Annotated in this window: 110 protein-coding genes, 2 tRNA genes, 2 riboswitches and 1 other annotated feature (2 of these 115 cut by a window edge); of the genes, 28 read left to right on the top strand and 84 right to left on the bottom strand. The window is 44.1% G+C overall.

The window, feature by feature from the left end; all coding sequences use genetic code 11:
- The 7 genes from AC3WJJ_RS13880 to metA form a co-directional block, all read right to left on the bottom strand.
- Positions 1 to 87, bottom strand: the beginning of a protein-coding gene (locus tag AC3WJJ_RS13880; protein WP_492542049.1) for a 3D domain-containing protein. 492 nt of this gene lie to the left of the window's left edge; only the first 87 of its 579 coding nucleotides appear in the window; it begins with the start codon at positions 85 to 87; its stop codon lies off the left edge, out of view.
- Positions 88 to 390: 303 nt separating this feature from the next.
- The gene (thrS, locus tag AC3WJJ_RS13885; protein ID WP_492541451.1) at positions 391 to 2,328 is read right to left on the bottom strand and encodes a threonine--tRNA ligase; all 1,938 of its coding nucleotides are present in this window, start codon (positions 2,326 to 2,328) and stop codon (positions 391 to 393) included.
- Positions 2,329 to 2,711: 383 nt separating this feature from the next.
- Entirely contained in the window at positions 2,712 to 3,650 is a 939-nt protein-coding gene (locus AC3WJJ_RS13890) for a putative sporulation protein YtxC (protein ID WP_492541453.1), read from the bottom strand.
- Between the two features lie 158 nt (positions 3,651 to 3,808).
- Positions 3,809 to 4,942 (bottom strand): cyclic dehypoxanthinyl futalosine synthase, encoded by a 1,134-nt coding sequence (mqnC, locus tag AC3WJJ_RS13895; protein ID WP_422657961.1) that lies wholly within the window; start codon positions 4,940 to 4,942, stop codon positions 3,809 to 3,811.
- A gap of 149 nt (positions 4,943 to 5,091) precedes the next feature.
- Positions 5,092 to 6,309, bottom strand: a complete 1,218-nt coding sequence (locus AC3WJJ_RS13900; protein WP_492541456.1) for an aminotransferase class I/II-fold pyridoxal phosphate-dependent enzyme — start codon at positions 6,307 to 6,309, stop codon at positions 5,092 to 5,094.
- The gene (locus tag AC3WJJ_RS13905) at positions 6,306 to 7,490 is read right to left on the bottom strand and encodes a PLP-dependent transferase (RefSeq protein ID WP_492541457.1); all 1,185 of its coding nucleotides are present in this window, start codon (positions 7,488 to 7,490) and stop codon (positions 6,306 to 6,308) included. The genes AC3WJJ_RS13900 and AC3WJJ_RS13905 overlap by 4 nt, the downstream gene beginning before the upstream one ends.
- A gap of 42 nt (positions 7,491 to 7,532) precedes the next feature.
- Positions 7,533 to 8,450 (bottom strand): homoserine O-acetyltransferase MetA, encoded by a 918-nt coding sequence (gene metA, locus AC3WJJ_RS13910; RefSeq protein ID WP_492541459.1) that lies wholly within the window; start codon positions 8,448 to 8,450, stop codon positions 7,533 to 7,535.
- A 124-nt stretch (positions 8,451 to 8,574) separates the two neighbouring features.
- Positions 8,575 to 8,708, bottom strand: a riboswitch (SAM riboswitch).
- Between the two features lie 445 nt (positions 8,709 to 9,153).
- Between metA and corA the strand changes: the two genes are divergently transcribed.
- Positions 9,154 to 10,089 carry a magnesium/cobalt transporter CorA gene (gene corA / locus AC3WJJ_RS13915; RefSeq protein WP_422657965.1) on the top strand — a complete coding sequence of 312 codons (936 nt, stop codon included), beginning with the start codon at positions 9,154 to 9,156 and terminating at the stop codon, positions 10,087 to 10,089.
- Positions 10,090 to 10,146: 57 nt separating this feature from the next.
- On the opposite strand, the gene AC3WJJ_RS13920 is transcribed toward corA, so the two are convergent.
- On the bottom strand, positions 10,147 to 11,154 hold the full coding sequence (locus AC3WJJ_RS13920) for an HRDC domain-containing protein (RefSeq protein WP_492541462.1): 1,008 nt from the start codon (positions 11,152 to 11,154) through the stop codon (positions 10,147 to 10,149).
- Between the two features lie 244 nt (positions 11,155 to 11,398).
- Here AC3WJJ_RS13920 and AC3WJJ_RS13925 point away from each other — a divergent pair, with 244 nt between their 5' ends.
- Positions 11,399 to 11,701, top strand: a complete 303-nt coding sequence (locus AC3WJJ_RS13925; RefSeq protein ID WP_422657967.1) for a DUF3055 domain-containing protein — start codon at positions 11,399 to 11,401, stop codon at positions 11,699 to 11,701.
- Between the two features lie 97 nt (positions 11,702 to 11,798).
- Here the strand turns inward: AC3WJJ_RS13925 and AC3WJJ_RS13930 are convergent, their stop codons facing one another.
- From AC3WJJ_RS13930 to AC3WJJ_RS14010, 17 genes are all read right to left on the bottom strand, one after another.
- Positions 11,799 to 13,748: an FtsX-like permease family protein gene (locus AC3WJJ_RS13930; RefSeq protein ID WP_492541464.1), complete on the bottom strand. Its 1,950-nt coding sequence runs from the start codon at positions 13,746 to 13,748 to the stop codon at positions 11,799 to 11,801.
- The gene (locus AC3WJJ_RS13935; protein ID WP_492542050.1) at positions 13,738 to 14,499 is read right to left on the bottom strand and encodes an ABC transporter ATP-binding protein; all 762 of its coding nucleotides are present in this window, start codon (positions 14,497 to 14,499) and stop codon (positions 13,738 to 13,740) included. The genes AC3WJJ_RS13930 and AC3WJJ_RS13935 overlap by 11 nt, the downstream gene beginning before the upstream one ends.
- A gap of 98 nt (positions 14,500 to 14,597) precedes the next feature.
- Entirely contained in the window at positions 14,598 to 15,605 is a 1,008-nt protein-coding gene (locus AC3WJJ_RS13940; RefSeq protein ID WP_492541466.1) for a sensor histidine kinase, read from the bottom strand.
- Entirely contained in the window at positions 15,598 to 16,293 is a 696-nt protein-coding gene (locus AC3WJJ_RS13945; RefSeq protein WP_492541468.1) for a response regulator transcription factor, read from the bottom strand. Before AC3WJJ_RS13945 ends, AC3WJJ_RS13940 begins: the two co-directional genes overlap by 8 nt.
- A gap of 113 nt (positions 16,294 to 16,406) precedes the next feature.
- Entirely contained in the window at positions 16,407 to 17,684 is a 1,278-nt protein-coding gene (locus AC3WJJ_RS13950) for a Gfo/Idh/MocA family protein (protein ID WP_422657971.1), read from the bottom strand.
- Between the two features lie 255 nt (positions 17,685 to 17,939).
- Positions 17,940 to 18,824 (bottom strand): ROK family protein, encoded by an 885-nt coding sequence (locus tag AC3WJJ_RS13955; RefSeq protein ID WP_492541470.1) that lies wholly within the window; start codon positions 18,822 to 18,824, stop codon positions 17,940 to 17,942.
- Positions 18,825 to 18,867: 43 nt separating this feature from the next.
- Complete coding sequence (gene modB, locus AC3WJJ_RS13960; protein WP_492541472.1) at positions 18,868 to 19,554, bottom strand: molybdate ABC transporter permease subunit; 687 nt, start codon at positions 19,552 to 19,554, stop codon at positions 18,868 to 18,870.
- A complete protein-coding gene (gene modA, locus AC3WJJ_RS13965) occupies positions 19,551 to 20,363 on the bottom strand; it encodes a molybdate ABC transporter substrate-binding protein (protein ID WP_492541474.1) in 813 nt (270 codons plus the stop codon). The genes modB and modA overlap by 4 nt, the downstream gene beginning before the upstream one ends.
- Positions 20,364 to 20,403: 40 nt before the next feature.
- Positions 20,404 to 21,252 (bottom strand): 5'-3' exonuclease, encoded by an 849-nt coding sequence (locus AC3WJJ_RS13970; protein WP_492542053.1) that lies wholly within the window; start codon positions 21,250 to 21,252, stop codon positions 20,404 to 20,406.
- Between the two features lie 235 nt (positions 21,253 to 21,487).
- Positions 21,488 to 21,853, bottom strand: coding sequence for an arsenate reductase family protein (locus AC3WJJ_RS13975; RefSeq protein WP_492541476.1), 366 nt, complete (start codon positions 21,851 to 21,853; stop codon positions 21,488 to 21,490).
- A gap of 67 nt (positions 21,854 to 21,920) precedes the next feature.
- The gene (locus AC3WJJ_RS13980) at positions 21,921 to 22,895 is read right to left on the bottom strand and encodes an RluA family pseudouridine synthase (RefSeq protein WP_492541478.1); all 975 of its coding nucleotides are present in this window, start codon (positions 22,893 to 22,895) and stop codon (positions 21,921 to 21,923) included.
- A gap of 3 nt (positions 22,896 to 22,898) precedes the next feature.
- Positions 22,899 to 23,459: a cob(I)yrinic acid a,c-diamide adenosyltransferase gene (locus AC3WJJ_RS13985; protein ID WP_492541480.1), complete on the bottom strand. Its 561-nt coding sequence runs from the start codon at positions 23,457 to 23,459 to the stop codon at positions 22,899 to 22,901.
- A gap of 177 nt (positions 23,460 to 23,636) precedes the next feature.
- Positions 23,637 to 23,897, bottom strand: coding sequence for an aspartyl-phosphate phosphatase Spo0E family protein (locus tag AC3WJJ_RS13990; RefSeq protein ID WP_422657978.1), 261 nt, complete (start codon positions 23,895 to 23,897; stop codon positions 23,637 to 23,639).
- A 118-nt stretch (positions 23,898 to 24,015) separates the two neighbouring features.
- Complete coding sequence (locus AC3WJJ_RS13995) at positions 24,016 to 25,221, bottom strand: aminotransferase class I/II-fold pyridoxal phosphate-dependent enzyme (RefSeq protein WP_492541482.1); 1,206 nt, start codon at positions 25,219 to 25,221, stop codon at positions 24,016 to 24,018.
- Between the two features lie 13 nt (positions 25,222 to 25,234).
- A complete protein-coding gene (locus AC3WJJ_RS14000; protein WP_379249146.1) occupies positions 25,235 to 25,735 on the bottom strand; it encodes an Lrp/AsnC family transcriptional regulator in 501 nt (166 codons plus the stop codon).
- Positions 25,736 to 25,920: 185 nt separating this feature from the next.
- Positions 25,921 to 26,304 (bottom strand): spore coat protein, encoded by a 384-nt coding sequence (locus AC3WJJ_RS14005; protein ID WP_492541483.1) that lies wholly within the window; start codon positions 26,302 to 26,304, stop codon positions 25,921 to 25,923.
- 23 nt (positions 26,305 to 26,327) lie between these two features.
- Positions 26,328 to 26,564 carry a hypothetical protein gene (locus tag AC3WJJ_RS14010; protein ID WP_492541485.1) on the bottom strand — a complete coding sequence of 79 codons (237 nt, stop codon included), beginning with the start codon at positions 26,562 to 26,564 and terminating at the stop codon, positions 26,328 to 26,330.
- A gap of 149 nt (positions 26,565 to 26,713) precedes the next feature.
- Here AC3WJJ_RS14010 and AC3WJJ_RS14015 point away from each other — a divergent pair, with 149 nt between their 5' ends.
- Positions 26,714 to 27,952, top strand: coding sequence for an NAD(P)/FAD-dependent oxidoreductase (locus AC3WJJ_RS14015; protein ID WP_492541487.1), 1,239 nt, complete (start codon positions 26,714 to 26,716; stop codon positions 27,950 to 27,952).
- Positions 27,953 to 28,037: 85 nt separating this feature from the next.
- Here the strand turns inward: AC3WJJ_RS14015 and AC3WJJ_RS14020 are convergent, their stop codons facing one another.
- The 4 genes from AC3WJJ_RS14020 to AC3WJJ_RS14035 all read right to left on the bottom strand — a co-directional run bounded on the left by AC3WJJ_RS14020 (position 28,038) and on the right by AC3WJJ_RS14035 (position 33,073).
- Entirely contained in the window at positions 28,038 to 29,243 is a 1,206-nt protein-coding gene (locus tag AC3WJJ_RS14020) for an MFS transporter (protein WP_492541489.1), read from the bottom strand.
- 174 nt (positions 29,244 to 29,417) lie between these two features.
- On the bottom strand, positions 29,418 to 29,969 hold the full coding sequence (locus AC3WJJ_RS14025; protein WP_492541490.1) for a hypothetical protein: 552 nt from the start codon (positions 29,967 to 29,969) through the stop codon (positions 29,418 to 29,420).
- Positions 29,970 to 30,130: 161 nt separating this feature from the next.
- The gene (locus AC3WJJ_RS14030) at positions 30,131 to 30,550 is read right to left on the bottom strand and encodes a DUF350 domain-containing protein (RefSeq protein ID WP_422657985.1); all 420 of its coding nucleotides are present in this window, start codon (positions 30,548 to 30,550) and stop codon (positions 30,131 to 30,133) included.
- 153 nt (positions 30,551 to 30,703) lie between these two features.
- Positions 30,704 to 33,073, bottom strand: coding sequence for an endonuclease MutS2 (locus tag AC3WJJ_RS14035; RefSeq protein WP_492541492.1), 2,370 nt, complete (start codon positions 33,071 to 33,073; stop codon positions 30,704 to 30,706).
- A gap of 163 nt (positions 33,074 to 33,236) precedes the next feature.
- Here AC3WJJ_RS14035 and AC3WJJ_RS14040 point away from each other — a divergent pair, with 163 nt between their 5' ends.
- Complete coding sequence (locus AC3WJJ_RS14040; RefSeq protein WP_422657987.1) at positions 33,237 to 33,590, top strand: phage holin family protein; 354 nt, start codon at positions 33,237 to 33,239, stop codon at positions 33,588 to 33,590.
- A 188-nt stretch (positions 33,591 to 33,778) separates the two neighbouring features.
- Positions 33,779 to 34,168 carry a cupredoxin domain-containing protein gene (locus AC3WJJ_RS14045; protein WP_492541494.1) on the top strand — a complete coding sequence of 130 codons (390 nt, stop codon included), beginning with the start codon at positions 33,779 to 33,781 and terminating at the stop codon, positions 34,166 to 34,168.
- 118 nt (positions 34,169 to 34,286) lie between these two features.
- Here the strand turns inward: AC3WJJ_RS14045 and zapA are convergent, their stop codons facing one another.
- The 8 genes from zapA to AC3WJJ_RS14085 all read right to left on the bottom strand — a co-directional run bounded on the left by zapA (position 34,287) and on the right by AC3WJJ_RS14085 (position 46,707).
- Entirely contained in the window at positions 34,287 to 36,143 is a 1,857-nt protein-coding gene (zapA, locus tag AC3WJJ_RS14050; RefSeq protein WP_492541496.1) for a cell division protein ZapA, read from the bottom strand.
- A 227-nt stretch (positions 36,144 to 36,370) separates the two neighbouring features.
- Positions 36,371 to 38,821 carry a phenylalanine--tRNA ligase subunit beta gene (gene pheT, locus AC3WJJ_RS14055; protein ID WP_492541498.1) on the bottom strand — a complete coding sequence of 817 codons (2,451 nt, stop codon included), beginning with the start codon at positions 38,819 to 38,821 and terminating at the stop codon, positions 36,371 to 36,373.
- Positions 38,822 to 38,850: 29 nt separating this feature from the next.
- A complete protein-coding gene (gene pheS / locus AC3WJJ_RS14060; protein ID WP_422657991.1) occupies positions 38,851 to 39,885 on the bottom strand; it encodes a phenylalanine--tRNA ligase subunit alpha in 1,035 nt (344 codons plus the stop codon).
- A 74-nt stretch (positions 39,886 to 39,959) separates the two neighbouring features.
- Positions 39,960 to 40,222: a binding site (T-box leader), on the bottom strand.
- A 90-nt stretch (positions 40,223 to 40,312) separates the two neighbouring features.
- A complete protein-coding gene (locus AC3WJJ_RS14065; protein WP_492541500.1) occupies positions 40,313 to 41,149 on the bottom strand; it encodes a nucleotidyltransferase domain-containing protein in 837 nt (278 codons plus the stop codon).
- Between the two features lie 87 nt (positions 41,150 to 41,236).
- Entirely contained in the window at positions 41,237 to 43,090 is a 1,854-nt protein-coding gene (abc-f, locus tag AC3WJJ_RS14070) for a ribosomal protection-like ABC-F family protein (protein ID WP_492541502.1), read from the bottom strand.
- 395 nt (positions 43,091 to 43,485) lie between these two features.
- Entirely contained in the window at positions 43,486 to 44,451 is a 966-nt protein-coding gene (locus AC3WJJ_RS14075; RefSeq protein WP_492541504.1) for a 2,3-diaminopropionate biosynthesis protein SbnB, read from the bottom strand.
- 3 nt (positions 44,452 to 44,454) lie between these two features.
- Positions 44,455 to 45,432, bottom strand: a complete 978-nt coding sequence (gene sbnA / locus AC3WJJ_RS14080; RefSeq protein ID WP_492541506.1) for a 2,3-diaminopropionate biosynthesis protein SbnA — start codon at positions 45,430 to 45,432, stop codon at positions 44,455 to 44,457.
- Positions 45,433 to 46,707, bottom strand: coding sequence for a phenylacetate--CoA ligase family protein (locus AC3WJJ_RS14085; protein WP_492541508.1), 1,275 nt, complete (start codon positions 46,705 to 46,707; stop codon positions 45,433 to 45,435).
- Positions 46,708 to 46,923: 216 nt separating this feature from the next.
- On the opposite strand from AC3WJJ_RS14085, the gene AC3WJJ_RS14090 reads away from it, so the two are divergent.
- Complete coding sequence (locus tag AC3WJJ_RS14090; protein ID WP_492541510.1) at positions 46,924 to 47,718, top strand: YheC/YheD family protein; 795 nt, start codon at positions 46,924 to 46,926, stop codon at positions 47,716 to 47,718.
- Positions 47,719 to 47,857: 139 nt separating this feature from the next.
- Here AC3WJJ_RS14090 and AC3WJJ_RS14095 read toward each other — a convergent pair.
- The 13 genes from AC3WJJ_RS14095 to ilvB all read right to left on the bottom strand — a co-directional run bounded on the left by AC3WJJ_RS14095 (position 47,858) and on the right by ilvB (position 61,650).
- Positions 47,858 to 47,931, bottom strand: a tRNA-Gly gene (locus tag AC3WJJ_RS14095).
- 11 nt (positions 47,932 to 47,942) lie between these two features.
- Positions 47,943 to 48,016 (bottom strand) — tRNA-Pro (locus AC3WJJ_RS14100).
- 114 nt (positions 48,017 to 48,130) lie between these two features.
- Positions 48,131 to 50,236, bottom strand: a complete 2,106-nt coding sequence (locus tag AC3WJJ_RS14105) for a bifunctional diguanylate cyclase/phosphodiesterase (protein WP_492541512.1) — start codon at positions 50,234 to 50,236, stop codon at positions 48,131 to 48,133.
- A 273-nt stretch (positions 50,237 to 50,509) separates the two neighbouring features.
- The gene (locus AC3WJJ_RS14110) at positions 50,510 to 51,466 is read right to left on the bottom strand and encodes an aldolase catalytic domain-containing protein (RefSeq protein WP_492541514.1); all 957 of its coding nucleotides are present in this window, start codon (positions 51,464 to 51,466) and stop codon (positions 50,510 to 50,512) included.
- A gap of 171 nt (positions 51,467 to 51,637) precedes the next feature.
- Positions 51,638 to 52,762, bottom strand: coding sequence for an ATP-binding protein (locus AC3WJJ_RS14115; RefSeq protein ID WP_492541516.1), 1,125 nt, complete (start codon positions 52,760 to 52,762; stop codon positions 51,638 to 51,640).
- 320 nt (positions 52,763 to 53,082) lie between these two features.
- Positions 53,083 to 53,490 carry a hypothetical protein gene (locus AC3WJJ_RS14120; RefSeq protein ID WP_422658001.1) on the bottom strand — a complete coding sequence of 136 codons (408 nt, stop codon included), beginning with the start codon at positions 53,488 to 53,490 and terminating at the stop codon, positions 53,083 to 53,085.
- A gap of 276 nt (positions 53,491 to 53,766) precedes the next feature.
- Positions 53,767 to 54,306, bottom strand: coding sequence for a peroxiredoxin (locus AC3WJJ_RS14125; RefSeq protein WP_422658002.1), 540 nt, complete (start codon positions 54,304 to 54,306; stop codon positions 53,767 to 53,769).
- Between the two features lie 132 nt (positions 54,307 to 54,438).
- Complete coding sequence (leuB, locus tag AC3WJJ_RS14130; RefSeq protein ID WP_492541518.1) at positions 54,439 to 55,518, bottom strand: 3-isopropylmalate dehydrogenase; 1,080 nt, start codon at positions 55,516 to 55,518, stop codon at positions 54,439 to 54,441.
- A gap of 186 nt (positions 55,519 to 55,704) precedes the next feature.
- Positions 55,705 to 56,448, bottom strand: coding sequence for a SurA N-terminal domain-containing protein (locus AC3WJJ_RS14135; protein ID WP_492541520.1), 744 nt, complete (start codon positions 56,446 to 56,448; stop codon positions 55,705 to 55,707).
- A 183-nt stretch (positions 56,449 to 56,631) separates the two neighbouring features.
- Positions 56,632 to 58,170 carry a 2-isopropylmalate synthase gene (locus AC3WJJ_RS14140; protein WP_492541522.1) on the bottom strand — a complete coding sequence of 513 codons (1,539 nt, stop codon included), beginning with the start codon at positions 58,168 to 58,170 and terminating at the stop codon, positions 56,632 to 56,634.
- A gap of 108 nt (positions 58,171 to 58,278) precedes the next feature.
- The gene (gene ilvC, locus AC3WJJ_RS14145) at positions 58,279 to 59,271 is read right to left on the bottom strand and encodes a ketol-acid reductoisomerase (RefSeq protein WP_422658006.1); all 993 of its coding nucleotides are present in this window, start codon (positions 59,269 to 59,271) and stop codon (positions 58,279 to 58,281) included.
- Positions 59,272 to 59,417: 146 nt separating this feature from the next.
- Positions 59,418 to 59,903, bottom strand: a complete 486-nt coding sequence (gene ilvN / locus AC3WJJ_RS14150; protein WP_422661527.1) for an acetolactate synthase small subunit — start codon at positions 59,901 to 59,903, stop codon at positions 59,418 to 59,420.
- A gap of 4 nt (positions 59,904 to 59,907) precedes the next feature.
- Complete coding sequence (ilvB, locus tag AC3WJJ_RS14155; protein ID WP_422658007.1) at positions 59,908 to 61,650, bottom strand: biosynthetic-type acetolactate synthase large subunit; 1,743 nt, start codon at positions 61,648 to 61,650, stop codon at positions 59,908 to 59,910.
- Positions 61,651 to 62,249: 599 nt separating this feature from the next.
- Here ilvB and AC3WJJ_RS14160 point away from each other — a divergent pair.
- A complete protein-coding gene (locus AC3WJJ_RS14160; RefSeq protein WP_492541525.1) occupies positions 62,250 to 62,693 on the top strand; it encodes a GNAT family N-acetyltransferase in 444 nt (147 codons plus the stop codon).
- 5 nt (positions 62,694 to 62,698) lie between these two features.
- On the opposite strand, the gene AC3WJJ_RS14165 is transcribed toward AC3WJJ_RS14160, so the two are convergent.
- The 5 genes from AC3WJJ_RS14165 to AC3WJJ_RS14185 all read right to left on the bottom strand — a co-directional run bounded on the left by AC3WJJ_RS14165 (position 62,699) and on the right by AC3WJJ_RS14185 (position 65,804).
- Entirely contained in the window at positions 62,699 to 63,031 is a 333-nt protein-coding gene (locus AC3WJJ_RS14165; RefSeq protein ID WP_492541527.1) for a hypothetical protein, read from the bottom strand.
- Between the two features lie 141 nt (positions 63,032 to 63,172).
- Entirely contained in the window at positions 63,173 to 63,532 is a 360-nt protein-coding gene (gene rplT / locus AC3WJJ_RS14170; protein ID WP_422658010.1) for a 50S ribosomal protein L20, read from the bottom strand.
- Between the two features lie 30 nt (positions 63,533 to 63,562).
- Entirely contained in the window at positions 63,563 to 63,763 is a 201-nt protein-coding gene (gene rpmI, locus AC3WJJ_RS14175; protein ID WP_046678638.1) for a 50S ribosomal protein L35, read from the bottom strand.
- A gap of 28 nt (positions 63,764 to 63,791) precedes the next feature.
- On the bottom strand, positions 63,792 to 64,286 hold the full coding sequence (gene infC, locus AC3WJJ_RS14180) for a translation initiation factor IF-3 (RefSeq protein ID WP_422658011.1): 495 nt from the start codon (positions 64,284 to 64,286) through the stop codon (positions 63,792 to 63,794).
- Positions 64,287 to 64,565: 279 nt separating this feature from the next.
- Complete coding sequence (locus tag AC3WJJ_RS14185) at positions 64,566 to 65,804, bottom strand: glycosyltransferase family 2 protein (protein ID WP_492541529.1); 1,239 nt, start codon at positions 65,802 to 65,804, stop codon at positions 64,566 to 64,568.
- A gap of 750 nt (positions 65,805 to 66,554) precedes the next feature.
- On the opposite strand from AC3WJJ_RS14185, the gene AC3WJJ_RS14190 reads away from it, so the two are divergent.
- Entirely contained in the window at positions 66,555 to 67,682 is a 1,128-nt protein-coding gene (locus tag AC3WJJ_RS14190) for an MGDG synthase family glycosyltransferase (protein ID WP_492541531.1), read from the top strand.
- Positions 67,683 to 67,788: 106 nt separating this feature from the next.
- On the opposite strand, the gene trmB is transcribed toward AC3WJJ_RS14190, so the two are convergent.
- On the bottom strand, positions 67,789 to 68,502 hold the full coding sequence (gene trmB, locus AC3WJJ_RS14195; RefSeq protein WP_492541533.1) for a tRNA (guanosine(46)-N7)-methyltransferase TrmB: 714 nt from the start codon (positions 68,500 to 68,502) through the stop codon (positions 67,789 to 67,791).
- Between the two features lie 178 nt (positions 68,503 to 68,680).
- Entirely contained in the window at positions 68,681 to 68,866 is a 186-nt protein-coding gene (locus tag AC3WJJ_RS14200; RefSeq protein WP_492541534.1) for a hypothetical protein, read from the bottom strand.
- Positions 68,867 to 69,123: 257 nt separating this feature from the next.
- On the opposite strand from AC3WJJ_RS14200, the gene mnmL reads away from it, so the two are divergent.
- The 6 genes from mnmL (at position 69,124) to AC3WJJ_RS14230 (ending at position 75,103) form a co-directional block, all read left to right on the top strand.
- Positions 69,124 to 70,077 carry a tRNA modification radical SAM protein MnmL/YtqA gene (gene mnmL, locus AC3WJJ_RS14205; protein WP_422658016.1) on the top strand — a complete coding sequence of 318 codons (954 nt, stop codon included), beginning with the start codon at positions 69,124 to 69,126 and terminating at the stop codon, positions 70,075 to 70,077.
- Complete coding sequence (gene mnmM / locus AC3WJJ_RS14210; protein ID WP_492541536.1) at positions 70,077 to 70,667, top strand: tRNA 5-(aminomethyl)-2-thiouridylate-methyltransferase MnmM; 591 nt, start codon at positions 70,077 to 70,079, stop codon at positions 70,665 to 70,667. The genes mnmL and mnmM overlap by 1 nt, the downstream gene beginning before the upstream one ends.
- A gap of 63 nt (positions 70,668 to 70,730) precedes the next feature.
- A complete protein-coding gene (locus AC3WJJ_RS14215; protein WP_492541538.1) occupies positions 70,731 to 71,699 on the top strand; it encodes a type I phosphomannose isomerase catalytic subunit in 969 nt (322 codons plus the stop codon).
- A 60-nt stretch (positions 71,700 to 71,759) separates the two neighbouring features.
- Positions 71,760 to 72,725 carry an alpha/beta fold hydrolase gene (locus tag AC3WJJ_RS14220; RefSeq protein WP_492541540.1) on the top strand — a complete coding sequence of 322 codons (966 nt, stop codon included), beginning with the start codon at positions 71,760 to 71,762 and terminating at the stop codon, positions 72,723 to 72,725.
- Between the two features lie 266 nt (positions 72,726 to 72,991).
- The gene (locus tag AC3WJJ_RS14225) at positions 72,992 to 73,321 is read left to right on the top strand and encodes an ArsR/SmtB family transcription factor (RefSeq protein ID WP_422658020.1); all 330 of its coding nucleotides are present in this window, start codon (positions 72,992 to 72,994) and stop codon (positions 73,319 to 73,321) included.
- 42 nt (positions 73,322 to 73,363) lie between these two features.
- Positions 73,364 to 75,103, top strand: a complete 1,740-nt coding sequence (locus tag AC3WJJ_RS14230; RefSeq protein WP_492541542.1) for a SulP family inorganic anion transporter — start codon at positions 73,364 to 73,366, stop codon at positions 75,101 to 75,103.
- 171 nt (positions 75,104 to 75,274) lie between these two features.
- On the opposite strand, the gene AC3WJJ_RS14235 is transcribed toward AC3WJJ_RS14230, so the two are convergent.
- The 3 genes from AC3WJJ_RS14235 to recQ form a co-directional block, all read right to left on the bottom strand.
- The gene (locus AC3WJJ_RS14235) at positions 75,275 to 75,442 is read right to left on the bottom strand and encodes a hypothetical protein (protein WP_492541544.1); all 168 of its coding nucleotides are present in this window, start codon (positions 75,440 to 75,442) and stop codon (positions 75,275 to 75,277) included.
- Between the two features lie 45 nt (positions 75,443 to 75,487).
- Entirely contained in the window at positions 75,488 to 77,251 is a 1,764-nt protein-coding gene (locus AC3WJJ_RS14240) for a B12-binding domain-containing radical SAM protein (RefSeq protein WP_492541546.1), read from the bottom strand.
- A 113-nt stretch (positions 77,252 to 77,364) separates the two neighbouring features.
- Positions 77,365 to 79,242 (bottom strand): DNA helicase RecQ, encoded by a 1,878-nt coding sequence (gene recQ, locus AC3WJJ_RS14245; protein WP_492541548.1) that lies wholly within the window; start codon positions 79,240 to 79,242, stop codon positions 77,365 to 77,367.
- A gap of 202 nt (positions 79,243 to 79,444) precedes the next feature.
- Between recQ and AC3WJJ_RS14250 the strand changes: the two genes are divergently transcribed.
- From AC3WJJ_RS14250 to speD, 5 genes are all read left to right on the top strand, one after another.
- Complete coding sequence (locus AC3WJJ_RS14250; RefSeq protein ID WP_492541550.1) at positions 79,445 to 80,512, top strand: RluA family pseudouridine synthase; 1,068 nt, start codon at positions 79,445 to 79,447, stop codon at positions 80,510 to 80,512.
- Complete coding sequence (locus AC3WJJ_RS14255; protein WP_492541552.1) at positions 80,509 to 81,294, top strand: helix-turn-helix domain-containing protein; 786 nt, start codon at positions 80,509 to 80,511, stop codon at positions 81,292 to 81,294. The genes AC3WJJ_RS14250 and AC3WJJ_RS14255 overlap by 4 nt, the downstream gene beginning before the upstream one ends.
- Before the next feature lie 245 nt (positions 81,295 to 81,539).
- Positions 81,540 to 81,908: a VOC family protein gene (locus AC3WJJ_RS14260; RefSeq protein WP_492541554.1), complete on the top strand. Its 369-nt coding sequence runs from the start codon at positions 81,540 to 81,542 to the stop codon at positions 81,906 to 81,908.
- Between the two features lie 442 nt (positions 81,909 to 82,350).
- Positions 82,351 to 82,602: a YolD-like family protein gene (locus tag AC3WJJ_RS14265; protein ID WP_492541556.1), complete on the top strand. Its 252-nt coding sequence runs from the start codon at positions 82,351 to 82,353 to the stop codon at positions 82,600 to 82,602.
- 230 nt (positions 82,603 to 82,832) lie between these two features.
- Positions 82,833 to 83,648, top strand: coding sequence for an adenosylmethionine decarboxylase (speD, locus tag AC3WJJ_RS14270; RefSeq protein WP_422658031.1), 816 nt, complete (start codon positions 82,833 to 82,835; stop codon positions 83,646 to 83,648).
- 173 nt (positions 83,649 to 83,821) lie between these two features.
- Here the strand turns inward: speD and AC3WJJ_RS14275 are convergent, their stop codons facing one another.
- The 4 genes from AC3WJJ_RS14275 to AC3WJJ_RS14290 form a co-directional block, all read right to left on the bottom strand.
- Positions 83,822 to 85,321: an arylsulfatase gene (locus AC3WJJ_RS14275; RefSeq protein WP_492541558.1), complete on the bottom strand. Its 1,500-nt coding sequence runs from the start codon at positions 85,319 to 85,321 to the stop codon at positions 83,822 to 83,824.
- 54 nt (positions 85,322 to 85,375) lie between these two features.
- Complete coding sequence (locus tag AC3WJJ_RS14280) at positions 85,376 to 86,884, bottom strand: sulfatase family protein (RefSeq protein ID WP_492541560.1); 1,509 nt, start codon at positions 86,882 to 86,884, stop codon at positions 85,376 to 85,378.
- Between the two features lie 288 nt (positions 86,885 to 87,172).
- The gene (locus AC3WJJ_RS14285; RefSeq protein WP_492541562.1) at positions 87,173 to 87,973 is read right to left on the bottom strand and encodes an MBL fold metallo-hydrolase; all 801 of its coding nucleotides are present in this window, start codon (positions 87,971 to 87,973) and stop codon (positions 87,173 to 87,175) included.
- Between the two features lie 16 nt (positions 87,974 to 87,989).
- Positions 87,990 to 88,619 carry an ArsR/SmtB family transcription factor gene (locus AC3WJJ_RS14290; protein ID WP_492541564.1) on the bottom strand — a complete coding sequence of 210 codons (630 nt, stop codon included), beginning with the start codon at positions 88,617 to 88,619 and terminating at the stop codon, positions 87,990 to 87,992.
- A 213-nt stretch (positions 88,620 to 88,832) separates the two neighbouring features.
- Here AC3WJJ_RS14290 and AC3WJJ_RS14295 point away from each other — a divergent pair, with 213 nt between their 5' ends.
- Positions 88,833 to 89,351: a hypothetical protein gene (locus tag AC3WJJ_RS14295; protein WP_492541566.1), complete on the top strand. Its 519-nt coding sequence runs from the start codon at positions 88,833 to 88,835 to the stop codon at positions 89,349 to 89,351.
- Between the two features lie 117 nt (positions 89,352 to 89,468).
- Here AC3WJJ_RS14295 and AC3WJJ_RS14300 read toward each other — a convergent pair whose 3' ends face one another.
- From AC3WJJ_RS14300 to AC3WJJ_RS14325, 6 genes are all read right to left on the bottom strand, one after another.
- Entirely contained in the window at positions 89,469 to 90,338 is an 870-nt protein-coding gene (locus AC3WJJ_RS14300) for a VOC family protein (protein ID WP_492541568.1), read from the bottom strand.
- 185 nt (positions 90,339 to 90,523) lie between these two features.
- On the bottom strand, positions 90,524 to 90,964 hold the full coding sequence (locus AC3WJJ_RS14305) for an Rrf2 family transcriptional regulator (RefSeq protein WP_492541570.1): 441 nt from the start codon (positions 90,962 to 90,964) through the stop codon (positions 90,524 to 90,526).
- Positions 90,965 to 91,136: 172 nt separating this feature from the next.
- Positions 91,137 to 91,304: a hypothetical protein gene (locus AC3WJJ_RS14310; protein ID WP_422658039.1), complete on the bottom strand. Its 168-nt coding sequence runs from the start codon at positions 91,302 to 91,304 to the stop codon at positions 91,137 to 91,139.
- 120 nt (positions 91,305 to 91,424) lie between these two features.
- A complete protein-coding gene (locus tag AC3WJJ_RS14315; RefSeq protein WP_492541572.1) occupies positions 91,425 to 92,348 on the bottom strand; it encodes an AEC family transporter in 924 nt (307 codons plus the stop codon).
- Between the two features lie 230 nt (positions 92,349 to 92,578).
- Positions 92,579 to 93,088: a GNAT family N-acetyltransferase gene (locus tag AC3WJJ_RS14320; RefSeq protein WP_492541573.1), complete on the bottom strand. Its 510-nt coding sequence runs from the start codon at positions 93,086 to 93,088 to the stop codon at positions 92,579 to 92,581.
- Between the two features lie 98 nt (positions 93,089 to 93,186).
- Positions 93,187 to 93,708, bottom strand: a complete 522-nt coding sequence (locus AC3WJJ_RS14325) for a DUF2569 domain-containing protein (protein WP_492541575.1) — start codon at positions 93,706 to 93,708, stop codon at positions 93,187 to 93,189.
- A gap of 168 nt (positions 93,709 to 93,876) precedes the next feature.
- Between AC3WJJ_RS14325 and AC3WJJ_RS14330 the strand changes: the two genes are divergently transcribed.
- On the top strand, positions 93,877 to 94,965 hold the full coding sequence (locus AC3WJJ_RS14330) for a M24 family metallopeptidase (RefSeq protein ID WP_492541577.1): 1,089 nt from the start codon (positions 93,877 to 93,879) through the stop codon (positions 94,963 to 94,965).
- An 83-nt stretch (positions 94,966 to 95,048) separates the two neighbouring features.
- Here AC3WJJ_RS14330 and AC3WJJ_RS14335 read toward each other — a convergent pair whose 3' ends face one another.
- The 4 genes from AC3WJJ_RS14335 to AC3WJJ_RS14350 form a co-directional block, all read right to left on the bottom strand.
- On the bottom strand, positions 95,049 to 95,792 hold the full coding sequence (locus AC3WJJ_RS14335; RefSeq protein WP_492541579.1) for a DUF4184 family protein: 744 nt from the start codon (positions 95,790 to 95,792) through the stop codon (positions 95,049 to 95,051).
- 141 nt (positions 95,793 to 95,933) lie between these two features.
- Positions 95,934 to 97,307: an L-cystine transporter gene (locus AC3WJJ_RS14340; protein WP_492542055.1), complete on the bottom strand. Its 1,374-nt coding sequence runs from the start codon at positions 97,305 to 97,307 to the stop codon at positions 95,934 to 95,936.
- Positions 97,308 to 97,560: 253 nt separating this feature from the next.
- On the bottom strand, positions 97,561 to 98,352 hold the full coding sequence (locus AC3WJJ_RS14345) for an ABC transporter ATP-binding protein (protein ID WP_492541581.1): 792 nt from the start codon (positions 98,350 to 98,352) through the stop codon (positions 97,561 to 97,563).
- A complete protein-coding gene (locus AC3WJJ_RS14350) occupies positions 98,349 to 99,395 on the bottom strand; it encodes a FecCD family ABC transporter permease (protein WP_492542057.1) in 1,047 nt (348 codons plus the stop codon). The genes AC3WJJ_RS14345 and AC3WJJ_RS14350 overlap by 4 nt, the downstream gene beginning before the upstream one ends.
- A gap of 270 nt (positions 99,396 to 99,665) precedes the next feature.
- Positions 99,666 to 99,876, bottom strand: a riboswitch (cobalamin riboswitch).
- Positions 99,877 to 100,122: 246 nt separating this feature from the next.
- Here AC3WJJ_RS14350 and lplA point away from each other — a divergent pair.
- Complete coding sequence (lplA, locus tag AC3WJJ_RS14355) at positions 100,123 to 101,133, top strand: lipoate--protein ligase (protein ID WP_492541582.1); 1,011 nt, start codon at positions 100,123 to 100,125, stop codon at positions 101,131 to 101,133.
- A gap of 83 nt (positions 101,134 to 101,216) precedes the next feature.
- Here the strand turns inward: lplA and AC3WJJ_RS14360 are convergent, their stop codons facing one another.
- Positions 101,217 to 101,930: a metal-dependent hydrolase gene (locus AC3WJJ_RS14360; protein WP_422658047.1), complete on the bottom strand. Its 714-nt coding sequence runs from the start codon at positions 101,928 to 101,930 to the stop codon at positions 101,217 to 101,219.
- Positions 101,931 to 102,180: 250 nt separating this feature from the next.
- Here AC3WJJ_RS14360 and AC3WJJ_RS14365 point away from each other — a divergent pair, with 250 nt between their 5' ends.
- Positions 102,181 to 103,083, top strand: a complete 903-nt coding sequence (locus AC3WJJ_RS14365) for a DMT family transporter (RefSeq protein ID WP_492541584.1) — start codon at positions 102,181 to 102,183, stop codon at positions 103,081 to 103,083.
- A gap of 58 nt (positions 103,084 to 103,141) precedes the next feature.
- On the top strand, positions 103,142 to 103,948 hold the full coding sequence (locus AC3WJJ_RS14370) for a Cof-type HAD-IIB family hydrolase (RefSeq protein WP_492541587.1): 807 nt from the start codon (positions 103,142 to 103,144) through the stop codon (positions 103,946 to 103,948).
- A 120-nt stretch (positions 103,949 to 104,068) separates the two neighbouring features.
- On the opposite strand, the gene AC3WJJ_RS14375 is transcribed toward AC3WJJ_RS14370, so the two are convergent.
- The 4 genes from AC3WJJ_RS14375 to AC3WJJ_RS14390 all read right to left on the bottom strand — a co-directional run bounded on the left by AC3WJJ_RS14375 (position 104,069) and on the right by AC3WJJ_RS14390 (position 107,607).
- Positions 104,069 to 104,842, bottom strand: coding sequence for an MBL fold metallo-hydrolase (locus tag AC3WJJ_RS14375; RefSeq protein ID WP_492541589.1), 774 nt, complete (start codon positions 104,840 to 104,842; stop codon positions 104,069 to 104,071).
- 123 nt (positions 104,843 to 104,965) lie between these two features.
- A complete protein-coding gene (locus AC3WJJ_RS14380; protein ID WP_422658051.1) occupies positions 104,966 to 105,196 on the bottom strand; it encodes a hypothetical protein in 231 nt (76 codons plus the stop codon).
- The gene (locus AC3WJJ_RS14385; protein WP_492542059.1) at positions 105,193 to 106,224 is read right to left on the bottom strand and encodes a TIR domain-containing protein; all 1,032 of its coding nucleotides are present in this window, start codon (positions 106,222 to 106,224) and stop codon (positions 105,193 to 105,195) included. The genes AC3WJJ_RS14380 and AC3WJJ_RS14385 overlap by 4 nt, the downstream gene beginning before the upstream one ends.
- Before the next feature lie 114 nt (positions 106,225 to 106,338).
- Positions 106,339 to 107,607, bottom strand: coding sequence for a serpin family protein (locus AC3WJJ_RS14390; RefSeq protein WP_492541591.1), 1,269 nt, complete (start codon positions 107,605 to 107,607; stop codon positions 106,339 to 106,341).
- 225 nt (positions 107,608 to 107,832) lie between these two features.
- On the opposite strand from AC3WJJ_RS14390, the gene AC3WJJ_RS14395 reads away from it, so the two are divergent.
- The 4 genes from AC3WJJ_RS14395 to AC3WJJ_RS14410 all read left to right on the top strand — a co-directional run bounded on the left by AC3WJJ_RS14395 (position 107,833) and on the right by AC3WJJ_RS14410 (position 110,524).
- On the top strand, positions 107,833 to 108,420 hold the full coding sequence (locus AC3WJJ_RS14395; protein ID WP_422658053.1) for a GNAT family N-acetyltransferase: 588 nt from the start codon (positions 107,833 to 107,835) through the stop codon (positions 108,418 to 108,420).
- A gap of 161 nt (positions 108,421 to 108,581) precedes the next feature.
- The gene (locus tag AC3WJJ_RS14400) at positions 108,582 to 108,944 is read left to right on the top strand and encodes a GntR family transcriptional regulator (RefSeq protein ID WP_492541593.1); all 363 of its coding nucleotides are present in this window, start codon (positions 108,582 to 108,584) and stop codon (positions 108,942 to 108,944) included.
- A gap of 6 nt (positions 108,945 to 108,950) precedes the next feature.
- Positions 108,951 to 109,844 (top strand): ABC transporter ATP-binding protein, encoded by an 894-nt coding sequence (locus tag AC3WJJ_RS14405; protein WP_492541595.1) that lies wholly within the window; start codon positions 108,951 to 108,953, stop codon positions 109,842 to 109,844.
- A complete protein-coding gene (locus AC3WJJ_RS14410) occupies positions 109,844 to 110,524 on the top strand; it encodes a hypothetical protein (RefSeq protein ID WP_492541597.1) in 681 nt (226 codons plus the stop codon). Before AC3WJJ_RS14405 ends, AC3WJJ_RS14410 begins: the two co-directional genes overlap by 1 nt.
- 178 nt (positions 110,525 to 110,702) lie before the next feature.
- On the opposite strand, the gene AC3WJJ_RS14415 is transcribed toward AC3WJJ_RS14410, so the two are convergent.
- From AC3WJJ_RS14415 to AC3WJJ_RS14435, 5 genes are all read right to left on the bottom strand, one after another.
- Positions 110,703 to 111,140 carry a MarR family winged helix-turn-helix transcriptional regulator gene (locus AC3WJJ_RS14415; RefSeq protein ID WP_492541599.1) on the bottom strand — a complete coding sequence of 146 codons (438 nt, stop codon included), beginning with the start codon at positions 111,138 to 111,140 and terminating at the stop codon, positions 110,703 to 110,705.
- Positions 111,141 to 111,267: 127 nt separating this feature from the next.
- On the bottom strand, positions 111,268 to 112,305 hold the full coding sequence (locus tag AC3WJJ_RS14420) for an NADH:flavin oxidoreductase/NADH oxidase (RefSeq protein WP_492541601.1): 1,038 nt from the start codon (positions 112,303 to 112,305) through the stop codon (positions 111,268 to 111,270).
- A gap of 195 nt (positions 112,306 to 112,500) precedes the next feature.
- Positions 112,501 to 113,565 carry a sulfate ABC transporter substrate-binding protein gene (locus AC3WJJ_RS14425; protein ID WP_492541603.1) on the bottom strand — a complete coding sequence of 355 codons (1,065 nt, stop codon included), beginning with the start codon at positions 113,563 to 113,565 and terminating at the stop codon, positions 112,501 to 112,503.
- Positions 113,566 to 113,587: 22 nt separating this feature from the next.
- Positions 113,588 to 114,652 carry a sulfate/molybdate ABC transporter ATP-binding protein gene (locus tag AC3WJJ_RS14430; RefSeq protein ID WP_492541605.1) on the bottom strand — a complete coding sequence of 355 codons (1,065 nt, stop codon included), beginning with the start codon at positions 114,650 to 114,652 and terminating at the stop codon, positions 113,588 to 113,590.
- A 1-nt stretch (position 114,653) separates the two neighbouring features.
- On the bottom strand, positions 114,654 to 115,343 hold the 3' portion of the coding sequence (locus tag AC3WJJ_RS14435) for a sulfate ABC transporter permease subunit (RefSeq protein WP_422658061.1). 108 nt of this gene lie beyond the right edge of the window; only the last 690 of its 798 coding nucleotides appear in the window; its start codon lies off the right edge, out of view; the stop codon is at positions 114,654 to 114,656.

Below are 115,343 nucleotides of genomic sequence, written 5' to 3' on the forward strand. Positions count from 1 at the left end.
CTTCTCTTCTGTAGAAGCCGGTGGCTGTAATATATAGTGATTGATATTTCCAAGCCCAACAGCACTAAATGCATAAAAGGTTGTCATCTCAACAAAATCATTCTCTTCAACTAGCTCTTCTTGGTCTCCATTTCTATAATCCATGCTACTAAAAGAATCTGGAGATATCGGTATCATCGTTGCAGCACTTACTTCGGTTATGCCTATGCTAAACACACATGCTGTTAGAAAAATACATAGTAAAAACCTCTGCCATGTTTTCCAATTGTTCATTTGAGAACCTCCCCTTACTAGCGAGGTTTCCCAAATCCCTTTTGGTTTATACGTAACATGACAGAGGCTTATATAAGTTTATATTGGTGACTACTACTTTAAGATACGTTCAAAGCTCTAAACCGAGCGAGTATTAATCTCTTCACGCAGCTTCAGAATGACATCATCCAAACCTTGTGCTCCAAGATCTCCTTCTCCGCGTTTACGCACAGATACAGCTTTAGCGTTCATCTCATTCTCACCTACGATGAACATGTAAGGCACTTTCTCAAGCTGAGCTTCACGAATCTTGTATCCAAGCTTTTCATTACGCAAGTCCGCTTCAACCGTAATGCCAGCCAGCTGAAGTTTATCGGATACTTCTTTTGCATAATCTTCGAAAGCCGTCGATACTGGAATCACTTTAACTTGAACTGGAGATAACCATAGTGGCAATGCTCCCGCAAAGTTCTCAAGCAAGAAAGCAGTAAAACGTTCCATGGTACTAATGATACCGCGGTGAATAACGACTGGACGATGCTTCTGTCCATCATCGCCTACATACTCAAGCTCAAAGCGTTCTGGAAGCAAGAAGTCCAATTGAACCGTGGATAGGGTTTCTTCCTTACCAAGCGCTGTCTTGATTTGAACGTCCAGTTTCGGACCATAGAATGCTGCTTCGCCTTCTGCTTCATAGAATGGCAATCCCATGTCTTCAACAACCTCACGCAGCATACGCTGAGACATTTCCCACATTTCGTCGTTCTGGTAATATTTCTCAGTATCCTCCGGGTCACGGTAAGACAAGCGGAATCTGTAATCATGGATACCGAAGTCTTTGTATACAGTTCTAATTAATTCAATAACACGTGCAAACTCTTCCTTGATTTGATCCGGGCGACAGAAGATATGAGAGTCATTCAATGTCATCGCACGAACACGATGAAGTCCTGTAAGAGCTCCTGACATTTCATAACGATGCATCATACCAAGCTCTGCAATGCGGATTGGAAGGTCGCGGTAACTGTGCATGCTGCTCTTGTATACCATCATATGGTGCGGACAGTTCATTGGACGAAGTACAAGCTCTTCATTGTCCATAACCATTTTCGGGAACATATCCTCTTGGTAGTGCTCCCAGTGTCCGGATGTTTTGTAAAGCTCCACATTACCGAGCACAGGAGTATATACGTGTTGGTAACCTAGACGCTCTTCCATATCCACGATATAGCGCTCCAATGTCCGGCGAAGCTTAGCTCCGTTAGGCAACCAGATCGGGAGGCCTTGTCCAACCAATTGAGAGAAAGTGAACATCTCAAGCTCTTTACCAAGTTTACGGTGGTCACGCTTCTTCGCTTCTTCAAGCAGACGAAGATGCTCATCAAGTTGAGCTTTCTTCACAAACGCAGTACCGTAAATACGCTGCAGCATCTTGTTCTTGCTGTCTCCGCGCCAGTATGCTCCAGCCACATTCATCAATTTGAATACTTTAATCTTGCCAGTTGATGGAACGTGAGGTCCACGGCACAAGTCAAAGAATTCGCCTTGCTCATAAATCGAAATAACACTATCTTCTGGAAGCGCATTGATCAGTTCAAGCTTGTAAGGATCCTCCATTTCGCCGAAGATGCGAAGCGCTTCTTCACGGCTAACTTCTTTGCGGACGATCGGCAGATTCTCACCGATAATGCGTTCCATTTCTTTTTCAATCTTTTGAAGATCCTCTGGATTAAGTGGCTCCTCAAGATCCATATCATAATAGAAGCCATCCTCAATGACTGGACCAATTCCAAGCTTAACCGATTTAGAACCGAACAATCGCTTAGTAGCCTGAGCCATCAAGTGAGCAGTACTGTGACGCATAACCTCAAGTCCATCAGGGGAATCCTGAGTCACAATCTCAATCAGTGCCCCTTCTTCGAGAGGTGTTGAGAGGTCAACCACTTGACCGTTTAGCTTACCTGCTACTGCGTTCTTTCTAAGTCCACTGCTGATCGATGCTGCCACATCTTCAATACTGCTACCTTCTGCATATTCCCGAACAGATCCGTCCGGAAGTTTAATATGAATAGCCATCCTGCATTCCTCCTAAAAGAATCGTTGTTATTCATTTCACGTTTGATCCTTATGACCCACCTGCAGGACAACACAAAAAACACCCGTCCCGCAAAGGGACGAGCGTTATACTCGTGGTTCCACCCTAGTTCGATCTTAGATAAACAGTCATCTATCCTGTCAAAATAATAAGATCCTTCGTTGGCATTGGTAACGGCAATGAACCGGCGAAGCCTACTCTAATCATGGAACGCTCACAATAGCGTTTAGAAAATTTCGACAACGCAGCTACAAAGGGGTAAATCAGGTGGTGTACCGGAGGAAATTACAGCCTCGTTTCCTCTCTCTGTTCGGTCTAGACCAGCTTGACTCATGTCTTTGTCGTTGCTTTTTACGTGAATTTATCAGTTATTATAATCCCGCTTTGCCGGGAACGTCAAGTCGTCATTGGCCACATTCCCAAGAAAAGAACTGCATTCAGGGCAACTGCAGCAAATCTCCGCCCGATTATCAAAAATATGAGCAATTGTGCCGATAACCGGCAACTCAGGCTCCCTTGTATGAATAATCATCCGTGCAGGAGATACGGAAATGAGTGTACTAACAACCATATCCTCAAGTTCCATCTCTTGATCTAATCGCTCCATTACAAGTCCTTCGTCCCTAACCTTCTCAATCGGTCTGAGATTGCCATCAAGCAGAAGAAAATCTTCCTCTCCCTTGTGGATCACATGTACAAGCGGCATAAGAGGTTCCTGAAAATACACGAAGTATTTAAGCAGACTGACAAACTCCTCATATTGTTGATCCAACATAAACTCATCTACTGCGTACTCGGCCATTTCCCTCAATTCCTGCATGTACGATTGCATCCTAAAGGTTATATAACCATCTAAATTCAGATCTGGTGCCTCAGCCAAGCAAGCAAATATACTGTCTTTCAGCTTTTTTCTGCGCTGCTGTGAAAAATCACCTGATGAACTGTCATCTTTGGCTAACAGCATCAGATACCACTGTAGCACCCGCTCAGCCTCTTCCTCATCATTAAATTCAAATTCCGTAACCAGCAACCGGGCTGCAAGCTCGTGTTCCTTCTCCTCTAGAATAAAGGTGGCTGCTGCTTCGGAAACCAGTCTACGCACCATCTCTGCAGATGCGGTCCATGCCGTTAACGGCAGCTTCCCTGAACACGACCAGATGACCCGATCTCCCGAAGCACTGAATGAAAACTTCAGCTGCTTGCATTGTTTATGTAGCTCTTTCTGCTTGTCTGATAAGATACGGTAAAAGGCTTCTTTTTCACCGTCAGTCTGTGTATTAACCGCTATGCTGAATAGTTCCATGGAATCGCTCCTTTCGGGTTCCCTGTTTCAGTATATGGGGACCCGGGGAGGGATATACGGAACTCCTCTTTGGAAAGCTCTGTTAAATATTAAAGGCCCTAACAAACCGTGACGAAAAAGAAACGGTTGATTAGGACCTTATGATATGGATATATTAATTAGTTCTGCATAACAAAATCGCGCTCGATCGTGCTATCATCGTTAAACACGCGCAGAATATCGTATTTCGTATTCCGTTGTGCAGGAATATTCCCCGTCTCACGGATCAACTTCAAGATAGACTCAATATTGACTTTATGCACAGCACCCGCCGATGAAACTACATTCTCTTCCATCATCGTGCTTCCGAAATCATTACATCCATAAGAGAGCGACAGCTTACCAATCTCCGGCCCCATCGTTACCCACGAGGACTGAAGATTTGGAACATTATCAATAGCCAGACGACCAATCGCTACCGATTTCAAGTATGCTTCCGGTGTCTCACGCTCACGTTTCAGATTTGTGTTGTCGGGCTGGAAAGTAAACGGTATGAAGGCAAGGAATCCTTTAGAGTTCCAACCATTCTGAATACACTCGTCTTGAGCATCACGGATACGAAGCAAATGAAGCGCTCTTTCCTCCATCGTTTCACCCAGACCAATAACCATTGTAGCGGTAGTGTTCATCCCAAGTTTATGTGCTGTTTGCATAACATCCATCCACTGGCGCCAGCTTCCCTTCAGCTTGCTGACCTTCTGACGGATACGGTCGTCCAATATTTCAGCACCGCCACCAGGCAATGAATCGAGACCAGCATCCCGAAGCTCACGAACGACTTCTTCCATGCTTAAGCCGGATACTTCCATCATCTTCACAATCTCTGCTGGTGAGAAAGAGTGCATCGTAATATTCGGAAACCGTTTCTTAATGTTCCGAAGCAGATCCGTATAATAGCTGAACGGTAGGTTAGGGTTTGTTCCACCCTGCATTAGAATTTCCGTTCCGTTTACGTCCTCTGTTTCTTGGATTTTCTGGAAAATTACCTCATCTGAAAGAACATAGCCCTCTTCATGACCCGGTCTGCGATAAAAAGCACAGAATCGACAGTATACATCACACACATTCGTGTAGTTTACATTTCGTCCAATGACGAAGGTCGTAATCGGATCAGGATGTATCCGTTTAGTCATAATATCGGCAGCATGGCCGATCTTCTCAATCTGATCACTTTCGAAAAGTGTCACGGTATCTTCCAGATTCAAGCGTTCACCACGTAGCGCTTTATCCAGAATGCTGTTAACAGTGCCCATATATAGGTCCTCCCTTATCATAGCTAAATGACAGTGAAATCGCACTTGCCTACATGTTATCTTCTTCACCTAGTATCTTTTTCATCGTAACACATAAAGGAATTAAAAACGACATCCCCTTAAACGGAATGCCGTTCTATAAATGTTGATTATCTGTGAACTCCAAGCGCTTGATCTAGATCAGCGATAAGATCATCAATATCTTCTAAACCCACAGAGAAACGAAGCAGACCATCTGTAATGCCGCGTTCGAGGCGCACTTTCTCACCCATAGCAGCATGGGACATCATTGCAGGATAGGACAGAATACTCTCCACTGCTCCCAAACTTACAGCTACAAGAGGCAACTTCACAGCATTCAACACTTGCTTAGCCCGCTCCCCTGATCCTACATCAAATGAGACAACTGCTCCATAACCACTGCTTTGCTTCTCGTGAATTTCACGTCCTGGATGGTTCAGCAGACCCGGATAAAATACCGCATTAATATCACTACGACCGGTAAGCCAAGCTGCCAGTTTCTCCGCACTCTTCTCACTATGTGTCATGCGAGCTCCGAGTGTCTTCATGCCTCGCATAAGCAGCCAAGAATCTTGCACCCCTAGAACCGTTCCAAGACCATTCTGAAGCTGCTTCAACTGCGCTGCCAGCTCTGCAGTTCGAGCAACTGCTAAACCCGCCAGAACATCACTATGACCGCCAAGGAACTTGGTTGCACTATGTAGAACAATATCTACTCCCTGCTCAATCGGTCTCTGATAGTAAGGTGTCATAAAAGTATTATCAAGGATTGTTAATAGACCGTGCTCTTTAGCCCAGTCCGTAACAGCACCAATATCCGTAATCTTCAGCGTTGGATTCGATGGTGTTTCCATATATACAGCCTTCGTGTTTGATTTAATTGCACCCTTAACTTGGGCAAGATCTGTCATATCAACGAAGGTGCATTCCATCCCCATACGGTTCAGGATGCTTGTAAGAAGGCGATATGTTCCTCCGTATACGTCCTCTGTTACAATGATATGATCTCCTGCGGAGAGCATCATAAATGTGCTGGAGATGGCTGCCATACCGGATGCATAAGCAAAGCCTTGGACACCACCTTCTAGCAGTGCGATGTAATCTTCTAGAACCTGACGTGTCGGATTCCCAGATCGGCTGTAATCATGCCGCGGGGGATCAAATATGTCCTCATGATGAAAAGTCGAGGCTTGATACAGCGGTACACTAGATGCACCCGTTGCAGCATCAATCTCACCACCGAAGTGAAGGAGCTTCGTTTCAAACCGAATCTCATCCAAGTTCGCTTTCTTACGATTAGTGTGTCCTAATTCGTTCGATTGTCCATTCTGGTTGTCTTGACTCATCTGTCAGTGCCTCCTTCAACTTCCGCTACTGCTGCATTCAGTGCAAAATCCAGATCTGCGATCAGGTCATCCACATGCTCAATCCCGACAGAGAAACGAAGCAATCTGTCATCCACACCAACCGCATCACGAATTTCTAATGGGATATCCGCATGCGTTTGTACTGCAGGATAAGTCATCAGTGACTCTACTCCACCGAGGCTTTCAGCGAAAGCGATCAGCTTGATATGACGCAGAAGAGGCTCTACATACCTTGCATCCTTCACTTTAAATGAGAAAATCCCTGTATTTCCGCTTGACTGCTTCTGCTGAATTTCATATCCTGGGTGATCGGAAAGAGCCGGATAAAATACTTCAGATACCGCAGAATGCTCCTTAAGAAACAATGCAATGGCTGTTGCATTACTTTCATGACGTTCCATTCTTAGAGCGAGCGTCTTCATTCCACGCATCAATTGGTAGGAATCTGTTGGACCAAGTACCGAACCAATCGAGTTATGGAGGAAAGCAATCTCCTCGGATAACTCTTTCCCTTTCGTCACAATCAGGCCAGCAAGAACATCATTGTGTCCACCGAGATATTTCGTTGCACTATGTACAACGATATCTGCTCCAAGCTCAATCGGTCTCTGGAAGAAAGGTGTAAGCAGGGTATTATCTACAATACTAATTATTCCGTGATGACGAGCCCAACTACAGACCGCTTCGATGTCCGTAATCATCATGAGCGGGTTCGTTGGCGTCTCAATAATGATCGCCTTCGTATTCGGTGTTCTTGATTGCTCTAACGCATCCATATCATTGGTATCTACATACGTTGCCGTAACTCCAAACCTAGATAAGATTTTCTCAATCAAGCGATAAGTGCCCCCGTAAAGATCCAGTGACACGATGAGGTGATCTCCTTGACCAAACAGGGCAAACACAGTCTGTAAGGCTGCCATACCTGAGCTACAGGCAAATCCCGCATCACCCGATTCAAGTGCTGCCGCCGCTTCCTCAAGTACTGTTCTTGTCGGACTCTTCGTTCTTATATAATCAAAGCCTGTACTTTGACCTAATTTCGGATGACGAAATGCAGTCGCTTGATAGATTGGAAAATTAATAGCTCCCGTAACCGGCTCCTCTATTGATCCAATCTGAGCTAATCTACTTTCAATTTTCAGATGCTTGTTCTCCATCTTGTTCTCTGCTCCTCCTTCAGCTGTACATTCTCTTTTTATCTATATTTGTGGTCCGATATCATAAGGTGTTTCTTGATATACATAGTAATTGAGCCAATTTGAGAATAATAAATTCGCATGAGCCCTCCATACAGAAGGAGGTTTCCTTGCCGGATCGTCTTTCGGATAGTAGTTACGCGGAAGTGCAATATCCATCCCTTTAGCTGCATCCCGCTCATACTCCCACCGAAGTGAATCAGAGTCATATTCTGAGTGTCCTGTCACAAAAATCTGTTTGCCATCCTTCGAGGCTACCAGATACACGCCAGCCTCCTCGGATTCTGATAAAATCATAAGTTCTTTTGCTCGCTTGATATCTTCTCGCTGCACATCGGTATGCCTGGAGTGAGGAGCGTAGAACACTTCGTCAAAGCCGCGGAGCAGCTTAACCGTTGGCTCGTTCACCGTATGAGAGAATACACCGAAGCACTTCTCGGGAAGGCTGTACTTCGCCACATCATAATGATAGTAAAGACCAGCTTGAGCTGCCCAACATATGTGAAGCGTTGAAGTTACATTCTGCTTGCTCCATTCGAAAATTTCGGTAAGTTCATCCCAGTAGTTCACATCTTCGAATTCCAGCTGTTCCACTGGTGCGCCCGTAATAATCATGCCATCAAACCGGCGATGCTTGACTTCTTCAAATGTTTTGTAGAATGATTCCAGATGCTCTGCCGGGGTGTTTTTTGAAGTATAGGAACCCGGATGAAGCAGCACAACATCGACCTGGAGAGGGGAATTACCGATCAGCCTTAGCAGCTGCGTCTCTGTCGTCTCCTTAGTTGGCATCAAATTCAGAATGGCAATCCGCAGTGGGCGGATATCCTGTTGAAATGCATGGCTTTCGTCCATTACGAAAATGTTCTCCCCAGCAAGTATTTCCTTGGCAGGCAGGGTGTCTGGAATTTTGATCGGCATCATTATTCCTCCTTCGGGTTAATAAATAGTCAAGACTGCATAATACATGGTCAGAGAGGGCCAAGGTATACAAAAAAGACCTATCTCTGTTGAGAAAGGTCATATGTACAGAAACTATGCGCCTCTCTCATCTGTCAGACTGCAGCGATCCTTACTACGTAAGGCCACAATACATCCTGCAAGAATTAGCACCGTGCGATGTTGCCGCCGGTTGCCGGGTTTCATAGGGCTAGTCCCTCCACCTGCTCTTGATAAGATTTCGCTGGTATAAAGTTGTAAATTTCCTAATATTGCTGATTAATACTTTAAATCAAGAACATTTTTTCGTCAAGAAGCTTTGTGTTAAAAAACAAGAACATTTCACCGCTTTCTTCCATATCCTGTACAAGGACATATGAAGCCTTAATTCCACCTTGAAAAGGTAATAACCTCAGCGTTATACTAGACAGGTGCTAATTAACCATATGAAAGAGGTGACATGAAAGATGGACGGTGACCCGAGCCAGAAGCTGGATGTAAGTGACGCAAAACCGCATAGGATTAAGATCAGCTTACCGGTGGCGGGCAACGTTATTTTTCGTGTGCTCTATTAAAACCCTTTTGCCGAGTCATGTGACTTGTTCGCATACGACTATGCCGGTAAGCTGATACCCTATGCCTTTATTCGATAATGCGAAAGCAGTGAATTAAGGAGTGATATCAGATGAAAATCCGGTTGGTAAATTCGGGTGTTTTTACCCCTGTAGACGATATTGAAACGACATTAATAGCTCCACCAGACGGATTTTACTGGATCGACGCTGATGTAGAGGACTTGCTGGAGCTCCAGCCTCTCTTCTCTCTGCATGATCTGGCTGTAGAAGACACACAGAGTGAGGAAGAGCAGCGTCCTAAGATTGAAATATATGAGAACCACTACTTTATCGTAGTTAACAGCATTCGATTTGATGATGAGGAAATCTTCCTAAGAGCTCTTAATATCTTCCTTGGCAGGCATTTTATCATTACGGTGACGAAACAGAAGATTCATGAACTTCGCGCTGTGAAGCCTCTACTCTGGGAAGATGAGGCTAACACACCTGACCGATTCTTATATATTCTCATCGACTTGGTTACAGATAACTATTTCACAGTTGGTGACCGGATTGAAGCACGTATAGATCAGCTTGAAGAAGATATTCTAATGCATACCAAGAAATCACATTTGAACGAAATTATTGGTCTACGAAGTGAAATTCTGTGGCTTAAAAAAGTGCTTGGTCCGCAAAAAGAAGTGATCAATACACTGAATAAGAAAGACTTACGCCTGATCGATGATCAGCTGCAAAAGTACTTTAGCGATATATATGAGAATGCTGTGAAAATATCCGAGACCTTCGAAACTTACCGCGACCTGATGAGTAACCTTCGAGAAGCATATCAGTCCAGTATAGCGAATCGTGCGAATGAGATCATGAGAGTTTTTACGGCCATGACAACCATTTTCATGCCTCTAACTGTCATCACAGGTATATACGGAATGAACTTTGAATTTATGCCTGAGTTAAAATGGAAGTATTCCTATTTTGCTGTCATCGGCCTTATGATTTTCCTCGGTTCTGGCATGTTTTATCTGTTCCGCAAGAAAGATTGGCTATGAAATTTAACAATAACGGGTTCCCTTCAATTCGTGAAGAGAAACCCGTTTTTTGTTGATTCATACTGCGTTCTGCTTATCAAAAGCTTGTCGGCGGAATCGAATTCGGATCAGTCGGAGCCGTTCATACAATGGTTCCATTCCGCCCTCGACTACAGGCTCCTGTCCATAAACTCGGTGCATCACCGGCTTAAGAAAGGTATCTCCAAGCTCCTCAAATGCCTTCCAAATCGCCAACTGATCTCCTTCAGGCATATTCTCTAGCTCCATCTGAATCAGCGGTTCCGTATCATATCCATCTTTCTCTAGGCCCTCCATCTGTTCAACCAGATCTCTACGGGTCATACCACTTGTCTCAGCGAGTTGATCCAGTGTTAAGCCTTCAGCGATGCCCATCAGCATCACCCTTCCCATCCGGAAATCTTCCAGCTCCTGCTTGTACTTATGCTCTTTCTGTTTATACATCCAAGATAAGAATACATCCTCTCTTAATGCATTAAATACCCAATCCAGTGGGAAGGAGGTTGTTCGCTCTACTCGAGATGTCATCTCAATCCATTCGGCACCATGCTCTGCTGCCTTATTTGTGCCAATTCCCGGCAACTGAAGGAGTTCTTCCTCGGTCTGAGGTACAAAAGCACTAATAAGTCGAAGTACCCGATTACTTGCTATAAAATAAGGAGCCTTACGGCCTGCAGCAGCTTTTCTTCTACGCCAAGCACATAGCTCTGTGTAAAGCTCCTCCGAGCCATACAACTCACTGTAACACTGTAGTTTTTGTGCTGCATGGTTCCTCCCTCTGGCATCTTCCGGTTCGTGGAACACTCCCTCAATCACCGGGCGATATCCCTCACTTAATTTCATCGACAGACGATGACGATAGACACACAATAGCTCTTGCCACGAGCTGCCTTCGTACCAATCTTCATCCTCTTTATATCCGTCAGCCTCAATATCTCGCCACCCCAGTCTCCATATACCTTCCTCTTCCCCGATCCACACTTGTGCTGCATGTTCCTCACTTGTTTCACTTACTCTAGACAATTGATTCATAAAAACGATCTGCATTCCTTAGTCCCCCAATCATTAATTAAGTAACGGTACAACGCAAAAAAGCACCTCTCCCGCCGTAGCGTAGAAAGGTGCTTCCTTCTTGTATTAATTACAAAACGTTATACTGTTAATCAACATAATACCATATTTTGTAACTCAGTCAACTATGTTGTTGTAAATCAATTGGTTATATAGGTTGTCTCAACCTTTTCTTGTATAATGGACAGCAGACGTCTAATAAAGGAGTGAACCCGTCTATATGACCGGAGAATCACGGCAACTTGATTTTTTATCTGATAGTACAGAGTCTACATCGACCCGCTTCGTCACGTTCATCGGCCCGTCACTCAAGCGATTTGATCTAGCTGTGACGACAACAAACTTATTTTATGGCAAAAAGCTCGTAACCGATATTCAGTTTGGAAGAACTGCTATTCTTGCTGCTGATGATCTGGAGCAGGAAGATTACTTAGAACGAACCTTCAATCTTAAACCAGATGAAGCAGATGATTTACGTGAATTTCTGACGCTCGTTCTAGGAGAAGCCCACTTTACCGATTAATAAGTTGCTCAAAAAAATGTATCAAAAACAAGGAGCTGTCCCTAAGTTAGAATATTTCTCTCTTGGGACAACTCCTTTTTTTATAAGACTACTTTAACTACAAAGCCTCTTTAATAATTCCTTTATAGAAGAGGACTGATAATAAGCCGAAGATGGAATACAGTACGGTATACAGAAGCATGACCATGATCATAGGGGTCCATAGTTCTGTACCGAAGAAGAACCATCCGGATTTCACTGCAAAATAACTGTGAAACAAACCGACAATAAGCGGAATGCCGAAATTAAAAATCTGTTTCATCTGAATACCCCGAAGGAGATTGCCTTGTGTAAATCCAAGCTTTCTCAAGATCGTGTAATTCGCTTTTTCCTCTTCCCCTTCATCCATCTGCTTGAAGTACAGAATACACCCCGAGGTGATGAGGAATGTAAGTCCTAGGAAGCCTACGATAAACATCATTAAGCCCATATTCGTTTTTTGATATTGAATCATCTCCGATTGGGAGCCGTTTCCACGATACGCTTCAAGACCTAACTCCACAAAAATCTTATTCGCTTCTTCAACCTGGGACGAATCCTTAATATCAACCCCGAAGTATACAGAATACTTATCCTGAATCTCCGGATTTAAGTTCTGCGCAAGCTCGTTATACACCGTATCATCTACAATCGCTGTAGGCATGCTACCATTACTAAAATAGTTAGATACAACAGCTTCTTTATTCATACCTATCAATTTCAGAGGGATCTTCTGTTTGCTGTTATGAAGCGTTATATCCCCTGTTTCTTGAATCGACATAAATTTTAGAATTGCATCATTAGATCCTGCGAACAGTGTTTCGTTAGGCGATACGTCAGTCCCCTCGACTTCCTTGTCACTCACGACAGAAAGAGGCATTTTACCATCATCACCCGATGAACTTAGCAAACTAGAATTCATAATTTGTGATAGATCGAACTCTGCGTGTAACACGTTTCGCTGTACCACATCATAATCAATACCCGCCGCTGATAAAGCATCTGTAAACGGAGTTTGTCCCTCTTCCGTTTGAACAATCGTAAAATCATTAGGAATGCTTTGTTGTGCTGATTTTTCGGCAGAGTAATAGGAAATGTAACTAAGGGATAGTAAGCCGATGGCAAGCGCGGAGACCGTCGTGATCACCGTCAATAATATCGCATTCGATTTCATCCGGAACATAATGGACGAGAGCGAAAGAACCTCATTAAGCGACAAATAACCGCCTTTACTCTTACGAATCGCATTAAAAATAAAGCTGACAGACCCTTTATAGAACAAATAGGTCCCTATAATAACTGATCCAAGAATCAATATCATATTTAAAAATAACTTGTTCATCTCTGTGATGTCACCACTAAACAGCTTTGTCGACACATAGTAACCGTAGAGAATAAGCCCGATTCCAAATAAGCCAATTAAAATTTCCATAATGGATAATTTTTTTACTCTCGCTTGAGTTTTGGATACGGTTCTAAACAGCGATAGTATACTTTGTCTTTTGATGAACATATAATTCATCATCATAATGAGCAGATAAACAATCGCAAATACAATAACGGTTTGAATCAATGCTTCGGATGAAAAATGTAAGGAAGCATTCGCATCCACCCCTGTAATTTTGAATAGAACCATCAGAATCAAGCGAGATACCGAGAAACCTGCAAAGATACCAATCAACATGGAACCAAAGTATAAGATTAAGTTCTCTGTGCTTAGAATGATAAAAATTTTGCCTTTTGTTAGTCCGATTAATTGAAACAGTCCAATTTCCTTACTGCGTCGTTTAATGAAAATGTTGTTCGCATACAACAGAAAGATGGCTACGATCGCGACCAATAGAACCGATGCCGCCCCTAAGGCTGCACCACCTTTTATCGACCCCTTAGCTTCATCCATAGCCGGGTCATATTGTAGGGTAACGAAAGAGAAATAAAGCGCCACACTAAAAATCAATGCAAATACATACAGATAATAATTTTTAATGTTTTTTTTCAGGTTGCGGTAAATGAGATAATTAATGTTCATTCTGAACACCACCCAGAACGCCTTGTGTTTTTATAATATCTTTGAAAAAGGCTTGTCTGTTCTCCTCGCCTTTATTAAGCTGCGTGTAGATCTGACCATCCTTAATAAAAATAACTCTGCTGCAATAACTAGCCGCAACAGGATCGTGAGTTACCATAATTATCGTGGAGGCTAGCTTTTGGTTTAAATCACTCAGTTTATTGAGCAGGTCTGAGGCTGACTTTGAGTCCAGCGCACCCGTAGGCTCATCCGCAAATATAATACTAGGATCATGAATAAATGCACGAGCTGCTGATGTACGCTGCTTCTGACCACCTGATATTTCGTTAGGATACTTGTCTTTGAGATCATAAATGCCGAGCTCCGAAGCCACGGTTTTGAACTTTGCGTCCGCTTCTTTTTTAGATACCTTCTTGACAGATAGCGGCAACAACACATTCTCTTTCACCGTTAATGTATCTAGCAAGTTGTATTCTTGAAAGATAAAGCCAAGATGATGCTTTCGAAACTCTGCTAGCTGCTTCTCTTTTAACCGAGTAAACTCTTCGCCTTCAATCGTGATCGATCCTTGACTGACTTTATCGATGGATGAGAGTACGTTAAGCAGTGTTGTTTTTCCTGAACCAGAGGCACCCATAATGCTCACGAACTCGCCCTTTTCAACAGTAATGTCAATCCCCTTTAACACTTCCTGCTTGTTAAATTTATTCCCATAGCTTTTATAAATTTTATTCGCTTCTAAGATTACCAATTCGCTCACTCCTTTTTAACATACTCTCATCATAAAGCAGCTTCCTCCCCATTTCCCTCGATTCTCCGAACAAATGATAAAAGCATGTGACATTCTTGTCACATGCCTCTGATGCTCTCAAAATCGTTTTTATGTGGAAACGTTAAATAAAAGGTTGTTCCCTCTCCAAGCTCTGAAGTTACCTGAATATGGATTAATAAGGATCTCGCTACTCTTTGCACTAAATAAAGGCCCATACCCGTTGCAGCATGGTCTTGGTGCTTCGTTGTGGACGTAAATCCCTTATCAAAAATCCGCGGCAAGTCCTTCGGATCAATCCCACGGCCCTGATCCTTGATCTCTAAGACCGTGTTACCGTTATCATCCATCCTGGTTTCAATAAGGATATCAGAGGCATCGCTATACTTTACAGCATTCGTTAGCAGTTGCCTTAATATAAAGCCTAGCCATTTCGCATCACTTAATACTTCTGTCACCTGAAGTGACACATCGAAGCCGATCCCTTTTTGCATACACCAAGATTTCAGTTCCTTGATTTCTTTATAGATAATTGGCTCAACGGGAAATAGCTCGACATATAAATCATTCTGAATAAAAGGAATCCGCTTCTGGTGTAGCTGTTGATCTAGTAAAAGATGTATACGGAGCCACTCATACAGAAGTTGATTTTTCAACGGATCTTGGGGCATACGCTCAATCATTAAATGCATCGCAGTCAGGGGTGTCTTCACTTCGTGAATCCAAGATAACAGTTCATCCTTTTCCTGCTCCACCTCAATAGAGCGATGTGACGCCTCATTTTGGTACCTTTCATTCAAAAATGTTACATTGGTTTCGACGATTTGCTCAAAAGGACTCTCTGCCTCCATCATCGTATCAATCCCCGTGGTGTGATCCCAGTTTTCAAGACTTTTATAAAACTTCGTTTCTTTATGGTACCTCATTATAAAAAAAGCAATGAAGATAAGTGTTGAAAGAAACATAATGTATACCATCGGCATGAGCGGAATAGAGGAGTCGATAAACGCTACAAACAGAAGCAGTAACTGAAGAATCATGAACAGTAGGATCCAGCTACGGCGTTCCGTGATGTACTTTCTAATCATATGGCTGTACCTCTTCCGTAGCCATATATCCTTGTCCCACTTTCGTTTCAATATAGGTGTGGAGTCCGATGTTCTCTAATTTTTTACGTAGACGATTTAAATTGACTGTTAATGTGTTGTCACTTACGAAATGTTCATTGTCCCACAGGCTCTTAATAATGTCTTCCCGACCTACGATCTGATTCTTCCGTTCAATAAGTATTTTTAAGATAAACATCTCATTCTTTGTCAGTTCAACCGTACCACGCTCATGGGTGACCGTATTCTTCACATATTCCACGGTCGCGCCTCGCCATGTTCTTAACTCCGTTCGTTCTGTGCTGTAGTTGTATACACGGCGAAGTATAGCTTGTATCTTGGCGATTAGCACTTCAAAATGAAATGGCTTCTGCACAAAGTCATCCGCGCCAAGCTGCATCGACATAACCATATCTGTCGGGTGATCGCGAGATGACAGAAATATGATCGGAACATTGGAATGCGCTCTGATCATTCGGCACCAATGAAACCCATCAAATTTAGGCAACTGAATATCAATGATGACGAGATCTGGGCCTATCGCAGTAAACTCTTGGAGAACACTTCCGAAATCTTTGACACCATATACATCATAAGACCACTGAGTCAACCTTTCATTGATTTCTGTATACAGACTTATATCATCTTCTATTAACATGATCTTAAACACATCATCACCACATTATTAAGTATTGTTAAATGGATCACTTTCATGATTATGTTACCCATATAAAAAAGGATGTTCCAGAAGTCATCTGAAATGACTGTGGAGCATCCTTTCATTTACACGGTACAGTAAAAACAATTCTTCGTAGCTTCCACTCTATAGCGGTCTATCAGCTGTCCAAGCTCCAGACATTGACCATTATTCAATCGGGATTCCTCAGCTGCAAAAGCCATCATATGGCTCTGCAGAGAAGCTGATGCAGATGTTAATGAGCTGCCCGTGAAGAATTCCACTTGCTCACAGAATTCATGGAGCATTCGATCGGTACCTTCACGGCCCCCATCTTCAACCTGAATTTCCGTGCTACTTCCGTCTACGAACGAGTAAACCGTAAACGACTGCTTCGCCATATTCCCTCTAATTTCTCCACGAGTTCCCGAGATTTGAACACTGCGAGAGCTATCGTGGGTGAAAGCAGACAATGAGAAAGATGCTGTAGCACCATTGCCGAACTGCAAGTTTACATTTTGATGATCAACAACATCATTGTCACAATGATATACGCAGCGTCCATACGGTGTATGTGGCAGCTGCTGTCTGATCATCTGATCCGACAGATCACCTGAGAAATGCTGGGCGTGCCTTCGGCCTTCTCCCATATAATAGCGCTGATCTACGTAACAACAGCTCTTAATATGCGGACAACCATCTGAGCAGCGTTCTGTTGCACCTTCTGGGGCTTGTTCTTTAACAAAGTGGAACAGTGAACCGAAGGAGCTAAGACGAACACATTCCTCACCCATCAGCCAAGAGATTAAATCTAGATCATGACAGGACTTGGCCAGAATCATTGGGCTCGCTGAAGCTGCATTATTCCAATTTCCCCGAACATAACTATGAGCCATATGCGCATAACCGATATTCTCACGAAGCTGTATATCGACAACTCTGCCAATATCTCCGCTTTCGATAACGTTCTGAATCCCAGTCCAGAATGGTGTATAACGAAGTACATGGCATATCGTTAGCAAGCGGTTACTTTTTCGAGCAGCTTCCTCTAACTCCAGACACTCAATGGGCGAGGGGGATATCGGTTTCTCAAGCAGCACATGATACCCTTGTTGAAGCGCCATCAAGGCAACCTCATAGTGCATTCGATCTTGCGTACAGATCCATACAGCATCAGCAAAACGAGGCTTCTGAAGCACTTCGCGCCAGTCCTCGTAAATGTGTTCATTAGGTATATCATAATCCACAGCAAAGGAAGTTCTGCGCACGGGGTCTGGTTCTGCAACCGCTGCAAACTGTAATTGATGTGGATGATTTCGAGCATAAGGTGCGTATACATTAGCGCCGCGAACACCGGCACCAATCAAGATAGCCTTAATAGTCATAACGATTACTCCTTGTGGGGCATAGATGCAAAATACATTCAGACGACATCCAGTAATCTATCTTAATATGGTATAACCGAACTCTCGACTAATGTCAATTGTATTACACCCCCAAAAACAAATGACATAATGGATAAAGCTATGTCCCTCTAGTGTTCTTAGCAAAACTATAAAATTATTATGAAAATAAATAAAACCGGCCGAGAATCCTCCGACCGGTTTTATGTTTGTAAATCGTTGTAGCGTATCTTCTAATTAATTCGCAGATTCATCAACGGCCACCTTCGCCAGTGCCAGTGCACCGCACAGACCCGCATTGTCACCAAGCTGCGGTGAAACGATGAATTGTGCAATATTCTCGTTCAAGCTTGGATGTGAAACATATCCTGCCAGCATGTCTTGCAAATTCTTATGAATGAGCGGAAACAGCTGCTGCTGCTTCATCACACCACCACCCATTACAATACGCTGTGGTGAAAGGATCAAGACATAATTCATCAGAGCTTGTGCAAGATAATAAGCTTCCATCTCCCAAGCAGGATGATCTGGAGTCAGTTCCGCTCCTGCTACCCCCCAGCGTCTGCCAAGGGATGGTCCAGCAGCTAAACCTTCCAAGCAATCACTATGATAAGGACAAGTACCTTCATATTTATCCTCAGGATGGCGACGAACGATAATATGACCCATTTCCGGGTGAGAGAGACCATGAATCAACTTTCCATCCACAACCGCACCGGCACCAACACCCGTTCCAATTGTGATATACAAGCAGCTATCCAGCCCTTGGGCTGCTCCCCATGTGTATTCTCCAAGTGCGGCACCGTTTACATCGGTATCAAAACCGATCGGTACATCAAAACGCTCCTTGAGCGCTTTTACCACATTGAAATTACTCCAGTGAGGCTTAGGCGTCGTTGTGATGCAGCCATATGTAGGACTTCCTTTTACAGGGTCAATCGGTCCGAAAAAGCCCGCACCAATTGCTTCTACCCCTTTACCTTCAAAAAAGGAAAACACTTGAGCCATCGTTTCCTCTGGCGTTGTCGTTGGAAAACTTGTACGTTCAATAACTGTACCGTCCTCCTTACCAATTCCACATACAAATTTAGTTCCGCCTGCTTCAATCGCTCCAAGTATCATGTCAGTTCATCCTCTCCAAGGTGTAAGTGTCATTACTTGCTTGTTATGTTCTCTTCGAAACCATCCGGCCTGAACGGCCATTTCCTGCCAACGCTAATAAAATCCATGAGAATAATACTACTATACCGGTCCAAGCCCACGCTAACGTAGTCTCCCCGTTCCCCACTGCAAGATAAATAGCCGTTGGCAGCGTTTGTGTCTTACCTGGTATGTTTCCTGCAACCATCCAAGTGGCTCCAAACTCACCAAGTCCACGAGCAAGTGCCAGAACATAGGAAGTTACAGCTGCACTTCCGCATAGAGGCATAGTAATCAGCCGAAACACTTGCCATTCGCCTGCGCCCATGGAACGTGCCGAATCCTCAAGTTCTGGGTCAATCGAGTCAAATCCTACTTTCATTGTCTGATAGACAAGTGGGAAAGAAACCACAACAGCCGCAATAACAGCTGCCCACCAGCTGAATATAATAGGTTGAGCAAACAGCCACTCCGCTATTGAACCAATCCAGCTGTTTCTCCCTAGAATAACCAAAAGTAGAAATCCGACAACTGTCGGGGGCAGAACAAGGGGGAGCATCAACAAGGTTTCTACAACCGTTTTCCCGCGGAATGTTGCCCGGTGCATCCACCGAGCAGCTGCAGTTCCAAGTATAAAGGTTATGATACTTGAACACAGTGATGTTTTTACAGACAACCATACCGGCAGCCAAAAGACTTCACCCGTCGTCACACCGCTTCCTCCGGAATCACAAACCCATACTTCACAAAGATGTTTCTTGCCTCATCCGACTTCAGAAAGTCAAGCAGCTTCTTCGCTTCTTCCGGATATCGACCTACAGTAGTAATCGCAGCTGGGTAATGAATAGGCGTATGAAAAGTCGGATCTATCTCCTCCGCTACACGAACATTCGGGGACTTTAATGCATCACTGGCATATACTAACCCAGCATCTGCATTACCACTCTCCACATACGATAGAACTTGAGTTACATCCTTGGCATTAACAACCTTCGACTCAACATCGGGCCATAACTCTGTTCGTTCTAATAATTCCTTACCATACATACCTGCAGGAACTGTATCTGGCTGGCCGATGGCTACAACACGCACCTCAGGTTTCTTTAGGTCCTGTAAACTGCTGATAAGCTCGTCTCCTTTCGGAGCAATCAGTACCATGCGGTTGTGCAGAAGTACCTCTGGCTTGTCCTGCTCAATCAGTCTCTTCTGTACAAGCCGCTCCATCGGTTCCATTGCAGCGGAGAAGAACAGGTCTACTGGAGCGCCCTGTTCAATCTGCTGCTGTAAGGAGCCTGATCCCCCAAAATTAAACTGTAATGCGATATCTGGATACTCTTGCTGAAATAAAACGGCTACCTCTTCCAGACTAGATTTCAAGCTGGCAGCAGCTGATACCGTAAGCTGAGTCTTGGATGAAGTCTCTTTACTCTCTCCTAGACTCTCTTCAGTAGAAGGCATGCATGCCGTCAAAATAATGACTGAAATGATGAGTGTCCATAAGGTTCCTACGTATCTATTCACTTATCATTCGCCACGTTTGCTCTAACCACCTGAGTTCTCATCAAGGAACCGTCACCACGCCCATCAGATGACTTAAACTCTTCATTTCAAGTTCCTCAAGCTTGGATGCAATGCGATCATGGTCAATTTCCAGAAGACATAGATCCAAATCACAGTCTACAGGCACTTCACAATGAATTGCAGCTAAAGAGCGAGACAGATGGAGCATCTCAAGATCCGCTTCAATTTTACTACGAACACTTTTGGTGAGGGAATCCATATTTTCAAGAATACCTTCAATGGTCTCATATTCTTGTATAAGCTTCATTGCTGTCTTCTCGCCAATGCCGCGCACACCAGGATAGTTATCGCTGGTATCGCCCATGAGACCTTTCACATCAATCACTTGACGGGGAAGAAGCCCCTTCTCTTGATAAAGTGTCTCAGGCGTGTAGACCATATAATTGCCGTGGCCCTTTTTCATGATGATGACAGAGGTTCGCTCATCCACAAGCTGAAGCAGATCATGATCACCAGACAGGATCATCACATTCATATCTTTACCGTATCGGCAAGCGAGTGTTCCAATACAGTCGTCTGCTTCAAAGCCCTCAACACCAAGGTTAGGAATACCGAGACATTCGGTTACCTCACGAATGAGAGAGAACTGAGGAATTAAATCCTCCGGTGCTTCAGGTCGATTACCTTTATATGCTGCAAATTGCTCACTGCGGAATGTTTTGGCTGGCATATCCCAGCAGCATGCGACATGAGTAGGTTGAAATGTATCAATGGCATCCCATAGGTAACGGAGAAATCCATAAATAGCGTTCGTTGGAATTCCCGTCTTCGTGCGGCGGATATATCCGCTTGTAGCTGTAGCATAATATGCCCTAAACAATAAGGCCATACCATCAACGAGCAGTAGGGACGGTTGTTTCTCTGTATTCACTGTGTTAAATCTCCCCTTGCATATATGTTCAAAATCTTGTTATATCATAATTTCTACACCTTTGTCATTATATCATAACTACCTTAATGATAGATTCAGCCGAATTATATATTATTTGGTTAGTAATACTAGTAATCATCTACATGCTAAAAAGCTCGAAGACCTTATCCGTCTCCGAGCTAATATGCCGTTATTATGAAAGCTTCCAAGCGTTCTCGAACATTTCTTCTTTGAACCCCACCGTTACATGCTCTCCATCTGATACAATTGGACGCTTGATTAGCATTCCATTCGAGGATAATAACTTAATTTGTTCCTCAACCGACAGGTCTTTCAGTTTATCTTTCAAACCCATTTGCTTGTATACTTCTCCACTTGTGTTAAAGAATTTCTTCAACTCAAGACCACTTTTCTCAAACAAAAAAGACAGTTCTTCCGGTGTAGGCGGCTCATCTTTGATATGACGAAGCGTTAGATCATGTCCTTCATTCTGCAGCCATTTCACAGCATTTCTGCATGTGCCGCATTTGGGATATTGATATACCGTTAGTTGACTCATCGATGTACTCTCTCCTTCTTCTGTGTCTATGCATTCCATTCTTGAACACATAAGATTCGTTAGTATGCTAGTTGTCTTCCTTCAGGTGCTCCACTAGCTGTAACATATCCTCGGGAATCGGAGCACTAAAGGTCATATTCTCCGAAACAATAGGGTGAACAAAGGTTAACGACTCTGCATGCAGTGCCTGTCGATTAATGCTTTCATCAAGGCGAATTATTGCCAATTCTCCCTTATCCAAATCATCCACAGATTCTCTCTCGTATAAAGGATGTCGATACATCTTATCTCCGATTAATGGATGCGAAATACTACTCATATGAACACGAATTTGATGGGTGCGTCCCGTCTCCAGCTTTAGTTCTACAAGAGCAGCCTTGCCGTTGTAGGGCTCCCTTACCTTGTAACGAGTTAAGGAAGAATAACCGTTCGGTGTAACCATACGACGATGTGGCTCTAAAGGATCTCGATCAATAGGACCATCGATATCTCCAGCATCTGGATTCGGTACACCATGAACCAATGCCACGTACCTCTTATCTACCGTTCCAGCGATCATTTGCTCTGAAATATGCTGATGAATGTAAGGATTCTTGGCAATAGCCAGTACTCCTGATGTGTCTTGATCCAGACGATGTATCGCCCTAAAACGATAATTCAAGCCCTGCTCCTGCCAATAATGAACAACACCATTCGCTAGGGTATTCGTATAATGACCATGCGTTGGGTGCACGATTGTGCCCGGAGCTTTGTTGACCACAAGTAAAAACTCATCTTCATATAAAATATCCAAATCCATGGGCTGCGGCAAAATATCATCTGACCGCTCTTGTTCCATGCGGATTTCGACCAGATCTCCGGCACTGACTTTCACGCTGATATATACCCTTATTCCATTGAGCATAATCCCTTGTTCAGTCATTTTTAACCGGGATAAAAGCTTGCGAGATACGCCCATCCGTTTTTGTAACACCGTCTTCAATAAGACGCCATCATCGATCTCAGGTACTCTGTAGGATATAGGCGGATAATACAACTCCATATACTACCTAAACACCTTTCCGCTTCGCACATATTCCATATCGGGCACACCCGCTCTTACATTAGCCGTACGTGCCGTCACAAAGAAATAATCGGATAGACGATTCAGATAGCTTCTCACCTCTGGATTAATCTCCGTTGAACGTGCTAGCGTAACTGTTAATCGTTCTGCACGACGGCATACGGTACGGCATACATGAAGCGTTGAAGACAAAGCACTGCCTCCAGGCAAAATAAACCTTTCCAGCTTCGGGTTCTCTTCCTCAAAAGCATCCAACCACGCTTCCAGTTGCTCAACTAGTTGAGCATTTACTTTGTACTTGTCTTCGTTGTGCTTGGCATACGCAAGGTCTGAACCACAATCGAACAGCTCGTGTTGGATCTGAATCAGCTGCTCATACAGCTCATTAAACCCACTTTCTTGTGCCAAAAATACAGCCTGCCCCACAAAACTATTCAACTCATCAATCGTTCCATAAGCTTCAATACGTGGATCATCTTTAGGTACACGTCCTCCAATGATTGACGTCTCACCTTTATCTCCGGTTTTTGTATATACTTTCATCCTTTATTCCTCCATAAACACCGTTTTATGATAGCATTCCTAACTTCCTTTTTGATTAAGTTTCACTATACCATAACTTGATGTACAGATGAATTTTTTGGTTGAATGACAAAAGAAAGAGCTGTCTCACCGTAGAAAATCTACTCATGGGACAACTCTTTCTGTTATTTATCATCCTTATTTCTTCTTAGGATATGTCTTCATATATTCATTGATCTTTAAGTCTAGTAGACTGCTAATCTCAATAACAACCTCTGAGGTAAACGATTGTTCTTGTAAAAATATCTGTTCCATTTTACGGCGAAGCAAGTGGATTTCTTCTTCCAAGGATATATTTTGAGGAGTGGATTCCGCTGATTTCATTGACCACTTACTATGATCTTGGCCTTCGGCAATAAAATCACCGCGGTATGGCGACAATTCGTAATCACAATACAATGGCAACCCCTCCTTGGAATAGTGAAATAATGCTTCCAAAATAAAATTATAACATAGATATTTGTAATGAAAAGTAAAACTTTTGTTAATTCAAGGAAATGAAACAACTATCTGCTTCTTATGTCAATTTCTCGACAAATTTCCCCATTCGTTCCAGCGCTTCATTTAATTGAGAGATAGATGTAGCATAAGAGCACCGGATAAATCCTTCTCCATTAAGCCCAAACGCTGTACCTGGAACAGCCGCGACCTTCGCCTCGGTAAGAAGCCGCTGCGCGAATTCTTCTGAAGATAATCCTGTTCTTTTGATACTTGGGAATGCATAAAATGCGCCTTGTGGTTCATGGCAGTCTAGCCCGATATCACACAGCCCTTGGACAATAAGTCTACGGCGCTGGTTATAGGACTCAATCATACGGTCCTTCTCTTCCATTCCGTTCGTAAGGGCTTCAAGTGCAGCAACCTGACCCATAACAGGGGCACACATCACTGTATATTGGTGAATTTTCAGCATGGCAGCTATTAAATCAGGATGTGCGCAAGCATATCCCATTCTCCAACCTGTCATTGCAAAAGCCTTCGAAAAACCACTTACTAATATCGTTCTGTCCTTCATGCCAGGAATTGAAGGGAAGCTTACATGCTTGCCATCGTAAGTCAGCTCTGCATAAATTTCGTCGGAAATGACGATCAAATCATGCTTCTCTACAACCTTAGCAATAGGTAACCAATCTTCGTAAGTCATTGTGGTTCCAGTCGGATTGCTAGGATAACACAATATCAATATTTTAGATTTCGGCGTAATCTTTGCTTCAAGTGCCTCGGCCGTCAGTTTGAAATGATTATCAGCTGTCGTTTCGATTCCAACAGGAATCCCTCCACCGATCGCAGTAATCGGAGAATACGAGATATAACATGGCTCAGGAATAAGGATCTCGTCCCCTGGTGTTATAAGTGCCCGAAGCGCCAAGTCAATCGCTTCACTTCCACCAACTGTCGCCAAAATTTCATGCTGTGGATCATAAGAAACGTGGAAGCTACTTTCTAAGTAGCGAGAAATTGCTTCACGTAACTCCGGCATACCTGCATTCGAGGTATAACCTGTAAATCCGCGTTCCAGTGAATATACACATGCTTCACGAACATGCCAAGGTGTGACAAAGTCAGGTTCGCCAACACCAAGTGTAATAATATCCTTATTACCGCTCACTAAGTCAAAAAATTTACGGATACCAGATGGTTTAATGTCACGAACCGATGGCGCCAAGTAGGATTCCATCGGCTTTCTATTGTTTTCTGTAAGATGATCTTCTTTCACAATCATACACACTCTTCCTTTACGGCGAGATCAGGAGACGATTGTCTTCTTGACGTTCTTCATAGATAATCCCGTCTTGTTTATATTTTTTTAGAATAAAGTTTGTTTTGGTCGACAATACGGAGTCGATAGGAGATAACTTCTCAGATACGAAGTTCGCGACCTCTCTCAAATTGCGGCCTTCCACCTCCACAAGCAGATCATATGCCCCCGACATCAGATATACGGATTTTACTTGAGGAAATAAGTAGATACGCTCTGCAATACCTTCAAAGCCTCTCCCTCGTTCTGGTGTAATCTGCACTTCAATAAGAGCGGTGACTTTTTCTTCCTCCACCTTACCCCAGTTAACGATAGTCGCATATTTTACGATAACATGATCATCTTCAAGCTCCGTAATAGCAGACTTTACTTCCTCTTCCTTCACGCCGAGCAAAGTAGACAACAGAGCCGGAGATCTTCTCGCATCTTCTTTCAGCAAGTCAAGCACTTTCAATTTCAATTCGCTTAGCTCTTCCATTTGTAGTCCTCCAGCGTTTATTTCAGGAAAGCTCGAACATATAACGACTTCCCTGTAAAGAGATTAATACTTATATTACAATATCTCGGGCGATCTGTGCAAAGAAAAAACCGACCACTCTTTCGGCAGATGCCTCAAGACGGTCGGTTTCTTTATGCTTTAAGTTATATAGCAAAGGTTAAATACTAATGAGAAGGTCGTACATTAGTTGGATGCTGATTTACATTCGCCTGATGCGATGTTACAGCAAGCCCAGAAGTCTTTTGGCTAATCAGTTGTCGTGTCTGTTGACTAGTCTTCTGCGCCTCTTGTAGTTGTTTATCCAATTCATTCTTCATGGCATGCGGAATAGGAGCTGCATACTGCTTTTGCTGCTCAATCAGCTGGTACATATCCCCTTGCATTTTGAGTGTATCGGCTGTCAGATTGCTGAACATGTTCCGGACTTCCGGACATGCCGATTCCGTCGTTGCTGTTGTGTACTCTTTCACAGATCGCTTCAGTTCATTCAGGATCGTGTTCAGCAAATCCTCTTCTGGCAAAAAGGAACCCCCGCTTGGAGATGGCATTTGATTTCCTCCTTTATTGTTTCTTAATGAGCTTGAGTAGGTGCAATCGCTTGATGACTTTGAAGGGCTTGAATTAGTGTGTCCATGTGGTTTTCATGCTTTTGCACAAAACCCATAAGTGCCTGTTGAACAGACGGATTTTGGATGGATGCTGCCGTTGCAGCACAGTGTTTAGCTAGTGAGCTCTCATTAGAAATACAGTCCACAATGTAATCAAGTTCTTTCGAAGTTAGAGGCTGCATTTGGTTACTAGATGGCATGTTGATATTGTCCCCCTTCCATATTAGGTGCACATATGTAGTATGCCTTTATCGTTCTTTTCTATGACACGCAATAAATACCTGAGCATTGCTCATACTGAGATTAGAATTTTTCGAACACATAAATAAGGATGAGGAGAGTGTCAAATATGAAGTTAAGAGAGGGAAACGCCCCTTGGCGCGGTTTAGATACAAATGAATACAATTTAAAGCACTCCAGACTAGAGGATAACCAATCTTGTGATGTGGTGATCATTGGTGGTGGCATGAGCGGAGCAATAACCTCCTATGTGCTGTCCAAGCAAGGAACCGATACGATTCTGCTTGAACAAGAAGAGATTGGGAGCGGTAGCAGCTCAGCTAATACGGGGCTGCTGCAGTATATGAATGATGATATGTTAACACAGTTAATCCAAACGTTTGGGGAACAAAAAGGGGTCGGTTTTTACAAGTTGTGCGAGAATGCTGTCGAACGTCTGTCACAAATCGCAAGCAATCTTTCATTCGATGCTGAATTCAGACGCCGCAGCAGTCTTTATTACGCCTCTGATGATAAGGATGCGGGTAAAATTCGTACAGAATTCGACAACCTTTCTCGTCACGGGTTTCAAGTTGAATATTGGGATCGTGATCGCATAAAGTCATTGTTCCCTTTTTCAAAATCAGCTGCACTATACACACCTAGAGATGCAGAGGTTAACCCATATAAAATGGTCCAGGCCCTAATTTATGATGCGGTCAAACAAGGACTCAAAGTGTATGAACACAGCGAAGTAGAGCATGTCGATTATTCGGAGAATGATGTCACCGTTAAGACCAAATCAGGCAGTGTTAAGGCGAAAACGATCATCTGGGCAGCAGGATATGCCGCACAAGAGTGGAAACCCGATCGATTGGCTAACCTCGATAGTACGTATGCAATTATGACGCAGCCTGTTGAGGATTTGTCTTCTTGGTACGAACGCGCTCTAGTCTGGGAAACCAAGCGCCCGTATCTATACATGAGAACAACATTAGACAACCGAATCGTTGTGGGTGGACTAGATGAGCCGCTGACAGATAAGGGACTATCCCAAGAAAAAATCACAGAGAACGGACAGAAGCTTCTGAAAAAAGTTCAAGATCTTTTCCCTACCCTAGGCAATATCTCCATCTCCCACGCCTGGGCAGGCGTATTCGGCACGAGTAAGGATGGAGCGCCCATGATTGGTCGTCATCCTAAATATCCCCATAGCTATTTCATTGAGGGCTACGGTGGGAATGGTACGGTCTATAGCATGATTGCTGCTGACTTGCTCGCAGAGGCCGTAACCGGCAAAGAACCCGATGTACTGAGCTGGTTCTCCTTCACTCGTCCCCTCAAGACGAACGTCTCAGCTTCAAGCTAATTGATACGCTATACAACAAACATGTAAAGCCACTTGAGCATAAACCTCAAGTGGCTTTCTCTAAATCTCCTATAACAGCTTTTATTCATGCGGTTGTCTGCCGCTCTTTCATCATTTTTCGCATGAACAACCATGTTCCAATGGGTGAAGCCCCTAGCACGAGCAATAATAATGTGATGGTAACCGGATCTTGCCGTATAGACAATACAAGTAAAAAGACGATCAGGCCAATTATTCTACCAAACATGAGACTGATTTCTCTAACCACAACAAGCTCCACTCTTTTCTCTGCATTTCTCTGGCTCGCTCCAATTAGATCAAAGCTGATTGAGATGGCTGGCAGCGTGAATAGTGGAATAAACAATGAAGTACCTGTACCCAGAATTAATAAAGTCATGTAGTTCACTTCCCACAATAGTGGTAGTATAACAAGCAGCATCATAACAGCCCCTATGAGCATACCTGTGCTTCGATACGCTGGTTTAGACCATTTTCCAGCAGCCCAGTAACTAACCAGTGAAACTGCTGAAGTGATGAGCATAAACTGTCCCAGTTTTGATTCCCGATTCGTAGCACTAAAGACGAGAAGAATGATGAGAAATGAGAACACGCCCTCTCGTATGCCCTGCATTACCAAACCGCACATCGTAGAGCGCCATGCTCCATCCGTTTCCTTTAGCCTTCGAATTCCTTCCATCCATTCATACTTACCGTTAACTTCTCTCTTCTTCAGGAAAAAACTAAGTACTACAGTCCCTGCAAAGATAACCATCGACACGCTAAAAATAAATCGATATCCTTGATCACCATGCATCAGTGTAATGAGCAGTCCTGATAACCACGGGCCAATAATCCCAGTCATGGATCCCAGCAGCCCTACCCAACCATTAAACCAGTCGCGATTACCTGGATCCGTCACTTCAAAATAAACGACGTTAAATGCGATCCAGAATAGCCCAAGAGATATGCCAAGCATTAAGCCAAGTGGCCAAATATAATAAACTGCGTTCTGTCCAGCACCAAGAATACATAGATAAAATAATCCCGCCACGGCGATGCCAAGCCGGAGCGCATTCATCTTGTTTCCTTCCTTTACCCACTTGCCCGCAATCCAGAAGGTCAGTCCCAGTGCAATTTGCTGTGCCACCGTAAACCATGCGATCATCAGGTAATCTTGTCTGCTCTTCCATAAATATATATTTAGAAAAGTTCCGGATAGCGCACTTGCCAATACAAACAAACCGTTTACCGTGAGCAAAAGCACGGCTTGGCGGTCCCTAGGTTGTTTCATATGCATCCCGTCCCTTCGGCAGAAATCTATTGTTACACTTTCAGTAACTTGCCCTAGAATAGGAAGGATCATAACATTTCTTGATAAAAACCAAATGAACTTTCATAAAAAAAGATACAACATAAAAAAGGACAGCCATAGGGCTGCCCTTTCGTTCTATATAATTAATTATTGTTATTTCTTAGTCAATCCCTCAATTAATCGCAAGCGATCATCTTCAGCAAGACTATATTGCACTTGGAAGCAACCTGAACAAATATATACATTCATGTCGAACGGTGGCTTTAACAACGCACCTGTAATCGGCAGTACGGCAGGATGAAACCCTTCCTCATTCACACGCTGGGTTCCAGCAAGCATCATGTATTCACGACAGTGGAAGCATTCAGGCGTCTCATCCTGATGGTCAAGAACTTGTTCCACCGCTTCCTCGTATGCCATCAGATCATGAGCTTCACCATACTTGTCGATTGTTCGAATTGCTGGAACTGTTCCTTCTTCAGCTCCCCAAAATGGCTTATTCAGTATTCCTTCATCATCATAATCATCAAAGGAATCTTCCAGTTCTTCCTGAGGTTCCATCTCATCATCAGCATCATCAAGTGCAACGCTAAGCGTACGATATCCCTTTAACTCATTATCACAGTGAGGACAGTTCTCTTCAGGGCCAATCTCTTCATCCCATACGATTTCAGTCTGACACCATGGACATATGGTCGGTTCCATCAATCATTCATCCTTTCATTATACAAAGGGTTATTTCTCATAACCCGCATTAATTCCACATCAAGTATACTATGCCCGCCATGAAAAAGATCAGGGCTGCCGCAAACAATACTCGCGGTAAATATTTCATAAAATGATTCCTCCATTCAAGTTGAAGCGACTCATATTATGCTCGCGCCTATTATAAAAGATAACGATGTAGTGATGATCAATACAATCAAGCCTACAGCTCGATTATCCTTACCAATCTCTTCATCAATAGAGAACACAGGCGTTAAGAATTCGAGCAGCAAATATGCCGCAAGCAGCAGAACGAAGCCTAAGAAAGACCATTTCATCATATCATAGACCGTTGTATGGGCTTCAATGGTGTAGCGCATAACATTGCATATACCGAATATTTTACCGCCCGTAGCCATCGCTGCGGCAACGTTCCCCTTACGAATTTCTTCCCAACAATTGTATTTCGTAACCAGTTCAAAGCAAGATAAATATACAATTAACGCTAAAATTGCAACCGAGAAATAGCCGACAAGCACACCTACAGGGTGAGCTAGCAACTGATCGATACTCTCCGTCATTCCCCCGCGTTCCTCCCCGAAGTTGATGGACCGCTAATGCTTTAGCAGTCCATCTTGTCGTAATGCAGATGTTTAAGCATTTAACATTTCCACAAAATGCCCGCTTAGTTGTATACGAGTTAGACGAACCGTCGGTTCCCAATTTATTTGCGTCTATTTCAGTTCCGCAATCGTAACTCCTGTACCACCTTCGCCGTAATTTCCTAGACGATAGCTTTTTACATGTTTATGTTTACGTAAATAATCTTGAATACCTGTTCTTAAAATCCCCGTTCCTTTACCATGGATAATAGAAACCTGACCTAAGTTCCCCAAAAATGCCTCATCCATAAAACGGTCTACTTCAATAAGCGCCTCTTCAAGATTTGCACCTCGAAGATCTAGCTCCTTACGAATGTTCGCATCCCGGGTACGCTTAATCGTCGTCACGTGACGTTGACCTTGTGATTTGTTCGCTGATGCTGCAGCAGATACAAGCTCCAGATCATCCAGAGACACCTTCATCTTCATGATACCAAGCTGAACAAGTGCTTCTTTGGCACCAGCCATCTCTACAACATGGCCCTTCTGGTTCAAGCTATATACCATGACTTCATCACCAGGCTCAATGGATCTCTTAGCCTTATTATTACGTTGTCCAGTAGCTTTACGCTTCTGCTCTGGTTCTGCCTCATCCAGACGTTTACGGGCAGCAATAAGCTTATGCTCTTTAACTGAAGCGCCTTCTTCTTGAGCAAGTTTTCGCAGATCCGTAATAATCTCTTCAGCCTCACTTCTGGCCTTGTCCACAATCTTCTTCGCATCCTCACGAGCTTTATCAACCAGCTTATCACGCTGCTCTTCAAGCTTGGCAAGCTCCTGTTCATGACGACTTCGAAGTTCCTCCATTTCTTTCCGAAGAACCTCAGCCTTCCCACGCTCTGTTTCGGCCGCATGACGGTTCTCCTCAAGGGAGGCAATCATGTGTTCAACACGCTGATCCTCTTCCTTCACTTCACCACGCGCATAATCAAGGATCATCCCTGGAAGTCCAAGACGTTCTGCAATAGCAAAAGCATTGCTTCGTCCCGGAACCCCGATCAACAACCGGTAGGTCGGACTAAGCGTATTAATATCAAACTCCATGCTTGCATTAATTACACCTTTACGTTCGTAAGCATAAGCTTTAAGTTCGGAATAGTGAGTGGTTGCAATCATGCGGCATTCCATACGGTGAATATGCTCCAAAATCGCAATAGCAAGCGCAGAGCCTTCTGCTGGGTCCGTTCCCGCACCAACTTCATCTAGAAGTACGAGACTTTTTGGCGTCATGTTCTTCAAGATACGAATGATATTCGTCATGTGACTAGAGAAGGTGCTTAGGCTTTGTTCGATACTCTGTTCATCACCGATGTCTGCGTAAATCGCGTCAAACACGCACATCTGACTTCCTTCTTCTGCAGGAATGAACATTCCAGACATGGCCATCAGATTTAGTAAACCAATCGTTTTCAGTGTAACCGTCTTTCCTCCGGTATTCGGACCCGTAACAATAATAGAGGTGTAGGAGTTACCCAATTCGACATCTGTTGGCACAACTTGCTCTATAGGTATAAGTGGATGGCGACCTTTTTTAAGCTTTAAGTAACCGCGATCATTCATCCGCGGCAAAGAGGCTTTCATGACATGAGCAAGACGTGCTTTAGCAAAAATAAAATCCAGTTGGCCTGTAATATCGATGTCAATGGTTAACAAATCCGCTTGATCACCTACAAGAGCAGTTAACTTTTGCAAAATAATCTCGATCTCACGTTCTTCTTTCATACGTGTTTCACGCAGCTTATTATTCATAGCAACAATCGATTCCGGTTCGATGAACAATGTCGCCCCAGAACCAGACTGATCATGAACAATTCCACCGAAATAAGAACGGTATTCTGCTTTTACGGGAATAACAAACCGGTCACCACGAATCGTTATGAGCTGATCCTGGAGCATTTTAGCAACCGACTGTGAGCGGATCATACCATCGAGTTTTTCTCGAATACGCACTTCACCATTCCTTAGTTCTCTACGGATTTGAGCAAGCTCACTACTTGCGGAATCCATAACTTCTGCGCTCTCATCAATGCAAGCTTTGATCGCATCTTCCAGCGGCTTCTGCTCTGAGATCAGATCACTAAGGTTATATAAAATTTCAACAGGTTCATCCTCATGAATCTGTGCTATAAAACGTTTTAACCGACGTGAACCCATAATTGTATTCGCAACGGATAGCAATTCATGAGGATTTAGCGTCCCGCCAATTCGAGCACGCTTCAATGAATCGTTAACATCCGTTATTCCGCTGAAGGATGGACTTCCCTTCAGACGATCAACGGTATATGCTTGATCAGTCGCTGCAAGCAGCTGTTTCACATCTTCCAGTTGAACGGACGGTTTTAGTTCTTCTGCAGCTTTTGTACCCATGGAAGTCTGTGTGTACTGTGACAATGTATTTAAAACTTTTCGATATTCCAACGTATGCAAAATCTTGTCATCCAAGAAGTTCACAACTCCTCTCAATCAATGCCTTTATTATAGCCGACACCTTCAATTTTCGCCATTTTTCAAGCTCCTTAGCGATAAATCCTTCCAGACATAACTCCATGTACAACTGAACACACTAAATTTGCGGTCAATTGCAGTTTATAAGGAGGTGCAACCAATGCAGTTTCTCGGGCATGTTGTTCGATTTATCGTTTCCGCGCTCGTTCTTATGCTAGTCGGGTGGATCGTGCCTCAGTTCAGTGTTGGCGGATTCGGAAGCGCGCTATTACTCGCTTTGGTTATTGCCGGTTTGGGTTGGATTATTGAAAGCGTCTTTGGAACGCGAGTAACACCTTTCGGACGTGGAATCGTGGGATTTCTGGTCAGTGCACTTGTTATTTATCTGGCCCAGTTTATTGTTACCGATGTTAGAGTAACGGTTCTAGGATCCCTACTCGCCGCACTCGTTATCGGTATCATCGACCTGTTCATCCCTCTCGCAGCTCCTTTTGATAAAACCCGAGCCAAGTAATACTTTCTTCATCCACACTAAGAAAGGCCCCTGTCGCATGAACAGGGGCTTATTCATGCATCACAACACACAAAATAGCACCTGTAATATTCACCAATTATACATATTCATTCCTACTCACAACCCATTTATTTGAGTTATCATATATAAGATATGACACAAAATATTAATAGTTGGGAGAGAATGTTATGAGAAAAATACTTGCATTAATCGCATCCTGTATGTTGCTCTTTGTTTTGGCGGCCTGCGGTGGAGATAAAGACGCGGCGCCTTCGAATGGGACTGGCGTAACCGACACTGGAGTTGCACCTGAAGCGGAACTAACGATTACTGGCTCCAACTATCATTTTGATCAAGAGACATACACACTGAAAAAAGGCGTGCCTGTCAAAATCACATACAAAAACGAACAGGGTAGCCATGGGGTATTAATCCCAGCACTCAATTTAAAACTCGATAGCAAGAATAACACAGCAGTTGTAACACCAGACAAAACGGGCGAATTCGATATTTCATGCTCCGTTATGTGTGGTACAGGTCATACCAAAATGATCTCCAAATTGATCATTGAAGAATAAGGATCTAGCATCAATCACATGGTCTTAAAGACATAACAATAACCTCCAGGAATACAAGGGAAAAGTCACTTGTGAACCTGGAGGTTTTCTGTGTTACAAAAAAAGGATTTCCTCACGATTAACGGTGATCTTGTTCTATTAATTCAATCCATTCATTATATTCAACCTGTAGCTTGGCATACTCTTCTTGAAGCTTCTTATGCTCCTCCTGCAGCTTATCCGACTTCTCAAGCTGGATTTCACGTTCTGCTTGAAGCAATCGATACTGATGCATAACCATTTCATACTGCTCACCGAGCTGAGACAGTTGCTCTGATGCACTGTTCTTCTCATCTTCAAGCTGCTCACAGGTCTGACGAGACGCAGCGATTTCCTGGCGCCAGGAGTCCATCTCATCTTTCAAATTGCCTTCCATCTGCTCCCACTTCTCCCGTTCTGCAACGAGAGTTTCATATTTACCTCGCCATTCTTCCATCTCTTCTTCTGCTAACTTTAACAGCTCGCCTTGTTCTTGTTCCCGGTTATCACGCTGAGCTGATACCTTGCGCAGCTCCGCGAGCTGATTCGAAACTGTATCATACTCTTCTTCAAGCATCACGTATAGCTTACGAGTCTCTTCATCCCGAGCTACAGCTTCTTGGCTAACTTTCTCAAGCTCTTCAACTTTGAGTTGAAGCTCACGTCTCTCTGCCTCCAACGATTGCTGTCTACCTTTATTCTCTTTGGCTTCATCCTTGAGTACATTCAGTTCTTCTTGAAGATCCTTCATACCTTCTTCTAGTGTCTCTGAAATCTCAAGTGCCTCTACCATACGCATTTCAAGATCTCCAATTTCATCTTTGCGTTGTTCAGCAAGTGTACTCCATGACTTCACTTCATCATTAAGACGCTGAATATCATCATGCAACTTGCGGGAAGTCTGATTCGCATCTACAACAAGCTTCTGCAAGCGACGGCGCTCTTCTTCTGACTTCACCGCTTCCTGTGTAAGCCGCTCGCGCTCTTCTGTAAGCTGCAAGACATTCGCTTTAGACGTCCTCAGTTCCTTAGTCGTGTTATCAAGCTGCTGTCTTGTCTGCTGAAGCGTGTCTTTTAATTTGGATGTCTCTCCCTTTAACGCGGCAAGCTCTTTCTCCGTTCCAGTCAGGCGAGTCTGCAGACTGTTCCCCGTACTCTGCAAATCTGCAATCTTTTTCTCCAGAGCTTGGACCGTCGTTTTGTGCTGCTGCTCCTGCTGTGCAGCGGACTGCTTGTAATTCTGTTCCAACTGCTGAACTACCTGACTCTGCTTCTGCTCCGACTGCTGAGAAGCCCGTTTATGATTCTGCTCCAGTTGGTCTGTCTTTTGCTTATAATTCTGCTCCAGCTGTTCTGTCTTTTGCTTGTGATTCTTCTGTAGCTGCTGGATTTGCCCTTCATGCTGACGTTTCAAATCCTCGATTTCCTGCTTATGACGCTGCTCAAAATCAGATGTGTGCTGAGCAAGCCGCTGCTCTAACTCCTGCTTCTCTTTCTGAATCTTAGCTACTTGCTCCGATTCTTTATGCAAGAGCTCCTTGCTGCGCTCCACTTCAGCGGTCAGATTCGTTTTTAATTCGCCAAGCTCAGTAGCAAGAGTTGTCTGCTCTTTCAACTTCGTCTCAAGCTCTTGTTTCTTCTCTTGATAAGATTCTTGCTGTTCTGTTTGAAGTGCTTGAATACGCGCCAACTCAGAGCGAAGTTCACTTCGTTCGGCGGTTAATAGCTTAACCTCGTTCTGGAACTGCTGCATTTGAACAGCTTCTTCAGCCATATGTACAGCTGCAAGTACAGCTATCCGCGGTGTATCTAAGCGGTTATGAGCCTTTGAAATCGTTCGCATACGATCATCGACATAATTGGCTACCTGTTTCATATATTCGCCGCTGCTGCCTACTAGTTTATAGGAAGTTCCGTAGATTTCTACGGTAACACGTGTACGATCTGGTGTAGTCACAGTTGTGCCCTCCTTCAATTGTGTGTTGATTCTATGATGTCTTTACGATCGTGCTTCTTTCTACATTATATATGAGAAAGGCCCTCTAGACGAACTTCATGAACGCTCGACCGTAATTTTCCTGTATATGATCGATCAGGAAGTCTGCTCCCCTGACCATAACGTTATTCTGAATACCTAAAAAACCGCATCGAATGTGTATTCGATGCGGCTTTCCCCAATTCCTTCTATTTTCTCAATTCTGCTCCAAAACTTTGCTCAAGTGCTTGAACAGCTTTTTCATTGGCAGCTGCAACTTCTTCATCCGTAAGCGTCCGATCCTGATGACGATACGTTAATGAAATAGCTACACTCTTCTTACCCTCACCTAGCTTACTTCCAGTAAAGACATCAAACACTTGTACATTTTGCAGAAGTTCTCCTGCATTCTCACGAATAACCCGAATCAGAGATCCAGCTTCAACCGTCTCATTAACCACGATTGCTAAATCACGCTCCATTGCAGGGAAACGCGGAAGATCGCGATACTGTACACGATTGTTTGCAAGAAGATAAAGAGGATCAAGCAGAATTTCAGCTACATACGTATCCTCAAGATCCTTATCCTGCTGAATCTGCGGATGAAGCTGACCAAGTGTACCCAGCTTTATTTTTTTCTCACCGTCTTGTACATATACGGATGCGGAACGCCCAGGATGGAAACCGTCAGGTTGATCAGCCTCATAAGTGATTTTCTCGCTATCCATACCAAGTACATCAAACACCGTTTCAAGCGCACCCTTCAGATCGAAGAAATCAACCTTCTCAGGCTGTACATTCCACTGCTTGTTTCCAAGGCGGCCAGTCAATAACAAACCAAGTACTGGTCTTTCTAATGGCTGCTTCGTCAGTGTATCTTCATGCGTGTGGAATAGGTTACCGATCTCGAATAGGGCAAGATCTGAATGTTTGCGGTTAGCATTGTAAGCGGCAATATCAAGTAGCTGAGGGATCAGACTCGTGCGAAGAACACCACGATCCTCACTCATAGGCATTGCCAGCTTCACGGCTTTTCCTCCATCACCAAGAGACGTGAATTCTTCTGCTTGTTGTGGATGAATGAATGAATATCCAAGCACTTCCTGCCATCCTGCATGTGTCATAAGATGACGGATACCACGGCGAAGAGCCTGTGACTTTGTCAGTGCCCCCGGCGTTGTAGGACCTTCAATAGCTGTTGTCGGAATATTATCATAACCGTACAAACGAGCAATTTCCTCAATAATATCTACATCGAATTGGATATCACCACGACGTGTTGGGACCTGAACTTCAATCATGCCAGTATCTAAATCTCCACAAGCGAAATGAAGACGAGCAAAGATTGTTTTCACTTCCAGCAGAGACAAGTCTGTGCCAAGATAACGGTTCAGTTTCTCAAGAGAAAGTTCAATTACTTTCGGCTTCGCAGCTTCTTCACCAGCCTCCACGATTCCTTGATGAACCTTACCTCCAGCATATTTCGCCATTAGAGCAGCCGCACGATTCAGTGCAGGGATGACCATTGCCGCATCCACTTCCTTCTCAAAGCGAGAGCTTGCTTCAGAACGAAGACCCAACTGACGTGATGTTTTCCGAACCGTTCCACCATCGAATTTAGCCGACTCAAGGAAAATATTAACGGTTCCATCTGTCACTTCGGAATCCAGACCACCCATGACACCAGCCAGTGCAACAGGCTTATCTCCTGCTGTAATGACAAGCATATGCGGCTCTAGGCGTCTCTCTTGACCATCAAGCGTTGTCATCGTCTCGCCTTCTTTAGCCATCCGAATGTGTACCGCTCCGTCAGCCAGTTGATCCGCATCAAATGCATGCAGCGGCTGCCCGTATTCAAGCATAACGTAGTTGGTGATATCTACAATATTGTTGATTGGGCGAACACCTGCGGCCATTAAACGATTCTGCATCCAGAGCGGAGACGCTCCTACTTTTACACCTGTAATATAACGAGCGGTGTAATGAGGGCATTGCTCAATGGCATCGATCGAAACCGACACATGATTTCCCGCTGCATCACTAACTTCTACTAATTCTTTATCTGGTTTAGGAAGGGAAATCTCCCGTCCCAAAATAGCACTTACTTCATACGCTGCCCCAATCATACTCAGACAGTCAGAACGGTTGGGTGTCAAGTCTAACTCAAGCACTTTATCGTCAAGTCCAAGCACCTTGGTGATTGGTTCTCCAACTTCTGTATCTGCAGGCAGTACCAATATTCCCTCCTGCAAATCTTTTGGCAACAACTTATCGTTCATGCCCAATTCTTTTGCAGAGCAGATCATGCCCTGGGAAAGAACACCACGCAACTTCGCCTTCTTGATGTCAAACCCGCCCGGGAGTTTTGCTCCGATCATGGCAACAGGTACCTTCTGACCTGCATCTACATTCTTTGCGCCGCATACGATCTGTAGATCTTCTTCTTGACCAGCATCCACGATACAAATGTTTAGTTTATCTGCATCAGGGTGCTTCTCCTTACTCTTCACATAACCGACAACCACTTTATTGATGCCTTGATTGCGATCCTCAATGACATCAATTTCGATACCTGCTGAGGTGATGCGGGTTGCCAGCTCTTCAGCTGATACACCTTCCAGGGAAATATACGTAGACAACCATTCCGTTGATACTCTCATGACCGTTCACTTCCTTCTTTTGTTTAAAGTTATATCCGTGCAAACTGCTTCAAGAATGACATATCGTTATTGTAGAAATGACGGATATCGTCCACGCCATATTTCAGCATTGCAATCCGTTCTACGCCCATACCAAATGCAAACCCGCTGTACTTCTCAGGATCATACCCACCCATCTCGAGCACTTTCGGATGAACCATACCGCAGCCCAAAATTTCGAGCCAGCCTGTTTGTTTACATACACGACAGCCACTGCCACCGCATCTTACACAAGATACATCAACTTCCGCACTTGGCTCTGTGAATGGGAAAAAGCTCGGACGTAGTCTGATTTGGGTGTTATCACCGAACATCTCACGCACAAATTGCAGCAATGTACCCTTTAAATCGCTCATACGAATGTTGCTACCGATCACAAGTCCTTCAATCTGGTGGAACTGGAAAGAGTGAGTTGCATCATCGTCATCACGGCGGAATACCCGTCCCGGACAGATGATCTTAACCGGCGTCTCCCCCTTCATATCAAGCATAGTCCGCGCCTGAACTGGCGAAGTCTGTGTACGCATGAGCAGATCATCCGTTAAATAGAAGGAATCCTGCATATCACGAGCCGGATGATTTTTCGGCAGGTTGAGCGCTTCGAAGTTAAAATAATCCGTCTCTACCTCTGGTCCTTCAGCTACACGGTAACCCATACCAATAAAGATATCCTCGATATCCTGAATCACTCTACTCAGTGGGTGAATAGAGCCTTGAGTCATTTTGCGTCCCGGTAGTGTAACGTCAACCTTCTCTGCACGAAGACGCTCTTCCGTCTCCTTCCGCTGAAAGTCCTCTTGTTTACTTGTGATCACGGATTCAATAGCTCCGCGTACTTCATTACCGATCTGTCCAATGACAGGACGTTCTTCAGCACTCAGTGATCCCATCCCTCTCAGAATTTCGGTCAGAGCACCTTTCTTCCCCAAATACTTAACACGCAGATCATTCAGAGCTTGCGGATCTGTAACCTCCTGCAGTTGGGCCAGTGCCTCCTGCTTTAGTGCTTCCAATTTTTCTTTCATGGCCTTTCATGCCCCCTTCAACAATCTCAATTAGACATACAAGTTCAACTCAACAAAAAAAGGCCTTTTCTCCCGAAAGGGACGAAAAGACCGTGGTACCACCCTTGTTAGCCTGCTTTTAAATGACACGAATAACGATTGTCATCAAGCAATATGCTCACTTTAACCGACATAACGTGTCGGAAGCCGATATCCCCTACTTGGACAGCAAGAGCTGTGTTCAAGGAACTGCTCCGGAGCGAACTTCAACAGCCTGTTTCTGTAGAGACGCTCTCAATCATTGACGTCTCCTCCCTGTAAAGAGGCACTGCCTACTCTTCTCCATCAACGCATTTATATTGTTCAACTTATATAGCCTATATTATATTCAATTATGTCTAACATGACAAGTTCATATGCCTAATTCGCCGCCTGATAAAGCGCCATATTATTGATCAATAAGCGTCTCGGTTTCTTGAACAAGCTGTCGAAGAATATCTACACCCTGACGCGCGCTTTCTTCGTGTACTGAGAGAAGAGTCATAACCTGATCAATTCTAGACTTGTAATCCTTCGGCGCAATAAGAAAGTCATTTACCAGTGCCACCGCTTTTTTCTCATTCACACAATATTGCTCATTCTTAGCAAATAACACTTGATTCAAACAAGATATTGTCCGGAAACAACAACCTGCAACATACGAACTATCATCTTTGTAAACATTGCTAATTGCATGTTGTAAAGAGAATGCGGCTTCAAACCTGAAATATCCAATTAACGCATTCTTCAAAGCTTCCGGATAGGGAGTTGTCTTGGATTTCAGTTGTGCTATCCGCCTCTTCGGGTCAGATAAAACTTTACATATCGATATTTCACCCATATACATTACATTCAGAAAACCGTGCGGATGACCAGCATGATAATGTGTCGAAACCTCGCCTGTTATACAATCGCCTACCACCTGCGACACTCGATTGATGTCACGAAGAATCAAGTCCACATGATAGCCCTGTACAACTACCCATCCTCCCGCATTCACCCAAGGCCCCCATCCACCGATCGATGTAACTAAGCCCTCTCTTTGTTCATCATCCAGCTTGGAAGCGATACGATTAATATCTTCAATATTAAACCCTAAAGACATGTCGTAATATATTCCAATATCGATATCAGAAGTTGGTCCGTGATTTCCTCGGGCCCTTGATCCACCCAGAACAATCCCTACGATACCTGGTAAGCCATTCAGTGCGGTTGTGACATGCTGCACAATCTCATCTGCAACCATTTGGATCAACTCCTCAACTAGTGGTTCAGGCTCAATGAATATTAGGCACCATGCTCAGGTTCAGTCTGAGCATGGTGCGAGGTATCGTTAACCGCGCAGCTGTTCCAGCTCCTGTCGAAGCGCCCTAATTTCCGATAATTGCTGGGCTTCTTGATCACCGCTATCCGGTGTCCTTTCCAGAAGCTCCTGAATTCTGAACTCCAGCTCCATCCGCCGATTTTCTTTTTGGCTGTCTCCTCTGATCACATGAACTCGGGAATTCTGCTCCTCTTCCTCTTCGACACTGCCCTCAAACCATACAGCTTGCTCTCCCTTATTTAATGTAAGGAGACGATTCGCAAGCTTACGCACCAGATAACGGTCATGGGATACGAGCGCTATGGCGCCCGGATAATCTCCAAGTACCTGCTCAATCACTTCTCTCGTATCTACATCAAGGTAATTCGTCGGTTCGTCAAGAACTAAGAGATGGGCTCCACTGAAATACAGTTTAAGAAAAGCAGCTCTGCACTTCTCCCCCATGCTTAAATCACCAATCTTCTTAAACACATCATCTCGGCTGAATAGAAAACAACCAAGAAGCGTTCTTGCGCGGCTCTGAGTCATATCCGGTAGAACCAACAAACTGTCGATTAGTGTGCTATCAACATTTAATCCGCTCAGTTCCTGCGAGAAATAACCAATTTTCAAGGCAGGATGCCTTACGATCTTGCCTTGATTCGGTTCAATCTCACCCATTAGTAGCTTAAGCAGCGTTGTCTTCCCACTTCCGTTCGGCCCTCGAATCGCCAATCGATCCCCACGAGATAATTGAAACTGAAGCTTAGTGAATAAAAATTGATCACCATAACCAAAACCCATATCTTCCACACGAATTAACATACGGGCGCCTAAGGCTTCCCCACTCAACTTCATGTTCAGTTTTGGACCATTTCGCGGCTTATCCACTGCCTCTGCATCAAGACGTTCGAGTTCCTTTTGCTTGGCATGATAACGAGAAATGTTCTTTTTGGCTTTAGCCTTGTAGAAACTTGCTGTAATTTTCACTTCATTCTGATGACTCGCTGAATTATGTGCCTGATGAAACCATTCCTGATAGCTGCGGATGGACTCTTCAAGCGCCTTCCGGGCTAATTCCTGCTTCCGGTTCAGCGCTTCCTGCTCTCGTAATTCTCGTTCTTTCTCTTGCCGATATGCAGAGTATCCTCCCTTATATCGCTTCAATCCCTCGGACGTTAATTCACACGTGGCTGTAGCCACCTTATCCATGAATTCACGATCATGGGAGACAAATAATACCGTCCCCTTGTAAGCCAAAAGCCACTGCTCAAGCCATATTAAACTCTCACTATCCAGATGATTCGTTGGTTCATCTAGGATAAGGAGCTGCGGCTCTGATACGAGCAGGGAAGCTAAATGAGTACGTGTCTTTTGCCCTCCACTCAATTCCTTGAAAGGAATATGCCATAGCTGGGGACCGATCCCAAGCATACCCATCGCCTTCTCCACTTCAGTTTCCCACTGAAAACCATTTCTTGTTTCATATTGGTCCAATAAATCCCCATACTTCTCAAGCAGCTCTGCCCCTTCATCATGACTTGTAAGCTGCATAGACTGTTCCAGCTCAGCCATTTGATGCTTCATTCGCCACAGCTGTTCATTGCTCTCCCGCCGAACCGTTTGAAGGGCTGATAGACTGTCCTCCGACTCGTCCTGCTGCTTAAGCCACCCGAAGCGATCGCGAGAAATTCTAACCTCTACATGCCCCGTGTTAGGATTGCGATCACCCGTCAAAATAGACAAAAGTGTTGATTTACCCGAACCGTTTCTACCAAAGAGAGCTACACGCTCTCCCTCAGCAATCTCTAATTGGACATTCGAGAACAACTGAACTCCCTGCATTTCAATGCTTATATCTGATGCTTTTAATATAGTCGTCATATTCCTCATCCTTTCCAAGTGAAAACTCACAAAAAAACCGCAGACGGCTGTCTGCGGCGGATGATAGGAATTGTATATCTGAAAATAATTATGAGGCTCTAGGGAATATTTCAAAGGCTGCTCATTCCACACACAGCCGCTTCTTAGATACATCAAAGAAGCAAAAATTCCAGAACAAGTCTCAATCGATTCATACGAAGTCACCGTATCATCTTTTTCAGACACACCAAATCTTCCTCTCTACCGCCGTAGAGAAAACGCCTGCATAACATCTCGCAGTTGTCGAAAGAAAAAGGTGTCTTACTTCATCGGATTCGGTTACCTCACATTTCTTGGAATGAATTGGCCCCATTATACAATATGCTCTCCTCATTGTCTACCCGCTATTTCCTATATCAATTCAGATTGACGCCAATGCCCAGTCTTAGGGCCTTACGCCAATAATACCCTGCAACGCCTATGTCAAAGATCGCCAAACCCATGGGATTGAAAAATACAGTCCCTTGTACTTCACTGTTCAAAAGCACATCACGACATACCACATCAGCAAGCGTGATAACATCCGTAGACTGCAACCCATATTTGAGATGAAGCTGTTCCACATCCGTATTCTCACGGCATACTTCCTTCCAATCATCTACCACGATAGATTGAACGTCCACCATACAATCAGCAATATAATCCCGAAGGGATACGCCAAGCAGCAATGCTCCATTTTTCGGAGCTTCGTCAATATAGCGTTTATTCGAAACCGTACAAGTAGCTATAACATCGGATTCCCGATATGCTGTTTGCCAACGATCTGCGATGACTGTAATATTCCTTAGTTCCGCTTTGACCGTCGACAGCTCAATCCCTCTGAGGTCATATAAAGTAACTCTCTCCAGCCTTTCTCCAAGGAGAGCGGCACACATATCAAGATGGAGCCGACCGATAGGTCCCCATCCGATGATACCTAGCTTGATTCTTTCAGTCTGTCTAGCCTCAACGTACGCGTCGAGCATAACTCCACTTACAGCTGCTGTCCGAAGTCCACTCAATAGCCCACTATTGAGAAATGCTAGCGGCTCACCTGTCGTTGCATCATTCAAAATGAGCGTGTTATGCGCTCTCGGCAGTCCGTGGAGATGATTATTCGGAAAGCTTGCAATCCATTTCATCCCGGCCAGATCATGTGCCCCTCCGACATAAGCCGGCATCGCAATTATCCGATTTTCTGGATTTTTGAATCTTAAATAAGGTTTTAAAGGATGTACACAATTCCCCTCATCCTGCGTTCGCATGACATCCCGTATGATATCTGTTAACTCACGCCAGTTGATTCCAAGCGTCTGAATATGTGTATCATTCAAGTACAACATACACTATTCCCCCTGCATCTTTCGAGGCGAGAAACCCAGCTTCCGCTCTACCCAATCGTCATTAAATACCGTATCCAAATACCGCTCCCCCCGATCAGGCAAAATAGCGACACAAACGGATCCTTTTGGAATATCCGCTTTTATGTTAAAGATTGCTGAAATCACTCCACCTGAGGATGCCCCCGCCATAATCGATTCCTTATCGATTAATTGTCGACAGCCCTCTACGCAATCCCGATCCGATACATACTGCACCTTATCTGCAATCCCCTGCTCAAAAAGCCCAGGGACGATGCCTGCGCCCAGACCCGGGAATTGACGTGGCCCCTTCACCCCTCCAAATATAACGCTTCCTGAGGCGTCAACTGCGATAACCTTTGTTGGTAACTGATTAGACTTGATATAATCCGAGCATCCGCGAATCGTACCACAAGAACTCACACCACAAAACAAATAATCCACAGTGTGAAGAACATCGCATATTTCCTTCATCGTCATTTCGGTATGAGCTAGACTGTTGTCTGTATTTCCATACTGATTCGTCCAATAAGCATGTGGAATTTGTTCAACTAGCTCTTGAACACGGCGTATACGAGCCGGAAGAAATTCTCCTGTCTGTTCGTCGGGTTCGCTTACAAGATCAATCTCTCCTCCGAAGCTACGAATGATGCTCTTGTGCTGCTCTGTCGTCCGGGGATCTACAACACATATAAAGCGTAATCCCAAATAGCGACATAATTGAGCCAGACTAATGGCTAAGTTGCCTGAACTGGATTCTACTACAACACTCTGCTCTGTAATTTCCCCTCTGCTTATCGCTTCTTTCAATAAGTAAAGTGCAGGTCGATCCTTCGCGCTACCTCCTGGATTCATCCCTTCTAACTTTCCGTAAACATCAAAAGACTCCCCTTGAAACAATCTAGACAATCGAATGAGCGGTGTGCATCCAACGGCGTCAACAATTCCTCCTTCAAGCTTCATTTAAGACCCCTCAACTTTGTCATAATAAATTTTTTTGTGTTTAATTCTACTGCGCTGCTCATCATCATCAAAGCTGCCCCTCACCACTTGAATATGGCCCAGTATTCCTGAATGAATCATGGACCCAATGGCAGGTATACGTTCTTCCAACGCTTGCTTTAACGCTTCGAGAACCTCTTCGGAGCTGGAATGGATGGTATCCGAATTTATAGAATCATGACCTTTAGGATTATAAACAATCACCTTCAGCCTATTTCCTTCTACATGAACTCGTACACTGCTCATCTGTCCCAAATGTTGATTAACAACATTCTCAATATCGTATACACTTATTTTCTCACCATGCTTCAAATCAGGTCCGATCCGCTTCACAATACTTTGAAAGCTCATTCTCTCCATGCCATCTACTAGCATCGGACGTAGATCACGCACTACATCATATGTTACGTAACGAATGGCAGGAAAAGCCTCTCTTACAGATGAGGTTAGAACGAGCACTTGCTCATCACCAGGTAAAGGATCAAGCCCGTCTTCGAGCACCTCTGTCCCTATACCCTCAGCAATGAGTCCATCGGCAAACAAGTAACGCCCATGTTCCGGTGAATAATATGCCAACGTCCCAATTTCAATTGACCCGTACGTATCCGTAATCTGATCTTCTGTAATACCTAAGCGTTCAGCAACTTGACGTATCCAACCCCGAGGAGCCATTTCACCAACGAGAATGACATGCTTGATCCCATACAATTCTGGACGTTCGGAGCGCAACAGAATTCGCTCTAAAATAGAAGGCATCGTGTAGAGCACCTCTGGCTTAAAATGCTGTAACCGTGCTAAATGCCCCTCAATAGGAAGCGTAAAAGGAATAGAATCGACCTCAAAACCCAGCTTCCTGAACACTTCTAAAGCTGTCGCCTCTGCATGCCCTGTTCCCATATCAGCTAGTGCCTTTGTATAGCCCGATGATCCTAAAATAGTGCGGAATACATCCAGCTTGATTCTCATATACGACTCTTCATCAGCTTTAGAATAATAAATGCTCTTACGTCTACCCGAGCTCGTACCGGAGGTGCGATATTCATAAAGACCACTTAATTTAATAAGCGGGTTGTCTGAGGCATAGTAATGCTGTTCTAAAACAGACGCCGTCATAAGTGGAAGTTGTTTCAATTCGATCTCTTTGTCCTTCTTCAAAGGTCCAAGCCATGAGATATACCAAGGGCAATAACTACTCATCCGCCCAACGATCTGATTAATACGATATGACGAGACCATAGCCTGGCCTCCTCTCCCATAAGGTACAGTTGCCTAAATACACAATCCACTGTATGCAAGGGATAAGCATCTTGTTCATACGACGACATCCAGTAAGTAAAAATATAAGCATTAATCATTCATGCGTAGGCTGCGAACCATACAACCCCATTGTTCCGACCGTATAATGGACTGTTAAGCTACTCACACGCCTATTACAAAAGAAAGGAGATCGATATGACTAAAAGAAATTTAGTAAGTAAAATGCTCAAAACTAAGCTTTTACTAAGCAGTCCGGAACTTGCGAAACACATCCCACTCACAAAACATCTGAACCGGTCTATGTTATCCAACATGCTTCATGAGCACAATATGGTCTATGTGAAGCCCGATTCTGGTGCTCAGGGAAAAGGTGTTATCCGAGTCGATAAAATAAAACAAGGTTATCGTTATCAGCTTGGTTTTGATGTACTCACTTTTACAACTTTTGATTCCATGTATTCTTCCATCTCTAAACATTTTGGTAATAAACCATACCTTGTGCAAAAGGGGATCCATCTGCTCAAATATAAAAGGCGTCCGTTCGATTTTAGAGTTATGATCCAGCGTAATCCGAAGCGCATGTGGGAATGCACCGGCACACTCGCACGTCTTGCTCATCCAGGAAAAGCGGTCACCAATGGGAGCCAAGGAGGCACGATCTACGATCCTTCCATATTGCTAGCTTCTTTTGCTGACAAAAAAAAGACTGCAGCTGTGCTGCGAACGATGAATAAACTTGCACATATCACAGCGCTCAAGTTAAGCCAGACAGATCCTCGACTGAACGAGCTCGGTTTAGATATAGCTCTGGACCAGAAGCTTATGCCATGGATCTTGGAAGTAAACACCTCTCCTGATGCAGCGCCATTCTCCCTATTGCCCAATCCCCAAATCATTCGAACCATTGTGGCATACGGCAAAGCCTATGGGAAACAACATCGAACGAAATGCACGAAAGCAAAAAAAGCGCCTATAAGCGCAAAACCATGAACATGAGATTTCACCCGAAATATTTAAGAACGACGGAAGGGGAATATCGAGTGTTCGATATTCCCCTTCCGTCGTTCTGGTATAACAAAAAAAGCCTCCAATGCTATGCTTAGCATCTGGAGACTTGGTTATTTATGAATGGAGCGGGTGATGGGAATCGAACCCACGCTATCAGCTTGGAAGGCTGAAGTTCTACCATTGAACTACACCCGCATAAATAACAATCGGGATGACACGATTTGAACATGCGACCCCCTGGTCCCAAACCAGGTGCTCTACCAAGCTGAGCTACATCCCGTTAACATTTACGCTGTCCTGAAGACAAGAATTAATATACCATGCGATTTAAACATTTGCAACTGGTATTTTAATACAATTGAAAAAACAGGGGGAGTTTCCTTCCCCTTTGTCTTCAAGAAATTAAAAATGCTCTTTCAAAATCCCATGCACCAATTGGACGACTAAAATAATACCCTTGGCCTTCGTGACATTGTTGAATTCGAAGAAAGCTCAGTTGATCCGCCGTTTCTACCCCTTCAGCTGTAACTTTCAGCTTTAGATGATGGGCCATGGTTGCAATGGTTGATACAATTGCCGCGTTATTGTTATCATCTAATATTTCATTAACAAAAGTTTTATCTATCTTTAAACGATCGATCGGAAGGTTCTTCAGATAGTGTAGGGAGCTGTATCCCGTACCAAAGTCATCAATACTAATTCGGACCCCTAATTTTTTCAACCTGTGCATTTGATCCAGTGCCGTATCTTTATCCAGTGTCATTGATTCTGTGATTTCGAGTTCTACATATTTAGGATCGAGTTGAATCTCATCCAAGATGGTTCCAATCCGCTCTGGTAAGTTAGGTTGTATAAATTGTCCTAAAGAAAGATTGATTGATACACAAATCGGCTTGTAGCCTGCCTCTTGCCACTGCTTATTTTGCTGACATGCTTGTCTTAATACCCATTCCCCTAAAGGAACGATAAGCCCGATATCCTCTGCAATGCTGATGAACTCGCCAGGATATACAATACCTCTCTCAGGGTGATTCCATCTTACTAACGCTTCCATCCCAACCACTTGGTTGGTTTCCAACCAGACTAACGGTTGATACTCTAGGAAAAATTCTTCTCGCTCGAGTCCACGCCGCAATTCAGTCTCCATAACGAGCCTCTCCTGAGCCTTTAATTGCATGGAAGGCGTATACCGCTGTATATTAACCTGCTGTCCCTTAATGCCATGTACGGCCGTATCAGCATTCTGAACGAGTTGATCCGCTTCAGTACCGTCTTCAGGATAAATAGCGTAGCCTGCTGAAAGTGATAGGTGATAATCACCTGAACAGAGCTGTACTGGCTCTTTAAATAAATCAATAAAGCTGACAATCCGAGAAATGATGTGTTCGGCAGACCCTCCATTAAAAAGGAGAATAGCGAACTCATCACCTCCCATGCTATAAACTTCTTCTCCATTCTTCACTTCGCCTGTTATACGTTCTGATGCCAACTGTAGAATCCGATCCCCTGCATCACGCCCCAAAGAATCATTAATCGTCTTAAAACGATTGAAATTTAAGACGACTATAGTTACCTCATCTACCTTAGAGCCACTATTTAGTAAGGTATCCATTCGATTTATCAGTCTCCGTAGATTAGGAAGACCTGTAAGATCATCGTGATAGGCAAGGTAGCTGATCTGAGCCTCAGTCAGCATCTGCTCCTCCTCAAACGGACTATGGAACTTTTGTTGGCAGCAACCACGAAGAATCAAGTAACTCCCCACACTTCCACAGATAAGCCCTAATAGATGATTTAAATCAGAAGTGAAGAAGGATTTCATAAATAATATCTGACCCAAGATAAAGAAGCATATTCCCCGGACGAGGAAAGAATACGAGGTTACCTGTTTATATCGTCTATGAAACGCAAATACACCCAATGCGATCAAAAAGATGACAAGGATGCAAGTATCTAACATAATCTTTAACATGGTCGTTCCTTGTTCATTCATAAGCATCGGTAAATGGGACTGCAAGACGAATAACCCTGTTATTACTATCACAATTGCTAACGTACCCATTATAAGCACAGCAGGCTTATGTGATGTCTTAATAGGCTGATCTCTGAAACTAAATATAAACATAACGCCTAACGAAATTACTAATTTTGATAATAGAAGCATCCACAAAGCATTATTCTCAGATATTTTCCACTGAAACAATGGAAAACCAATCATACCTAAGGTATGGATAAGGTCGGGGATCAGTGCACATAGGAACATCAATCCTGTATAAATTCGGTGACGCGACATCGGATTAGAGTTATAAGTCCAAGCTTGGATAAAAACTGCAAAGCCTAAGGCCACGTTTATAACACCAACTACTAAATAGAGGGATGCCAATCCGTGCCAATCTTGAAGCGGTTCATTTGAGGTATGAAAAAAAAGAATCAGGAGGACTGCAACAATAACAGCTATACCGCTTCCCACGGTTTTTCTCTCTTCTGTATTAAAACGCATGTTTAGTTGAACCCCCGTTATGACTATAGATAACAAAATGTAATTCTAAAATAATGGATTCCACGTCTTACACGATTCTCCTGCTTTATTACCATGTAATGGATAATATAAACGACTATTTTCGACAAATTGTCAATAAACATTCTTATTTTCGACAAGGTATGTGCAGTTAACCACCTTTAATTACACAATTATTCGAGATATATGAAAATTCCCAAAGAAAAGAAGCACCTTTCCAATATAGGAAAAGTGCTTCTAATTCCTGAAGGTAAACTATTTATCAAATGTAACCTCTGGTGTTGTCAGCTTATCATAAAACTCGACACCCTTATCCTTATTCGCTGAGGCTCTTAGTGCCATTGCAGAACGAGGATGTTCATCAAGCGTACCTGTAATCATGTAAGGGATGAGGTAACCCCACTCTTCCTTCTCACGAAGTGGAATCATAAAACGTTCAATGATATCAAGCACAGGGCGAAGCGTGTATTTGGTCCCTTTTAAATGGGTAACTAGCAATTCGGTCGGGCAATTACCAGCAGCACGTCCCATTCCATAGACAGACGCATCTAGCAATTCCACTCCATTCTCAGCGGCAACCAATGTGTTAGAGAATGCAAGTTGCATGTTGTTATGTGTATGTACACCAAGACGTTTATTAGGCAAGTGGGTTTTAAATTTATCAACCAAATATTTAAAGTCATTATGATCTAAGCTACCATATGAATCTACAATATAAACAACGTCTACCACACTGTCCTTAATCATTTCAAACGCTTCCAGAAGTTCATTCTCCATCACGTTAGACAAGGCCATAATGTTGATTGTAGTTTCGTATCCGCGATCGTGGAAGGTCTGAACCAGCTCCAACGCTTTGTCTACATCCTTGATGTAACAAGCAACACGGATGAGGTCAAGGAGACTTTCTTCCCGTGGCAAAATGTCATCTTCATCGACGCGTCCGATATCGACGAGTGCTGAAAGCTTTGTTTTTCCTTTTTGAGGAATGACCTCACGAAGGAAATCATCGTTCAGAAAACGCCATGGACCTGCTTGATCGGCACCCTTTAACAGCTTTGGTGAGTTCTTATAACCGATTTCCATATAGTCCACGCCTGCCTCATTAAGGCCAGCATATAAATTTTGTACAAATTCAACGCTAAAATCCCAGTTATTCACTAGTCCGCCATCGCGGATCGTACAGTCTACAATCTTCGTGTTACTACTTTTCATCCAAGCTAAACTCCCTTCACCCAAGTTTTCTCTTCATCATACTTGAACGGCTGCTTAAAAGTAAAGAAAAAAGTCCGCTGTTAGCGGACTTTATCGAATTCAAGCTTCATTATTATATTCTTCGCTTAAGCATAATCGGAAGAACGACTTTTTCCAATCGTCTTCTCTTATTTAAGTGCTAGGCTTCTCTATGATTGGAAGCGTTATCACAAACTCTGTCCCAGCACCTACTTCGCTTTCCACAGCAATTGAGCCCCCGTGATTTTTAATAATACGGTAGCTTACCGACAAGCCAAGCCCTGTACCGCCTTCTTTAGTTGTAAAGAAAGGATTAAACAGATGATTCAAGGTATTCTGATCCATACCGCCGCCGTTATCGGAAATCATGATATTGACGTGCTTCTCATCTTGCTTCAAACCAATCTCAATCATCCCCGTCGTGTGATCATCTTTCTTCTCATCGATCGCATCCAGAGCGTTCTTAATGAGGTTGAGAATGACCTGCTTTATCTGCTTAACATCTACCGATATATAACTAGGACTTTGCTCGGTATGATGAAATATAAGCTGGCACCCCTTCATAAGCGCTTCGCTCTCCGTCAGTAGTACAACCTCTTTCAACAATGAAGCAATCGGAAGAATCGTAGTCTGCGGGGCAGACGGCTTAGAAGAATTCAGAAATTCATATATAATATCATTCGCCCGATCGATCTCCGTTAAAATAATTCGTGCATACTCGTCTTTTCCCAGTCTCATTAAATGCGGCCGCAATAGCTGAATGAAGCCTCGTATGGATGTTAGTGGGTTTCGAATTTCATGAGCAATGGAAGCGGAAATTTTACCGAGCATAGCTAACTTATCATTCTGATAAGCGGTCTGTTCGATTTGTTTAAAATCCGATACATCCTTAACGCTGATTAAAAAATCGCCTTCCATCTGATCACCATACGTCATCGTGATTAACCACGATCTTCCGTATTCATCTAGTAACTCGTGGAATCTTTTTCGGTGAAATACCGTTTCACGAAAGATTCGAAGTATCTTCTTCTTCTTGAATCTGGTGAGCTGAGGATGACGCAATAATTGCGTGAGCGTTGAGCCCGTTAACGATTTACGTGGCACTCCTAACAGCTTGGCCATCTGTACATTTACAAAAGCCAGAACCCCATCGCTATCAAAAAGGATGATCCCGCTGTCGAGATTTTCCAGTATATTCTCGTATTTTGTTCTTACAAGATGATTCGGATGAAAGGATTGAATTTCCTCCAGTTCAGTTCCTCGGAATTCACTCAACAAGATGGCTCCCCCTTTTCTCTAAAAGATGAATACGCCAAACACATTTCATGCAGACAAACTGGTTCTTTTATGCAGAAAATCCAGTACTTGTCTCTACACGTTTTCTTCATGATAGTCACGCCTGCAGGAAAACGTCAATCAGAGATACTGTCGAATATGATCGTATCTCAAAAAAACGAGTTTAACGTTTACTTCTTCGCAACTACGGCTGTGTGTTTAGTATGGCATCTTTACGAGATATGGCTGCCAATCTGCTTTCGATCTGTTCGAACTAATCTCTCAACGAAAAAGCCCTCTTGACGGAGGGCTTACCATGTAGGTTAGGCTTTTTGCTGAAGCCGAAGTCGCCGTTGACTCATTACTGCAAGTCTTCTTTTTAACTCGCCTTGCCACTTCTCGTCTTGCATCCACTTCGCAACAACTAACAAATCAAGAGACATGTCGATCTGACTTTGGACAAACTCATGTTCATCATCGGATTCCCGGTTCACTACATTCTCAAAGATCGTTGCCTCATCTTCCATAACGTAGTCCTGAAAATCCACGTGTTCCGCACCATCTCCATGCGCGTATTCAGCCAAAATTTCATATTCATTCTCGACTCGATAATGAACTTCAACCCGTTGGCATACCGGACAAAACAACAGGGGAACATTATGCACTTGAGTTCGATAATGCTTCAACGTACCTTTTGTTCCCACCATACTAGCCCCACAGCAAAAACTCATATCGTTCACCCTCCCCTGTTTTTGAATATTGTTAGAACATTGTATTCGCTTTCATTGCTTGTAATTCCTTCAATATTTAACGCTTTGTAAAAAATTGGTTCAATTGTCCTGCCCTCAAGTAAAAAGGCCTACACATATGTGATATATGTTATATATCAACCATTTTGGCAGAATTAAACGTCTGTAAAACATTTTTTTCAAAAAAACCCCACTGTCTGTAAAATAACAGACAATGAGGGTTCATTTCAAATATTATATCATTTCACAGATACAAAACTACAGGTTGCTGTCACCTGGTTTCCAATTCATGGCGCATAGTCCACCAGATTGCAGTGCTTGCAGAACACGAAGTGTTTCTTCAACACTACGCCCAATATCATTATGGTTAACAACCTGATATTTCAGATCGCCTTCTGGATCAATAATGAATAGCCCACGCAACGCAATCCCCTCTTCTTCAATCAGAACGCCATACTCTCTAGAAACACTCTTTGTGATATCTGAAGCCAGTGGAAATTGCAGTGTCCCAAGGCCATTAGCAGTCTTAGGAGTGTTAATCCAAGCTTTATGACTGTGCACAGAATCAACACTTACACCGAGTACTTCTGCATCAAGTGCTTGGAATTGATCATAGGCTTGGCTTAACGCAGTAATCTCTGTAGGACATACAAAGGTGAAATCAAGCGGATAGAAGAAGAATACAAGCCACTTACCACGATAATCAGACAAGTTCACTTTACCAAAGTCTTTACCGTCTCCGGACACCATTTCCATAATAAAATCCGGTGCCGCTTTACCAACCAAACGTTCTGCCATAATTGACTCCCTCCTTCGTAATATGTAAGAACATAACTAGTTCTGTCCTACATTGCAGCTTCATATTCGGTGTACATGCTAGAATATTGAAGTCCATGAAGGAGGGCTACAAATTATCACTGCTTGCTTTTATTATTTGCGAATGGCTTCAGCAATCAGATCGCCCATTTGCGTAGTGCTTAATGCAGAACTCTTATCTACTGCAATGTCAGCGGTACGATGCCCTGCATCCAGTACTTCAGCTACAGCACGCTCGATAGCATCTGCCGCTTCTGCGTATCCAAATGTTAGTCGATACATCAGCGCGACGGACAGGATCGTAGCAATTGGATTCGCTAATCCTTGACCTGCAATGTCCGGAGCAGATCCGTGAACGGGTTCATACAACCCGTAATCTCCTTCACCCATCGATGCAGATGCCAACATGCCGATGGAACCTGTAAGCATTGCTGCCTCATCACTCAAAATATCACCGAACATATTCTCGGTTACGATGACATCAAAGCTTGCTGGACGACGAAGCAATTGCATTGCACAGTTATCTACAAGTACGTGCTCAAGTTCAACATCTGGATATTCTGGTGCAATCCGGATTACCGTTTCACGCCATAAACGCGATGTTTCAAGCACATTTGCTTTATCTACAGAAGCGAGTTTCTTACGACGTTTCTGTGCAATCTCAAATGCTTGACGGACAATGCGTTCCACTTCTGTAGTGTTGTACACGCAAGTATCAACAGCTTCTTCTCCGTTTGCTCCTTCGCGTCTAAACTTTTCACCGAAGTAAATGCCACCTGTTAACTCCCGCACCACCATAAGATCTGTACCTTCAAGCACTTCTGGTTTCAGTGTTGAAGCATCTTTCAAGCAATCAAAGATCACTGCTGGTCGAAGGTTCGAGAACAACCCAAGTTCCTTACGGATGCCGAGCAACCCTGTTTCTGGTCGAAGTTCCTTCGAATTGTTATCCCACTTAGGACCGCCAACTGCGCCGAGCAGCACAGCATCTGCATTTTTACATACGTTTAATGTCTCTTCAGGTAGTGGAGTACCTTTCTGATCAATCGCGATTCCCCCGAACAAAGCATGCTCCGTTGTAAATGAAAGTCCGAATACATCTTCCGTACGTTTAATAATTTTCTCCGCTTCTGCTACAACTTCTGGACCAATTCCGTCTCCTGCGATAACAGCAATCTTTTTCGTTTCTGTCATGGTTAGTCACTCCTTATAGGTATGTACATATTATTCGTCCGTTTTATCCTAGTTACTGTTGTAACATATACCTTGATGGTTTGACCAAGATATAGAATCTATGAACTTAATAAGTTTTTCCTATAAGGCATCTTGTTCGTGTCTTAGCTCAATATAAAAAGCTGTCCTACTGAGGACAGCCTTGAATCAAATCTGCTTTAACACAGACATATTCACTTCGTATTTCTCCAGAAACGCTTTAAGTAACTTCTCCTGTAACTGTTTAAACCCCTCCATTCCTTTTTGCGATTCATCAGCAAGTATCTCCTGCATGAGCTTGCTGATATATAGGCTGTTGCTGTATCCCTTCATGACTTCATCACTCTGCCAGAACCCTTCATCTGTTAAACCTGTAAGGGCAATACGATGTTGCATAATCTCTTGAACAAGTTCCCGGCTCTCCGCCTCAAGATTATCATCATACAAAAATGCTCGTTGCTGGCTTACCAGATTCGCCAATTCCTCTGAATTGACGACAATACCTGAAGACTTAGCATAGTTAACCGTTAGTTGTTCTTTAATCATGTCCTGCACGATCTCTGTGTCCAAAACTGCCTGATCACTATCATTTAATTTAAGAATGAGCTCCTTATTCTTCTTCTGGAAAATAAAATCTTTCAACATGATATTTACTTCTGGACTTTTAACAAGCCAAAGATTAAGCCCAAGCTCGTTGACCCGCTGTTCCATGCTTTCAATCTCAGAAAATACTTCACGAATTAACTCTTTGTTAGCTGGAGTCAATTCCAGTCCATCTATGTTCCTAGTGGATTCAATTTCATGAGAAACTATATCTACTTTCTGAGCAGGTTCATTCCTTGTACATCCTAACATCGCCAATAATGTGACTGTGATTAAGGCCGCTGTAACAATTCGCTTGAGGATCTTCACACGCCCCCCTCCTTGGTTTACACTTACTGGTAATAACGTTAACTTCTTAAAAAAGTTACACATAAAATGGTGAATCATGTCGGCTAACACTAAAATATGAACATAAAAAACAGGCCTCCGAATCAAATTTCGGGAGCCTGTTTATCATTCACCTATGAATAACTAGATAATTTATAAAGCATGTTATAGCGTGACGCGATCACGCCGACCAAATGTCTTACGTTTCTCAAGCAGTTGGTTCACTGCATCTACATAAGCGCGAGCACTTGCTTCCAGTATGTCTGTGCTAAGTCCACGCCCAGTTGCCGCCACATCATTTTGTGACAACACCACATGCACTTCACCTAGAGCATCCTTACCGCGAGATACAGACTTAATGGAGTAATCGGATAGAGTGACCTCTTCGGCAGTTACCTTATCGATGGCATTGTATATCGCATCAACAGATCCATTACCTTCAGCTTCTTCTTCGACGATTCCATTCTCTGTCTCGATCGTAACCCGTGCTTTAGGAGTCGAAGCATTACCATAAGTAACAAGCATCGTTTCGAGCTTGAACACTTCCGGTGTATCTGTCAATTTCTCTTCCAGCAAGGCTAGTAAGTCATCATCTGAGACTTCTTTTTTCTTATCAGCTAACACTTTGAACTTGGCAAATGCCTCATTTACTTGTTCTTCACTCAGCTCATATCCCAGATCCAGCAGCTTCTCACGGAATGCATGGCGTCCGGAATGCTTGCCGAGCACCAGCTTACTTTCCTTGAGGCCAATCGATTCAGGCGTCATGATCTCATAGGTTGTTTTCTCTTTCAGCATTCCATCCTGATGAATTCCAGATTCATGTGCGAAAGCATTAGCACCTACAATTGCTTTGTTACCAGGAACAACCATACCCGTAAGCTTACTAACAAGACGGCTGGTACGGGCTATCTCTGTCAGTTGCAGACCTGTCTTGGCTTGGAAGAACTCTTGGCGTGTCTCAAGAGCCATCGCAATTTCTTCTATTGCGGTGTTACCGGCACGCTCCCCAATCCCATTCACCGTACCTTCGATCTGATCTGCTCCGTTCATAATAGCCGCAAGTGTATTCGCTGTCGCCATACCCAAGTCATTATGACAGTGTGCACTCAGCTGGACTTTCTCAATATCAGGAACTGTTTCTTTCAAATACTTGAAAATCGCACCGTATTCGGATGGGTATAAATAACCGACTGTATCCGGAATATTGACAACATTGACTCCTTCACGTATAGCCATCCCCACCATCTCAGCCATAAAATCACGCTCTGTACGTCCTGCATCCTCAAGTGAAAATTCAATTTTGGAGAAATATTTCTTAGCATAACGGATTGCAGCTTGCGCTGTTTCCATCACCTGTTCTTTCTCCATCCGAAGTTTAAACTTGCGGTGAATCGGTGAAGTAGCTAGGAATACGTGGATACACGGATCCTGTGCACCTATAAGCGCTTCGCGGACGGCATCGATGTCCTGCTCACGCGAACGGGACAGACCAATGACTGTCACATCTTTCACTGCTCGCGCCACAGCGTTCACAGCTGCCAAATCTCCTGGCGATGCTGCCGGAAACCCAGCTTCCATGCGGTCAATTCCCAGCTTCTCAAGCTGATGGGCAATCTCCACTTTTTCACGGGTGTTTAAGTTCACGCCGGGTGACTGCTCTCCGTCCCGCAACGTCGTATCAAAAACATAAATTTTACGCATGCTGACACCTCCTTGAAGTTTATTGCTCTAGATAAACTTCCGGCGGCTGGAACAATAGAACGTCCCATACCGCCGGCAGTTAATAAATTAGTAATACATTATACGCTATTACTTCTTGATCCAATGCATCATTTCGCGCAGTTGAGCACCAACAACTTCTACTGGATGCTCAGATTCATTACGGCGAGTTGCTGTTAAGAATGCACGACCTGATTGGTTCTCCAAGATAAAGTCGCGAGCAAATTTACCTTGTTGAATGTCAGACAATACTTCTTTCATTGCTTTTTTCGTTTCAGCTGTTACAATGCGAGGTCCAGTTACATAGTCACCGTACTCTGCAGTGTTACTGATGGAATCACGCATGGAAGCAAGTCCACCTTCATAGATCATGTCAACGATCAGTTTCAATTCGTGCAGACACTCGAAGTATGCCATTTCAGGAGCATATCCAGCTTCAGTCAATGTTTCGAATCCAGCTTTGATAAGCTCAGATACACCACCGCACAGTACAGCTTGCTCACCGAACAAGTCAGTTTCTGTTTCTTCACGGAACGAAGTTTCGATAACGCCTGCACGTGTACAACCGATACCTTTTGCATAAGCAAGACCGATTTGCTTCGCTTGACCCGTTGCATCTTTTTCAACTGCGATAAGGCCTGGAACGCCAAAGCCTTCAACATAAGTACGACGAACCATGTGACCTGGAGATTTAGGAGCTACGAGCAGGACATCGTTTTCTTTAGGAGCAACGATCTGTCCGAAATGTACGTTAAAGCCGTGGGAGAACATCAGAGCTGCACCTTTTTTCAGGTTTGGTTCGATGTCATTTTTATAAACAGCCGCTTGTGTTTCGTCAGGCATCAAGATTTGAACAACATCCGCACGACTTACAGCTTCAGCAACTGGCAACACTTCAAAACCATCATTTTTTGCTTTGTCGAAGGATTTACCTTCACGAAGACCGATAACCACATTAAGTCCGCTATCACGCAAGTTTTGCGCTTGAGCATGACCTTGGCTTCCGTAGCCGATTACGGCAATTGTTTTGTCCTTCAGTACGTTGAATTCTGCATCTTGTTCATAGTAAGTAGTTACTGGCATTTTAAAAGTCCTCCTTTAATTTGAAACCCTTCATGAATGAGCGGGTATTTCAATAGACCCGGTTGTTCTTCCCGATCTCCTGAAACACCCGCTCCTCACGTGTCCGGGTGTGTATCTCATCTAATCGTTATAAAAATATCCAGCTATTAAGCGTTACCGCGAATCATTGCGGTCGTACCTGTACGAGTTAATTCCTTAATTCCATATGGCTTAAGCAGTTCGATCATCGCATCAATCTTCCCGGTGTCACCAACCACTTGAATCATCATGTTCACGGCTCCGATATCGACAACAGAGGCACGGAATGTATCTACTACACCAAGTATTTCCGGTCTTGCTGCTGGCTCTGCCTTCACCTTAATCAAAGCTAGCTCTCTTGCAACCATCGGCTTCGAACTCAGGTTAATAACTTTGATAACATCAATCAGCTTGTAAAGCTGCTTCTCGATTTGTTCGAGCGTTGTGTCATCTCCCGTAGTAACAATAACCATACGTGACAGACCCACTTCTTCCGATTGGCCCACCGTGATGCTCTCAATGTTAAAGCCTCTGCGGCCGAACAATCCAGCAACCCGTTGCAGGACGCCAGGCTGATCGTTTACGAGTACGGCAATGGTATGTTTTAAACTCATCATCTTACGCATCCCCCATCAGCATTTGATCAATTGTTGAGCCTTGGGTTACCATCGGATATACATTTTCGCCTTTTTCTACTACGAAATCGATTAGTACAGGTCCAGGAGTTTCCATGGCTTCTGCCCAAGCGGCACGTGCTTCTTCTTTCGTTGTAGCTCTCAAGCCTTTCACTCCGTAAGCTTCTGCAAGCTTCACGAAATCTGGGCTTCCCGAAAGATCGATGTGACTGTAACGATTGTCATAGATCAGTTCCTGCCACTGACGAACCATTCCAAGCACCTGATTGTTGATGACAACAATCTTTACAGGAATGTTGTTGATAGCACAGATCGCAAGTTCTTGCGAGCACATCTGCATTCCACCATCACCATTAATCGAGATAACTAACCGATCAGGATGAGCCATTTGAGCGCCAATCGCTGAAGGGAATCCAAAGCCCATTGTTCCAAGGCCGCCGGAAGTAATCCATGAACGCGGTTGATTGAACTTGTAATATTGAGCCGACCACATCTGATGCTGACCAACATCTGTAGTTACAATCGCTTCGCCTTTCGTCGTTTCGTTCAACATTTCGATAACCCACTGCGGTTTCAAAACCGTATCGGAATCCGTATATTTATACGGGTATTCTGCCTTCCACTTCCTGATCTGCTCTCTCCAAGCATCTGCCTTTGCCGCAGTAGGTGCATCTGGATTAAGCATCTCAAGTACGGTTTTAACATCACCAACAATTGGAATGTCGGTTGGTACGTTTTTGCCGATTTCGGCAGGGTCTATATCGATATGGACGATTTTTGCATGAGGAGCGAATCCATCAAGCTTACCCGTTACCCGGTCATCAAATCGTGCTCCAATGTTAATCAGCAAGTCACAGTTCTGAATCGCTTGGTTGGATGTATACGTTCCATGCATCCCCGGCATTCCCGTCCATAGCTCATGTCCACTTGGGAAAGCACCAAGACCAAGCAGCGTTGTCGTAATCGGAATTTCTGTCCGCTTTACGAATTCGTACAGTTCTTCATGTGCTCCGGAGTAGATTACTCCCCCACCTGCAAGAATCATTGGCCGCTCTGCATCTTCAATCGCTCGGCATAATTTTTCAAGCTGCAAGCGATTCGGTACGGTACGCGGATTGTAACCTCTTAGGTTAATATGTTCACCTGGGTTAAATAGCGCTTTAGCTGCAGATACATCTTTCGGTATGTCGATCAGTACAGGTCCTTTTCGCCCTGTATTCGCGATGTGAAAGGCTTCATGGATGACTCGCGGCAAGTCCTCAACATCCCGAACCAAATAGCTGTGTTTCGTGATCGGCATCGTAATACCAGTGATGTCTGCTTCTTGGAAAGCATCCGTTCCGATCAGTGTTGTTGCCACGTTACCCGTGATAACAACCATAGGAACCGAATCCATATAAGCTGTTGCAATCCCAGTTACGAGGTTCGTTGCCCCCGGCCCTGATGTTGCGATGCAGACGCCGACTTGACCACTTGCACGGGCATAACCATCAGCCGCATGAATTGCTCCTTGTTCATGACGAGTCAAGACATGCTTGAAATCCTCAAATCCATACATGGCATCGTAGATGTATAGTACGGCTCCCCCAGGATATCCAAAGACACATTCGACACCTTCCAAAAGAAGGCTCCGAAGCAAGATTTCCGATCCGGTAATCACTTCGGGCTTCATCCATTTCTCACGTAGTTGTTCTGTAGACCGCACTTCTGGAGTTTGCGCGCTCATCAGTCATCCTCCTCTCAAATATTGGGTCTTTCCCAAAGCATGAATAACAAAAAAACCTTCCGCCCTCCACACCGGACTTCTCCGTGTGAGGGACGAAAGGTTTAGCTTCCGTGGTACCACCCATGTTTGCTTCACATCTCGCAATGCAAAGCCTCAGCAGGTATGAAGCGGCAGTTAACACACCATTGCTTCAATATCTGCGGTTCGTAACGAGAACCAGACGATTTCCCCTAATAGACACTGTCATATTAATGCGTTGAAGTATCAGACACGCGTTTTTCAGGGAAACAGCTCCGAGGTGAGCTCGTATAAAAGGGATTTTGGTGGTGGTTGCAGCTGATCCATCCACTCTCTGAGCAAAAGAGCCCTTTAAACTTCGTCCTCTTCATAGCCGATTGAATTATTCGTTAAAATGTTTAGGAACATTATAAGATTCATTGATTCGAGAAGTCAACACATTTATTTTACTTTATGTGCCAACTCATCACGCTTTCCCTATTTATAACCCCTAGTTTAAATCATGCTAACACGCTCCCAACCCTTACCACATATGATAATTCGAGAATTGTTTAACGGCGGTGAAGGGAGGTTTAAATTTTATGATTCGCTACCGAAATCCCCAGCTAGATGACCCTATTATTTTACAATTAATCGAATCACAACTCGTTCCCCTATCCCATCTTAATCCAAAAGAATTAGACCTGATCCGCAAAGAAATACCGACCAGACTCCGCCGAGGTGTCACTTTAGTTGCAACAAAAAACCGGGAGGAAAAAGCATCAGCTTTTGTCCATTTCATGCTTCACGGTGAGCTGTTATATATCGACATGCTAGCAGTTGCACCATCTGCTCAGCGGAAGCGTCTCGGCATTTCCTTAATGGAGCAAGCAGAGAACTTTGCTCTATCTCGAGGATGCAAAAGAGCCAAGGTAATGGTCGATGTGGGCAATGACAAAGGACTCTCCTTTTATCAAAAGCTGGGATACAAGATTATACGTATGATAACAACCAGTCATTGCTACGAAATGGAGAAGATCTGGTGACCCAATCACCAGAAAAACCCACCACCTGGGTATCCTCCAAAACCAAAGCCACCACCAAATCCAGGGCCATACCCTGGTCCTGGACCCGGGTAACCACCATAACCAGGTCCATATCCTCCAAATGCAAACGGTGCGGTTCCTATAGCCAGCAAATCAAACAGAACAAGTGGTAAAATCGCCTTAGTCTTAACCTTTTTTCCTTTTTCGGATACAAGCACAAGACGGTCTCCAGAAATTCGAACGAGCTTACCGGTCACAAAGCCCCCGTCTTTTTTATAAGCAATAATTTCTTTACCCAAGTATTGTTTAACTTCAGCTTTACTGACAGGCTTATGCATAAGATCCCTCCTTCATATACAGTTCAGTCTATTCCTAAGAAGAATGTCACGCTTGTTTTATCGCCCTGTGCCAAGTATAAAAAGGCGGAAAATAAAAAAAGAACCGCCGATTTCTCGACGGTTCTTCTTTATGTTTATATCTTAAGCGTTAATTTTTTCTTTAGCTACAGTAGCCAAAGAGTTGAACGCAGTCAGGTCATTTACAGCAAGATCAGCCAGCATTTTGCGGTTGATATCTACACCAGCCAATTTCAGGCCATGCATCATTTTGCTATAAGACAAACCATTTACGCGTGCAGCAGCATTGATACGTACGATCCACAATCTGCGGAAATTACGTTTTGTCTGACGACGGTCACGGTATGCGTATACCAAGGATTTCATTACCTGCTCGTTAGCAGTTTTAAAAATACGGTGTTTAGAACCGAAATAACCTTTAGCAAGTTTCAATACTTTTTTATGTCTACGACGAACAACGAATCCGCCTTTAACTCGTGCCATATTAAAAGACCTCCCAATAATTGTTGTTTACTATTTCAAGTTAGCCAAGCCTTGTTTCAAACGTTTAACATCTCCAGGTGCCATTACAGGGCTAGTCCCGAGGACACGCTTCGCACGCTTGGATTTGTGGGAAAGCAAATGGTTTTTGTAAGCTTTGTAACGTTTCACTTTACCAGTACCGGTAATTTTAAAGCGGCCTTTCAGGCTGCTGTGTGTTTTCATTTTAGGCATAGTAACAACTTCCTCCTCATAATGTCTCTTAGGCTTTAGGAGCCAAGATCATAATCATGCTGCGGCCTTCCAGCTTAGGCTGGCGCTCCACCACGCACAGATCAGCAACTTCAGTTTTAACGCGCTCCAAAATCTTCTGGCCAATGTTGGCATGAGTGATTTCACGACCGCGGAAACGCACGGAGCATTTCACCTTGTCGCCTTCGTTCAAAAACTTCACGACATTGCGGAACTTCGTTTGGTAATCGTGCTCCTCAATGTTAGCTCGGAACCATACTTCCTTGATATCAACGATTTTCTGGTTCTTACGGGCTTCTTTCTCTTTCTTCTGCTGCTCATAGCGGAATTTTCCGTAGTCCATGATGCGGCATACAGGCGGTTTAGCCTGAGGAGCCACGTTCACCAGGTCAAGATTAAGATCAATTGCCATTTGAAGCGCTTCGCGAGTCGATTTAATACCAATCTGTTCGCCCTCGGCACCAACCAAACGTACTTCCTTCGCCCGAATTTCGTCATTGATCATATGTTCCTTACTGATAGTACTCCACCTCCAAATATATTAATCCTATTGTCATATGACAAAAATAAAGGGATACCGATTCAATCACCGGCATCCCTATTTGATACACATCTCAAAAAATGAAGTTTATTCATTCATAGATTTCGTGATCAAACCAGCCAACATCTTGTCGGTCAGGTGAGAAGCGGCGCTTCTGCTTGCAATCAGTATTCAGTTCAACACCAAAACATTGTACCACGCCAACATGCGATAGTCAACACTTTTTTTGATGTTATAACTTCCTTAGCCTTGCTTGCTCTGAACTTCTTCCAAACGAACCACACGTGTATGCTCGGTATGGCTCCACTGTTTGTTATTTTGTGTGAAGAAAGCATAAACAGTGATCGGATACCAAGACAACAGGTATACCGGGAATAGAATCAGATAAGCATAAACTTTCTTAAACGTTACTTTCTCCAAAATCATAGCGATCATGAATGTAAAGATATTCGCAGCAATCGCTGTGAAGCTAAGCCACATCGGCAGATACCCATATAAATTAGCAATATGAGGACCACCAAATAGAGCAGCATCAGCCCACAGTATCGCAGTTAATATAAACGTAAGCAGCACGATATATACATTGAGACCATAAAGTGCGAGATCCAATTTAATAATGCTTCGCTCTTTAATCGCACGCCAGATCAGCGGGAAGAAGTAACGGCGGGCAACCGTAAAGTGGCCCTGCATCCAACGCAAACGTTGTCTTGCGGAAGCTTTAAATGTCAGAGGTTTCTCGTCAAACACCTTCGCATCGTAGTTGAATTTCGGATAAATACCACGCATTGCGCTGCGCATTGTAAACTCCAAATCCTCAACGAGGCTTGTTGCTCCCCAACCAATTTCCTTGAGCAGGTTCGTCTCGAAGCACATACCCGTACCACCAAGGAAGTTAGCCATATTCAAGTTGTGACGGGACAACTGCCACAGACGGTTAATGTACCAATAGGACACACCATACGCAGCGGTAATCCATGAATCCTCAGGATTCTTCGTATCGATATAGCCCTGGATAACCTTCGCTCCAGAACAGAGATCATTGTTCATTTCAGTCAGGAAGTCTGGGTGGGCCAAGTTATCGGCATCAAACATAACAACCGCATCATACTGTCTAGGCATAGCCCACAATTCCTTCAGCATCCATTCGATCGCATAACCTTTACCACGGAGATTCTGATTCGTACGAACACAAGCATTCATTCCATGCTCACGTACAATGGCTGCCGTCCGGTCTGTACAGTTATCACAAATAACGAACACTTCGTATAGATCTTTTGGATAGTTAAGCTGCTTTAGATTTTCCATTAAAGCCCCGACTACTTGCTCTTCATTATGGGCTGCAACGAGCACCGCAAATGATTTTGTCGGTTCGAAATTTTTCTTTTTCTTTTTCTTGTACAGTCCAAATAAAGAGAATGCAAACTGGTACACACCAACCGCGGCTAAAAAAAGTTGAAGCGCGATAAAGATGGCGTCTGTCATGATTCTCCAAAACCCCCTTTTTTACCTCGAGAATGTAATGTTTTTTTCTATTTCTCTTAGTTTCTGTTTTCTTTCATGACCCTTTGTAACTGTCTTTGTTTAACGGCATAGCTCCGGTGTCACAGAACTGTTTCGCACGTCATATCGATTTTCCACACTTTAAGATCATTTGTCAAAAGCGTGAATAGCTCTAATTTCGAGGTATCTTGTTAAAAAGAGCTTCGCTCGCTTTCAGCATGCCAGCAAGCTTCGATTCAAACGGCATTAGTTCTTATTTTCATCTGTTTTCTTGTTTTTTATTTCTCTGCATGCCTTTTTTCTCAGAATTTTTTTTGTCCGCCACTTCTTAGACGGAATAAATGGTTAAAAAGTTTGTTTCAGACTCCAAGTCTTTTTAAACTTTTTGCAGCTCATTTGAATCATTGTAGCGGTAACTCTACTCCAAGTCAAAAGTCTATAGACCTCTATTTTCGTCAAAGTTCGAATTGCTCATCCTTACTTTTTCACACATGAAATACCCATTTGACCATTCACCACATAGCGAGTGGGGATAACAGGACCCAAGACCTTTGTCCTTGTCTATGACGTATATCATTCCATAATTTGGCGAATGGTGACGTTACTCCAATAGGTCATATTGTGAATAAAACCTTTTCATACGTAAGTCGGGCTCATGTCGGTTGCATTCTTTTCTTAAAGTCGATATGTTATGGATAATGAATAACGCTGCAGGAACGGGTGAAATAAAGAGTGGCTAAAAAAAGAGTATTACTGTTATCGGAGGGCTTTGGCGCCGGCCATACACAGGCCGCTCATGCGCTCTCCAGCAGTTTACGGCAGTTATCGCCAAGCATTCAAACAAGGGTGATGGAGCTCGGAAGCTTTCTTAATCCGAAGATAGCTCCCTTAATCATATCGGCCTATCGTAAGACACTTACGTCCCAGCCGCGACTAATTGGTTACATGTATCGTCATCAAAAATCCTTCAATCGGTTCACTACACTTGCGTTGCACCGAATCTTCTATACGAGTACTAAAAATGTTGTCCAGCAGTTACGCCCCGACATCATCGTGTGTACACACTTCATCCCAAGTGCTGTTATTTCACGCCTTAAGCGCCTGGGTACCAATGTTCCGCTATGTACGGTCATAACAGACTATGACGCGCATGATACTTGGATCAGTCCAGAGGTTGATCGATATTTCGTCTCGACTCAAGAAGTGAAACGCAAGCTGCTAAACCGCGGAGTATCCCAAGCTAAAATTCAAGTGACTGGCATCCCCATCCATCCTGACTTCTGGGAGCGGCCAAGCAAAGAGGATATCCGTCAAAAATTCAACCTCTCTAATATGCCCACGGTTCTTGTCATGGGCGGAGGCTGGGGAATGATGAATGATCAGGTCGTTCATGAATATTTGACCAGATGGCGCGAAGAAATACAGGTTATATTCTGCTTCGGTAATAATGACGATGCCCGTATTGAGATGGAGAACAATCCACGTTATCAACATCCAAATATCCGGTTGTTCGGCTTTACTCGTGAAGTGGATAAGCTGATGGAAGTTTCCGATCTACTCGTAACCAAGCCAGGCGGAATGACGTGTACAGAAGGCCTTGCTAAAGGAATTCCAATGCTGTTTCACCACCCTTTACCAGGACAAGAAGAAGAAAATTTCCACTACTTTACGGCTCAGGGACTTGGCGAACCCATTGACTCCCTGGAAGTAATCGGTAAATGGATGAACATGCTAATCAATCAATACGATCTTATTGCCAAGCGTCGTTCGCAAAATTTGGAGAATATTCAACGATATCACCCGATGCAAAGTGCACGGAGTATTATCGATATGCTGGAAAATGAAAAGGTGCACTCCTGACATAGGAGGCACCTTTTTTTGAGTTCCGAAGAATAATATCTTCTATTATAATGCATGCAAGCGCTATCATTAGCTTTCCCTAATTATAGAGATACATCAGTTTCACTTATTTTCCATATTTCGACAGACGTTCTGTTTGATACTCCGAAAGTGCTTGTTGACCTATAATCACTTCACAACGGTGAATCTTCACACCTTGTCCAACGAATTTGGTCTCATACTCAGTCATTACAAATTCCTCATTCAATCCATCCCGGTGAAGATCTAGTGAAATGTTGGTCATTTGCAAACCGTAGTCTGCGAATGAGTTTAAAGAGAATTCAAATAAGCTCACAGAATCTGTCTTAAAATGAATCTGACCACGTTCGTTCAGAATAACGCTATATTTATCAAGAAATCTTGGGTGCGTCAGACGGCGGCGACCATGCTTGGTTTTAGGCCATGGATCACTGAAATTCAAATATATGCGCTCAATTTCACCAGGCTCAAACACGTCCTCCACATTCTCGATGTTCATCAAAGCAAGCTTTAAATTCGGAGGTGTCTCCACTCCTTCGCCTGCCCAAGCATTACGTCCCTTCTCACTAGCACGACGGATCAATTCATCGTACATATCCACACCGATAAAATTCACATCTTGGTGCTTATAACTCATCTGGCTGATAAATTGCCCTTTGCCCATACCGAATTCAACATGAATCGGTTTATCATTACCAAATAAAGAAGCCCACTTCCCTTTATATTGCCGGGGATCCAGAACCACCAAATCCTCCTGCTGCTCCAGACTTTCCCGGATTCCTTTTCTTCCACGTAGACGCATGATATACCTCCGAAACTTATCCTATTAGTTGACTCTACTGAAGTATTGTGACGAAGTTACACCCAAAAGTAAAGAGCCAAAAGAAAAAGGAACCTCTATCTTTTGCATATAGCAAAAAAAGGTTCCCTTTTCTTTATATTTGGAATTGGGGTTCCGCGATAGTTAAACTGTGAGTCGTTTACCTTTGTTCAACTGCAAAATCAAATGTCTTCTCGAATGCAGCCCGAATCTTGCGCTTCGCTGAAGCTTTGATCTCATGATTTGCATTAAACTCTACTCCTGTCAAAGCCAAGGCTTCATCAGGGGTAAACTCCACAGCGATACTTTTCTTAGGATCACTCTTGGTGGTTGGCGTCGAATTCATTCTAATCACCTCATGGTCATAGTATATCCACGAAATAACATAAATATGAATTCCACTTAATTGTTTATTAATTAACCAATCTTCGTTGTTGTGAATCCGTTACTTTTATAATAAATATAGCAATTTCATGAAATGCGATCAAGTGACGGAAATGCGAAGTTTGTGTCGAATGACGTAAATATCTCTTTTTTGATACAATATATAATAATTTGATTTACGTAGTGTGATACATCCAACCGAATTAAAAAGGAGTAAACATGAATACACCTCTCACCCCCGCCCCGTTGCTATGGGGCGATAAACGATTCCATACATGGAATTATGAAATGCGCAGCCAATTTCAGGAGAAAGTCTTCAAAGTTATGCTTGATGCTGGCTTCACTTGCCCGAACCGTGACGGCACGATTGCGAAAGGTGGATGCACCTTCTGCAGTGCCCGAGGATCTGGGGATTTTGCTGGCCGCAGACGTGATGATCTGGTCACTCAATTTAACACCATTCGGGACAAGCAGCACCAGAAATGGCCTCAGGCGAAATATATTGGATATTTTCAAGCATATACTAACACTTATGCACCTGTAGAGGAGCTGCGGGAATATTTCGAAGTCATCCTGCAACAGCCTGGAGTGGTAGGCTTATCTATTGCAACTCGTCCTGATTGTCTTCCAGATGATGTCGTTGAGTATTTAGCGGAGCTGAATGAGCGTACCTATTTATGGGTCGAAATGGGACTCCAGACGATCCATGACTCCACTTCTGAACTCATTAACCGTGCACATGATACCGAATGTTATCTAGAGGCCGTCCAGAAGCTACGCAAGCACAACATTCGCGTATGCACACACATCATCTATGGACTCCCTCAAGAGAGTCATGAGATGATGCTGGACACCGGACGTGCGGTTGCCAATATGGACGTGCAAGGTATAAAGATTCACCTCTTGCACCTAATGCGCAAAACACCAATGGTGAAGCAGTATGAAGCAGGTCTTCTTCGCTTCCTAGAACAAGATGAGTATATTAAGCTCATCGTTGATACATTAGAATTTTTGCCGCCAGAGATGATTGTTCACCGCCTTACAGGAGATGCACCTCGAGATTTATTAATCGGACCAACATGGAGCTTGAAGAAATGGGAAGTGCTTAATTCTATTGACCGCGAGCTAAAAGAACGTGACACCTGGCAGGGTAAGATGTGGAGGAAATTCTAATGGGCTTTTTATCTGTTCTAAGTTTTGCCCACAAGCTTGCAGAAGGACGCCTCCATGCTGGTGGATTCGCTGTGGATGCCACAGCGGGGACTGGGGCAGACACACTGTTCCTTGCCAAGTTGGCTGGTCCACGCGGTCAGGTATTTGCTTTTGACATTCAGGAAGAAGCTTTAAAGCTGACCCAGCGCAGACTATCGAAGGAGTCTGGCGAACGATTAGCAAATGTCTCCTTATACCAGGACAGTCACTCCAACATGAAGGAATGTATCCCGGTTGAGTACCACGGAAAAATCTCAGTGATCATGTTCAATCTCGGTTACCTGCCTTCTGACCAAGCGGATAAACATATCATTACCTTGACCGATAGCACCCTTTCTGCACTTGAAGCTAGCCTAGAACTGCTTGCTCCTGGAGGTGTTGTAACGATCGTTTTATATCCTGGTCATGATGGCGGAGAACAAGAAGCCGCTGCTGTAGAAGCATGGGCTTCTGCTCTCCCCCAGCGTACAGCCCAAGCTATCGTGTATCGAGGCATCCAACGTCCAAATGCACCTTACCTTATTGCGCTTGAACGAAAGAAGCCGTTATGATAGCAGTAAGCTTTTTTAGCTATCATATCCAATACTATGTTTTTGAAAGGTAGATGAAGCATCATGACAAAACCGTATCCTTTATTATTTCAACCTGAATTCAAAGAACGTGTATGGGGCGGACGTGCCCTTGAGCAGTTCGGTCTTAATATTCCGGAAGGTCATATCGGCGAAGGCTGGATGATTGCTGATCATCCAAACGGTACGACTTCCGTTGTAAATGGTGAGCTTGCAGGATTAGGTCTAGACCAAGTTCGTGAACAACTTGGCTCTGAATGGTTCGGTAAGAAAGGCTTCTCTGAGGTTAACGGTCGTTTCCCTCTCCTGATCAAACTACTCGACTGTAATGATGATCTGTCCGTTCAAGTGCATCCAACTGATGATTATGAAGGACTACCTAAAGGCGAATTGGGCAAAACTGAAATGTGGTACGTACTGGACGCGAAACCTGATGCCAAAATCATCTATGGTCTGAAAGAAGGCATTACTCGTGAGGATCTGAGACATGCCCTTGAAAGTGGTAAAGTCATGGATTCCCTGCAAGAGGTACCTGTAAAAGCTGGCGATACATTCTACATACCAGCCGGAACAGTTCATGCACTCTGTGCTGGCGTTGTCGTAGCTGAAATCCAGCAGAACTCTGATACAACTTACCGCATATACGATTACAACCGTCCAGGTCTAGATGGTAAGCCTCGTGAGCTTCATATTGAGGATTCCTTGAATGTAACCGCATATGAGGGCTCTGGCGCTACAACGATGAGCACTGAAGGTGCAGTCGCAGGTGAGTGGTTACAGCTTGCTAAGTCCCCGTATTTCATCGTTGAAAAAGGAATCGTTGATGGTCCTTGGAACCTCACAACAACAGAAGATAGCTTCACCATCCTAGTCATGTGTGACGGCGAGGGCACCCTGAAATGGGATGGCGGTTCCCAAGCGTACACATCCGGACAATGCTTCCTGCTACCTGCAAACCTTGGAGCTTATACACTGGAAGGAAATTCAACAGTTCTTCGTTCTTATCTGCCTTAATTCTGTTTAGGATATAAGTAGGCTGGTAATAAATCGTTTTGTGGAGGTGCCGTAAAAGCGATGCAGTCCGAGACGTTTACAATGCTCAACAATCAGGCCATGAACATCTTTGTGTATCAATGGCTTCCTGATCCGGGTACGAGCATCAAAGCTGTCCTTCAAATCGTTCACGGCGTTAGTGAAACAGGAGCCAGGTATGCGGAACTTGCTGCTCTGCTTACACAGCATGGTTACGCTGTATACGCCGATGATCATAGGGGACATGGGAGGACAGCTGAAAGTCTAGAAGCTTTAGGTGATGCTGGAGAAAACGGTTTCGAAGGGATGATCGAGGATATCATCCTCTTATCAGATATCATCCATGAGCGACATGCCGACCTTCCACATTACTTACTCGGGCACAGTATGGGTTCTTTCATCACACAAAGAATAATGTGCACCCATGCACATCATTTTGACGGATTCATCCTATCCGGCTCGAATGGGCCCCGCGGCTTGCTGCGCTTCGGAGAATATCTTGCTGCTGCTCAGATCAGGATGAAGGGAGCTGTCCACCGGAGCGTTCTTATCAACGCCATCGTGTTCGGACCTTACAACAAAGGCTTTGGCTCGATTAAGACTCCTTTTGACTGGCTATCCAGAGATCCACAGGAAGTCGAACGTTACATCAATGACCCTTACTGCGGTCAGATATGTTCCGCTCGCTTCTTCCGGGAGTTCTTCCACTTACTCCGACAGATCCATACACCTGAAATGCTGAGTAAGCTTGTTAAAGATAAACCAGTCTACATCTTCTCGGGCGATCAAGATCCCGTAGGTATGCACGGAAAAGGAGTTCGCAACCTTATCGATCTCTATCAGAAGCTTGGTGTTAAGCATCTGGAGTACCGTCTGTATCCTGGCGGTCGTCATGAAATGCTGCATGAGATTAACCGTGATGAGGTTGCTGCAGATGTACTCGATTGGTTAGAACGACAAGTAGCTGATCATGAAGTGAAAACTTGTACTTCAGATCCTGTATTGTAACTGGCACACTCCATCCATTTATTAACCGCGACATACGATACCCTATAGTTATTAAGAGCCGCCTAAGGATATATTCTTTTAGGCGGTTTTTTATGCGCTCTCGAACCTGAAATATATGCTATATCTCCCCGCTCTTTATCATTTCAGAAAATTACAAAGAGTTACATTTATCACTTTCAAAATGAAACAATCATGCTAACATGATTGGCGATTCAATCTTCAAAGTTTCAGATATATAAAGATATAAAACCAAGGAGATAACAGTTATGGAACGAGGTATTCAACAGTTTAAGGCTGATTTTTTCAAAGCACTCGCTCATCCAATGCGAATCCGCATTCTTGAAATATTAAGTCAAGGGGAGCGAAATGTGAATGAACTCCAAGGGATGATTGGATCGGAAGGTTCTGCCGTCTCACAACAGCTCGCCGTACTTCGCGCTAAAAACCTCGTCAGTACGGTAAAAGAAGGTACCACCGTGATCTATTCACTGCGGGATCCTTTAATCAAGGACCTACTGGAGGTCGCTCGGCAAATATTCAACAATCATCTGGTAGAGTCCATATCGCTCTTGGAGGATATCAGCAAGCAATCATAGAAATGACGTGATTCGAAAAATAAGAAAAGAAGGGTAGCTATTATGAAATGGATGGGACAATTCAGTCATTACTCGGCAAATGCATTTCGAAAGGATCTAATTTCGGGATGTATCGTGGGGATCGTTGCCATTCCTTTAGGCATGGCTTTTGCTATTGCCTCGGGCGTTAAGCCGGAGTATGGCCTATATACAACAATTGTCGCAGGCGTATTAATCTCATTACTCGGGGGCTCCAAGTACCAAATTGGGGGGCCGACCGGAGCTTTCATTCCAATCCTGCTCGCTATTGTCCTTCAATACGGTTATGAGAATCTGCTGATTGCCGGATTCTTAGCTGGTATATTTCTCGTACTCATGGGGCTTCTGCGTCTAGGTTCATTAATCCGCTTCATACCCAAACCAGTCACTATTGGGTTTACTTCAGGGATTGCGGTCACCATATTCAGTGGACAAATCGGGAATTTCCTTGGGCTTCAGGGTGTAGAACGTCATGAATATTTCTTCGATAATATGAAGGAGATCTTCCTACGGATTTCTTCGTTAAACTTATACAGTGTACTAATCGCTGGGGTCTGTCTCGCGATACTTATCGTCATGCCCAAATATACACCTAAAGTACCAGCATCGCTGGTAGGAATCATCGTGACTATCTTGATTGCTGCATGGCTATTTCCAGGCAAAGTCACAACTATAGGTTCAGCTTACGGCGTTATTCCTGCAGGCTTGCCTCAGTTCACCCCTCTGGAGTTCACTTGGGATCGTGTTGTAATGATGATACAGCCCGCTCTCATCATCGCAATGCTTGGAAGCATTGAGTCCCTCCTGTCAGCGGTTGTCGCCGATGAAATGACGGGTACGAAGCATAACAGCAACAGAGAATTAATCGGGCAAGGCGTAGCTAACATGGCCACTCCTCTATTTGGGGGCATTCCAGCTACAGGGGCGATTGCACGCACAGCGACAAACATTAAGAGTGGTGCCGTCTCTAGAGTATCAGGGATTGTTCATGGCGTTGTTGTATTGTTCATTGTTGTCCTATTCGCTCCATATGCCTCAAATATCCCGCTTGCAAGTATGGCCCCTATTCTGATGGTCGTAGCTTGGAATATGAGTGAGCATAAATCATTTAGACAAATGCTTAAGACACGAACAGGCGACTCGCTTATTCTGCTAGTCACTTTCTTTCTGACGGTGTTCACAACTTTGACCGTGGCCGTTCAGGCTGGATTGGCCTTGGCTGTAGTCTTGTTCATTAAACGAATGAGCGGCATGATGGCGATAAATAAAGTGTTACCAGACCACTCTTCACATAAAGAAAAGGTGCAGGCGCATATTGTAACCGAAGATCACAACTGCTCTCAGATTGGTATTTATAATATTGAGGGTCCCTTATTCTTCGGCGCAACACACGCATTCGAAAGCTTCGGACAGAAGTTGCTTGCAGACCCTGGGCTTCGGGTCGTGCTACTTCGTATGGGGAACGTACCTTACATGGATACGTCCGGCGAATCGAACTTCTCCAGACTCGTTCATAGTCTCAAGGAACAAGGCGTCGTTGTTATCATCTCCGGGATCCGCCAGCAGCCAATGAAGCTGCTTAAGAAGACAGGACTTCACGCCGTCATTGGGGAAGAACATTTCTTCGAGCATACAGGAGAAGCTTTAAATTATGCTCTCCAAAACATCCAGTATGACCGCTGTATAGCATGTACCCAGTGTGCATTCCGTGAATGTACGGAGTTGCGCCGAGAGGGGAGGCTTCGTCAGAGGCAGATTTCCTAAGGTATGATCGAGACCTATCGACTTAGTGGATGAAGCTTCAATATGTGCCGAATATGCATCCATTAATCAACGAAAACAAGCAGGCCGCTCAAGATGAACACTTGAGCGGCCTGCTTGTTTTTAACTTCTACTACTAGTTAACTCTACTCTTTCTTCAATTCTAAATACGCCCTATTCTTCTGGTGTCCGGTCAATGATGAACTCCGTAACCTCGGTATAGTCGTCTCGCTTCACTTCTTCTTCGGTCGCATCCTCGTGAAGCATCTCATTACGATCCATCCCAGGTGCAACGGTTGGTTCTTCTTCATCTATACGTCTAGAATTCATGTTATCTATCATGATCACCACTCCTCTACCCGTTAGATTGCCGGATCGAGGTCATTTTTAAACCGTTTTTGTAAAATATTGTGGACGACCGTCCTCTGTTTGTTGGTACAAAACTACAAGCATTGTTCGGGAATCACGATCATTGTTATCCGCTGTCCCGCTCGCGCCTTGATGAATAACTTCTTCCAGATTGAAAGGAAGGACTTCAATCATCGCATGCTTCTGCAGCTCACGTTCTCCAAGTCCAAGTTCAGCGAAACCTTCAGAGAAATCGGCTTGCTGTTCCGCCGCTTGTTTCAAATGAGTTGACCACTCCGTTTTGTCCTGTACGAAATCCCACCAAATTTTGCGCGGCTTATATTTATGTCCCAGGAAATAATCGAATTTCATCAACCCCAAGATAACCTCCATACGCGGAGTTTGACGGTTCTCGAGGAACGCTGTCAGCCTTGTGAATAGATCCTCAAGCTGATGCCCAATTTTCTGCCAGCCTTGAGCTTCCCAATAATCTCCGAACTCCTGAAAGAAATCAAATGGTGATGTGAATTCATGTGCCATTAAATAATTAATTGTATGGTCCATCCGGTGGGCATTCCAATACTTCTCCAGTACATCCTCCAGACGTTTCAACTTCACAATGTCTGAGAAAGGCATTACATCACTGCCCAATATCTCATATGGTGCATGATCCATATACGTATAGTTGTATTTATGAGCATCAATTCGCATACCGGTACCACGTAGCATCTTCAAGAAACCGAGCTGGAGCTCTTCCGGTCCAAGGGCAAACACATCATTAAATGTTTTACGAAATGTATCATAATCCTCTAGTGGCAAGCCTGCGATCAAGTCCAGATGCTGGTCAATCTTCCCACTTGCCTTAATCATGTTAACGGTACGAGAAAGCTTGGAGAAATTCTGACGGCGCTTGACCAGCTGATTCGTCGGATCATTCGTCGATTGAACACCAATCTCGAAACGGAACACACCAGGAGGGGCATTCTCAGCCAGATACTCTAGCACCTCTGGGCGCATGATGTCAGCCGTAATCTCGAACTGGAACACACAGCCCTGATGATTCTCAATCAGAAACTGAAACATTTCCAGCGCATAATCACGTTTGATATTAAAGGTACGGTCCACGAACTTGATTAGCTTCGCTCCGTTCTCAATCAGATACAGAATATCCGACTTCGTCCGCTCAATATCGAAATAACGTACACCCACCTCGATACTCGAAAGACAGAATTGGCAGTTAAATGGACACCCACGGCTTGTCTCAAAATATACTACTCGCTTGCCCAGATGCGGAATATCCTCCGCAAACCGGTGCGGTGAAGGTAGATCACTCAGCTCGGCTTTTGGACGTGGCGGATTAATGATCACTTCATCGTTCTTCCGATAAGCTGTTCCGAACACAAGGTGATATTTGCGATCACCTTCAATCTCCTTCAGAAGATGGTTCAGTGTCTCTTCTCCTTCACCCATAATGATGAAATCGACGTTGTGCAATCGCTCCATCCAGTAGGTGGTATCATAGGAAACTTCAGGTCCACCCAAAATGATCGTAACTTCTGGCATTACCTTTTTCACAATATCAATGACTTTAATAGTCTCTTCAATGTTCCAGATGTAACAGGAGAAGCCGATAACTGATGGTTTTCGAACAAACAGATCAGAGACAATATTCATCACGGGGTCTTTAATCGTATACTCGGTCAACTCAATGTCGAAATCCTTCTCACTGTATGCCTTCAAGCAGCGAATTGCGAGGGATGTATGAATGTACTTGGCGTTCAATGTGGACAAAATGACTTTCATGGTTCACGACCTTCACTAAAATTATTCCAGGATCTATATCAATCGTATCGTATACGTTAATCCTTACTTATCTCTTACTTATCTCTTACTTATCGTTATTTCATCGATTCCATCTATTCATACCCAGGCTCATAATCATGATGGTCATCGCTCTCAGACTGTTTCAAGAAAAAATCGAGGAATGGCTTTCCATATTTACGGAATTTCACTTCGCCGACCCCTTTAACGTTCAGCATTTCATCCTCACTCTGCGGACAGACCACACTCATCTCACGCAAAGTCGCATCGTTAAAAATAATATAAGATGGCACGTGCTCACGGCTTGCCAGCTCGCGGCGGATGAGACGCAGTTGTTCGAACACCGTCTCATTAACAGCTGATGGAGAGGTATCTCGCTTCCTACCGCTTCGCTGTCCTGCAGATGTCTTGGATGGGCGCGGTACCCGCTGCATCACTTCACGCTGTCCTCTCAGTACCTCAGCTGCAGCACTCTGCAGTTTCACTACAGGATACTGCCCCTCGGATAGGGCGAGTAAACCTTCAGAGATAAGTACATTAATCGTCTCCGCGATTTCCTTCTCTGTTCGACTGGACATAACCCCATATGTAGGTAAACGGTCAAATCCGTATTCGAGCACTTTTTTGGCACGCGAGCCTTTCAGCACCGATGCGACCATCGATACGCCAAAGCGTTCACGCATTCGGTGGATACAAGAAAAAATCTTCTGTGCGTCCACTGTAATATCAATCAGTTCGCGATCGTCTGTGCAAGAGCTACATGTTCCGCAGGGCTTATCTTCATGTACTTCACCGAAATAATCGAGCATCGCACTGCGGAGACAGCGTGTCGTATAACAATAGTCGATCATCTGCTGTAACTTCCGGTATTCATTGTGCTTTCGTTCGGAATCCTGAGGATTCTGCTCAATTAGAAACTTCTGAGTCATAATATCCTGTGCACTAAACAACAAAATACATTGACTCTGCTCGCCATCTCGGCCTGCACGACCCGCTTCTTGAACGTAGGACTCCATATTTTTCGGCATGTTATAATGAATGACATATCGCACGTTTGATTTATCAATCCCCATACCAAACGCATTGGTTGCGACGATTACCCGGATATCATCATACAGAAAAGCCTCCTGACTGGAAGCACGCTCTGCGTCACTCATCCCCGCATGATAACGTCCTGCCGACAATCCTTGTTGCTGCAGACGCTGACACAAATCATCGACTTCTTTACGTGTGGCAGCATAAATAATACCGGACTCATGCGTATGTGATACAGCATAATCCAGTACGTACTCTCGCTTGTTCTCCCCTCGTAGAACAGACATTTCCAGATTATCACGTCCAAGGCCTGTGACGAACACTTGCGGATCCTCGAGACGAAGAAGCCGCTGCATATCCTCCATGACCTCTGGTGTGGCAGTAGCCGTAAAGGCTGCCAATATCGGACGATCCGGCAGGCCTTTCACAAAAGGAGCCACTGACAAATAGCTCGTCCGGAAATCATGTCCCCACTGAGATACACAGTGTGCTTCATCAACAGCTACGCAGGATATCTGAAGCTCTGCCATCTCATCCCTAAACCAGTCTAACTCTAACCGTTCTGGAGCTACATACAGCAGTTTCAGCTCGCCCCGCTTCGCCGCACGGATACGATCATTCACTTCTTTACCGCTGAGTGTACTGTTAATAAAAGCGGCTGAAACCCCAGCTGTCGTCAAGGCATCTACCTGATCCTTCATGAGTGAAATCAGCGGAGAGATAACGAGGGTTAATCCCGGACGCATCATCGCCGGAATTTGATAACAGATCGATTTACCTCCACCTGTAGGCATAATACCGAGCGTATCGCGGCCTTCCAGAAGGCTCGACACAATCTTCTTCTGCCCTTCACGGAAATCGGGATAGCCGTAATACTTCTGCAAATATTCCCGCGCTGTATTTAAATCCATCGATTCGGAATAATCCAAATTTATCATATTAAAACTCCTAACTCTCACCTCTTGGTTCTTAGCACTACACTTGGCAACATGTTCTCTATCCTTTCAGTTTACCGATGTTTTCTTCAATGGGCAACCAATTCAACTAAGTTCGAAAGTGCCCCAAGCGTGAATACATGGAATTGCCCGCCAGTGCATGGTATAGTTGACTCTGAAATCAACTTCAGGATGGAGAATGACCATGGATAACAAACGTCGTCCCGCCAAGGGACCTAAATCATATAAACAACCGAATACACGCTCATCCGCATCACCAGAGCAAGGCGCAGACTATCAAGCGAACAAACCTCGTAAATCTGAAGATAACAGACGAAAATCTGGAGGGCGTCCTTATAAGGCCGGCTCTGGTAAGCCAACCTCTAAACCGGTTCCGGCTAAAACCTATACGGTAACAGAACCAGCAGAATTGCTCACGTTCCTACTAAACAACATTTCCAACTTAAGCCGTAACTCAATCAAGTCTCTTCTCGCTCGTGGACAAGTATTCGTAGATGGACAAGCGATCACGGCTTACAATCACGCTCTTGTTCCTGGTCAGATGATCTCGCTCAGTAAAGATAAAGCAGCGGACAAGGTGGAGCTTATAGGTCTATCTATTCTACATGAGGATGATGACGTCATCGTTATTCAAAAAGATGCCGGTCTTCTATCCGTAGCTTCCCCAAAAGAGAATGAGATGACAGCTTACCGTCAGTTAATGGCGCATGTTCGGAGTCAAAATCCAAACGGACGTATCTTCGTTGTTCACCGTCTTGACCGCGACACCTCCGGTGTCATGATGTTTGCCAAAAGCGAACAGGTACAGCAGGCACTTCAGAACAGCTGGCAGGACACGGTGAAGGAACGCACCTATATTGCTCTTGTTGAAGGAGCCGTTAAGAAACCAGAAGGTACGATTTCATCATGGCTAAAAGAAAGCAGCACACTGAGAATGTACTCGAGTCCTTATCCAAATGACGGCCAGCACGCAATCACCCATTATAAGACCATCGAATCGAATCGAAACTACTCCCTGCTCGAAGTCCATCTGGAGACGGGACGCAAAAATCAAATTCGCGTACATATGGAAGACATCGGTCATCCTATTGTAGGTGATAAAAAATACGGATCGAAATCGAAAATCATCGGCAGGCTCGGTCTTCATGCCAATGTTCTTGCCTTCATCCACCCAACCGACGGTCAGCTTATGCGATTTGAGAGCAAGGTTCCGAAATCTTTCATGTATCCGTTTCGTCAGATTCAGTCATGAACGACAGTCATACTGAAACAGTAGAAAAAGTCATTATGTATATGAGAGAACATCTGAATGAAGATATTACTACGAGACAGCTCGCTAATTATGCTGGCTATAGTCCTTACCACTTTTCTAGAGTGTTCAAATCCATTACCGGCATCTCGGTCCGCCAGTATCTTTCAGCCTTGCGGATCGAGTCCGGCAAGGCTTATCTATTGAAAGAGCCGTCGATGCTTGTCAAAGTATTGTATTCAATCGGATTTACCAGTATGGGATCTTTTCTTACGAGGTTCAAGCAATTTGTAGGCCAATCGCCAAAACGGTTTCGAGCCTCTTCGGAATCTCTTTACAGCTACGTAAATCAGTATGAGTCTACACCACTAGCCCTACCTCAGGAGCAGGAACGTCTGCTCCCTAGCATAAGATGTCAGATAACAACGCCAGAGTCATTCCAAGGATTGATCTTTGTAGGTTTATTCCCCCGTCCCGTTCCTGATCAGAGACCTGTTACCGGGACCGCGCTGAATTTTCAGAAACGAACATGCCAATTCTCCGGTATTCCACACGGAACCTATTATTTGCTAGCTGCCGGTATTCCTTGGAGCATGAATCCGAAGGATTATTTCCTGCTTGACCGCTCACTGCGGGGGAAGTATGAAACTTCTATTTTGGTTGACGAAACAACAGATATGGACCTGCAACTAACACTGAGGGAGCCATTTCCCTTCGATCCTCCAATTGTCGTCAACCTTCCACTTTTATTATTCGAACAAGATAAAAGAAAAAGCGCAAAGTAGAAGAATTTCCTGCTTCTGTTTCCAGTTATAATCTCAGTATAAGAAATCGAAGCTGATTCTATCATGGAGGGAGTAGGGATTTATATGGAATCACACTTCTGCATACAGGCTGGGAAAGTTCCGATGACTGGTTACGAGCTAGAGAGTGGCATGTACAGGCATGGGAACAGATGCTAAGGAGCTTGAAATCCAATATCGAATCTGGTGAAGGTATGCTTTGCTGCGAATAAAGGAGACTTTAGAATATGCTCAACATTTGTGTTATTTCCATTAATGTGACCCATATGAAAACGGCGGTAGCCTTTTATTGCGATATCCTCGGATTTCAAATCTCCACCGTATACGATGAGGATTACATTATCGGGTTAAAGAATGAGCACATCCCTCTCATTCTGAACAAGGTTGATACCATAACAAAGGTGGATTATCCACACGAAGCCCAAGTCGTTCTCGGTATTCAGACGAATGATCTGAAAGCTTCCATTGCAGATTTCAAAGCTAGAGGAATTGAGGTTCTTTTTGATACGCCTCAAGCTTGTCCGCCGGGTACCTACAGTGCGATCAGAGATCCTTTCGGAAATGTCATAGAGCTGCTAGAATTTGCGGGGGATTAATACGATGATCTATGAAATGACGATCCAAATACGAGGCGGTCAGAGGTTCCCGTGAGGTGGGCGACCTTTACTGATCCGTGGGGAAATCGTTTGGGACTGTTTGAATATCTCAATGAAGCAGATAAAACAGAGCGGATTAAGAATATGCTAAAGGTCACGAAAGCATTTGTATAGTAAGGATGAAAAAGGAACAATGTTGAATGTATCACGCCTTTGATTAACTATATGATATTATTGCTATTGAGACAGCCTCCACGGTAAAAAAACTGTGGAGGCTGCTTTTTATCTCAATCCAGCTTATTACTTTTGGCTAAGAGGACAATAAGCATTATAATGATAATATCAAATAACTAAAGTCATTCATTGATGATCACATACGAATTTCATATATTAAACACTTTAATCGTTCATCATGACTCACAGTATTTAGGAGGATTATATTATGGCTAAAGCTAAAGTTCCCAAGAGACCGACACGGGACGAGTTTGTACTTGAAGAGCTTGGAAATCAACTCTCAGAAGCATTTCAGGAGGAGTCAGAGATCGAACTCACGGTGTGGGGTTGGGAAGAAGCCGTTAGAGGGCAGATTATTAAGATGGATTCAAGGACCGGTCGAGTTCATGTAACTTCAAGAGGAGAGATCCTGAAGGTACCGTTTATGGACATCATGGCAATGAATTATCCTAGAGACTAGAGATTAATAACGAAATCATAACATGCCGTAAAGGCTGATCCACGACAATGTGAGATCAGCCTTTTTTTTTGAATTTTTCTTCAATCCCACCTGTTAAAGACGAAGAGGAATCGGGTAAACACATCATATCTGCATGAATTCGATCCTCCAAGAGTAAGAAATCAGATCCGTGGAAAAGATAGGAACACCATGGGATTTAAGACAAACTTGATCATAAGGGGAAATGGTATATGAGAGCAGAATCAGAACAGCGTATTACCCTGCATGGGTTCAACAACCTTACGAAATCACTTAGTTTTAATATGTATGATGTCTGCTATACAAAAACTAAAGCTGAACGGGAAGCATACATTGAGTATATCGATGAACAGTATAACGCCAAGCGTTTAACTAAAATATTGAAAAATGTTTCCGATATCATCGGAGCACATGTGCTTAATGTTGCGCAGCAAGATTATGTGCCGCAAGGTGCAAGTGTTACGGTACTCGTCTCCGAGGGTCCTGTCATCGAGGTACCAGAAGCATCTTATGATGAATCTCCTGGTCCATTACCAGATAATGTGGTTCTACAACTGGACAAAAGTCATATCACCGTTCATACGTATCCCGAGTATCACCCGGATGAGGGCATCAGTACTTTCCGTGCGGATATCGATGTATCTACTTGCGGAGAAATTTCACCTCTTAAAGCACTGAATTATCTCATCCATTCTTTTGATACAGACATCATGACGATCGACTACAGGACTCGTGGATTTACGCGGGATATCAACGGACAAAAGCTGTTTATCGATCATGAAATCAGTTCGATCCAGAACTATATTCCAGAAGATGCTCAAGAGTTATATGACATGATCGACGTCAATGTGTATCAAGAGAATATTTTTCATACCAAATGCAAGCTCAAGCAATTCGATCTCGACAATTATCTATTCGGCTATACGAAAGACAAGCTTTCGCCACAAGAACAGCAAGAAATTACGGAACGTCTTAAGCTTGAAATGGCTGAGATCTATTATGGGAAAAATATGGACCGGAGCTATTAATTGTCCACACACGTGATAATAGTCTTCCTACCTAAAACAATGAGGCGGGGCTCACCGGAGTCCTGCCTCATTGTTTTTTCTACAGTCTCTTTCCTATACCAACGCCCATTTTCGCATACAGGGTTGAAGCATAATTTCTAACTGTTCCCCACCGGAGAGATAAAGCTTCATCGCTATCGTTGATGTGCATTTCCCCCTTGAATATCCACACGTTCCTTATAATATGGAGATACCAAATATGTCTTTCCAGCTTGACTAACCAATTCAGTCCCACTTGTCAGCCCCGCATCTCGCTCCGCAAGTAGGTCCACAAGCCGCTGCCTCCATTGCAGTAGCAGCTGCTGAGCATCCTCCTGATCCACTAGGTTCCGGCATTCGCCCGGATCATTACTCAGATCGAATAATTGCTCACTGTGTAAGCGCGAGAACCAAATATATTTGGTCTTACCATCTGTGAGATAATGCATCTCCTGTTCATCCGAATAACAGGAGCAGTGTTCCCCATGAACGAATGCACGCCACCTCTCAACGCCTTCGGCTTCGTCTTGACCCCTCATCAGTCCTACCATACTTCGTCCATCCACAGATTTCGGGATATCCAGTCCAGCGACATCCAATATTGTCGGCATGATGTCCTGCATTGTAACCGGCGCATCAACCCTAGCTTTAACCGAACCATAACCATTCGGAAGCTTGACGATCATTGGAATATGAGCTGAGCCTTCGTAACCGTACGTTTTGCGCCAAAGATGATGATCACCGAGCATATCCCCGTGATCGGATAAGAAGACAATCATCGTGTTACCGTACAATCCAGCTTTCTGTAAGTACTGAATTAAGCGACCAATCTGATGATCGATATGATGAATTAGACCATAGTAGCCTGCCCTAGCTCGCCGGATTTCATCGGGCTTACGCACACCACGCCATGCAACAGGGCTTACCGCATCTGCAGGCTTATCATGAATATCCGCCCAGTCTCCAATAGTCGGCTTGGGCAGCTGTTTATTGTCATACAGTTTGAAGTAAAATTCAGGTGCATCATAAGGGGAATGCGGCCTAGCGAAAGATGTTTTCAGAAAGAACGGCTTACGTGGGTCTCTCCGCTTAAGAAACTCGAGCGACTCAGTCACGGTCCAATTCGTCGGATGCATGTATTCGGGTGCATGGTAAGGCCTTGCCATCCACGAATTCCAGTGAATACCATGCTCAACGTAATCATAGGGGCCTGTCTTGTTACGGTCGAACCATGCCCTATAATCGGATACAAAACCGGGGTCTTCCACGCGACCGGACTCGTCCAGCAATGTATGATGAAATCCATTTAATGAGCGTTGCGGGTAAAAATGCATTTTTCCGATTCCCTGCGTATGGTATCCCGCATTTGCCAACTCCCCGGGAAGCGTACTTTTAAATCCGTTCTCCATTGGACCTTGACCTGCTCCCATGCCAAGTATTCCAGTGTGCCACGGGTCCATCCCCGTAAGTAAACTCGCTCTTGCCGGAACGCAGGACGGTGACGGTGAATAAGCGTTCTCGAACACCGTACCATCAGCAGCCAATGCATCCAGATTAGCCGTTTCAATCACTTCGTTACCATAACAGCCCAGTGTATCCCATCGCTGCTGATCTGTCATGATCAGCAATATATTAGGTGTTTGCGTTATAGACATATTCACGCCTCCTCTACCATCTTCACGAAAGCTCCATCACCAACCTCATAACAATTACGCATGGTGAAGACGAGGCATTGGCATCGGCTCTTTGCCCATCTCAGCCATTAAGAAGCAATGCATAAGTTTTGCTTTCAGTTCACTGTACCGTGGGGCATCCCACAGATTACGAAGCTCACCAGGATCGTCTTGCAGATCAAACAGCTCTCCGTATGGCCGCTCGTAATACACCGTCAGCTTGTAGCGTTCATCGACATACGTTTTGACATGCATCAAGGTCGGCTCGTTGCGATTCTCACAGATGATGTGATTTCTTGCAGCAGATTGTTTCCCCTGCCATACCTGGCTCTGATCTACACCTGTCATCGTACGTGGTACCTTTCCACCAGCAAACGATAAGAATGTTGGTGCCAGGTCGACGAGCGACTGCAGCGCTGATTCGGTCTGCCCTGCCGGAACCTTTCCGGGATAGCGAACGATAAACGGCAGCTTCAGTAGGTCTTCATAATGGAACGCTCCCTTAAACTGTAAACCATGTTGACCAAAAAAATGACCATGATCTGTCGTATAAACAACGATCGTATCCTCTGACAGACCGAGCTCGTCAAGCTTATCTAGTATTCGTCCAACATACTTGTCCATAAAGCTAATCATGCCATAATATACCACCATATTCTGCTGCTGTTTCTCACGGGGAATAAGGTGTGTATATAAGCCATGGACCCCTTTACCAGTTTCCTGATATAAAGAGTAATCCGGATGCTGCAGCTGTGTCATACCGAAATGCGGCGGATTCGTATCATGCTCACCGGGATGCAACTCGGGTAAAGTAAGCTTCTCTGGATCATACATGGAATCCCAAGGCTCCGGCACCAGATATGGTGGATGCGGATCGGGAAAGCTCGCCCATAGGAAAAAAGGCTCTTCGCGATCAGCGTAACCTTCCATCAAATCATTCGTTCGTTCAGCAATCCATGCATTGTAATGATACTCCTCTGGCAACGACCAGCGATGCTCTGCTGCAGGGTCAAGGCTGCCTGTCGGCTCTGAATAATGCGCTTTCCAATCGAATCCCTGCTCTTCCATCCAGATCGCGTAATGTTGACCTACCAAATGCTCATGAGCATGGTTTCGCAGCATTTCCGTATGATCGAATCCATAGAACGGTCCGGTGAAATCCCGCCAAAAATCAAGATCCTGAAGCTGTGGAACCGCCTCGACGGATGGATATTCCTCGGTCGATATTAGAGGTTGAAAATGCGCCTTACCAATGAGTGCAGTCTGGTATCCTTCGGTCTGAAGGGCCTCTCCAACTGTGGGGATATTCTCGGACAGTTTGGTCCCAAGCGCCCAAGCTCCATGCTGACTTGGATACATGCCCGTAATAATGGATGAGCGGCTAGGCGTACAAGTTGGATTTGGGCAGTAAGCGCGCGAAAACACCGTACCTTCACGTGCAAGACGATCCAGATTCGGTGTTGAAATTTCATTGTTTGATGCACCTATGGTGTTCCAGTGCTGCTGGTCACTTGTAATCAACAGAATGTTTGGTTTTTTGGCCACTCTCGTATAACCTCCTCTGTTTAAATCGGATATCCCTCATATTGCGGGTATCACACGCTCTCCTGAAAAGAAAACAAAATTCAAGTTATTTATGATACCGCTTTCATAAATAATTGCGTCTCTTTTGCATTTTCAAAACACTCATAGATTATCTTTCGTAGTAATCCTGTCCTGTTTATCATATCGGTGCGATCATGAGATGAAAAGAACAAATTTCAATTTTACTAAAAAAGAGACACCCTTTTCGCTAAAGTTGTAGCAAAAGTAAGGTGTCCCTTCCCTATCCATTTAAAATTGCACACTAAACCCCTTAAACCGATGAATCCCCGTACCGTGACGAATGACATCTTGCTCCCGCAGCTCTTTAACCGCCACTTGCACCTCCAGAAGTAATTCGGGTTCCAGTCCAATGGTGTTATGACCGCCAAATATTTTGTTTACTCCATTTAGCCGAGCGATTCGTTCGAGTGAGTTCACCAACTCCTCCGGATCAGTTGTCGGATAGAAGGCATACACCGGCGTCTCATCATATAATAGATCTCCCGTGAAGAGATAACCGCGGCTCTTATCAAACAATGAGATATGTCCCGGCGAGTGACCTGGCGTATGAAACACCGTCAGATTACGGTCTCCCAGCTCAACAACATCTCCATCATGGAGTAGACCCGCCCCTTGTCCCTGATATGGTTTATAGGTTTTCGGATCGAATGTATCGGGCACCGGCCTTGTAATATCCCGGGATATATCTTTTCGAATCTGCTCAATACTCAGCTTCTGAATCCCGTTTACGAGCCAATCCTCTTCCGCTTCATGCACATAAATTTTCTCGAATTGACCATGACTTCCTATATGATCTGCATGGACATGCGTCGTAAGCACCTCAATGGGTAAGTCGGTAAGCTGATCGGTCATTCGCTTGATCTGATCGATGCCAAGACCTGTATCAATAAGTGCAGCCTTATCGCGCCCGATTAACAGGTAAGAATGGACTTTCTCCCAGTGGCCATATTCGCTGATTACGAACGTCTCATTGTCAATTTTGGACACTGTAAACCATGCATCATCAATTACGATTGGGTAGTTGTTCATATGTACTCCTCACGATTCAAGATTCTGTACTAAGGGAATTTTTAGATTGAATTATTACGTCCGCACCATCATCAGGAAAGCCGATAAGTGATACATAGTAGCTCTGATTCACCCCGATCTCGCTTGCTTCACCATTTTCAGTCTTCTTCTCAAAATGTTTATCCACTAGAGCCTTAAACTCTTCAATGAATGTGGTGAAGCTCTCCTCACTTCCTCGTAGGGAATACATAGCAGCAAGGTTCTTCCTCATCGTCTCATGCTTAGAACTCAGTGCAAAAGATGAGGCCGGCGCATTCATGAGCTTCTTTCTCGTTGTCTCTATTGTTTCCATGAACACCTGTCTGGACGTTTCGATTAAATCCTCACTCGGAAGAAGATGATCCTCTGGAATAAAGCGGCTTGCTACCGCACGATAATATTTCTGAACGATACCGTTCTTTTCTTCCTTCCTGACGACTTGAATTACTTCATGCTTCTCCAGCTCTTTCAGATGAAAATAGATATTGTTCCGGGTAATCTCCAGCATTTCAGCCAGCTGTTGACCGGTGTATTCATGCTTCACTAGATTCATTAAAATTTTGGTTCGCAGTGGGTCTGCGATAGCCTTCAGTTGTTCATGAGTTTTGATGTAATACACTCCAGTCATGGACACTTTAACACCTCACATTAATTTACCGGTAAAATTTATTTTACTGTCAAGGAACATATTACCACTCTACTTTTATACCAGTCAATCGAATAATCTTCTCGATGAAACAAACAAAATGCGCTATGCAGTTTCCTCAGCCTTACAGGGTGTGGTATATTATCCACAATCATGTCATGATTTTACTCATTACTGTCAGAAGGAAGTGTCTGAATGTTCGATCCAACCATATTCGAAAATTTGAAGGTTGCGGTGGAAAATGTAGTCTATGATCTGGATAATCTAGACGAGCGGATTATAGTCACGGGCCGAACAGACCAGATGGATATGGCTATTATGTCACGAGCTTTTACGCTCAAGTTCGATCTTGTCCCAAAGACAGGAGCTTCCGCTGAAATCCGGATTGAAGCTTTTTTGAAAGATCTAGCTGCCGAAATATTAGAATTGCCGGGTGAACAAGCAGGATGTGCTTTATCACTTCGCTTCTACACCAAGGTTACGAAAATCCCTGAGCAGTGCCGGAGAATATCGAATCTATTGCAGGTCATCTGGGAGCCACAGGTCGAGCCCGTTCAGACGCTTAGCTGTGTTTATAGCGAAGACCCCCTCGTTTACAACAATACAATTGAACTGAAATTCCCTCACAAAATCAATGAAGATAACATGTCGGACATCCCAAACCTTGTGGAATATATGATCCGAACGCTTGAAGAACTAGCTGATATAACCTAAGTTGGTAATGAACAAATGCACAAATAAATCGCCCTTTATTAACGTAGAAGTATTGAAGAAACTACGCTTGATAAAGGGCGATTTGTAATCCATATTTTAAAAGCTAATCCGAGATTCTTAACGATTCGCAGCTTGAATTGTCAGTCTGACCTCAATATCCGAAGGATCTTTCACATAATAATCCCCATCACGCTGCTCAAGTGTGAGCCCTGCATCACGAATTCTGCCACTCACAGCTTCAAGCTCCTCAGCATTAGGCAGAACGACAGTAAAATAGTTGATGCCTACCGCATTACGTGGGGTATTCGGTACACCGCTTCCTGCCCACACATTCAAACCGAGATGATGATGATAGCCTCCAGCTGAAATGAACAATGCTGCGCCGCCATAATGAGCTGTCAATTCAAATCCGAGAACATCACAGTAAAATCGCTTCGCTTCATCTAGATTCGATACATGGAAATGCACATGCCCGATAACCGTTCCACTCGGAAGACCATTCCACTCCTTGCCTTCGGATACAGCTAGCAAACCCTCTACATCCACTGGATCGGTAGCCATTATAATTTCACCTTTAGCATCCCGTCTCCAAGTATCACGCGGACGGTCTACATAAATTTCAATCCCATTATTGTCCGGATCACTAATATAAAGAGCTTCGCTCACTAGATGATCCCCTTGCCCAACCGGAATATTGTGTGCTACTAAATTGCGAATAACGAGTCCAAGACTCTCCCGATCTGGTACAAGAATCGCGAAGTGATACAGACCTGCTGCCGTCCGTTCAGGCTGTACATTCAGACCCTCTACCTCTTCAAGTACAAGTAGCGTGGTTTTACCATCTGCTGTCAGTTCCGCTACTCTCCCTTGTTGACGGAGCATTTTCAAACCAACGACTTCTGTATAAAATCGCACGGACGTTGCCAGATTGCGGATACGCAATGATACTTGTCCAAGCTCTGTGGACGGATGCAATACTTCTGACATACTTATCACTCTCCATTTTCATATCGAATAAATTTCATCTATTCACACGATTGATCAACGCTAATATCATCAACATGTAACCTAATTAGTTACAGGTTGTATGTGATAATTATAGTTACAGAGAAAAAGAAAGTCAATGAAAACTAAACGGTAACCGTCATTAAGTTTCTTTGCCTTCCTTTCAACTAGGTGTCCGTTCGACAATCCTGTTCCGCAATACTTTGAACAATGTCTTGCAAGGTAACTTTACTCAGCACACTCTCCATTGCATGCTGAGCGAGTGAGAATACGGGTACCACAGCATCATGGATATGTTTGCCGACCAGACATTTTTCATTAGGCTGCTCATGTACTGCAAACAGATTGTTTTCCTGTACGACATGGACAGCATGGTATATGTCTAGCAGCGAAATTCCCTCTGCTTCTCCCTTTAGCTTCGCTCCTGCAACACCTGGACGCACCTCTACAAGTCCAGCCTTGCTTAGCATACCTGTAATTCTTCGGATGACTACCGGATTGGTATTGACGCTCTCTGCGATATATTCTGATGTGCTGATCCCTGTCTTATTCATTTCAAGTACCGACAGGATATGAATAGCGACGGCGAATCGAGTGCTAATATTCAAAGGTAACATCCTCCATTTCTAGATCATTTCATTTACCTCGTAGATTGTAACTATGATAGTTACATCTACCGATGAAGTCAACTCATATCACTACTGTAACACTCGATACGAAGGAATATAAATAGGCCGGGACAGATGCCCGGCCTGAAGTTTATTCCGCTTCTCTAGGAGTTTAAAACATCGGAAACACATACCTGATAAGAAAATACAGAAACCCGAAAAAGATAATCAAATAGGCAACATACTTGATGAGTGTAGAGGCAACCTGGCTGGAATCATTACGCTGCTCAACATTACGTGTTTCTACCTCAACATGATCTTGGTTATGGCGGGAATTCATACTTTCCACCTCCCTTTCTCACCCTGCTTCGTGCAGGAGATCGGTTTCAGCTGTTTGTTAATCTTTACACGTAACAACGGAGATTGAACCATCCCACTTGGCCATCTGTCACTTGATTATTTACAGCACACCAATGAGTACAGGAAGAAAGATAAATGAAGCTAGTGTTGTCCACAAAATACACATAGAGACCAGTCTCGGCGCTGCATCATACTGCTCTGCAAGAATAACCGCATTTACAGCCGCAGGCATAGCTGACAGGATTAGAATAACGGCAAACAAAGTACCCTCCACCGATAAGGCAGCCAGAATACCCCAAGCAACAAGGGGGGCCACAACCATACGCATAACCATTCCTGACCAAAATCCTCGGCGAGAGACCCGTGATATTTCACCACTACTTTGCACGCCCATCATCTGTGCTCCTAATATGACAAGTGCTAATGGAGCATATGCAGCAGACAGCATCGATATGCCCGTCTCTAGACCTGCCGGAAGTGATGCATCCGTTATTCGCATCAAGACAGCAAGTGCCGCCGCATACACCGAAGGAAGTGTAAATACGGACTTCACGGCTTTTATGGCAGAGAAGTGAGATCTTGCTGCCAGATACACACCAAGTGTGTTAATAATAATGATCTGCACAATCACATATACGGATGCTTTGTCGAGCCCCATCTGCCCGAAAGCAAGTAGCACTAAAGGTAAACCATAATTCACGCTATTGGTGAACATGGTTGTTAGACCGAGCCCTGAGCGTTCGGGCTGGGAGAGCTTTAGCATTTTTCCGACAGCCCCGCACAGCATCCAGAGAATAATGACGTTGAGAATACAGAAAGTAATCGTGACCGCTACATCACCTGAGGTGACCGATGCTTTAGCCAGCGTCTCAAATATGAGCGCAGGGCTCATGACATATAGCGAAAGTGCAGATAATGTTTTTGTCTCGAGCCCTTTGAAGCGTTTCAATAACCCTCCAGCGATAACAGGTAAAGAGATCGGAAGGAAGACGCTGTACAGTGTAATGAAGAAAGAGGATATCATGTGAACTATGTACTCCTTAACCAAGAATGAATTTCTTATTATGTCTCTCCCATCGTATCGTATTTGTTAGCATTTCGTCCAAGACAAGGTAGCTATAGATGTTATAGGCCCTCTCTATTCCCATACCTATCAATTCATTTCTTAAGTCATTCCAGAGCGAATGCAAGCACAAAAAAAGACCAAAGCTCTCATCAAAAAGAGGAACTTATAGCCCTTTAATGTCTTACTATTTATGAAGAAATTGCACGTCCAACAATGACCAGATCCCGCTTGATCCCATCCAGTTCAGCCACACGCGGAAGCAGCCCCCACTGTTCAAACCCGAATTTCTTTAACAGTTTCAGGCTCGGTTCATTATGACCAAAAACAAAGCCAACTAGGTTACTTACATTCAGCCTTGGACATTCCTCCAACGCTTTCTCAATCAGGATGCTTCCAGCCCCAGTTCCACGATATTGTTCATCCACATAAATACTGATTTCAGCCGTTCCCTGATAAGCAGGACGCCCGTAAAAAGATTGAAAGCTCATCCAGGCAGCAATTTGACCGTTCACTCGCATGACCCATAATGGCCGCGAATCTGAACGATGGTCCTCGAACCAGGGAATGCGGCTCTCAAGCGTAACAGGCTCCAAGTCAGCGGTGACCATTCTGCCAGATATAGTGGAGTTATAAATATCAATAATAGCCGGTAAATCTTCTCTATTTGCATAATCAATCTGATAACGAGGCATTGCCATGTCATATTCCTCCGAATGGTGAAGTGATCTGTATGCTTATTTTACAAGAGGTTGGCATGAAACGCATTCATCTTTTTTGAGCGCTACTTATCCTTCGATTAGTTCACAAAAGTATTACGTACCCGCTTCGAACGGAGGAAATACGGGATCCAGACACAAGCGTATAATATGGATCGGGAAATTTCCTTCGTTGAGTTGGCGTCTTCGATCTGATCAACCAGGGAAATCTGTTGTAACAATGAGTAATCCACTGCCACTAGAAGAATATTATAGACTAACATGATAATAACTAATTTTGGAAGCATACTTTTTTTGGCATATAACATGACCAAGATAAGAATAATCAGCAACATAGAAATGATATTGCCCACCGTCTCAAAAATAATAAGCGGCTTCCATAACGGGTCATACGCAACGGAAGACGGATCGGTCAATGTTTCCCAAGCTTCCGAACCATAAATAGGGATAATGTTTACAATTATCGTTATGATGCCTAATAACAACGAAGTATACAGCGAAAATTGAAAAAAACCTAGCCAGCCTCCGAGTCCCTTTAACGACTTATCAATCGTAATCGCATGATTCGGTCTGGAATTAACTTTCACTTGATCCGGATCCACAGTCTTCCCCCTTGATTATTCATATTTTGTAATTATTTCCTCAAGTATTATATATCAGATGTAAATCGAAAAGATACTCTGACTTTACATCACTCCATGAACGAGCTACGCTTATATCATATAGCCATGCGAACAAAACGAACAAAGCAGAAAGGGATGTATTAAATCATGACTACAAGATTAGATCAATTAAATCAAGCGATGTCCTTACATAGATGGGATGTCTTACTTATAACAGATCCTAAGCATGTATATTATCTAACAGGGTTTGCCAGTGATCCACACGAACGTTTTCTTGGGTTGCTCTTGCAAAACGGAGAGGAGCCTGTACTTATCGTTCCAGCACTTGATGGTGATGCAGCGGCTGCGGCTTCGTCCATTAGCAACATCGTTACGCATCAAGATACCGATAATCCTTATGAATTGCTCCGCAAACAGATTAAGGGCTCCATCAGAACGATGGCTCTTGAAAAAGATCAGCTGACGGTGTCTCGGTATGAACAACTCCAACACTTCCTATCTGCACATTCCTATTCAGATGCAGGTCAAGTACTGCGTGATATGCGAATTCGAAAATCAGAAGATGAAGTCAAGATCATGAAACGAGCGGTCGCTCTAGTAGAAGATGTCCTCTCCCAAGGTCTAAAACAGGTGAAGATCGGAATGCAAGAGATTGAGCTTGTGGCCGAGCTTGAATATCTGATGAAAAAACTAGGGGCTGACGGCCCTTCCTTTGATACCATGGTGCTCACGGGTACGAATACCGCTCTGCCACATGGCGTTCCGGGATCACGGAAGATCGCGGAAGGTGACCTGCTTATGTTTGACCTCGGCGTGTTCGCTGGCGGATACGCATCAGACATTACCCGTACCTTTGCTGTCGGACAGATTAGTTCAGAGCAGGAGCGTATCTACAACACGGTACTGGCGGCTAATGAAGCAGCCATCTGTGCTGTAAAGCCTGGTGTCACTTATGGATCGATTGATAAAGCAGCTCGATCCGTTATTGACGAAGCTGGCTATGGCCCTGCATTCTTGCATCGTCTAGGCCATGGTCTCGGTATGGATGTACATGAGTACCCTTCCATTCATGGACTTAACGAGGAGCTGCTTACTAGCGGTGCTGTCTTCACGATTGAGCCAGGCATTTACGTTCCAGGCGTTGGAGGCGTGCGGATCGAGGATGATGTCTTCGTAACTGATAACGGTGTAGAAGTGCTAACTTCGTTCCCTAAGCAGCTTACCGTCTTGGGCTAAGCTGCCATATGCAGCAGGAGGCGACCATTCCCCGGAGATGAACAGGGAGCGGTCGCCTCTTCTTTTGGGTCTATGATTTCGAATCATTTCCGGAATAGAGCAGTATATTTAATAACCAGTGATAGAATGAGCAGGCTTATCAAGGATGAATCTATGATTCGCACAACAGCGATGCCATAACTCCTAATCGATACATCATCTATGAGATACCAGATACCTAGTATCCATATCGTTAGGGAGAATAGTACAAACCAAAACACCAATTTCTGTTTCGGGGATACTTCCATTACATTAGATCTCTTTTGAGATGAAGCTCTGTAAATCATGTAAGCAAGTATGATAGATAATCCCACAAGTGTACTTCCATGCTGTAACAGCTTATATACCGGAATATCATAGCCGGCGATTTGGAATGTGTGATCTAAGGCTGGGATTCTCGTAACCATGAATCCTTTCTGATGTGTGAATGCATCCCACACGACATGCGTTACCATTCCCAGGATCGCAGAGTAGCCAAAGACGATTACCCTCAAAGCACGGCTCGAGTCTACTTGCCGAGTACTACGGTCCTGAATCACATTCGGTAAGTAACTGACAAGCGTTTGATGAATGAGAAAATGATAAATACAATAAATTAACACAACCATGGGAAGATTAAGGATTAAAAACCCACTAAAAGTATGCCCTATTTCACCCAAAGGTTGCCCTCGCAAAAAATACTCATAATCTGGAGCCATACTCCCTAGAACAAGCGCGGAAAAATGAACGTATTTACTCTTTCTCGAAAACGGCAATACGATGGCAGGATGCGCAAAGGTTAATGGCATATGAGTCTTCAACCCCTATTAATCTATTACACTGTTCTTACAACGAACAACGACACCTCAAGTCTAACATAAGTCATCTAAGAAGATTTAATCATTAAAAGAAGCCGCCCCCTCCTGGGTGCGGCTATGTCCTTATTCATATTACGTCTGCATCATATCAATATCTTGATTACGATCCTTAAATACGCCCTGATCTACTTCTTTCATGACTTTACCTGTAATCACACCGGCAGTCATCGATCCGTTGACATTGAGTGCGGTCCGTCCCATGTCGATCAGCGGCTCGACGGAGATCAGCAGACCTGCCAGAGCAACCGGCAGATTCATAGTGGACAGTACAATCAAGGAGGCAAAGGTTGCTCCTCCCCCTACACCAGCGACACCGAAGGAGCTAATCATAACGACTACAATCAAGGTAAGTATAAACATCCAATCCGTTGGATCAACACCCGCTGTAGGTGCTATCATCACCGCCAACATCGCAGGGTAAATACCCGCGCAACCGTTCTGTCCCATCGTTGCTCCAAGGGATGCAGATAAATTCGCAATGCCTTCTTGTACCCCCAGCTTCTTGTTCTGCGTCTGTACACTCAGTGGAATCGCTGCCGCACTTGAGCGGGATGTAAAGGCAAAGGTTAGTACTGGCAGTACCTTGCGGATATACACCATTGGGTTAAATCCGAATAGAAGGAGGAGAAGCATATGAATTATAAACATAACAATTAACGCGACATAAGATGCCAGGACAAAATCAACGAGATCGAGAATGACTTGCAGATCTGTTCCTGCAATCGTCTTAGCCATTAGTGCCAATATTCCATATGGTGTCAATCGAAGGATTAAAGTAACCATCCGCATCACAACTGCATACAGTGCCCGGATCATACCTCGAAACGTTTCGGCTTGCTCCGGATGTTTTCGATCCAAACCAAGCAAAGCGACACCAATAAAAGCGGAGAAGATAACAACCGCTATCGTAGAAGACTTACGTTCTCCTGTCATATCCGCGAACGGATTCGAAGGAATGAACTCCAGAATTTGCTCGGGTAGCGTCTGGTCTCCAACGTCTCCAAGCTTATCTTCGAGCAACAAGCCCTGCTCATGTTCTGCGGCGCCCGCTTGTATATTTTCTGCTGATAAATCAAAGGTAAGCGTCGTCGCTATTCCAACAGAAGCCGCAATACCCGTGGTCAGAAGCAGAGTAGCGATGATTAGCCCACTCATTTTACCGAGATTTCGTCCGCCCTTCAGATTCATAATTGCCGAAATAATCGATACCATAATGAGTGGAATTACCATCATCTGCAGCAGACGTACATACCCGTACCCGACCAAGTTAAACCACTGCGATGATTTCGCAATAACGTCAGAATCTGCTGAAAAGATAAACTGTAAGATCGCGCCAAACAGCACACCAAGACCTAAGCCGGCAAATACCCGCTTCGTAAACGAAAAGTGCTTCTTCTGCATCCAGTACAATATGCCAATAAGCAGAAGAAGAACAAGGACATTCATGACAATCCAGACTGTTTCCACGCCCGATGCCTCCTCTTGTTTAAATGCATTTTGCATAAAATCTAAAGATCGATTTCTAATACAAAATGGTGAAGTAATTGCTACTATTCATTTCCAAACGCAAACCCACTTAAAACATTACCCGTTAAATCCGATCTGTTATCTCTTTTTTATAAAAAGGTATGCTACATGCATACAAAAAAGACGGCTATCTGCCGTCTTAAAATCTCTTATTATGAGGAATAATATACATCTATTCGTTTGGTCTTCCACGATTAGCTGTCAAGAGTACTTGTGGAGCACCATTCTCTGGGTGCATAACAAGAGCAGGATCGACCCTAAAAACTTCACGTATGAAATCCTCTGTCAATACTTCAGACGGCAGCCCTTGCCCAGCAGTCTTTCCATCTCGAAGTACCAGAAGTTGATCACAGAACTGTGCAGCTAAATTCAGATCATGCAGCACGCTAATGACAGTAATGCCCGAGTCTTTACGCCACTCTGCTACCATATTCATAAACTCCAACTGGTACCGTATATCCAGATATGTCGTTGGCTCATCCAGCAGCAGAATTGCAGGCTGCTGAGCCATTACTTTTCCAAGGGCTGCACGCTGACGTTGTCCTCCACTAAGCTGGTCCAATCTTCTCGATTCTAAACGGTCTAGCTCCAGTCTATGAATAATCCGATCCAGCAAAGGACCAGCATCCACTCTCTCTCGTCCTAACCAGTTCTGAAATGGAAAGCGCCCCATCTCCAGGACTTCACGTACTGTAAAATCTGTCGGAGCAAGGCCTTCCTGCTGCAGTACAGCAACCATTTGCGCCAGTTCTTTTCTACTGTAACTAGCCATTTCTCTGTCATGTAGCAGCAATTGACCTGTTGTAGGCATTTCCACCCCAGACAAAAGATGCAGCAGTGTCGATTTACCGCTTCCGTTCGGACCGATAATTCCCCACCACTCTCCTTCACGGACACTCCAGTCGATCTCCGATACTGCATTCAAGCGTTCATATCGCTTGCCTACATTGTGAAGTTTGATCATAGGGCTCCCTCCCTACGCTGCTTTTTATTAAGGTACAGCAAATAACCAAAGAATGGAGCTCCCACAAATGCGGTTACAACCCCAATCGGAATTTCAGTAGGTGCTAGCAAAGTTCTCGCTGCCGTATCCGACCAGACCATGAAGATCGCCCCGCCGAGTGCCGATAGTGGAATAATAATTCGATAATCCGAACCTGTAACGAGCCGAATCATATGAGGTACGACTAGTCCAACAAAACCTATTACTCCGGACACCGACACTGCCGCAGCGGTTAAAAGCGTAGCTACAATAAGAACACTCATCTTCAGGCGATCCACATTAAGCCCCATATGGGCTGCTTGTCTTTCGCCTAGTGATAGCAAATTCAGCATCCGTGCTCGGCTCCACAAAAAGATAAAGCATACAATAAAGTAAGGGAATAGCACCGTTATGTACGACCACCCCCGCATGCTTAAGCTTCCCATGGTCCAGAATAAAATATCCGTTAATGTATCCTTTGACATAACCGTCAAGAATGAAACAGCCGCACCTAGAAACGACTGCATGATCACACCTGATAGTATTAGTCCATGCGTCGGAATTTTTCCATTATCTCTAGCGAGTAACAGTACGATCCATAGCGTAAGAATACCCGTCAGAAAAGCAACCAAGGGCAACGTCCAAGCTCCAGCGAATGCATATTGCAGTCCGTAGAAGATTAGAAACGCAGCTCCGAGTGAGGAACCGGACGATACACCCAGCGTGAATGGATCCGCAAGAGGATTTCTTAGAACACCTTGAAATGCAGCACCAGCAACTGCAAGTGAGGACCCAACCAGCATGCCGAGCAAAATTCGGGGAAGACGTACCTTCATAATAATCTGCTCCGATGCGACCTCCCAGTTCGGTGTGATAGAATCACCAATCCATGGAAGTTTGTGTAGCAGCATCGCACCGATCTCTGTAACGGGTAAATGAACCGCACCAATGCCAAGACTGACCACGAGTGTAAGAACTAAGAGAATAAGCCCTGTCACTGCGTACACCGCAAGTTTTCTACTCATGATGTTATCCGTACTGGATGGATTACTATCACTAATTGTTTCAATCGATTTCTCATCAGTTTCTCTCCTATCCCGTGTATGCAAGCGCCGAAATGACTCGTATCTCTGACAGGCACCCTATAATTCACCATAAAAAACCCCTGATCTCATAGAGAATCAAGGGCTACGTTTCGGAGATAATGAACTTTATGAACTAAAAAATGAGCTTATAATAAAAGTCTACTCGTCCAAAATAGTTCTGCCAAACGTAATCCTTTCCTCGAAGGACCGTCAGATTCATCATGCGAAGCAGGTCTCCTGACTTACAGGTTGAAATGATACCTCCGCCTTCCCGAGCCTTACTAGGTCAGTGGCAATTATGGAGGATATCCCTGATTCACAGTGGCGGGACCGTGCCGGATTTTAACCGGCTTCCCTTTTAACCCAGAAGCAGCCCTGTATTTAGGACTGTCTTTCCAGGACATCGCATGCAATGAGTATTCTTTTTTTGCTTAGCCAAGCATACTTCTCTGTTGACGATTATATGAAATATCTACTCCGCTTACAACCTAGAAATTCACATATGAAGTTAATCATACAGTTTGGCATAGAATTTTAAGCGTTACCGTTCCCCATCATAGCATTTATCACCCATCGCTCACAGAACCTTTGCTCTAGAGTCAAACATTGGTTTACAATAGATTTAAATGTATTACATTAGACAAGAAACCACACGGAGGCGTACATAATGCTGTTTATTGATAACCAGGGAATACATGATCCAGCCATAAATCTGGCCATTGAGGAATACGCATTGAAACATTTACCGATGGACGATAGCTACCTGCTCTTCTACATCAATCAACCATCGATTATTATAGGCAAACATCAGAACACAATTGAAGAAATTAACCAAGAATATGTGCGTGATAACAACATCCAAGTTGTACGACGTTTGTCAGGCGGGGGTGCCGTATATCATGATCTAGGAAACCTAAACTTCAGTTTTATTACCAAAGACGATGGGCAGTCCTTTCACAATTTCTTGAAATTCACACAACCTGTTATCGATTTCCTACAAAAAATGGGTGTCCCTGCAGAGCTTAGCGGACGTAATGACCTTCAAGTTGGGGAGAAAAAGATTTCAGGCAATGCACAATTCTCCACACGAGGAAGAATGTTCAGCCACGGAACACTGATGTTTGATCTCGATTTGGATCACGTACAAGCTTCACTTAATGCGAATCCAGAGAAGTTTAAATCAAAGAGTACAAAATCAGTCCGTAGTCGTGTAGCCAATATCAAGGAACTTCTCGGAGCTGACGGAAACGAGATGACCATTGAACAGTTCCGCGCTGAGCTGCTGCGTTCGATCTTCGGTATGGAACCTGATCAGGTTCCTCAATATGTACTAGAGGAAAAAGACTGGGAGATCATTCACCAAATCTCCAAGGAGCGTTACCAGAACTGGGATTGGAATTATGGCCTATCGCCAGAGAGCAATGTGAAGCATGCAAAGAAATTTCCTGTGGGTATCATAGACATCCGAATGAACATAAAGGATGGGCATATCCAGGAGATCAAAATATATGGTGACTTCTTCGGTGTTGGCGATGTAGCGGATATCGAGAATGCACTTCGCGGCAAACGTTACGAGGAGCGTGAAGTTAGAAGTCTTCTTACTTCCATTAATGTAAAGCATTACTTCGGTAATCTTGAGCTGGATGATCTCATCGGTTTGATCTTCCTGGAAGAATAACCGGAATGACTGGATCATCAGAAAAGCCTTGCTCACAGGGAATGACTCATTCCCTGTGAGCGAGGCTTTCTCATTAATTTCGATTATTTAGAAGCTATGAATACATACCAGAGAAGAACTAGTGTAAGTACGATGCACACATTCTCCACCATATTTCCCCATTTACTTCCGGTGCTCATCAGTTTAAATTTCACTCTGAATTTCAGTGGAGGCAACAGCCGTATTCCACGATTCGTTAGCATATCAGCTGCTAAGTGAAGAGCATAGGATAAACCTCCTGCAACCCATATACTCTCGCCCCAGGCCGAGCCTTCTGTCCCGAAATACAACAACAGCGTCCATCCAGCAACAGCGTATAAAGAGTGTGTCAACCCGCGATGGGATACCAGCGTGGAGATCATTAATACACAACCAGCAATGATATTCCACGGGCTAAATGAATGTCCGAATTGAAGGAGACCAAGGCCAATCATAAACATCACAATATGACGGAGTGTACGCCCTGGTAAAAAGGATACAACAGCAATTAATCCAGCCAAGGCCAAGTTCCACGGCGCATATTCCTGTCCGTAGAAATAAATAAAAATAGCTACCGCAACTAGTGTTAGTTGAAGTACACGTAAGAGGCCTGTGGGAATCGCTGTTCTTACCAATATGGAGTTCGGCTCATCAATATCCGGTAGAAGCGAACTAACGACGGCAACCGCTGCTGCCGGAAGTGTGATAGGAATTCCGGTCAGCCCCATGACCGACAATGTGACGCCGGTACTAATAACCAAATGGGCTCTTCCCATCATGATAATAACTTCCTTTCATTCTCTTGGTGTCCTAGAAGGGAATGTACGTTCGGCATTTTAGTATAACAAAATTCTCCTCTTTATGTCTACCCTTTCCACTAAATAAGCAATTCATCGATAAGATGGAAGTTCCTTACTATATAGGACTCCATTAGTATTGTCGCTTCTCTCATAATGGGATACAATTTGTTCACTTGTCATTTCACCGAAGAATTTACATATTTTTATTGTCTCGAAAGGATGAACAACGTTGAACCGCTCTCGTCTTGCTGATCTCAGCCTACTCCTTGTTGCCATGATGTGGGGCTGTACCTTTTTGATTGTGCAACATGCTGTTCGAGTACTTCCACCGATGGCCTTTAACAGCGTCCGATTTATAGGTGCAGGACTCCTATTAGCCTTCATCACGACTGTATTCTATCGGCGTCAGTGGCGATTGATCACGCGAAGAATGCTGCTGCATAGCTGTCTGCTTGGTCTTTTTTTGTTTATAGGCTATGCTTTTCAGACCGTTGGGTTGCTGTATACAACGACTTCGAACACAGGTTTTATTACAGGTCTATCCGTGGTCATCGTTCCCTTCCTGTCTTATTTCTTGCTTAAACACTCCATATCCCGCTTCACTTGGGTGAGCGCTCTGCTTGCAGCTGCTGGCCTGTATTTACTTACCTTTGCAGGATCAGAGATGAGCTGGAACATAGGAGATATTCTAGTCCTAATCTGTGCCATTGGATTTGCTCTTCATATCGGTTACACCGGTCTTTATGCTTCTAAATACCCTTCGCTGCCATTAGCAGCACTACAGATGACAGTGGTTGGTATTCTGAGCTTGATCGCATCACTCATCATGGAGGATGCGGGAAATCCTGCTACCTTAATGGATAAATTAGTCCAGCCCGAAGTCTTGATCGCCCTTCTCGTATCCATCGGTCCTACAAGTGCATTCGCTTTCTGGATCCAGACCGTTTGTCAGAAATATACTACACCTTCTCGGGTGGCCATTATATATGCAACAGAACCCGTTTTTGCTGCTTTAACTGGTATTCTATTTGCTGGAGAAGTGCTGGGCTTAGCCGGCGGCTTAGGATGTGTGCTTATTTTGGGAGGTATGCTTATGGCCGAATTGAAATCCGCGCCACATCAGGTACAATAGAAGCATAATAAAGATAGAAAAAATAGATATGATAGATAGGACAAAAGGAGAGAAATCCATGACTACCTACAAACTGATTGCGATCGACATCGATGACACACTAATCAACGATGATAAAGAGGTAACGCCCGGCGTTCAGCAAGCACTCGAACAAGCTGTCGCTAAAGATGTTGTTGTCACACTAGCAACAGGTCGTGCTTATACATCTGCTCAAGCGATTGCCCGCCAGACCGGACTTAATGTACCCATTATTACTTATCAAGGTGCCCTCATTAAAAACTTGCTCGACGAGAAGGTTCTATACGAGCGCTACGTTCCTATTGATGGTGCGAAGAAACTGTTTGAGTTCTGCATGGAACATAATCTACATCTTCAAACTTATGTCGGTGATAAAATCTACGCCCAGGAAGAGAATCAAAAGCTGATCGATTATTGTGCACTCAACCGCGCTCCATATTATATCGAGCCTGATTTTATGAAATTGATTGAACAGCCTACACCTAAAATGCTCATTATCGATGATCCTGCATATCTCGATGAACTGATCCCGGTATTCCAAGAGATGCTTGGCGATCAGATGCATATTACAAAGTCCAAACCACATTTCCTGGAGTTCATGCATAAAGAAGGAACGAAGGGCCATGCATTGACATTCCTTGCGAATCACTTCGGCTGTACTTTGGAGGAAACCATTGCTATTGGGGACTCTTGGAACGACCATGAAATGCTCGAGTGTGCAGGACTTGGTATCGCCATGGGTAATGCCATTGAGCCACTCAAAAAGATCGCAGACTACGTCACGCTTGGCAATAATGAAGATGGCGTTAAACATGCTCTTGAGAAATTTGTGTTGAATGCAGAATAACAACTTATATGCATAAAAAATAACCCGATCCCAAACTTAAATGTTTAGGATCGGGTTATTTTTCGCCATACTTTATAATGAGAATTAACGTATCATAGCTGTCCCTGTTCACCAATCAATCTAATGCCCTAGTTTCACATTCATACCCGAAACAGCCAACTTGGTTTGAAGAGGAAGGTCTAGGTCCTTAGTGACATCCACATCATGTGACATATGGGTATAGATCGTACGCTGCGGTTTCACTTCCATCAGTAACTCTGCCGCCTCCTTCATGTCATATACAGAACGAGTAGAGAATTCTGCAGTCTCATGAACAAAACTCGTACCAAGCACGAGTAGATCAAGACCGTGAAGGGGCTTCTTCTCAGCTTCGTTTAGAGCAATTGAATCTGAATTATATGCCCACGCATAACCGTTCTTCTCCAGACGATAGGCATATGAATAGCCATTCTTTCCATGATTGACCTTCCAGCAGGTAATACTCCAGCCACAGAGTGTAATACCGGAATCGGTTTCGATCATCTCCATATGGCCAGATAACCAAGGATACTGCCGCTGTATCTGCTCCAGCACTTCGCGTGGTGCATACAGATAGCCTTTACATCCAAGCCATCTATTAGCGTCAGCCCATTCCGGCAAGCCGCCAATATGATCGAAATGCGCATGGGTAATTAGCATATGCTGAACTTGCCGCATCCCGTGCTCCTCCATCATATGACGCCAGTCGGGGCCACAGTCGATCACGAATAAATCCTGTCCATCCTTCACCATCGCCGAGGAACGCAGACGTCTATTCTTCCCTGTAGTACGTGCCTCGCTGCATACCTTACAATCGCAATATACTCGCGGAACCCCCATGGCATCTCCTGTGCCTAAAAAAGTTAAAGTATCCATGCTGTTCTCTAGTCTCCTTATCCCAAGTGAAGCGGTATATCTCCAAAAAAACCGCCCGGCAACCTGCCAAGCGGCTATCTTTCATTATATATTACGCCGGATATCCGGCTCCTTAATAACCAATTAAGCGAATGATGGCTTCTTGTCATCAACGACACCGCTAATGACTTTCACATACTTCTTGTCCGTACCTTCCACGGAAGGTCCGATATAAATACTTGGTTTCGTCTGACGCTTTACAGAACGCTCACGCGGCTTCAAAGCCCCCGCCATCGGAATACTTCCTCGAACCACCCAATGACCGTTCTGGGATCCAGCATTACCAATATTCTTCCTTTTCTCATTCCTGCTCATATTGAATCCCCTCCAACTAAGTGTCTGATGGTACGAAGCAGTTCACGATTATGCTCAACAACCTCACCAAGCTCTTCATCTAACAGGGTTTGATGTCCCGTAAAATGAACCGATAACACATGGTTTACACCTAAAGGATAGCAGAACACATACACCTGTGCAACTTCCTCTTCATGATAAAATGCCCATTTTCCACTGTTATAGACGTCTATCACGTAAATTGATTGCTGCGTGCCACTATTGCTCTCATTTCCTTGAAATGGAAAGAAACGTCCTCTTCCTACATTACCCCCAATCTGAGCGATTCCATCATTCCCAGATTTCTTCCAAAATGCGGCCCCCGTTACCCGAAAGTCTCCTCGTGTAGGTGGTAGCAACGAGTTACGCACAGCTTCGCTTAAAGCATGGTATTTCTCAGACTGATCTGTAACGTTCACATTACGATTATATTCCCAGAAAAAGTGAAGTACACTCTGCTTACGCTTCAGTTCCGCTTCCTTCTGCTCTATGATTTCCGCAGGATTATCATAAAATAATTCCGTTTCAATAGCGTTCATAATATGCCCGCAAGCGACATCGACCGCTGACTTATAGTCCTCATCCGTACGTAGCTCATATTCCAAAAGTGTAAGTCCTTGAAGATCTGACAAAAGATGATAATCCTTTATCGTCACATCCTGAATCTGTTGATCGTCAGGCTCCACATGATCGGGGACGATACAGAATACCCTTCGCCTTCCCAGTCTTCCCCAGAACAGGCCCATCTCGAATAATGTATTATCCCTCGTAACAAATACATGCTTCCCACGAATTAAAGCCACGTCGTCGGGCGAAAATACGAACACACCAAAATCGCTATGTTCAAGCTGTCGCTCCAGCGCTTCCATCGTATAGCTGTTCGCTCCAAATGTTCCGCCATACCACGGTGTTACCTGAGCTGTTCTCTTCAGCTGTTCGTGAATAGCACGAGCATACTTGATGGCTTCTCTAGATGATCCAATGAATAAATTCGGCTTCGTAATGGATATAGGCACATCATATACTCCCCTTGTTGTTCAATTTACAAATTATTAGAGGTTATTATTCGACCATTATAACAAAGTTACCTAATTTATGGGAAACATTTGATCATGTATTATATGCTACGGATTCATAATCGACCCCATGAATAGAAACGCTCCAGTATCCCGATCTTCAATCGCGAAGAAAAACGGACGATCCACCGTCATCACAACAGGCTTTGTAGGCTCTGGCGCACCAGTCGGCATTGCAATCGATGTTACCGCAGCCGCTTCTGTGCCCTCCTCATTTACATCCACTACCACTTTATGCCCGATACTTCGGATATATAATGGGGTTTCAGCCATGGCGCTGAAATCAGCCTTTTCCTGAAGAAAAGCATTCTTCATCCCGGCATTCTTCAAGATATCGATCAATTTGTCCGACAATTTATCGGATAGCTCGGCTTTGAATCTAGGTAGCTCCAGCTTGATCGTTTCGAACTCATAGTCGCTCCTCCATACGGAAGGGTCCTGCCACAGTTGTTTATGAAGCTCCTCTAGGGAGGAATCCTTGCTTGGAACAACAACCAGCATATGCATTCGTCCATCCCCATAAGGAAGACGTACCGCTTGCCACGTATCGCTTTCCTTGTATCCAAATCCCTGTTCCTGTTTCATCATAGGAACCTTCTTCACCGTGCCATCTGCTAACGTAAAATCTCTATCTTCCGTTAATTTGGGGTTGAATTCATCCATCCAACCTCCGTTGAAATAGACGGCATTGATGAGAATCGCCTTTGCATCCTGTGGTTTACTGTATACTTCCTTAATCATGCCATTGGTCTTCTCGCTCACCCAGTTATTCATGATTTTAACAGATTCTTGCTTACCTAGATCCGCGGCTTTAACCTCTGCTCCATATCCATCTTTGACCGTATTCAGATAAGATTCTTTCATGACAAAATCATTCTGAATCCACACAGAGTTAGCAATATTAAGCGTGACCCCACCTCCGTGCTCTAAAATGGACCGAAGCTGACTGTTCGCTGCATTCACCTGTTTAAGCCCCATGTCATTCCATCCAAGCACCGTTTGCATTTGCTGTGCCGTTTCCCCTGCACTTCCGTTATAAGCCAAGGCCAGTCCCGTAGATAAACTGTACGGAGATATAAGAACATTCTCTCCCGTCTCCAGCTTAGATAATGCTTGGTGAATACGAAGACCAAATGCATTCTCTGCTTCTACAATTTTGGGGTCGAGCTTACCAAGAATCGCTTTCCTCTCCTTCGGATCTAGTGCTTGCTCATCTGTCTTCTTTTGTTCTTGCTGTTTATCCGTTAATCCATGACTTCCACAGGCCGTAGCAACGAGTGTCAAACCCAAGACAACGATCATCCACTTCTTATTCATGAAATTACTTCTCCTCTCCTACTCACACCATAATCTGTAATTATAGCTATCTTATTGATAAACGTTATACATTTTAAGGAAGTTGCCTCTTACCTGAAATTTTTTCCACTAGATATAAATTTCTTCATACTTAGCACCTCTTTAAAGGGATGCTCCATCCGAATGAAGAAGTTAAGAAACAATCATATTTATCATTTGATTATATAAGGGGCGTTTTCAAACATCATGAAACAACTAATGTTAAACGGGAATCGGATATCTTTGCGGACACGTACGGTGGATGATTTCCCCATACTCTATGATCTGATTTACGGATGCGAGCAGCCGGAATGGAAAAAGTATGATGCTCCTTACTTCCCATTGGAGTCCAGAACATACGCTCAATTCGTAGAACGTTGGGGAGCGGACCTCCATTCTGATGATCTGCCGGATGATCTGCTTATTGAGGCTGATGGACAGATTATCGGAATGGTTACTTATTACTGGGAGAATCAAGCTACCCGATGGCTGGAAGCTGGAATCGTCATCTATTCCCCCGACTATTGGAGTGGTGGTTACGGTACCGAAGCTCTCTCCTTATGGGTAGGTTTTCTGTTCCAGAATCTCACCATCGCAAGAGTTGGTATCACCACCTGGTCAGGTAATCCAAGAATGATTCGCTGTGCAGAGAAGGTCGGTATGCAGCTTGAAGGCCGTATGCGGAAGTGTCGTTATTACGAAGGCGTCTACTACGATTCGATCCGAATGGGAATGACCAGAGAAGAGTGGGAAGCTCAAGGAGTAGTCACGCCATGCTTCTCTCCAACGAGCTAAATCATTATTCTTTATACCTCAGACTTACACAAGGAACCTTATTTCAGTTTTCAACTGGAATAAGGTTTTTACCTATTTATCCAAAATTATATTGACACCTTTTTCTAGAGGTTGTATGGTTAGTTACATGAGTAGTTAACCAATTTGGTGGTGATGCAGAAATGGCTTTTATTATGGACGACAGCCGACCCATATTTATTCAAATCGCAGAACGTATTGAAGATGACATTATAGAAGGGCTACTGGCTGAGGAGTCTCAGGTTCTTTCAACGAACCAATTTGCGGCCTTCTACAAGATCAATCCAGCTACTGCGGCCAAAGGGGTCAATATGCTTGTTGATGAGGGAATCTTGTACAAGAAACGAGGGATTGGAATGTTTGTCGCAGAGGGTGCTCGAATGAAGGTGATGGATAAACGCAAGGAACGATTCTACGAAGAATATGTTGTAACGATGGTTCGCGAAGCGGAGAAGCTCGGTATCACGACCGAACAATTAACGGAAATGATCCGAAAGAGGGGGTAGTGTGAAATGAGTACTGTTATTGAATTGAATCAGCTAACGAAATCGTATGGTGATGTTACGGCGGTCAATAACGTGAGCTTTTCTATAGAGGCAGAGAAGATTTATGGATTACTCGGCCGGAACGGGGCCGGCAAGACAACGATTATGCATATGATTACAGCTCAGATTTTCGCTACAAGCGGGGAGCTTAAGGTGTTTGGAGAAGATCCATACGAGAATAATCGGGTCCTCAGTCAGATCTGTTTCGTCAAAGAGAGCCAGAAATATCCTGATGTGTATCGTATTCACGACGTCCTCCTGACTTCTGCCGCAATATTCCCGAATTGGGATCATGAGTATGCTCTCTCCCTCGCAGAGGACTTCCGACTTCCACTCAAACGTAGAATGAAGAAATTATCTAGAGGTATGCTCTCATCTGTCGGCATCATTGTAGGACTTGCAAGCCGTGCGCCCCTAACGATATTTGATGAGCCTTATCTGGGCCTTGATGCGGTCTCTCGTAGTCTTTTTTACGATCGGTTAATTGAAGATTATTCAAGTCATCCACGGACGATCATTCTATCGACACATCTGATTGATGAAGTAAGTCATCTTCTGGAACATGTGATGGTCATTGATAATGGATCCTTAATCATCAATGAGGAGGCCGAAAAGCTTCGCGGGCAGGCATTTACCTTAGCGGGTCACAAAGATATCATAGACTCTTTTACCGCAGGCAAAGAAATCATTCATCGTGAATCCTTTGGTAATTTGATATCTACGACCGTCGTTGATCGGTGGGATAGCTCAAAACGTAAGCAAGCTGAAGCTTTGGGGCTTGAACTTACCCCTGTTTCGCTACAACAGCTTATTATCTATTTAACTAACGGAAAAAACCAGAGAATGGAGGCACGAGTCTAATGAACCGAGTAACAAGTGTGTTAAAAATGCACAGCAGAGATAAATGGTCTTGGTTTATCATCCCTTCTCTAGTCGTTCTCCCTAGTTTTTTCGTCAACCTCATCATCAGCTTGTTTCTAGATGAACCCCTTATAACCGGTGGTCTTGCCTCCATATATATCTACATGCTGGCAGCTGGGATCATCATACTGACTCAGACATTTCCGTTTGCTCTAAGTATGAGTATCAGTAGAAAGGATTTCTTTGTGGGAACCTCCATCATGATTATTCTGACCAATATCGGATTTGCTGCACTCCTATTCCTTCTCGGTCTTACAGAAGGCTGGACGAACGCTTGGGGAAATGATCTTCATTTCTTTCATCTGCCCTACCTTAGCGATGGCCCTCTCATTAATCAATTCTATATCCCATTTATTATCTTATTGTTCTTTCACTTTCTCGGTTTATTAATCGCAGCTACACACAAGCGTACGGGACGCAATGGTTTATTTATGATCTATGGTATAGGCCTAATCGTCATCACAGTCATTGGTTTTCTTGCAACTTATTTGAACTGGTACCCTACTATCTTTCAGTGGATGGTACAGCAAACCGCCGCTAATTATGCTCTTTGGATGATTCCCTTCATCGTACTGTTCGCAGCTGGATCTTACTTTCTGCTCCGCAGAGCAACCATCTAAACAGCCTATCTCAGATGACACCCTCATTTGAATAATAATCAATACACCTTTTCGACATCGAAGAGGAGCTGCTTCTATAGCCAGCTCCTCTTCCTCAACAAACCGATTTCTCGAATGAGAGCAGGCCATAGCTTCAAGGACAACATTACCGAAGGTTTCCGTACTTTATTTTATAGGTTTAAGCTTGCTTCTTCCGTTGAACCATTTGCTCAAGAAGCTCCTCCACCTCTTTTTCTGGAAAAACGGCGGTCAACGTATCTTTAAAAGTTTCTTGTGCACGGATAAGCTTGTCCTCACCAATTGGAGTCAGGGAGGTATAAATGCTTCTGCGATCTTCATCACACGCTTTTCTTTCTAAAGCTCCGCACCCCTTAGCCTCAAACCGGCTAACCAGCCTGGAGATCGCACTCTGGCTTAATCCAACCATAGATTCGAGCTTCTGCAATTTCAGCTTTTTCTCGGGGGCCTCTGATAAAAATAACAGTAAATAAAATTCATTTATAGATAAGCCATGCTTGGCCTGTAAGTTAGCTTCCAATTCATTCGTCACGTTCATTTGTATATGCGTTAACGTCAACCAATTCGTTATAAGATCATTGTTATGTGTATTATCCATCTTTCGATTCATCTCCCGAGCGTGTGGCTATTAAATTCCTTCTTTATAAATATAATAGTACTACACTCTATACCCCTTTGTGAAAAAAAGAGACTGTTTCTCAAAGAAATCAGTCTCTCCGTATATCTTAGCCTTTCAGCCTAGGAAACCCCATTGCATACTGTTTAGGAATACCGGCATCCTTCTGAAGCTGAGTGCCTGCCTCGAGCGTCCAGTATGGATTTCTGAGCATTCCCCGACCTACTGCAACAAGATCTGCTTCCTCATTACCGATAACAGCATTAGCCAGTACTGGCTCATCCAATCTGCCCACCGCAATAACTGGAACATTCAAGCTGTATTTGATTTCTCTAGCCAAAGGCACTTGATACGCTGCATGTGTTCCCGGCTTTCCAGCTGCTGCGATCGGACCTTCACCCCCTGCACTGATATGGAAAATATCAGCTCCCGCTTCCTTATAGGCTTTGCTAAATACCAAGCTTTCTTTAAGACCGTAGCCGCCTTCAACATATTCCTTAGCCGAAATACGCATGATCAAAGGCATTCCCTCTGGCATTTCACTCTTAGCTGCGCGAATGACTTCTGATCCAAACAGGGTTAAATCTTCGCCATATTCATCCGTTCTAAGATTCGTCAGTGGCGAATGGAACTGATGAATAAGGTAACCGTGCGCTCCGTGAAGCTCGATGACATCGAATCCCGCTTGAACCGCACGCTTCACGCCCATTCGGAATTTCTCAACCATAGCCTTCACTTCTTCTGTGGTTAGTGCATGTGGCGTTTTGGAGTTAGCATCAAAAGGAACTGCAGATGACGATACCGGGACGACTGCATCTTCCGCTTTACGACCAGCGTGAGCAATCTGAATTCCCACTTTAGCACCATAAGCATGACAGGCGTCTACAATTCTAGCCAGTGCAGGAATCTGCTCATCAGACCAGACACCGAGGTCATAATCCGTAATTCGGCCATCCGGCTCCACATCAGCCATTTCAACAATGATTAGCCCCGCCCCACCAATAGCGCGACTTACATAGTGATTATAATGCCAATCCGTAGCAATTCCGTCTTTATTCGTTACCGAATATTGACACATCGGAGGCATAACAACTCGGTTCTTCAACTTCAAATCCATCAGTTCATAAGGGGTAAATAAGTCCTTCATGGTATCTCTCCTCTTTATAAAAAACTAATATTATTCTGTTCATCAATAAAAATGATTCAGCATTAAATAATAAATGCATGCTCATGCATGTAATGGTAGTATAGAATATCATCGCTGTCAATCATGAATCATATTGGTTAAAAAAAGAAGCTGCATTATAGTCAGCTCCTCTTCTAAGTTCATTGAACGTATATCTCATAACCCGGCCAAGACCTGGTACCAAATTCCCCGCTTCGAATACAACGTTTCCCGCACATACTCCCATCCACCAAGGTATTCAATATCAAACAGCCCCGCTGGCTCAGGAAATTTCTCTACATTCTGAGCATAAACCGTCTCATCTACCGGACGAAAACCATGTTTCGTAAAAATCTGCTGCACCTCAGGCGAGCGCAAGTATTGTACAAAAGCATCCGCTACATCAAGCATCCCATGCTCCTCTGCATACTGATGAACAACAGCCGCAGGATTCTCAATCAGCATCGTATATTTCGGAATAACGATTTCATAGGGTACTCCATGGGCTATTCGGGCAAGCAGTTCATTCTCATACGTAACGATGACATCTCCAACCCCATACTCAAATGCCGCCATCGAAGCGCGTCCGCTTTTATCAAGAGATTCTACATTCTGGTGAATCTGCTCCAGGAAAGCTTTTGCCGCTGCAGGGTCTTTACTCCCTTGCTCTTCAGAGCGTTTAAGCCCCGCTCCATAAATCGCATTGATGTCCCACTGTGCCCCTCCCGACGTCTTCGGATTTGGGTACAGCACCTTCACACCAGGCTTAATCAGATCGTCGAAATCCTGAATTCCTTTCGGGTTACCTTCCCTTGTACCCAAGACCACAATCGAGCGTGTAGCCATTCCACCATAGGGCTGCTCATTCCAATCTTGCTTCACAAGACCAGCTTTCACCAGCTTATTCATATCTCCTTCAAGTGCCAGCAAGGTAACATCTGCCTCAAAACCACCAGCAATTGAACGGGCCTGTGTACCAGAGGCTTCGTATGACTCTTGAAAAGAAATGCGCTCCCCAGTCTGTTGGTACCATTTCTCACGAAAGGCGGGTACAATTTCAGCCATGGCATCTCGCGCAACGCTGTATGCTCCAATGACCAGCGTCCGATCACCAGATTGTGCTGATACCGTCTTTACATCCGTTTGCCCCTCCACACATCCTCCCAGAACCGGGAGAAGCATAAGCAGCAAGCTCATCATGATAGGGCGGTAAACAGGTCCCCTTATGTTCCGTTTCCTCATCTTCTCCCTCCTCTCGTTCCACTTAAATCATGATTGGCATCGGATCTACCTTCAGCCTATTCTCCTCAATCCAGCTATCCGAATCATGATACAAGTAAGCACGATGTACAAGCACACGCACCTCTTGTCCAGGCTTTAAGGTCTCCTTCTCCAGTGAGCGATAAGTCATGAGTTTATGTCCATTTACTTCTACCTCGATCAGCCATTCACTACCTCGAAAATGCAAATGCCTCACGATCCCCTGCTCTGTTGCAGATAGAATCGGAAAATCATGCTCATTGCCAATTTCTATATATTCCGGACGAATTAACGCGCGAGCCTGCAGTCCATTCCCAGCAGCATCAAAACCTTTCAGGGCAGATGCATTCTCTACGATCGTAGATTCGCCGATAAAGCTAGCAACAAACGGTGTTGCCGGCTCCTTGTAAATATCCCACGGTGTCCCTTTCTGCTCCACCCGTCCTTGATTAATGATCATAATCTCATCAGCGACTTCAATCGCCTCATCCTGATCATGGGTCACGAAGATGGAAGTGATGCCAACCCGTTCAATGAGTTCTCGCAGCCATGAGCGAAGCTCCTGACGGATTTTCGCATCAATAGCAGCAAAAGGCTCATCAAGTAATAACAGCTGCGGCTCCGGTGCCAACGCGCGGGCAAAGGCTACACGCTGTCGCTGACCACCAGACAACTGATGGGGATAACGGCGTTCAAATCCACTAAGACCGGTCAACTCCACCAATTCCATCACTTTTTCCTGAATCTTAGACTTGGGGGCCTTCTTGACCTTCAAACCAAATGCTATATTATCGAACACTGTCATATGCTTGAATAGAGCATAATTCTGAAATACAAAACCAATACCGCGCTCCTGAGGTGGAATATCATTTACAACCTGACCATGAAAAGAGATTTGACCAGCATCTGGGGTCTCCAGTCCTGCCAGCATCCGCAGGATGGAAGTTTTCCCACCGCCACTGGGTCCAAGAAGTCCGATTAAATGACCCTTCTCAATATCGAAGCTAACGTCTTTTACAGCATGAAAAGCACCGAAATGTTTATTCAGATCACGGACTTGCAGATGCATATCAATGCACACCCTTTCTCTTTTTGACCCATTCCATCAGAAGCAATAAAGCTACTGAAAAAGCAGCCAGTACTAAGGCGACCCCACTTGCCGCAGCCACATTAAAATTCTCTACATCCTGATAGACCAAAGTTGTAGCGGTTTGTGTCTTGTTCATGATGTTGCCTGAAACGACAAGAACAGCACCGAACTCTCCAAGTGAGCGAGCAATGGTCAGAACCATGCCATACACAACAGCCCAGCGAATCATCGGCCAAGTTACCTTTCGGAAAGTCAGCCAACCATAAGCGCCGAGTGTTGAAGCCGCCTGCTCTTGATCTGTACCAATCTCCTGAAGTACGGGCATGACTTCACGAACCATCAATGGAAATGTAACAAACAGTGTAGCAATGACCATTCCCGGAAATGCATACACCACCTTAAATCCGGTCCCTTCTAGAAAACCTCCGATAATACTATCTGGCCCCAGAATAAGCACAATCATAAGTCCTCCAATAACGGGAGAAACCGCATAGGGTAGATCTACGATACTGTTAAGCAGGCTTTTAATCTTGTGACTAAGCCAACTTGCCCGGACGAGATAAAGGGCCAACATGATACCAAACAAAGCGTTTAATATCGTTACAATGACAACAATACTTCCAGTCATCAGTAGGGCGTGCATCGCCTCTGGTCTGCCGATTGCCTTCGC

It is taken from the genome of Paenibacillus sp. FW507-14B1B, from assembly GCF_058781425.1.

Coding starts and splice junctions, on each gene's coding strand:
- AC3WJJ_RS14370 (WP_492541587.1), top strand. CDS start 103,142: ATGACTACCTACAAACTGATTGCGATCGACATCGATGACACACTAATC.
- AC3WJJ_RS14120 (WP_422658001.1), bottom strand. CDS start 53,490: ATGAGTTTTTGCTGTGGGGCTAGTATGGTGGGAACAAAAGGTACGTTG.
- AC3WJJ_RS14160 (WP_492541525.1), top strand. CDS start 62,250: ATGATTCGCTACCGAAATCCCCAGCTAGATGACCCTATTATTTTACAA.
- AC3WJJ_RS14410 (WP_492541597.1), top strand. CDS start 109,844: ATGAACCGAGTAACAAGTGTGTTAAAAATGCACAGCAGAGATAAATGG.
- AC3WJJ_RS14090 (WP_492541510.1), top strand. CDS start 46,924: ATGACTAAAAGAAATTTAGTAAGTAAAATGCTCAAAACTAAGCTTTTA.
- AC3WJJ_RS14005 (WP_492541483.1), bottom strand. CDS start 26,304: ATGCCATCTCCAAGCGGGGGTTCCTTTTTGCCAGAAGAGGATTTGCTG.
- AC3WJJ_RS14250 (WP_492541550.1), top strand. CDS start 79,445: ATGGATAACAAACGTCGTCCCGCCAAGGGACCTAAATCATATAAACAA.
- AC3WJJ_RS14185 (WP_492541529.1), bottom strand. CDS start 65,804: ATGACAGACGCCATCTTTATCGCGCTTCAACTTTTTTTAGCCGCGGTT.
- AC3WJJ_RS14010 (WP_492541485.1), bottom strand. CDS start 26,564: ATGCCATCTAGTAACCAAATGCAGCCTCTAACTTCGAAAGAACTTGAT.
- ilvN (WP_422661527.1), bottom strand. CDS start 59,903: ATGAGTTTAAAACATACCATTGCCGTACTCGTAAACGATCAGCCTGGC.
- AC3WJJ_RS13920 (WP_492541462.1), bottom strand. CDS start 11,154: ATGCAGATCGTTTTTATGAATCAATTGTCTAGAGTAAGTGAAACAAGT.
- AC3WJJ_RS14125 (WP_422658002.1), bottom strand. CDS start 54,306: ATGGCAGAACGTTTGGTTGGTAAAGCGGCACCGGATTTTATTATGGAA.
- AC3WJJ_RS13925 (WP_422657967.1), top strand. CDS start 11,399: ATGACCGGAGAATCACGGCAACTTGATTTTTTATCTGATAGTACAGAG.
- AC3WJJ_RS14225 (WP_422658020.1), top strand. CDS start 72,992: ATGGAACGAGGTATTCAACAGTTTAAGGCTGATTTTTTCAAAGCACTC.
- AC3WJJ_RS13975 (WP_492541476.1), bottom strand. CDS start 21,853: ATGAGTCAACTAACGGTATATCAATATCCCAAATGCGGCACATGCAGA.
- mqnC (WP_422657961.1), bottom strand. CDS start 4,942: ATGGGCACTGTTAACAGCATTCTGGATAAAGCGCTACGTGGTGAACGC.
- AC3WJJ_RS14330 (WP_492541577.1), top strand. CDS start 93,877: ATGACTACAAGATTAGATCAATTAAATCAAGCGATGTCCTTACATAGA.
- AC3WJJ_RS14315 (WP_492541572.1), bottom strand. CDS start 92,348: ATGATATCCTCTTTCTTCATTACACTGTACAGCGTCTTCCTTCCGATC.
- AC3WJJ_RS14030 (WP_422657985.1), bottom strand. CDS start 30,550: ATGACGGAGAGTATCGATCAGTTGCTAGCTCACCCTGTAGGTGTGCTT.
- AC3WJJ_RS14275 (WP_492541558.1), bottom strand. CDS start 85,321: ATGTCTATAACGCAAACACCTAATATATTGCTGATCATGACAGATCAG.
- AC3WJJ_RS14165 (WP_492541527.1), bottom strand. CDS start 63,031: ATGCATAAGCCTGTCAGTAAAGCTGAAGTTAAACAATACTTGGGTAAA.
- pheS (WP_422657991.1), bottom strand. CDS start 39,885: ATGAAAGAAAAATTGGAAGCACTAAAGCAGGAGGCACTGGCCCAACTG.
- AC3WJJ_RS14220 (WP_492541540.1), top strand. CDS start 71,760: ATGCAGTCCGAGACGTTTACAATGCTCAACAATCAGGCCATGAACATC.
- AC3WJJ_RS14320 (WP_492541573.1), bottom strand. CDS start 93,088: ATGGCAATGCCTCGTTATCAGATTGATTATGCAAATAGAGAAGATTTA.
- abc-f (WP_492541502.1), bottom strand. CDS start 43,090: ATGACGACTATATTAAAAGCATCAGATATAAGCATTGAAATGCAGGGA.
- AC3WJJ_RS13905 (WP_492541457.1), bottom strand. CDS start 7,490: ATGGAGAACAAGCATCTGAAAATTGAAAGTAGATTAGCTCAGATTGGA.
- lplA (WP_492541582.1), top strand. CDS start 100,123: ATGCTGTTTATTGATAACCAGGGAATACATGATCCAGCCATAAATCTG.
- AC3WJJ_RS14295 (WP_492541566.1), top strand. CDS start 88,833: ATGTTCGATCCAACCATATTCGAAAATTTGAAGGTTGCGGTGGAAAAT.
- AC3WJJ_RS14045 (WP_492541494.1), top strand. CDS start 33,779: ATGAGAAAAATACTTGCATTAATCGCATCCTGTATGTTGCTCTTTGTT.
- AC3WJJ_RS14240 (WP_492541546.1), bottom strand. CDS start 77,251: ATGAAAGTCATTTTGTCCACATTGAACGCCAAGTACATTCATACATCC.
- rpmI (WP_046678638.1), bottom strand. CDS start 63,763: ATGCCTAAAATGAAAACACACAGCAGCCTGAAAGGCCGCTTTAAAATT.
- AC3WJJ_RS13980 (WP_492541478.1), bottom strand. CDS start 22,895: ATGGAGTTGTATTATCCGCCTATATCCTACAGAGTACCTGAGATCGAT.
- AC3WJJ_RS13890 (WP_492541453.1), bottom strand. CDS start 3,650: ATGGAACTATTCAGCATAGCGGTTAATACACAGACTGACGGTGAAAAA.
- AC3WJJ_RS14040 (WP_422657987.1), top strand. CDS start 33,237: ATGCAGTTTCTCGGGCATGTTGTTCGATTTATCGTTTCCGCGCTCGTT.
- speD (WP_422658031.1), top strand. CDS start 82,833: ATGAGAGCAGAATCAGAACAGCGTATTACCCTGCATGGGTTCAACAAC.
- AC3WJJ_RS13940 (WP_492541466.1), bottom strand. CDS start 15,605: ATGATTAGAAAGTACATCACGGAACGCCGTAGCTGGATCCTACTGTTC.
- AC3WJJ_RS14425 (WP_492541603.1), bottom strand. CDS start 113,565: ATGAGGAAACGGAACATAAGGGGACCTGTTTACCGCCCTATCATGATG.
- leuB (WP_492541518.1), bottom strand. CDS start 55,518: ATGACAGAAACGAAAAAGATTGCTGTTATCGCAGGAGACGGAATTGGT.
- AC3WJJ_RS14140 (WP_492541522.1), bottom strand. CDS start 58,170: ATGCGTAAAATTTATGTTTTTGATACGACGTTGCGGGACGGAGAGCAG.
- AC3WJJ_RS14110 (WP_492541514.1), bottom strand. CDS start 51,466: ATGAAAAGTAGTAACACGAAGATTGTAGACTGTACGATCCGCGATGGC.
- AC3WJJ_RS13955 (WP_492541470.1), bottom strand. CDS start 18,824: ATGATACTTGGAGCGATTGAAGCAGGCGGAACTAAATTTGTATGTGGA.
- AC3WJJ_RS14345 (WP_492541581.1), bottom strand. CDS start 98,352: ATGATCAAACTTCACAATGTAGGCAAGCGATATGAACGCTTGAATGCA.
- AC3WJJ_RS13995 (WP_492541482.1), bottom strand. CDS start 25,221: ATGATTGTGAAAGAAGATCATCTTACAGAAAACAATAGAAAGCCGATG.
- AC3WJJ_RS13930 (WP_492541464.1), bottom strand. CDS start 13,748: ATGAACATTAATTATCTCATTTACCGCAACCTGAAAAAAAACATTAAA.
- AC3WJJ_RS14310 (WP_422658039.1), bottom strand. CDS start 91,304: ATGAATTCCCGCCATAACCAAGATCATGTTGAGGTAGAAACACGTAAT.
- AC3WJJ_RS14230 (WP_492541542.1), top strand. CDS start 73,364: ATGAAATGGATGGGACAATTCAGTCATTACTCGGCAAATGCATTTCGA.
- AC3WJJ_RS14025 (WP_492541490.1), bottom strand. CDS start 29,969: ATGGAACCGACCATATGTCCATGGTGTCAGACTGAAATCGTATGGGAT.
- AC3WJJ_RS14255 (WP_492541552.1), top strand. CDS start 80,509: ATGAACGACAGTCATACTGAAACAGTAGAAAAAGTCATTATGTATATG.
- AC3WJJ_RS14260 (WP_492541554.1), top strand. CDS start 81,540: ATGCTCAACATTTGTGTTATTTCCATTAATGTGACCCATATGAAAACG.
- AC3WJJ_RS14395 (WP_422658053.1), top strand. CDS start 107,833: ATGAAACAACTAATGTTAAACGGGAATCGGATATCTTTGCGGACACGT.
- AC3WJJ_RS13985 (WP_492541480.1), bottom strand. CDS start 23,459: ATGAAAGTATATACAAAAACCGGAGATAAAGGTGAGACGTCAATCATT.
- AC3WJJ_RS14290 (WP_492541564.1), bottom strand. CDS start 88,619: ATGACTGGAGTGTATTACATCAAAACTCATGAACAACTGAAGGCTATC.
- AC3WJJ_RS14215 (WP_492541538.1), top strand. CDS start 70,731: ATGACAAAACCGTATCCTTTATTATTTCAACCTGAATTCAAAGAACGT.
- AC3WJJ_RS14335 (WP_492541579.1), bottom strand. CDS start 95,792: ATGCCATTAACCTTTGCGCATCCTGCCATCGTATTGCCGTTTTCGAGA.
- AC3WJJ_RS14400 (WP_492541593.1), top strand. CDS start 108,582: ATGGCTTTTATTATGGACGACAGCCGACCCATATTTATTCAAATCGCA.
- pheT (WP_492541498.1), bottom strand. CDS start 38,821: ATGAGAGTATCAACGGAATGGTTGTCTACGTATATTTCCCTGGAAGGT.
- AC3WJJ_RS14405 (WP_492541595.1), top strand. CDS start 108,951: ATGAGTACTGTTATTGAATTGAATCAGCTAACGAAATCGTATGGTGAT.
- AC3WJJ_RS14085 (WP_492541508.1), bottom strand. CDS start 46,707: ATGGTCTCGTCATATCGTATTAATCAGATCGTTGGGCGGATGAGTAGT.
- ilvB (WP_422658007.1), bottom strand. CDS start 61,650: ATGAGCGCGCAAACTCCAGAAGTGCGGTCTACAGAACAACTACGTGAG.
- AC3WJJ_RS14380 (WP_422658051.1), bottom strand. CDS start 105,196: ATGAGCAGGAATGAGAAAAGGAAGAATATTGGTAATGCTGGATCCCAG.
- sbnA (WP_492541506.1), bottom strand. CDS start 45,432: ATGAAGCTTGAAGGAGGAATTGTTGACGCCGTTGGATGCACACCGCTC.
- mnmL (WP_422658016.1), top strand. CDS start 69,124: ATGAATACACCTCTCACCCCCGCCCCGTTGCTATGGGGCGATAAACGA.
- AC3WJJ_RS14020 (WP_492541489.1), bottom strand. CDS start 29,243: ATGAAACAACCTAGGGACCGCCAAGCCGTGCTTTTGCTCACGGTAAAC.
- AC3WJJ_RS14235 (WP_492541544.1), bottom strand. CDS start 75,442: ATGATAGATAACATGAATTCTAGACGTATAGATGAAGAAGAACCAACC.
- AC3WJJ_RS13900 (WP_492541456.1), bottom strand. CDS start 6,309: ATGAGTCAAGACAACCAGAATGGACAATCGAACGAATTAGGACACACT.
- AC3WJJ_RS14200 (WP_492541534.1), bottom strand. CDS start 68,866: ATGAATTCGACGCCAACCACCAAGAGTGATCCTAAGAAAAGTATCGCT.
- AC3WJJ_RS14065 (WP_492541500.1), bottom strand. CDS start 41,149: ATGGTTGCAGATGAGATTGTGCAGCATGTCACAACCGCACTGAATGGC.
- AC3WJJ_RS14265 (WP_492541556.1), top strand. CDS start 82,351: ATGGCTAAAGCTAAAGTTCCCAAGAGACCGACACGGGACGAGTTTGTA.
- trmB (WP_492541533.1), bottom strand. CDS start 68,502: ATGCGTCTACGTGGAAGAAAAGGAATCCGGGAAAGTCTGGAGCAGCAG.
- ilvC (WP_422658006.1), bottom strand. CDS start 59,271: ATGCCAGTAACTACTTACTATGAACAAGATGCAGAATTCAACGTACTG.
- AC3WJJ_RS14015 (WP_492541487.1), top strand. CDS start 26,714: ATGAAGTTAAGAGAGGGAAACGCCCCTTGGCGCGGTTTAGATACAAAT.
- AC3WJJ_RS13970 (WP_492542053.1), bottom strand. CDS start 21,252: ATGGCCTTATTGTTTAGGGCATATTATGCTACAGCTACAAGCGGATAT.
- AC3WJJ_RS14285 (WP_492541562.1), bottom strand. CDS start 87,973: ATGAACAACTACCCAATCGTAATTGATGATGCATGGTTTACAGTGTCC.
- AC3WJJ_RS14105 (WP_492541512.1), bottom strand. CDS start 50,236: ATGCGTTTTAATACAGAAGAGAGAAAAACCGTGGGAAGCGGTATAGCT.
- AC3WJJ_RS13950 (WP_422657971.1), bottom strand. CDS start 17,684: ATGACTATTAAGGCTATCTTGATTGGTGCCGGTGTTCGCGGCGCTAAT.
- AC3WJJ_RS14390 (WP_492541591.1), bottom strand. CDS start 107,607: ATGAATAAGAAGTGGATGATCGTTGTCTTGGGTTTGACACTCGTTGCT.
- AC3WJJ_RS14415 (WP_492541599.1), bottom strand. CDS start 111,140: ATGGATAATACACATAACAATGATCTTATAACGAATTGGTTGACGTTA.
- metA (WP_492541459.1), bottom strand. CDS start 8,450: ATGCCGATCAAAATTCCAGACACCCTGCCTGCCAAGGAAATACTTGCT.
- AC3WJJ_RS14375 (WP_492541589.1), bottom strand. CDS start 104,842: ATGGATACTTTAACTTTTTTAGGCACAGGAGATGCCATGGGGGTTCCG.
- AC3WJJ_RS14075 (WP_492541504.1), bottom strand. CDS start 44,451: ATGTTGTACTTGAATGATACACATATTCAGACGCTTGGAATCAACTGG.
- AC3WJJ_RS14340 (WP_492542055.1), bottom strand. CDS start 97,307: ATGAATGTCCTTGTTCTTCTTCTGCTTATTGGCATATTGTACTGGATG.
- recQ (WP_492541548.1), bottom strand. CDS start 79,242: ATGATAAATTTGGATTATTCCGAATCGATGGATTTAAATACAGCGCGG.
- AC3WJJ_RS14420 (WP_492541601.1), bottom strand. CDS start 112,305: ATGAAGGACTTATTTACCCCTTATGAACTGATGGATTTGAAGTTGAAG.
- mnmM (WP_492541536.1), top strand. CDS start 70,077: ATGGGCTTTTTATCTGTTCTAAGTTTTGCCCACAAGCTTGCAGAAGGA.
- rplT (WP_422658010.1), bottom strand. CDS start 63,532: ATGGCACGAGTTAAAGGCGGATTCGTTGTTCGTCGTAGACATAAAAAA.
- AC3WJJ_RS14430 (WP_492541605.1), bottom strand. CDS start 114,652: ATGCATCTGCAAGTCCGTGATCTGAATAAACATTTCGGTGCTTTTCAT.
- AC3WJJ_RS14300 (WP_492541568.1), bottom strand. CDS start 90,338: ATGTCAGAAGTATTGCATCCGTCCACAGAGCTTGGACAAGTATCATTG.
- infC (WP_422658011.1), bottom strand. CDS start 64,286: ATGATCAATGACGAAATTCGGGCGAAGGAAGTACGTTTGGTTGGTGCC.
- AC3WJJ_RS14350 (WP_492542057.1), bottom strand. CDS start 99,395: ATGAGTAGAAAACTTGCGGTGTACGCAGTGACAGGGCTTATTCTCTTA.
- thrS (WP_492541451.1), bottom strand. CDS start 2,328: ATGGCTATTCATATTAAACTTCCGGACGGATCTGTTCGGGAATATGCA.
- corA (WP_422657965.1), top strand. CDS start 9,154: ATGAAAATCCGGTTGGTAAATTCGGGTGTTTTTACCCCTGTAGACGAT.
- AC3WJJ_RS14360 (WP_422658047.1), bottom strand. CDS start 101,930: ATGATGGGAAGAGCCCATTTGGTTATTAGTACCGGCGTCACATTGTCG.
- AC3WJJ_RS14000 (WP_379249146.1), bottom strand. CDS start 25,735: ATGGAAGAGCTAAGCGAATTGAAATTGAAAGTGCTTGACTTGCTGAAA.